The 90633-nt window shown below is 65.6% G+C and carries 82 protein-coding genes and 2 pseudogenes; 43 read left to right on the top strand and 41 right to left on the bottom strand.

The window, feature by feature from the left end:
- The 9 genes from N536_RS0132925 to N536_RS0132885 form a co-directional block, all read left to right on the top strand.
- Positions 1–554 (top strand): GntR family transcriptional regulator (locus N536_RS0132925; RefSeq protein WP_029117504.1); only part of this gene is annotated, 554 nt, incomplete at its 5' end.
- Positions 555–610: 56 nt separating this feature from the next.
- Positions 611–1321: an ABC transporter permease gene (locus N536_RS0132920; protein ID WP_051574947.1), complete on the top strand. Its 711-nt coding sequence runs from the start codon at positions 611–613 to the stop codon at positions 1319–1321.
- Entirely contained in the window at positions 1318–2172 is an 855-nt protein-coding gene (locus N536_RS0132915; RefSeq protein WP_029117502.1) for an ABC transporter permease, read from the top strand. The genes N536_RS0132920 and N536_RS0132915 overlap by 4 nt, the downstream gene beginning before the upstream one ends.
- Before the next feature lie 4 nt (positions 2173–2176).
- Complete coding sequence (locus N536_RS0132910) at positions 2177–3589, top strand: MCE family protein (protein WP_029117501.1); 1413 nt, start codon at positions 2177–2179, stop codon at positions 3587–3589.
- Positions 3586–4617, top strand: a complete 1032-nt coding sequence (locus tag N536_RS0132905) for an MCE family protein (RefSeq protein WP_029117500.1) — start codon at positions 3586–3588, stop codon at positions 4615–4617. Before N536_RS0132910 ends, N536_RS0132905 begins: the two co-directional genes overlap by 4 nt.
- The gene (locus N536_RS0132900) at positions 4614–5909 is read left to right on the top strand and encodes an MCE family protein (RefSeq protein WP_029117499.1); all 1296 of its coding nucleotides are present in this window, start codon (positions 4614–4616) and stop codon (positions 5907–5909) included. Before N536_RS0132905 ends, N536_RS0132900 begins: the two co-directional genes overlap by 4 nt.
- Complete coding sequence (locus tag N536_RS0132895; protein ID WP_029117498.1) at positions 5909–7225, top strand: MCE family protein; 1317 nt, start codon at positions 5909–5911, stop codon at positions 7223–7225. The genes N536_RS0132900 and N536_RS0132895 overlap by 1 nt, the downstream gene beginning before the upstream one ends.
- A 35-nt stretch (positions 7226–7260) precedes the next feature.
- Positions 7261–8355, top strand: coding sequence for a virulence factor Mce family protein (locus N536_RS0132890; protein WP_051574946.1), 1095 nt, complete (start codon positions 7261–7263; stop codon positions 8353–8355).
- A complete protein-coding gene (locus tag N536_RS0132885; protein WP_029117496.1) occupies positions 8356–9819 on the top strand; it encodes an MCE family protein in 1464 nt (487 codons plus the stop codon).
- Positions 9820–9837: 18 nt separating this feature from the next.
- On the opposite strand, the gene N536_RS0132880 is transcribed toward N536_RS0132885, so the two are convergent.
- The 6 genes from N536_RS0132880 to larC all read right to left on the bottom strand — a co-directional run bounded on the left by N536_RS0132880 (position 9838) and on the right by larC (position 15938).
- Positions 9838–10215 carry an MmcQ/YjbR family DNA-binding protein gene (locus tag N536_RS0132880; protein ID WP_029117495.1) on the bottom strand — a complete coding sequence of 126 codons (378 nt, stop codon included), beginning with the start codon at positions 10213–10215 and terminating at the stop codon, positions 9838–9840.
- 89 nt (positions 10216–10304) lie between these two features.
- Positions 10305–11639, bottom strand: a complete 1335-nt coding sequence (locus N536_RS0132875) for an FAD-binding oxidoreductase (protein ID WP_369798495.1) — start codon at positions 11637–11639, stop codon at positions 10305–10307.
- The gene (locus N536_RS0132870) at positions 11627–12388 is read right to left on the bottom strand and encodes an SDR family NAD(P)-dependent oxidoreductase (RefSeq protein WP_029117493.1); all 762 of its coding nucleotides are present in this window, start codon (positions 12386–12388) and stop codon (positions 11627–11629) included. Before N536_RS0132870 ends, N536_RS0132875 begins: the two co-directional genes overlap by 13 nt.
- Positions 12381–13661 (bottom strand): acyl-CoA dehydrogenase family protein, encoded by a 1281-nt coding sequence (locus N536_RS0132865; RefSeq protein WP_029117492.1) that lies wholly within the window; start codon positions 13659–13661, stop codon positions 12381–12383. Before N536_RS0132865 ends, N536_RS0132870 begins: the two co-directional genes overlap by 8 nt.
- Before the next feature lie 11 nt (positions 13662–13672).
- The gene (locus N536_RS0132860; protein ID WP_029117491.1) at positions 13673–14689 is read right to left on the bottom strand and encodes a phosphotransferase family protein; all 1017 of its coding nucleotides are present in this window, start codon (positions 14687–14689) and stop codon (positions 13673–13675) included.
- Complete coding sequence (gene larC / locus N536_RS40185) at positions 14676–15938, bottom strand: nickel pincer cofactor biosynthesis protein LarC (protein ID WP_081809486.1); 1263 nt, start codon at positions 15936–15938, stop codon at positions 14676–14678. Before larC ends, N536_RS0132860 begins: the two co-directional genes overlap by 14 nt.
- A gap of 182 nt (positions 15939–16120) precedes the next feature.
- On the opposite strand from larC, the gene N536_RS41020 reads away from it, so the two are divergent.
- The 11 genes and pseudogenes from N536_RS41020 to N536_RS0132800 form a co-directional block, all read left to right on the top strand.
- A complete protein-coding gene (locus tag N536_RS41020) occupies positions 16121–16792 on the top strand; it encodes a TetR/AcrR family transcriptional regulator (RefSeq protein ID WP_029117490.1) in 672 nt (223 codons plus the stop codon).
- Complete coding sequence (locus N536_RS0132845; protein WP_029117489.1) at positions 16789–17685, top strand: molybdopterin-binding protein; 897 nt, start codon at positions 16789–16791, stop codon at positions 17683–17685. Before N536_RS41020 ends, N536_RS0132845 begins: the two co-directional genes overlap by 4 nt.
- Before the next feature lie 90 nt (positions 17686–17775).
- Positions 17776–18225, top strand: coding sequence for an SRPBCC family protein (locus N536_RS0132840; protein ID WP_029117488.1), 450 nt, complete (start codon positions 17776–17778; stop codon positions 18223–18225).
- A 100-nt stretch (positions 18226–18325) separates the two neighbouring features.
- Positions 18326–18988, top strand: coding sequence for a 4Fe-4S dicluster domain-containing protein (locus N536_RS40175; protein ID WP_051574942.1), 663 nt, complete (start codon positions 18326–18328; stop codon positions 18986–18988).
- Complete coding sequence (locus tag N536_RS0132830) at positions 18985–20355, top strand: hypothetical protein (RefSeq protein WP_029117487.1); 1371 nt, start codon at positions 18985–18987, stop codon at positions 20353–20355. Before N536_RS40175 ends, N536_RS0132830 begins: the two co-directional genes overlap by 4 nt.
- Positions 20319–21371 (top strand): LLM class flavin-dependent oxidoreductase, encoded by a 1053-nt coding sequence (locus tag N536_RS40170; protein ID WP_051574940.1) that lies wholly within the window; start codon positions 20319–20321, stop codon positions 21369–21371. The genes N536_RS0132830 and N536_RS40170 overlap by 37 nt, the downstream gene beginning before the upstream one ends.
- Positions 21368–22165 (top strand): hypothetical protein, encoded by a 798-nt coding sequence (locus tag N536_RS0132820; protein ID WP_029117486.1) that lies wholly within the window; start codon positions 21368–21370, stop codon positions 22163–22165. The genes N536_RS40170 and N536_RS0132820 overlap by 4 nt, the downstream gene beginning before the upstream one ends.
- Positions 22162–22845, top strand: a complete 684-nt coding sequence (gene larB, locus N536_RS0132815) for a nickel pincer cofactor biosynthesis protein LarB (protein ID WP_231514705.1) — start codon at positions 22162–22164, stop codon at positions 22843–22845. The genes N536_RS0132820 and larB overlap by 4 nt, the downstream gene beginning before the upstream one ends.
- Positions 22838–23656: a potassium ABC transporter ATPase gene (locus tag N536_RS40165; protein WP_051574938.1), complete on the top strand. Its 819-nt coding sequence runs from the start codon at positions 22838–22840 to the stop codon at positions 23654–23656. The genes larB and N536_RS40165 overlap by 8 nt, the downstream gene beginning before the upstream one ends.
- Positions 23653–24426 (top strand): SDR family NAD(P)-dependent oxidoreductase, encoded by a 774-nt coding sequence (locus N536_RS0132805; protein ID WP_051574937.1) that lies wholly within the window; start codon positions 23653–23655, stop codon positions 24424–24426. Before N536_RS40165 ends, N536_RS0132805 begins: the two co-directional genes overlap by 4 nt.
- Positions 24427–24519: 93 nt before the next feature.
- Positions 24520–24882 (top strand): annotated as a pseudogene (locus tag N536_RS0132800) (FAD-dependent oxidoreductase); the annotation flags it as partial.
- A 60-nt stretch (positions 24883–24942) separates the two neighbouring features.
- On the opposite strand, the gene N536_RS0132795 reads toward N536_RS0132800, so the two are convergent.
- The 7 genes from N536_RS0132795 to N536_RS0132765 form a co-directional block, all read right to left on the bottom strand.
- A complete protein-coding gene (locus N536_RS0132795; protein ID WP_155948847.1) occupies positions 24943–26532 on the bottom strand; it encodes a hypothetical protein in 1590 nt (529 codons plus the stop codon).
- Positions 26529–27983, bottom strand: coding sequence for an MFS transporter (locus N536_RS40160; protein ID WP_081809484.1), 1455 nt, complete (start codon positions 27981–27983; stop codon positions 26529–26531). The genes N536_RS0132795 and N536_RS40160 overlap by 4 nt, the downstream gene beginning before the upstream one ends.
- Before the next feature lie 83 nt (positions 27984–28066).
- Positions 28067–28654, bottom strand: a complete 588-nt coding sequence (locus tag N536_RS41015; protein WP_197040284.1) for a TetR/AcrR family transcriptional regulator — start codon at positions 28652–28654, stop codon at positions 28067–28069.
- Positions 28655–28781: 127 nt separating this feature from the next.
- A complete protein-coding gene (locus tag N536_RS0132780; protein ID WP_029117481.1) occupies positions 28782–30230 on the bottom strand; it encodes an aldehyde dehydrogenase in 1449 nt (482 codons plus the stop codon).
- Positions 30231–30646: 416 nt separating this feature from the next.
- Entirely contained in the window at positions 30647–31744 is a 1098-nt protein-coding gene (locus N536_RS40150) for an oxygenase MpaB family protein (RefSeq protein ID WP_197040283.1), read from the bottom strand.
- Between the two features lie 454 nt (positions 31745–32198).
- The gene (locus N536_RS40145; protein ID WP_155948846.1) at positions 32199–32912 is read right to left on the bottom strand and encodes a TetR/AcrR family transcriptional regulator; all 714 of its coding nucleotides are present in this window, start codon (positions 32910–32912) and stop codon (positions 32199–32201) included.
- 78 nt (positions 32913–32990) lie between these two features.
- Positions 32991–34151 (bottom strand): PucR family transcriptional regulator, encoded by a 1161-nt coding sequence (locus tag N536_RS0132765; RefSeq protein WP_369798494.1) that lies wholly within the window; start codon positions 34149–34151, stop codon positions 32991–32993.
- 100 nt (positions 34152–34251) lie between these two features.
- On the opposite strand from N536_RS0132765, the gene N536_RS40140 reads away from it, so the two are divergent.
- From N536_RS40140 to N536_RS0132745, 4 genes are all read left to right on the top strand, one after another.
- Positions 34252–35445 (top strand): NAD(P)/FAD-dependent oxidoreductase, encoded by a 1194-nt coding sequence (locus tag N536_RS40140; protein WP_197040282.1) that lies wholly within the window; start codon positions 34252–34254, stop codon positions 35443–35445.
- A 156-nt stretch (positions 35446–35601) separates the two neighbouring features.
- The gene (locus tag N536_RS0132755) at positions 35602–36579 is read left to right on the top strand and encodes a pirin family protein (protein ID WP_029117479.1); all 978 of its coding nucleotides are present in this window, start codon (positions 35602–35604) and stop codon (positions 36577–36579) included.
- A 22-nt stretch (positions 36580–36601) separates the two neighbouring features.
- Entirely contained in the window at positions 36602–37069 is a 468-nt protein-coding gene (locus tag N536_RS0132750) for a lipocalin-like domain-containing protein (protein WP_029117478.1), read from the top strand.
- A gap of 12 nt (positions 37070–37081) precedes the next feature.
- Complete coding sequence (locus N536_RS0132745; RefSeq protein ID WP_029117477.1) at positions 37082–37906, top strand: crotonase/enoyl-CoA hydratase family protein; 825 nt, start codon at positions 37082–37084, stop codon at positions 37904–37906.
- Here the strand turns inward: N536_RS0132745 and N536_RS0132740 are convergent.
- Positions 37903–38946, bottom strand: a complete 1044-nt coding sequence (locus tag N536_RS0132740; RefSeq protein ID WP_029117476.1) for an AraC family transcriptional regulator — start codon at positions 38944–38946, stop codon at positions 37903–37905. The genes N536_RS0132745 and N536_RS0132740 overlap by 4 nt on opposite strands.
- A 94-nt stretch (positions 38947–39040) precedes the next feature.
- On the opposite strand from N536_RS0132740, the gene N536_RS0132735 reads away from it, so the two are divergent.
- On the top strand, positions 39041–39847 hold the full coding sequence (locus N536_RS0132735) for an alpha/beta hydrolase (RefSeq protein ID WP_029117475.1): 807 nt from the start codon (positions 39041–39043) through the stop codon (positions 39845–39847).
- Between the two features lie 13 nt (positions 39848–39860).
- On the opposite strand, the gene N536_RS0132730 is transcribed toward N536_RS0132735, so the two are convergent.
- Both N536_RS0132730 and N536_RS0132725 read right to left on the bottom strand, forming a co-directional pair.
- The gene (locus N536_RS0132730; RefSeq protein WP_029117474.1) at positions 39861–40988 is read right to left on the bottom strand and encodes a VOC family protein; all 1128 of its coding nucleotides are present in this window, start codon (positions 40986–40988) and stop codon (positions 39861–39863) included.
- A 21-nt stretch (positions 40989–41009) separates the two neighbouring features.
- Positions 41010–41663: a hypothetical protein gene (locus N536_RS0132725; RefSeq protein ID WP_029117473.1), complete on the bottom strand. Its 654-nt coding sequence runs from the start codon at positions 41661–41663 to the stop codon at positions 41010–41012.
- 119 nt (positions 41664–41782) lie between these two features.
- On the opposite strand from N536_RS0132725, the gene N536_RS41010 reads away from it, so the two are divergent.
- Together N536_RS41010 and N536_RS40130 are read left to right on the top strand one after the other, a co-directional pair.
- A complete protein-coding gene (locus tag N536_RS41010; RefSeq protein WP_051574931.1) occupies positions 41783–42157 on the top strand; it encodes a nuclear transport factor 2 family protein in 375 nt (124 codons plus the stop codon).
- Between the two features lie 100 nt (positions 42158–42257).
- Positions 42258–42986: a cutinase family protein gene (locus N536_RS40130; RefSeq protein ID WP_081809480.1), complete on the top strand. Its 729-nt coding sequence runs from the start codon at positions 42258–42260 to the stop codon at positions 42984–42986.
- Between the two features lie 152 nt (positions 42987–43138).
- On the opposite strand, the gene N536_RS41005 is transcribed toward N536_RS40130, so the two are convergent.
- Genes N536_RS41005 through N536_RS41000 form a run of 9 tightly spaced genes read right to left on the bottom strand, consistent with a single transcriptional unit; the run spans position 43139 to position 55964 of the window.
- The gene (locus tag N536_RS41005) at positions 43139–45202 is read right to left on the bottom strand and encodes a hypothetical protein (RefSeq protein WP_051574930.1); all 2064 of its coding nucleotides are present in this window, start codon (positions 45200–45202) and stop codon (positions 43139–43141) included.
- Between the two features lie 12 nt (positions 45203–45214).
- Positions 45215–47344: a hypothetical protein gene (locus N536_RS0132705; RefSeq protein ID WP_029117472.1), complete on the bottom strand. Its 2130-nt coding sequence runs from the start codon at positions 47342–47344 to the stop codon at positions 45215–45217.
- Positions 47341–48123 (bottom strand): hypothetical protein, encoded by a 783-nt coding sequence (locus N536_RS0132700; protein WP_064751607.1) that lies wholly within the window; start codon positions 48121–48123, stop codon positions 47341–47343. Before N536_RS0132700 ends, N536_RS0132705 begins: the two co-directional genes overlap by 4 nt.
- Positions 48123–48383, bottom strand: a complete 261-nt coding sequence (locus N536_RS0132695) for a hypothetical protein (protein WP_155948845.1) — start codon at positions 48381–48383, stop codon at positions 48123–48125. Before N536_RS0132695 ends, N536_RS0132700 begins: the two co-directional genes overlap by 1 nt.
- Positions 48384–48388: 5 nt before the next feature.
- Positions 48389–50668, bottom strand: a complete 2280-nt coding sequence (locus N536_RS0132690) for a hypothetical protein (RefSeq protein WP_029117469.1) — start codon at positions 50666–50668, stop codon at positions 48389–48391.
- 14 nt (positions 50669–50682) lie between these two features.
- Positions 50683–51690 (bottom strand): hypothetical protein, encoded by a 1008-nt coding sequence (locus N536_RS40115; protein WP_051574929.1) that lies wholly within the window; start codon positions 51688–51690, stop codon positions 50683–50685.
- Positions 51691–51723: 33 nt separating this feature from the next.
- The gene (locus N536_RS0132680; RefSeq protein ID WP_029117468.1) at positions 51724–53808 is read right to left on the bottom strand and encodes a hypothetical protein; all 2085 of its coding nucleotides are present in this window, start codon (positions 53806–53808) and stop codon (positions 51724–51726) included.
- A 41-nt stretch (positions 53809–53849) separates the two neighbouring features.
- Positions 53850–55154, bottom strand: coding sequence for a S8 family serine peptidase (locus tag N536_RS0132675; protein ID WP_029117467.1), 1305 nt, complete (start codon positions 55152–55154; stop codon positions 53850–53852).
- A 48-nt stretch (positions 55155–55202) separates the two neighbouring features.
- Entirely contained in the window at positions 55203–55964 is a 762-nt protein-coding gene (locus N536_RS41000; RefSeq protein WP_081809479.1) for a helix-turn-helix transcriptional regulator, read from the bottom strand.
- Between the two features lie 760 nt (positions 55965–56724).
- On the opposite strand from N536_RS41000, the gene N536_RS0132665 reads away from it, so the two are divergent.
- From N536_RS0132665 to N536_RS0132655, 3 genes are all read left to right on the top strand, one after another.
- Positions 56725–57840: a serine protease gene (locus tag N536_RS0132665; RefSeq protein ID WP_155948844.1), complete on the top strand. Its 1116-nt coding sequence runs from the start codon at positions 56725–56727 to the stop codon at positions 57838–57840.
- A gap of 139 nt (positions 57841–57979) precedes the next feature.
- Entirely contained in the window at positions 57980–58849 is an 870-nt protein-coding gene (locus N536_RS0132660; protein WP_029117465.1) for a DMT family transporter, read from the top strand.
- Between the two features lie 9 nt (positions 58850–58858).
- Positions 58859–59212, top strand: coding sequence for a hypothetical protein (locus tag N536_RS0132655; protein ID WP_029117464.1), 354 nt, complete (start codon positions 58859–58861; stop codon positions 59210–59212).
- Between the two features lie 15 nt (positions 59213–59227).
- Here N536_RS0132655 and N536_RS0132650 read toward each other — a convergent pair whose 3' ends face one another.
- From N536_RS0132650 to N536_RS0132630, 5 genes are read right to left on the bottom strand one after another with little or no spacing between them, the layout of a single operon-like run.
- Positions 59228–60142 carry a ribonuclease Z gene (locus N536_RS0132650; RefSeq protein WP_029117463.1) on the bottom strand — a complete coding sequence of 305 codons (915 nt, stop codon included), beginning with the start codon at positions 60140–60142 and terminating at the stop codon, positions 59228–59230.
- A 9-nt stretch (positions 60143–60151) separates the two neighbouring features.
- Positions 60152–60982: an ABC transporter permease gene (locus N536_RS0132645; protein ID WP_231514707.1), complete on the bottom strand. Its 831-nt coding sequence runs from the start codon at positions 60980–60982 to the stop codon at positions 60152–60154.
- A gap of 29 nt (positions 60983–61011) precedes the next feature.
- Positions 61012–61887, bottom strand: coding sequence for an ABC transporter permease (locus tag N536_RS0132640; protein ID WP_029117461.1), 876 nt, complete (start codon positions 61885–61887; stop codon positions 61012–61014).
- Positions 61888–63090 carry a spermidine/putrescine ABC transporter substrate-binding protein gene (locus N536_RS0132635; protein ID WP_029117460.1) on the bottom strand — a complete coding sequence of 401 codons (1203 nt, stop codon included), beginning with the start codon at positions 63088–63090 and terminating at the stop codon, positions 61888–61890.
- Positions 63091–63140: 50 nt separating this feature from the next.
- On the bottom strand, positions 63141–64259 hold the full coding sequence (locus tag N536_RS0132630; protein WP_029117459.1) for an ABC transporter ATP-binding protein: 1119 nt from the start codon (positions 64257–64259) through the stop codon (positions 63141–63143).
- Positions 64260–64671: 412 nt separating this feature from the next.
- On the opposite strand from N536_RS0132630, the gene N536_RS0132625 reads away from it, so the two are divergent.
- Positions 64672–66003 (top strand): cytosine permease, encoded by a 1332-nt coding sequence (locus N536_RS0132625; protein WP_036438413.1) that lies wholly within the window; start codon positions 64672–64674, stop codon positions 66001–66003.
- Between the two features lie 4 nt (positions 66004–66007).
- Here N536_RS0132625 and N536_RS40995 read toward each other — a convergent pair whose 3' ends face one another.
- The gene (locus N536_RS40995; protein WP_051574926.1) at positions 66008–66520 is read right to left on the bottom strand and encodes a GNAT family N-acetyltransferase; all 513 of its coding nucleotides are present in this window, start codon (positions 66518–66520) and stop codon (positions 66008–66010) included.
- 77 nt (positions 66521–66597) lie between these two features.
- On the opposite strand from N536_RS40995, the gene N536_RS0132615 reads away from it, so the two are divergent.
- A complete protein-coding gene (locus N536_RS0132615; RefSeq protein ID WP_029117457.1) occupies positions 66598–67086 on the top strand; it encodes a TspO/MBR family protein in 489 nt (162 codons plus the stop codon).
- Between the two features lie 10 nt (positions 67087–67096).
- Here the strand turns inward: N536_RS0132615 and N536_RS0132610 are convergent, their stop codons facing one another.
- From N536_RS0132610 to N536_RS0132595, 4 genes are read right to left on the bottom strand one after another with little or no spacing between them, the layout of a single operon-like run.
- Complete coding sequence (locus N536_RS0132610; RefSeq protein WP_036438398.1) at positions 67097–68236, bottom strand: epoxide hydrolase family protein; 1140 nt, start codon at positions 68234–68236, stop codon at positions 67097–67099.
- Positions 68220–69749 (bottom strand): adenylate/guanylate cyclase domain-containing protein, encoded by a 1530-nt coding sequence (locus N536_RS0132605; RefSeq protein WP_051574925.1) that lies wholly within the window; start codon positions 69747–69749, stop codon positions 68220–68222. The genes N536_RS0132610 and N536_RS0132605 overlap by 17 nt, the downstream gene beginning before the upstream one ends.
- Positions 69727–70248, bottom strand: a complete 522-nt coding sequence (locus N536_RS40100) for a MarR family winged helix-turn-helix transcriptional regulator (RefSeq protein WP_081809487.1) — start codon at positions 70246–70248, stop codon at positions 69727–69729. Before N536_RS40100 ends, N536_RS0132605 begins: the two co-directional genes overlap by 23 nt.
- Positions 70245–70694 (bottom strand): hypothetical protein, encoded by a 450-nt coding sequence (locus tag N536_RS0132595; protein ID WP_029117454.1) that lies wholly within the window; start codon positions 70692–70694, stop codon positions 70245–70247. Before N536_RS0132595 ends, N536_RS40100 begins: the two co-directional genes overlap by 4 nt.
- A 223-nt stretch (positions 70695–70917) precedes the next feature.
- On the opposite strand from N536_RS0132595, the gene N536_RS0132590 reads away from it, so the two are divergent.
- Positions 70918–72129, top strand: coding sequence for an acyl-CoA dehydrogenase family protein (locus N536_RS0132590; protein WP_029117453.1), 1212 nt, complete (start codon positions 70918–70920; stop codon positions 72127–72129).
- A gap of 13 nt (positions 72130–72142) precedes the next feature.
- Here the strand turns inward: N536_RS0132590 and upp are convergent, their stop codons facing one another.
- The 4 genes from upp to N536_RS0132570 all read right to left on the bottom strand — a co-directional run bounded on the left by upp (position 72143) and on the right by N536_RS0132570 (position 76812).
- The gene (gene upp / locus N536_RS0132585; RefSeq protein WP_029117452.1) at positions 72143–72772 is read right to left on the bottom strand and encodes a uracil phosphoribosyltransferase; all 630 of its coding nucleotides are present in this window, start codon (positions 72770–72772) and stop codon (positions 72143–72145) included.
- Between the two features lie 3 nt (positions 72773–72775).
- The gene (locus N536_RS0132580) at positions 72776–74020 is read right to left on the bottom strand and encodes a URC4/urg3 family protein (protein ID WP_051574924.1); all 1245 of its coding nucleotides are present in this window, start codon (positions 74018–74020) and stop codon (positions 72776–72778) included.
- The gene (locus N536_RS0132575) at positions 74017–75297 is read right to left on the bottom strand and encodes a GTP cyclohydrolase II (protein WP_029117450.1); all 1281 of its coding nucleotides are present in this window, start codon (positions 75295–75297) and stop codon (positions 74017–74019) included. Before N536_RS0132575 ends, N536_RS0132580 begins: the two co-directional genes overlap by 4 nt.
- 63 nt (positions 75298–75360) lie before the next feature.
- Positions 75361–76812 carry an MFS transporter gene (locus N536_RS0132570; RefSeq protein WP_029117449.1) on the bottom strand — a complete coding sequence of 484 codons (1452 nt, stop codon included), beginning with the start codon at positions 76810–76812 and terminating at the stop codon, positions 75361–75363.
- Positions 76813–76940: 128 nt separating this feature from the next.
- On the opposite strand from N536_RS0132570, the gene hutH reads away from it, so the two are divergent.
- On the top strand, positions 76941–78479 hold the full coding sequence (gene hutH, locus N536_RS0132565; RefSeq protein WP_029117448.1) for a histidine ammonia-lyase: 1539 nt from the start codon (positions 76941–76943) through the stop codon (positions 78477–78479).
- Positions 78480–78494: 15 nt separating this feature from the next.
- Here hutH and N536_RS0132560 read toward each other — a convergent pair whose 3' ends face one another.
- Entirely contained in the window at positions 78495–79937 is a 1443-nt protein-coding gene (locus N536_RS0132560; RefSeq protein ID WP_029117447.1) for an aromatic amino acid lyase, read from the bottom strand.
- A 166-nt stretch (positions 79938–80103) separates the two neighbouring features.
- Here N536_RS0132560 and N536_RS0132555 point away from each other — a divergent pair, with 166 nt between their 5' ends.
- The 9 genes from N536_RS0132555 to hutI are packed head-to-tail and all read left to right on the top strand — an operon-like array spanning position 80104 to position 89719.
- On the top strand, positions 80104–80784 hold the full coding sequence (locus tag N536_RS0132555; RefSeq protein WP_029117446.1) for an IclR family transcriptional regulator: 681 nt from the start codon (positions 80104–80106) through the stop codon (positions 80782–80784).
- The gene (locus N536_RS0132550; RefSeq protein WP_029117445.1) at positions 80781–81902 is read left to right on the top strand and encodes an ABC transporter ATP-binding protein; all 1122 of its coding nucleotides are present in this window, start codon (positions 80781–80783) and stop codon (positions 81900–81902) included. The genes N536_RS0132555 and N536_RS0132550 overlap by 4 nt, the downstream gene beginning before the upstream one ends.
- Positions 81899–82543 (top strand): ABC transporter permease, encoded by a 645-nt coding sequence (locus N536_RS0132545; protein ID WP_029117444.1) that lies wholly within the window; start codon positions 81899–81901, stop codon positions 82541–82543. Before N536_RS0132550 ends, N536_RS0132545 begins: the two co-directional genes overlap by 4 nt.
- On the top strand, positions 82540–83268 hold the full coding sequence (locus N536_RS0132540) for an ABC transporter permease (RefSeq protein WP_231514704.1): 729 nt from the start codon (positions 82540–82542) through the stop codon (positions 83266–83268). The genes N536_RS0132545 and N536_RS0132540 overlap by 4 nt, the downstream gene beginning before the upstream one ends.
- Positions 83269–83307: 39 nt before the next feature.
- The gene (locus N536_RS0132535; protein ID WP_029117442.1) at positions 83308–84228 is read left to right on the top strand and encodes an ABC transporter substrate-binding protein; all 921 of its coding nucleotides are present in this window, start codon (positions 83308–83310) and stop codon (positions 84226–84228) included.
- A gap of 28 nt (positions 84229–84256) precedes the next feature.
- Positions 84257–85924, top strand: coding sequence for a urocanate hydratase (gene hutU, locus N536_RS0132530; RefSeq protein WP_155948843.1), 1668 nt, complete (start codon positions 84257–84259; stop codon positions 85922–85924).
- Entirely contained in the window at positions 85921–87159 is a 1239-nt protein-coding gene (locus tag N536_RS0132525) for an allantoate amidohydrolase (protein ID WP_029117440.1), read from the top strand. Before hutU ends, N536_RS0132525 begins: the two co-directional genes overlap by 4 nt.
- Complete coding sequence (locus N536_RS0132520) at positions 87156–88529, top strand: formimidoylglutamate deiminase (protein ID WP_197040281.1); 1374 nt, start codon at positions 87156–87158, stop codon at positions 88527–88529. The genes N536_RS0132525 and N536_RS0132520 overlap by 4 nt, the downstream gene beginning before the upstream one ends.
- Positions 88526–89719 carry an imidazolonepropionase gene (hutI, locus tag N536_RS0132515; protein WP_029117438.1) on the top strand — a complete coding sequence of 398 codons (1194 nt, stop codon included), beginning with the start codon at positions 88526–88528 and terminating at the stop codon, positions 89717–89719. Before N536_RS0132520 ends, hutI begins: the two co-directional genes overlap by 4 nt.
- Here the strand turns inward: hutI and N536_RS42710 are convergent.
- Positions 89716–90633, bottom strand: a pseudogene (locus N536_RS42710) (hypothetical protein); the annotation flags it as partial. The gene hutI and the pseudogene N536_RS42710 sit on opposite strands and share 4 nt — an antisense overlap.

Raw genomic sequence — 90633 nt, 5'->3', positions numbered from 1 at the left:
TGGTCGTCTCGCGCCACAATCACCGCATCCAGGTGGCCGACTTCTCTTCCAGCGACCTCGAACAGCTCTACGCCACCCGACTGGTCTTGGAACCGCTGGCGCTGACCGTGCGGGTGCCGTTGCTGACCGCGGCCGAACTCGACGAGATGACCAGTGTGCTCGACGAGATGCGCCGCGCCGCCGACGCGCGGGACTACGACCGCTTCACCGTCCCGCACGAACGGTTCCACGAGTTCTTCCGCCCCGACGCCGACGGCGGCCGCCTGGAGTTACTGATCCGCCAACTGTCCGATCACGCCCGCCGCTACCGACGCGTCTACACCACCCAAACCCCCAGTGCCTGGGACGTCGTCATCGGACACGACACCAAGATCCTGCAAGCCGTCCTCCGCGGCGACACCACCACCGCCGGCGCCGAACTCGCCCGCCACCTCGCCGGCACCGCCCTCTCCATGATCGCCCTCATGGACCCCCTCCACGACCCACGCCTGCTGCGCACCGCACTACACCAGGCCTGCCACACCGAGAACGGATCCGGGGACGTCGGCCGGTGACAGTGACACCTTCTCGTCTTGCCATCCCCGTGCGTGCAGCGGGCGGTTTCTTTGCGATGTGTCTGGACACATTCGTCGTGATGTGGCGACCGCCCTGGGCGTGGCGGGAGTTCCTCTTGCAAGCCTGGTTCGTCGCACGGGTGTCGATCGTGCCGACGGCATTCCTGGCGATCCCGATCGTCGTCCTCGGTACCTACACCCTGAACGTTCTGCTCATCGAGTTCGGCGCGGCAGATCTATCCGGGACCGGGGTTGCGGTGGGGGCCGTGACACAGGGCGGTCCCATCGTGACGGTGTTGGTGATCTCGGGCGCTGCAGCCACCGCAATGTGCGCGGACCTCGGCGCCCGTACGATTCGTGAAGAAATCGATGCGATGCGCGTGCTGGGCATCAACCCGATCCAGGCGCTGGTGGTGCCCCGCGTGCTCGCGGCGACGTTCGTCGCGGTCTTGCTGACGTCGATGGTGACGATCGTCGGGATCACCGCCGCCTACTTCTTCTCAATCTTCCTGCAACACATCACACCTGGGGCCTTCGTCGCCGGCCTGCCACTACTCGTCGGCGTGCCGGAGCTCGTCATCGCCCTCATCAAAGCGGCACTCTTCGGCCTCGCCGCCGGTCTGATCGCGTGCTACAAGGGTCTGACGGTCGGCGGAGGGCCTGCGGGTGTCGGAACTGCCGTGAACGAAACCGTGGTGTACACGTTCCTGGCGCTGTTCGTCATCAACGTCATCGTCACCGCCGTCGGCGTGAAGGCAACGTTGTGACCCGCTCCGTGCCGAGTGTGCTGCATCCCGGGCTTCGGCGACCGGTCGCCGACGTCGCAGAGAGCTGGAACCGGCTGGGACGCCAAGCCCGCTTCTATGCCGAGACGATCGGTGGTGTAGGTCCGGCGATCACCCGGTATCCCGGTGAATTGCTAAGGCTCGTCGCGGAAATGAGCCTCGGAGTCGGGGCGCTCGCGCTGATCGGCGGAGCGATCGTCGTGATCGGTGCGCTGACCATGTCGGTCGGCTCATTGCTCGCCATCCAGTTCTTCCCGCAGCTGCAGCAAGTCGGCGTCGACGCTTTGGCAGGCTTCACTTCCGCCTTGATCAACACCCGCTACTTCGGGCCGATCATGGTCGGCATCGGGGTGTCGGCGACGATTGGTGCGGGCGCCACGGCGCAATTGGGCGCGATGCGGATCAACGAGGAGATCGATGCGCTCGAGACGATGAGCATTCGGGCGGTGCCGTACCTGTGCTCCACCCGGCTGGTGGCTGGTGCGGTCGTGGTGACACCGCTGTTTACCGTCGCGATGCTGCTGGCCTACATCGCCACGCAGTCCCTCACGACATTCGTCTACGGCCAATCGAGCGGTGTATACGACCACTACTTCTATACGTTCCTCAATCCCACCGACCTGCTCTGGTCGTTCCTCCTGGCGGAGATTGTCGGTCTCGTCGCGATGCTCGTCCACACCTACTACGGCTTTACCGCATCGGGCGGTCCGGCCGGCGTCGGTGAAGCCGTGGGGCGCGCTGTACGCACTTCGATGATCGTGCTCTGCGTCGTCGTGTTGCTGGTGACGATTGCCATTTACGGTCCGTCCGGCGACTTCCACTTCTCGGGCTAGCGCGATGACGTCGAGATCGGATCGCAGACTCCACTCCGCATGGTGGGCCCTCATTCTCGTTGTCCTGGTTGCGGTGTTCGTGTTCGTCACGACGGCCCGTTTCACGGGGACGTTCGACTCATCGCTTCCCGTCGTGGTCACGTCGGATCGGATCGGCCTGGTCATGGACCCTGGGGCTGCGGTGAAGCTGCGCGGCGTCAAGGTCGGGGAGGTCAAGGACGTGCAAAACCGTTACGGGTCAGTGCGTCTGGACATCGGGATCGACCGTGACCAAGTGCAGTTCATTCCCGCCAACGTGGCGGCTCGAATTCGGGCGACCACGCTGTTCGGGGCCAAGTACCTCGACCTGGTCTACCCTCGTGATCCGAGCCATGAACCCCTTGGCGCCGGCGCCGTCATCGCATCGCAGAACGTGTCCACCGAGGTCAACACTGTCTTCGAAAACCTGGTCGACCTCCTGCAACAGATCGATCCGGCCAAACTCAATGGCGTGCTGACCGCGCTCTCGGAGGGCTTCCGGGGACAAGGCCCCCGCATGGGTGAGGCAATTTCGGCCGCGAATGACGTTCTGCTCGAATTGAACCCACGCGCCGAGACGTTCCGACGCGACTGGCAGTCGCTGAAGGGATTCAGCGACACCTACGCTGGCGCAGCCAAGGACATCGTTGCGATCCTCGACGCCGCGAGCACCACCAGCGCCACCGTCGTCGACAATGCCTCGACCTTGGATGCGTTGTTGGTCAACCTCACCGGCCTGTCACACAGCGGCATCGACCTGTTTGGCCCAAGTAAGGGCGACTTCATTCAGGGAATCAACGATCTCGAACCGACGACGGCCCTGCTGTTGAAGTACAACCCCGAGTACACGTGCACGCTGACGGGCGGCTACAAGACCCTGACCGACTATCCGCTGAAGAACACCGCTGCTGCGAATGGCTATGGCGCCGTCGCGTCGGGCGGGTTCCAACTCGGGAATGACCCGTACAAGTACCCGGACAATCTGCCCATCGTCGGTGCCAAGGGCGGACCGGGTGGCAAGCCGGGTTGCGGATCCCTGCCGGACGTGGAAAAGAACTGGCCGGTACGGCAATTGGTCACGAACACCGGGTGGGGCACCGGACTGGATTGGCGACCCAACCCCGGTATCGCGTTTCCCGGCTGGGCCAATTACTTCCCGGTTACCCGGGGGGTGCCTCAGCCACCAAGTATCCGCTACCCCGGCGGGCCTGCTCCCGGTCCCGCGCCGGCCTTCCCGGGCGGTCCGCCCTACGGCGCTCCGTGGTATGCCCCGGACTGCGCCCCATTGTTTCCCGGCTTGCCACCGGGCGTGCCGTCGAACTCACCGCCACCCGACCCCTCCAAACCGCCTCCCGGCGCGGAGCCGTCCGCGCCCGACGCAGTCAACGGACCGCGATGAAGGGCAAGAGCCTCATCGGCGTGCTGTGGCGGCTGGGCATCTTCTCCGTGGTGTGCCTGTTCTTCCTTGGGGCCATGTTCGCCATCTTCGCTCAGCTGCGTTTCGAGCCACAACTGATGTACCGGGCAGACTTCGCCGACGTGTCCGGGCTCGAGGAGGGTCAGTTCGTCCGGATCGCCGGAGTGGAAGTCGGCAAGGTCACCAAGTTGACGCTGCGCCCGGATACGACTGTTTCCGTCGAATTCAGTACCGACGACTCGGTCGTGCTGACCCGCGGTAGCCGGGCCGTCGTCCGGTACAGCGACTTGGTTGGCGGCCGCTACCTTGCGCTCGAGGAAGGCACGGGCAGCACGGCGGCCCTCAAGCGCGGCGACACGATACCGCTGGCGAACACGTCGCCGTCGTTGGATCTGGATGCAGTGATCGGCGGTTTCCGGCCGTTGTTCCGGGCGCTGGATCCCGATCAGGTGAATGCGTTGGCCAGTCAACTGATTGGAGCATTCGAAGGCCAAGGGGAGACCATCAGCTCGTTCTTCAGCCAGACCGCTGCGCTGACGAACATGCTTGCCGACCGAGACCAGCTGATCGGGCAAGTGATCGTCAACCTGCATGGCGTGCTGAGCTCGCTGGGGGACCAGAACACGCAGTTCGCCATGGCGGTCGACTCGTTGTCACAACTCGTCTCGACGCTGGCCAGCCGAAAGCAGGACATCACCGACTCCGTGGCATCCTCCAACGCCGCCGCGGCGTCGGTTGCCGATCTGCTGTCGCAGTCACGTCCGGCCATCAAGAAGGTCGTCGACGAAACCGACCGCACCTCAGGGATCGTCGTCGCCGACCACGACTACTTCGACAACCTCTTGGCGACGCTGCCCGATGCGTATCAGGCGCTGAGCCGCCAAGGGCTATATGGCGACTTCTTCACCTTCTATCTGTGCGACGTGCTGTTCAAGGTCAACGGCAAAGGGGGACAGCCGGTGTACATCAAGATCGCTGGCCAAGCAAGCGGGCGGTGTACCCCACGGTGAAGTCCTTCGAGGAACGCAATCCCGTCCTGATCGGGGCGATCGGGATCGGGTTGACGGTCGCCGTCGTCGTCGCAGCGACGAACTACGACAAGCTGCCCTTGATCAACCAGACCCGGGAGTACTCGGCGCAATTCGCCGAGGCCGGTGGACTGGCTCCTGGCGCGGCCGTGCAGATCTCGGGCATGCGCGTGGGTCAGGTGCAGAGTATCGACCTGGACGGACCGCGGGTGGTGGTCGACTTCACCGTCGACAAGGGAGTACACCTCGGCGAACGCAGCGAGGCCGCGATCAAGACCAAGACCGTCCTGGGCGCCAAGATTCTGGTGCTCTCCCCGCGGGGCGACGGCGACTTGAGGGGTCCCATCCCGATCGACCGAACGATGTCGGCCTATCAGCTGCCCGATGCCATAGGTGATTTGACGATGACCATCAGCGGCCTGGACACCAACGAATTGTCGCGGTCGATGGACGTGTTGTCGAACACGTTCAAGGACACGCCACCGGCGCTGAAGGTGGCGCTGCAAGGGGTATCCCGATTCTCCGACACCGTGAACCGACGTGACGACCAGCTGCGCCAGCTGCTGGCCAATGCCAGCAAGGCGACTGCGGTGCTAGCCGAGCGCAGTGATCAGGTGGTCGGCCTCGTCGCCGACACCAACGCCCTGCTGGCGACGCTGCGAGAACAGAGCGCAGCACTGGACGAGATTTCGACCAACATCTCGGCATTCGCGCGGCAACTCAAGGGCTTCATCGCCGACAACCGCGACACGTTCAAGCCTGCCATCGACAAACTCAACGGCGTCCTCACGATCGTGGACAACCGCAAGGCAGAGGTCCAGAAGACCGTCAAGCAACTCAATGCCTACCTCATGTCATTGGGCGAATCCGCCTCCGCGGGACCATTCTTCAAGTCCTATATCTCCAATCTGCTGCCCGGGCAGTTCGTCCAGCCCTTCGTCGATGCGGCGTTCTCCGATCTCGGGTTGGATCCCAATGTCTTGTTGCCGTCGCAGCGCACCGACCCACAGGTCGGCCAGCCGGGCACCCCTCCGTTGCCGGTGCCCTATCCGCGCACCGGCCAGGGCGGCGAACCGCGGATGACGATTCCGGATGCCATCACCGGCAACCCGGACGACCAACAGTGCGGCCCGCCCGGCGTACCGTTGCCGGGTCCTGGTTGCTACCCCTACCGCGAGCCGCCGCCCGCACCCCCGCCGGGTGGACCACCGCCAGGGCCCCCGGCCGCGTCATCCCAACCCGTGCCGTCGGTGCCCGAAGGTGAAGGACAGTGATGAAACGACGCCTCCGAATGGGTTTGGCGGTCCCTCTCGTGCTGGTGGCGGTCGCTGGATTGGTCGTCGCGATGCGGCCCACCCAGTTCAACCGCATCAACGTGATTGGCTACTTCGCGAACAGCTCAGGGCTGTTCGTCGGAGACGACGTGCGGATCCTCGGGGTTCCCGTCGGCAGGATCGATCGGATCGAGCCGCAGGGCACGCGCGTCAAGATCTCGTTCTCCTACGACGAGAAATACCTGGTGCCCGGCGACGCGAAAGCCGTCATCTTATCGCCGGCCCTGGTGACGGCACGTGCCATCCAATTGACGCCCGCCTACACCGGCGGCCCCGTCATGGCCGACCACGCCGTGATCACCCAAGAGCGCACCGCGGTTCCCGTCGAGTTCGACGACTTCCGCAAGCAACTCGAACGGCTCGCGGACACCCTGCAACCCACCGAACCAGGCGGCGTCAGCACCCTCGGTGCGTTGATCAACACCGCCGCCGACAACATGCGCGGTCAGGGCGCCAGCCTGCGGCAGACTCTCATTGAACTATCCCAGGCGATTTCGGCGTTGGGCGATCACAGCAATGACATCTTCAGCACCGTCAAGAATCTCTCGATCCTGGTGTCCGCCCTTCAGAACAGCACCGGCGTCATCCGCCAGTTGAACGGGAACCTGGCCAACGCTACGGCGCTGCTCTCCAACGATCCCGACGAGATCGGCAATGCGCTGCGCGACGTGAACGCCGTGGTCGGCGATGCCCGAACCTTCGTGGCCGCCAACCGCGAGACCCTCGGCACCGCCTCGGACAAACTGGCATCGATCAGCACGGCTCTCGTACAGAGCCTCGACGATCTCAAGCAGACACTGCACGTCGCCCCGAACACCGTCCAGAACTTCATCAACATCTATCACCCGGCGCAGGCATCGACCTCCGGCGCCTTGGTGTTGACCCAGTTCGCGAACCCGATCACCTTCCTGTGCGGGGCCATCCAGGCCGCCTCGCGCATGAACGCCGAGCAGTCAGCCAAACTGTGCGTGCAATACCTGGCTCCCATCGTCAAGAACCGCCAGATGAACTTTCCGCCGATCGGCGTCACTCCGTTCGTCGGGGCAACGGCGCGCCCGAATGAGTTGACTTACAGTGAAGATTGGCTGCGGCCGGATTACGTGCCTCCCCAAGTCCCGCCGCAGGCGACGTCGCCGGCGACACCCGAGGCGACGGCACCGCTGGCTGCCGAGGCGCCAGCAGACGCGGAGACGCATCCGACAGATCCGGCGCAGGGGTTGCCGGGATTGATGACACCCTCGGGACCACCACAGTGAGCCGGCACACCGGCGTCGGCGTGCTTGCGCTCGCGATGGTGATGGGCCTCGCCGCCTCGGGATGTGGCTGGCGCGGGGCGAACTCACTGCCGCTGCCAGGAACCGAGGGGCATGGTGCGGATGCCTACACCATCCAGGCGCAACTTCCCGACGTCGACACCATCGAGCGCAATTCCCGGGTTCGGGTGGGAGACGTCACCGTCGGCAACGTCGAGAACATCGAACGGCAGGGCTGGCATGCACTGGTGACCATGACCGTCGACGCGGACGTAAGGCTGCCCGCCAACTCGACCGCCAAGATCGGTCAGACCAGCCTGCTGGGTTCCAAGCACATCGAGCTGGCCCCACCCGTCGGGACGCCCCCTCAGGGCACCCTTCACGACGGATCGTTGATTCCGTTGGCATCCGGAAGTGCTTATCCCACAACGGAACAAACTCTCGCAGCCGTATCGTCGGTGCTCAACGGCGGTGGGATCGGGCAGATCCAGGACATCACGCAGTCGCTCAGTACCGCATTCGCCGGCCATGAGGCCGAGTTACGGAGTCTCACCGACCAGTTGAACGTGTTCGTCGGCAACCTCAACGGCCAGATCGACGACATCATCGCCGCCACGGATTCGCTGAACAATCTGGTCGGTCAGATCAATGATCAGAAACCGGTGCTGGACAAGGCCCTTCGGACCATTCCCGATGCGTTGGCCGTGCTCAACGACCAGCGCCAGCATCTGGTGGAGGCCTTCGACTCGCTGGGCAAGTTCAATGCCTTGACCGCCGAATCCGTAGAGCAGACCAAGGCCAACCTCGTCAAGGAGTTGCAAGATCTGGGGCCCGTACTGCAGTCGCTCGCCGATTCCGGTCCCGCGCTGACGCGCTCGCTGAGTTTCTTCTCGACGTTCCCGTGGGTGAAGGAGAACGTCAAGAACTTCTTCCGGGGCGACGCGGCGAGTCTCGTGGCGGTCTTCGACTTCACGCTGAGCCGCATCGACTCGGGATTGTTCACCGGCACTCGCTTCGAGGGAGACCTCACCGAACTCGAGTTGCAATGGGGCCGCACGATCGGCCAGATTCCCAGCCCCTACACCGCTGCGAACCCGTTGCTTACTCCCTACCGCCACGATCAGGGGCCCTAGATGCGCCGAGTTCATCTGAGAAAACGAACCGTCATTCAACTGGCGGTGTTCGCCGTCGTCACGGTCACCGCCTCGTCGGTGCTGTGCCTGACGTACCTGCGGCTACCCAGCCTGGTGTTCTCTGCCGGCCAGTACGACGTGACGGTGGAACTGCCGGTCGGCGGCGGGCTCTACGCCCGGGGAAACGTCACCTATCTTGGCGTCCAAGTCGGTCAGGTGAAGGACGTTCGGCTGACAAGGGAAGGCGTCGAAGCGAGGTTGTCGCTGCAATCAGACGTGAAGATTCCCTCGGATCTCGATGCCCAGGTGCACAGCCAGACGGCCGTGGGCGAGCAGTACGTAGAACTGGTTCCGCGTGAAGCGAATTCGACACCGTTGAAGAACGGCGACGTGATCCCACTGGACAGGACCTCGGTGGCGCCGGACATCAACGAACTGCTCGATGCGACGAACCGCGGACTCAAGGCGATCCCCGGAGACAACCTCAAGACTGTCATCGATGAGTCCTACACCGCCTTCAACGGCCTCGGCCCAGAGCTGTCTCGGCTGGTGCGAGGATCGTCAACCCTGGCGATCGACGCCCGAAACAACCTGACGGACTTGACGAATCTCGCGGACAACTCGGCGCCACTGCTGGACACCCAGACCGACACGTCGGATTCGGTCCGCGCGTGGGCCTCTCACCTGGCGACCATCACTGGTCAACTTCGAGATCACGACGACGACGTCAGAGGAATACTGCGAGACGGTCCGGCGGCGGTCGCCGAAACCCAGCAGCTGCTGGACCGATTCCAGCCGACATTGCCGGTGGTGTTGGCCAACCTCGTCAGCCTCGCGCCGGTCTTGGTGACCTACCAAGCAAGCCTCGAGCAGTTGTTGGTGCTGTTACCCATTGGTGTGCAGATCGTTCAAGGGGCGCTGCTCGCCGACAAGGGAAGCAACAGCCCGTACGCGGGTCTGAACTTGAACTTCAACTTGAACTTGAATTTGCCGCCACCGTGCACGACGGGATTCCTACCCGTTCAGCAGATGCGGGCGCCGAGCGAGGTGGACTACCCGGAGAGGCCGGCGGGAGACCTGTACTGCCGGATTCCTCAGGATGCGATGTTCGACGTGCGCGGCGCCCGCAACCTGCCCTGCGTGACCCGTCCCGGGAAGCGCGCGCCCACGGTGAAGCTGTGTGAAAGCGACGAGAACTACGTGCCACTCAACGACGGCTTCAACTGGAAGGGTGACCCGAACGCGACGTTGTCCGGTCAGAGCATTCCGCAGCTGCCACCGGATGCGGCCGGCCAGCCGGCAACCCGATCCGCCGCCCCGCCGCCAGTTGCGGTCGCGCAGTACGACCCGGCGACTGGGCGTTACGTCGGGCCGGACGGCAAGGTGTACGTCCAAGGCGATCTCAACCAGGGCGCATCGCATGACAAGACCTGGCAGAACATGCTCCTGCCGCCCCCCGGCTAGCAGCGGCAGGCTGACGTTTCAATGGTCGTCTGCAACGGGTGGAGCCGGTCTACGCTTGCGTGGAAGTCCGGCGACCACCAAGTGATACGCGTTGACGATCAGGTCTTCGACGAGGTCCGCGGTGATTCGTTCGCCGGGGCAGATTGAGATCCAATGGCGCTTGTTCATGTGATAACCCGGGGTTATCTCCACATAATCGCGAGCAAGCGCTTGAGCATACGGTGGTTCGCATTTGAGTGTGACGACGTCGTTTCCCCGCACTTCGGTCAGCATGGCGAAGACTTTGTCCACGACCTTGAACACCTCGTAATTCGGTCCGAAGGGAAAGGTCCTCGTGGCCGACGGCATACCCATGGCGGTATCCGTGACGGTTTGGATCAGAGCGTGTCCATCCACAGTTGGTGTCCTCCGTTGCTCGAAAACATCCGGCTACATATCGTCGGAGCAGCGATTCAGCGCTGATCGTATGATCGACGGCCAAACGCTTAGAGCCGACCCATCCACGCGTGGAATCTCCCGTGCGGGTCGTACTCGGCGCGCACCTTGTCGAGTCGAGCCATGGCGGCGTCGGTGGCGAACTTGGCGGGTCGTTGGCCAAGGTTCTCATCGGCGAGCTGCGTGCCACTAGCAAGGTGCTCCATGGCCGCCATGTTCGCCCGGGGCCAGTTGGCGTACTGGTCGTCTTTGAAGGAATCCTGCCAGCCGGCGTAGATGGCAAGAAAGACGTTGTCTTCCAAGCTGAACGCCATGTCCTGGCGGACCGGCGAAGGCCCCCAGTTCACCAGCACGAGCTGCGACGGGAACGGCGGCATGGTCTCGATCATGTGTCGGATCCCTGGCAGCAGTTCTTCGCCCGTCGCCGAGGTCCACATGTTGTCGGCCGCATAGCGGTACCCGGCAGGCGTCGCGGAGTTGACCACCTCGTACCAGGCGGCCAGGCTCATCGGCGCAAAGGGAACCCGGACGACGGCCTGCTCGATCACCGGACAGCTCTCCAGCAACGCGAGCGCCTTGAGCGCCTCGGATTCGGACTCGGCGAAAACCGGTGAAAGCACAACGATCCCGGGGTGGTCCAGGCCAAAGGCAGGTAGGGCGCCGGTGGCAATCACCTGCATTTCGACGCGCCGGTCGACGTCCGAGCCGATGTCCCGGGCCCACGTGAACACTTCGCTCGCCAGTTGGATGGGGTAGACGTAGATGCTGCCGCCGGTCACGGCTGGCCGTTGATAGAGCCTGAGGTGAAACGCGGTGATGACACCACAGAAGCCGGGTCCAGCACCACGCGCCGCCCAGTAGAGGTCCGGATGCTCATCTGCGTCGCAGTAGATCCTCTGGCCATCCGCGGTGACGACGTCGACCCCAAGGACGCTTTCGCACGCCGGCCCCAACACCCTGCTATTCCAGCCGTATCCGCCCTGCAGGAGGTAACCACCTAGTGCCACACCAGTGCAATGCCCAGTGGGGAAGAACATGTCCCGGGAGTCGAGCTCGGCGGCCAAGAGGCTGCCCGCCATGCCGGGCCCGACGACCGCGACCCTCGCATCGGCATCGATGGTGAGCTGGTCGAGCCGTCCGACGTCCAGCAGTAGCCCGCCGTCCCGTAGGTGGTTCGACGACCAGCTGCGTCCACCCGAACACACGCCCACCTGAAGCTGATGGGCCTCGGCGTAGCGAACCGCGGCGACGACATCGTCGGTGTCCTCGGCCTGAACGATGACGTCGGGGAAGCGCGGGGGAATCCTGGCATTCCACACCGTTGCGCGCCGGGCCGCTTCGTACCCGTCGTCACCGCGGAAGAATTGCCGTGTCACCTCGATGATGTCATCCCGCCATCGATTACGATGGCCGCTCCGTTGGTGTAACTTGCAGCGTCGCTAGCCAGATACAGTGCGGCGCCCACGATCTCATGAGGTCGGCCGCCACGCCGCAATGGGATTCCGGTTTGGGCATACTGTTCGAAGGCGTCCATGTCCCATGCCTTGCTGATGTCTGTCAGGAACGGACCCGCCACAATGGTATTGACCCGTACACTCGGGCTCAGCGCCCGCGCGAGTCCCGCGGCGAGCGTGTTCAACCCCGCCTTGGCCGCCGCGTACGGCAGCTCGTGCGCAGACGGAGCGATCGAGCCGACGCTGGACATGTTGATTATCGAACCGCCGCCCGTTTCGGCCATCCGCGTGCCGATCAGCGCCGAAAGGCGAAACGCCCCCTTGAGATTGACGGCGATGATCTTGTCCCACAGTTCCTCGGAGATGTCGACGAGCGATGGGTACAGCGGCGAGGCCCCGGCATTGTTGACGAGCACGTCGACACGACCGAAGCGTTCGTGAACGGCGTTGGCCAGCGCATCGCACTGCTCCCAGTCGCCGACATGGCAGCCGAGACCGACCGCCTCGTTTCCGGTCTTGCGGGTGATCTCCTCAGCCGCTGCTGCGCACGCCTCGGCCTTGCGGCTGGCCACGACGACCGTGGCGCCGTGCTCTGCGTAGGCGAGCGCGATCTCACGCCCCAATCCTCGACTACCGCCCGTGATTACCGCGATCTTTCCCGTCATGTCGAAGTCAGGCATTGGCCGGCGCTCCCAGCTTCTCGAGGGCTTCCTCGCGCAGGCGGGGTAGATGCCCGCTTCCCCAGACATCGGGGTGCGGCGAATAGTCTGCGAGAAGTTGTTTGGCCACGGTGATCTCGTGGACCTCGCTAGGGCCGTCGACGATCGCCAGCCACTCGGCCTCGACGAGCATCCTGCCGAACGGCATCTCCTCGGAAACCCCCAGGGAACCGTACAGATGCATGGCGCGCTGCACGACGTTGCGCAGCACCTGCGGCATCGCGGCCTTGACCGCGGCGATGTCCTTGCGCACGACCTTGTAGTCGTTGTGCTTGTCGATGAGCCACGCCGTGCGCAGCACGAACAGCCGGAACTGCTCGAGCTCGATCCAACTCTGGGCGATCTTCTGCTTCGTGATGCCGAGATCGGCCAGCGTGCCGTCGAAGGTTCGCCGCGACACCGCACGCTCGCACATCAGGTCAAAGGCCTTCCGCGCCTGGCCTATCGTGCGCATCGCGTGATGGATGCGGCCACCGCCCAGCCGGGTCTGGGCGATTGTGAATGCCCTTCCCTCCTCGCCGAGCAACGCGTCCCCGCCGACGCGCGCGCCGTTGAAGCGCAGGTAGCCGTGGCTCGGATGGCCGGGCTTCTCGCCGGCAACCTTCACCTCGCGAACGATCTCCAATCCTGTTGTTTCGGACGGGATCAGGAACATCGACGCACCGCGATGCACCGAGACGTCGGGGTCGGTGATGAGCATGACGACGAAGAACGCTGCGTCGCAGGCGCTGCTGGCGAACCACTTCTCACCGTCAATCACCCACTCGTCACCGTCGCGCCGGGCGCGCGCGGTGAACAGGCGTGGATCCGATCCGCCCTGCGGCTCGGTCATCGCGTAGCACGACACCATCTCACCGTCGAGGAGCGGCTTCAGGTAGCGCGCCTTCTGGTCAGGCGTGCCGAAGTGGGCGATGATTTCCGCATTGCCCGAATCGGGCGCCTGGCATCCGAAGACCACCGGTCCCCACGCCGATTGGCCGAGAATTTCGTTCAGCAACGCGAGCTTGACTTGTCCGTAGCCGGGACCGCCCAGTTCGGGACCTAGGTGGCAGGCCCACAAGCCCTGCTCGCGGACGCGGTCCATGAGCGGACGGACGATGGCCATCGCAGCCACATTGCCGCGGTCGAACGGGTTGGGGAAGACATGGTCGAGCGGTTCGACCTCGGCGGCGACGAACTGGGCTGCCCAGTCGAGCTTGGCTTGATAATCGGGATCGGTTTCGAAGTCGTACAACGGTTTTCCTGTCAGTTGCAGCGGTTGTCGGCGGCGATGAAGAGGTTGGTGGCGAACGTCCGGAAGCGCTCGCCAAGCTCAGGGGGGACCTTGCCTGCGAGGGCGCGGACGTAGGTCTCCTCGAGGACCACGCCGAGCCGGAAACCGGCCAGCACGTAGAACCAGTTCAGATCACCGAGGTCCCGGCCGGAGATGGCGGCGTAGCGTGCAATCAGCTCGCCCCGGGGCGGCAGCTGCGGCAGCGCGTCGAACAAGCCTGCACCGCCGGGCGTTGGCCAGGTCACCAGCAGTTGGCCCAAATCCAGTAGAGGGTCGCCGATGCTGGCAAGCTCCCAGTCGACGATTGCGGTTAGCCGCCCCGTGCCGGGGTCGGCCATGACGTTGCCGATGTGGTAGTCGCCGTGGACGAGCCCCTGTCGCCACGTCCTTGGGCGGTGCTCATCGAGCCAATCCGCGATCTTCGCGGTGATGGCGCCGCCAGGCGGCGTGTAGCCCGGCGTGTCGGCATAATTCAGCAGCCGGCGCGTCCATCGCGGGACCTGGCGCTCCAGCCAGCCGTCACGGCGCCCAAGGTCGCCAAGACCCGCGTCGTCGACATCGATTGCGGCAAGCGCGACTAGGGCATCGACCATCGCCATCCCGAAATCACGCTGAACCGAAGGCTCCGGGGGATGTTCGACGGGATTCTCGCCGTCGACCGGCTCCATCAGATAGAACGCCGCCCCGAGGACTCGCTGCTCGGGGCACGCGGCGACCAACTGGGGGTGGGGTACCGCAGTTCCACTGAGCGCGGCCAGGATTCGGGCTTCGCGGCGCATCGTCTCGTCGTTTCCCTCGCGCTTGTGTATCGGTGGCCGGCGCAGCACGTAGTCGCGGCCGGCCTGAGTGAACCGCAACACGATGTTCTGCGTTCCGCCACCCAGCCGGCGGACGTTGGTAATAGGGCCCGCGCCGATGCCCCGCTCGTACATCCAGGCGCCGAGTGCAGGGATGTCGACCGGCGATTCGAGATGCTCAGCTGTGCTCATGAACCGTTCCCTTGGCAGTGATTTCGGTGAGCCGGTGGGCGGCCGCCAGTGCAGCAACCCACGTCGACTTGACGGTGCGACCGGTCACGCTCGCGACCGCGACGCAATCCCGATGTTCGGGCGCGACGTTGACCACCTCGTCGTTCAACACTCCGAGCTTCACCCGCAACGGGTGCCCATCGACCTCGACGGTGACGAAGGTGCGCGCCAACTCACTGCGGTGGTCGGCGCGCGAAATGCGCACACCCAGCGCTGAGGTGTTGTGCAGCATGGCCCGTGCGACGGAGTCCTCGTCGCGCGGGCGCGCGATCGCCGACAGGACGAAGCCGGGGCGACCATGCTTCATTCCAGCGGGCACCGTCCACACGTCGAGAGCTCCCGCCGCGAAACACGCCTCGACCGCGTCCGGCACCAGCTCGGGCAGTAGGTCGTCGAGATTCGTCTCGATGACCGATGCCTGTCCCTCCCTCAGTTTGCCTGTGCGCTCGCCGATTAGGGCACGCACGACGTTGGGCACATCGCTCGGATCCCGTCGCCCGGCACCGGTGCCGATAACCCCGAGATTCATCGGTGGCATGGGGCCGAACGAGCTGGCGAGGGATGCCACCAACGCCGCGCCGGTCGGTGTGACGGTCTCGCCGTGACCGGCCAGGCCGTAGACCTCGACGCCGCGCAGCAACTCCAAGGTCGCGGGGGCCGGCAACGGCATCACGCCATGGGCGCCAATGGTCGTGCCGCGCCCGAGGGGGAGTGGTGAACAGACGACCTCGTCGACGCCCAGCAACTCGAGAGCCATTGCCACCCCGCAGATGTCGGCGATCGCATCTACTGCGCCGACTTCGTGGAAGGTGACTTCGTCGGGTCTCATACCGTGCACGCGGCCCTCGGCATCCGCCAGAAGCGTGAACGCGGCGTGGGCGCGATTGCGTGCGGCCGGGGGCATGTCGCCGGTGTCGACAAGCGTGAGAACGTCGCGCAGTTTGCGATGTGCATGCTGGGGAGGGCAGGCGACCGTCAGCATGGTCGCGTCGACGCCGCAGCGCTTGACGCGTTCGACATCTAGCCGCAGCCCTTCGACCGGTGGCAGTCCGGCCTGTATTGCCTCTAGTGGCGCACCCGCGTCGACGAGCGCCGCCAGGAGCATGTCCCCGGCAACTCCGCCGATTGCGTCTAGATACAGGGTCTTCGCCATCGTCAACAAAATAGTATGGATATTATTAAAACTCAAGCGCGCATCAGACCGGGCCATAACAGGTGGTCAGGCGCATCACGTGCGCCGCTGAGGACGATGATCGCGGTCAGCCGGCTAGATGCTTGCCCGACCAGGGCCACGTCGCACCTGTGGCAGAAGATGGTCTACCGCCGGGGCGCGCCGACTCGGGGATGCGCTGTGGCGTTGGCGAAAGATAATAGTCGCGTTATCATAAGGCGGTGATTACTGACAAGGCCGCTCAGCCTCGTCGCCGGGCTAGCTCGCGGAATCGTGGCCGCACCGACGGAGCAAGTGGGCGTGCGCCAGCCGAGGCCATTCGCGCCACCGAACCCAAACAGGCGCGAGCACACGCCACACGGGAGCGGCTCCTCGATGCATTCGCCGACCTTCTCGACGAGCGGCCATACAGCGAGATCAGCGTCGCCGACATTGCCGCTGCCGCCAACGTGACGACCGGCGCAGTCTATGCGCGATTCGGCGACAAACACGGCGTCGCCGTTGCGCTGGCCGACCGCTTCGTGTCAATGTCGTTCGAGCTCATGGATTCCTGGTACTCCCAGGACCGCTGGGCCTCGGCCACGCCGCGGGAAATCGTCGATAACTGGACGCGCGGCGCCATCAACTATGGCCGGATGTACCGGCCGTATCTGACACTCATGCTCGACGACCACTCGCTGCGCTCGCAACACACCGCACTCATCGACCATTCATCTCGACATCTCGCCGAATTGCTTCGCGACGCGGTAGGGGAGCCGGTCGACGAACATTTCGACGGCGATGTACAGTTCGCCGCGCGAGCGATACTCGAACGCTTCGAGATTCAGGATGACGACGAAAGCCACGCACGGATAAGCCGTCTCATCCGCCGCATCACCGGTGTCGCCGAGTGAGCGCCCCGGAATGGAACCTGCTCGAGAAGACCGAATTGCGTATCGAACGCATCGGGCTCGACGGTGCGGATCTTTCCGTGATTGCCGCGACGGTCGCCGATGAACTCGGCATTCCACGTGATGAAGTCCTGGTCATCGACGCACGCGATGACCTCCTCGCCCTCGACATTTTGCGCCGCACCATCGATCCGTATGTCCTCGTCGGCCGACGCGAAGCACTACTTCGTGCACTGGGTCGGGTTGCCGGCGTGTGCGTCACCGAAGAGACCGACGTGTGCTCGGAGGGCATGCTCGGCTGGATCAGCGCCGACGCCACCGAAGCCGTCGCAGCACTCGACCGCTCGAGGGAGATGGCGGCCGAGATCGGGCGCAGGATTGCCGCACGCGCCATCGTGTTTTCGACTGGCCCCGAGGTCATTTCGCGCCAGATTCGCGACACCAACAAACCATGGATCGTGCACCGTCTGCAGGAGGACGGTTTCGCTGCCATGCCGGGGGAGGACCTGCCCGACGATCGTGACACGATGGCCGCGGCCATCCGGGAAGCCGTCGAGGAACGCGGCTACGGTCTGGTGATCACCACCGGTGGCGTCGGCGCGGAGGGCAAGGACGGGACGGTCGAGGCGCTCCTCTCCATCGACCAGAACGCCGCGACGCCTGCCATCTTCGAGGTGGAGCCCGGGCACGGCCGTCATGTCAAGGCGCGGGTGCGCATTGGCGTCGGCACCATCGGCGATGCGGTCATCACGTGTCTGCCAGGGCCGCACGTCGAAGCACGGCTCGGCCTTGAGGCGCTGCTCGCCGGCCTGGCGAGCGGCGCCGATAAACGGCAGCTCGCCGATGGCATCGCGGTTCGGCTGCGGGAGCGGCTGCGTCGTACGCACGCGAACTGAAGTGACGCCCGAGCCGGTCGACGACCTAGAGGAGTCCAGATGGGACCGAACTTGCCCGCCGTAGACCCCGAAGGTCTTCTGCGGCTGAAGATGTCTGATTCGATTTCAGTGGGCGTGCCACCGGACGAGTTGTATGCGTTGGTGTCGGACGTGACCAGGATGGGGGAGTGGAGTCCGGTTTGCGTGGGCTGCTGGTGGGATGAGGGTGAAAGCCCGCAGGTCGGCGCCTGGTTCACCGGACGCAACGTAACGCCAAAGTTGACGTGGGAGGCGCGCTGCCAGGTTGTGGCCGCCACGTTCGGTCGGCAGTTCGCCTGGGAGGTCAACAACGGCTGGGTGTACTGGGGGTACACCTTCGAACCCGAAGGCAGCGGCACCCGACTCACTGAGTCGTGGGAGTTCCTGCCCGCCGGTGTCGCCGGCTTCCGCGAACGGTATGGCGCGAACGCGGATGCCGCGATCGAAACGATGCGCGAGGCGGCGAAGAGTGGGATCCCCGCGACACTCGCGGCGATCAAGAAGGCCGCCGAAGCTTCGTAATCACCGCTGTGGGTGGGCATTCGCGTACAGAAGGCCGTCACGCCCGTCCGCGGTGAATAAACCCTTGACATAAAAATAGTAATGACATTACTATTTATTCATGTTCGCAACGTCCGCGATCGTCCGGATCAATGACGAGGCCTGCGTCGGATGTCGGCGGTGTGTCAACGTCTGTCCGTCGGATGCCCTCGCGATGGACGGCAAGCTGGCCGTGCTCGACGAGCCCAAATGCGTCGGCTGCTTCAAGTGTGTCGAGGCCTGCATGCCGTATGACGCGATCTCGGTCCGTCGCGACCCGAATCCGCGTGAACTTGGCGTGCCGCCCGAGCGGTGGGACCGGCCCGCGGTTCGCGAGCTGTGCGCCAAGGCCCGCTTCGATCCGCAACAGGCCATCTGCATGTGCACCAGCACAACCGCCGCGGAGGTCGCCGCCGCGATCCTCGACGGCGTGCGCGAACCGGAGGAGCTGACTCTGGCGACCGGGGTCCGAGCGAAGTGCGGAATGTGGTGCCTTGCACCAACAATGCGACTTCTTGCGGCGCACGGCATCGAGATCGACCGATCGTCGAAGGATCATCGCATCTACGGCGACGGTGACGGAACCGACGTTGCGATCTGGACGATTCCCGGCGACGTCGCCGACCGGTATCCCGAGTATCGGCTACGCGAAAGCCTCGAGGCCGTCGAGAGCGGTCAGAACCTCAACAGTCCAACGCCGATGTTCCCGGACATCCAGCCGAAGAATCCGGAGATCGAGTCATGATTCACCCCGCTGCGACGCCGCCGCCACTCGGTAGATCGAAGTTCGCCTACGGCGGCAAACCCCCCGCGATGCGCGCCGCCGAGCTTCCAGACATCTGTTCTGTGCGTGTGCAGGACCTCTTCGGCGACATCCCCGATCCCATCCACCGGGCGGGGGAGGACATCACGCCCGTGCGCGAGGCAGCGGTGGCCGCGCTCGACCGCGTCGACATGTCGATGATCAAGCCCGGCGATTCGGTGAACGTACTGTGCTCCGAGCATGGCTTCGGAATGATGGGCGGTCACGCCTACGCGGAGCTGTTACGCGCCGTGCACGACGAGGTGGTACGCCGTACCGGCACCGAAAACATCCGGCTGGCAATGAGTTCCGCGAACAGCAAGTTCGAGCAGATCGAGATCGTGCCGCAGTTCGGACTCGACGAGCACTTCCGCAAGGTATACAGCTTCGGTCCCTACGACAACGGCGTTGCGATCGACACCGAGATCGGCAGGCTCTACGGCATCCAACGCGCCTATGCCGCCAAGTGGCTGATCCACGTGCACTACGACGATCCGCGCGAGGTCCACTTCCATCACATGAACGGCCGGCTGCTGAAGGCGTTCACGATGAGCTACGCGCGTATGGAGACGCGCTCGATCTTCCACAACAACTTCCCGACCAGAAGCGCCAACATCGTGCCGCGTGCGGTGTACGAGTCGCCGTTCATCCGCCAGCGCTGGGCCTTCTCGGCCGTGCTGTCGACCTCGCCGACCGGAACCATGGGCGTCGACGCCGACAACGACCTCATCGCCATGGACCGCCGCGTCACCGCCGACATGCTGCGCCGCTACGGCAAACTGATCGAGCTGTTCAGGACCATCGACGCCTGCTACACGGTCGCCGATGACACGCGGTGGCTGCCCTACCAGCACGCCGGCGGCCTCACAGCCACCGCATTGTTCGAGTCCAGTGAAGACCATCTGGATCTCGATTACCCCAACACGCCACCAAATCCGAAGCCGGACAAGAGTTCTGTCGAAGTGACCAAGGGCGCCGTGCGCGCGACGGTGATGAACTACGCCTGGAAGTTGTTCAACACAACCAAGATCACCGTGGCGGCGGACCCGGACGTCGGCAAGGACATGAAGCGCATCCACCCGGATCGCGAGATCTTCGTTGCTGCCGATCTGCCAGAGGCGATGAAGATCGCCGCCGAGAAGGCCGGCACTGACAAGGCGATCGTCTTCGATGGCTGCTACGGCGCGATCAACATGACGCGCCCGCTGGCGGAGTACCTGATAACACGGGCGCCCGAAGTGGCCCGCCGAGTGGACGAGGAGTTGATGCCAAAGTGGCTGCGCCAACGCAACCTCAGCCCGGCAGCGTAGACCGGCCGGCGCGTTCGCGGCACCGCGCCGCGTTCACACCGCTGTCCGTCGGGCCCGGCGCCGTGCGCAAGATGCTCGAACAAACGCTATGGGCGGAGTCCATTGGCTACGAGGACGTCTGGCTGGCCGACGCAGGCGGAGTAGACGCCCTAACGCTGGCAGCCTTGCTGCTCGACCGCACCGAGCGGATGCGCGTCGGCATCGCCGTATCACCGGTGTACACCCGCACACCCGCCGTGTTCGCCGCAAGTGTCGCAACCCTCGCCGATATCGGCCCCGGCCGGTTCGCGCTCGGCTTGGGCAGCGGCTCGGAGACGATGATCAACGGCTGGCACGGCCTGCAGTTGCGCAAGCCCGTGGCCCACGTGCGTGAGACCGTGACGCTGCTGCGCCAGATGCTCGCGGGGGAGAAGACGTCCTTCGAAGGACAGGCGCTGCGTAGCGAGGGCTATCGGCAACCCGCGCTCGACGCGGACGTCCCCATCTTCTTGGCGGCGTTGCGGCCGCGAATGATCGAGCTCGCCGCCGCGATCGCCGATGGCATCATCCTCAACCTCTTCCCGTTGCAGTCGCTGCCCCGGATCATGGAGACGATCCACTCCGACCTCGCGCTGGCGGGCCGCGAGCCCGGCTCGCTCGAGATCGGCACTCGACTGCAGGCGATGGTCACCGACGACGTCGAGACCGCACGGACGCTCTTTCGCCGACTGTTCGGCCCCTACTTCACCAACCCGGTCTACAACGCGTTCCTCGCGTGGGCGGGGTATGAGACGGAAGCCGCGGAGATCCTGGATGCCGGCTCTGTCGGTGATTGGCGCCGCGTCCGAGCCGCGCTGACCGATGAACTGGTCGACGGCATCGCGGTCATCGGCGCTGCAGAGCAGTGCCAAGAGCGGCTCCTCGCGCTGGCAGAGGGGGGCATCCAGACACCGATGCTGTTCTGCCTTTCCGATGACCCCGACGTGCAGCGGGACACGTACGCTGCGCTGTCGCCCGCGGAGATGAGCGGAAAATGACTACGGTCCAGACTGATCCGCGGGAGACCATCTTCGCGGGTATTGCCGAACGCGTGTTTACGGCCGCACTCATCGCCGACGACGAAGGCATCGTCAGCCCCGTCGCGGCAGCCGCGGAGTCGTTACAGGACCTCGGTTTGCGCATCGACTTCGCTTTGCGAGAAGCCGATCACGTGCGACCCGGCGACGAGATCATTCGCTTCCGGGGCACGCCCATGCAGATCGCCCTTGCGGAGGAGCGAGTCGTCGGACTTCTCGCCAAGGCTTCCGGCATCGCCACGGCGACGCGACGCTTCGTGGACCGTGCGAACGGCTCACCCAGGATCGTCTCGGGTGCCTGGAAGAAGCTACCCGTTTCGGTGAAGGACACCATCCGGTCCGCGATCATGGCTGGAGGTGCCGAGCCGCGCATCGCGACGTGGCCGTTCGTCTATCTCGACAAGAACTTCGTCACGATGCTCGGCGGTGTCGACGCCACGCTTGCTGCGGTCGCCGAAATGGCCGGCCATCGCAAGGTGATTCAACTCGACGACCCTGAGTTAGTCGTTGCGGCCGTACACGGCGGCGCCGACGTCGTCTTCATCGACACCGGCAAGTTGGGCGACGCTGCGATCGCCTCGCGCGAGCTGTGTGGCGCTGGCGTGCGCGGCCGCGTCGAGCTCGCCTTCGGTGGCGGCGTTCGTCTCGAGGACATCGACGAACTCAAGCGTCTCGAGGTCGACACCGTCGATGTCGGACGGGCGATCGTGGACGCCCCGCTGCTGGACATGCACGTATGGGTGCGGCCGTCGTGACGGTGACGACGAAGCGCCGCGAGGTCGTCCTCGACACGAGCCGCGAGCGACGGATCGGTTTCGGAGAGGCAGTCCTCGCAGGCACCAAGACCGTCGAGCAGCTCGTCGAGGTATTGGACCAAGCCGATGCGCAAGGAATGGCGCTGTTGTTGACGCGGCTGGAGCTCGACCAGTTCAACGGGCTGCCCGGTCGCCTCCGGGGGCGCCTCGACTACGAACCCGGCTCCCGCACAGCGTATTTCGGCGCCGGCGTGGCGTTCCGCGGCTCTGCCCGTGTGGCGGTGGTGACCGCAGGCACCTCCGATTCGGCCGTCGCACGCGAAGCGGTTCGCACATTGGCGTTCCACGGGCTGGCATCGGTAGAGATCAGCGACGTCGGTGTCGCAGGTCTGTGGCGACTGCAGCAGCGGATCGACGAGATCGCCTCACTGCCCGTGGTGATCGCGGTGGCCGGAATGGATGCCGCGCTGCCGACGGTCCTCGGTGGGCTCGTTCCGGCCCTCATCATCGCCGTGCCCACGTCCGTCGGCTACGGGATTGCCGAGGGAGGCAAGACGGCGTTACACGCGCTGCTGGCCAGCTGCGCGCCGGGCCTCGTCACGGTGAACATCGACAACGGCTACGGCGCGGCCTGCGCGGCGATGCGGGCCCTGCATGTCGAGGGTTCACGCGATGCCTGAACTCGCCTCGGTGTTGCAGCGTCTCGGGACTGTTGCGGTGGCCGTCTCCGGTGGCGTCGACAGCATGACGCTTGCCGTCGTCGCACACCGTACTCGAGGAGTACGGACCGAGATGTTCCACGCCGTCTCTGCGGCGGTGCCACCGGAGGCGACCGAGCGCGTGCGTCGCTGGGCGGCACAGGAGGACTGGAACCTGCGAATCATCGATGCGCAGGAGTTCGCCGATCCCGACTATCTGCGCAACCCCGTCACGCGGTGCTTTCACTGCAAGTCCAACCTCTACGGCACGATCGCCGGGATGACGGCAGCGCACATCGTCTCCGGAACCAACACCGACGACCTCTCGGACTTCCGGCCGGGGCTGGCCGCCGCCGGCACGCGCAACGTTCGGCACCCGTACGTCGATGCGGGCGTCGACAAGGCAGGCGTACGGCGGATCGCCCGTGCGTTTGGCCTCGATGACCTCGCCGAATTACCCGCTGCACCATGTCTTTCCAGCCGCATCGAAACGGGCCTGGTTATCGACCCGTCGGTATTGAGACTCGTCAACGACGTGGAACGCCACCTCACCGACACCATCGCGCCGAAGGCAGTTCGCTGTCGCGTGCGCGCCGGACGCGTCGTGGTGGAACTCGACGAGGCGACGCTCGACCAACTCGGGTCAGCCGATCGTCAGCGCATCCTCACCGAGGTGGCCAACCGATGGGAACGCGGTGGTCACCCACGACACGTGGACCTAGCGCCGTACCGGCGCGGCAGCGCCTTTCTTCACTCAATCCGTCACACCACTCAACAGGAGGTAACCCCTTGACCACTGCGACCGATACCCAAGAGGCAGTAGGGACTTCGAACCTGCGGTTCGACTTCACCGGCCGCACGGTCATCGTGACCGGCGCGGGGAAGGGCATCGGCCGGTCGCTGGCCGAGGCGTTCGCCGGCGCCAATGCCGACGTCGTGCTCGTCGGGCGCAGCGCCGAAGCGCTCGAGGAAGTCGCTGCGACGACCGGAGGAACCGCTGTGACCGCCGATGTCGCGAAGACAGCGGACGCCGAGCGGGTGGTCGCCGAGACGATGGCACGCACCGGGCGCATCGACGTACTCGTCAACAACGCCGGCTTCCTTCGGGACAGCATGGTGTGGAAGATGGACGACGACGCGTGGGACGACGTACTCGACGTCCACCTCGGTGGCACCTTCCGATTCATCCGCGCGTGCGCTCCACACTTCCGCGCCCAGAAGTACGGACGCATCATCAACATGACGTCGTACTCCGGCCTGCATGGAAATCTGGGCCAGGCCAACTATTCTGCCGCCAAGGCTGGCATCGTCGGGCTCACCAAGGCCGCCGCAAAGGAGCTCGGCCGCTCCGGTGTCACGGTCAACGCAGTCCTGCCGTTCGCCGACACCGGCATGACCGCCTCGATCCCCGAGGACAAGAAGGCCGCGCTGGTGGCCTCAGTGCCGTTGGGTCGTGTCGCGGCGGCCGACGAAATGGCCGCCGTAGTGGCCTTCTTGGCCTCAGCCGAAGCGGGCTACGTCACCGGAAACGTCGTCAACGTCGACGGCGGTATCTCGATGTAGTTCGACTGCGGTCACGCCCGCTGCCGACATGGGGTGGGCGTGACCGCACATTTCGTCCAACGCCCACCGGTGCAGACGTCGTTGACCGACACGCACCCAGTGTGGACGTATGCGCATGTCCCGCATGGCTATCAAGGTGACGCTACCGAGGCGATCATCGCCCAGACCGAGCGGTTCGCCCCCGGTTTCCGGGAGCGTGTCGTCGGACGGGCGGTGCGCACGACGACCCAGATGGCGCGCTATAACCCCAACTACGTCGGAGGTGACATCGTGACAGGGGCGAAGGATGCTCGGCAGCTCGTTCTTGGTCCGCGCACGACGCTCAATCCGTACCGGATCGGGATAGCAGGCATGTACATCTGCTCGGCCGCTACGCCGCCGGGACCGGGTGCGCACGGCATGTGCGCCGCCAACGCCGCGAGATCGGCGCTGAAGTTGCACCACGTGGTCCGATGATTTCGCGTTTCGAGAGCATCCAGGTGGACCAGCCGCCTCGCTGATCAACGACGAGTACCGTCAACCCAGGTGGATGAGCCAGCTGACTAGAGCGTTGAAGCGAGGATGCTCCGCGACGTCTGAACACAGGACCATGGCAAGCGAAACCGAAAGCGACGCGGCAGCGATCAGTTTCGCCAATCGCGATGCCCTCAAACCTTCGATCGAGGACGTCAGCGACACCGCGGCAGAAAGAAGGACGCGGAACTGCTCGTCATCCAGCACCAACTGTGTGAGCATTTCACTTTGTTCCTTGATCATCAGCTCGGTCGTATTGACTGGAGTCTGCGGCGATACCCAGGGCGCGGTTACGGTGCACCACGAATCATCTCGGGAGAAGAGTCCGGATTCGTTGAATTCCTTGATGTCCCGCTCGAGGCTGCCGACGTTCAGGCTCAACACGAGCAAACTCGTGCGGAGTTCCTCGAGGTGCTTGGTGTGAAACAGGCCACGCCGGTTTCGTGCACTGTCTCGCATGTCCGCGTACCGGGCGTGGTAAACGGACAGCAACTCTGAGAGGGCCAACCGGGTGAGGTGGTTTCGCACTCCCGCTCCGATGTAGTCGACTATGGCTTGCTCATCGTCAGGGCTCCGCACATCGAAGTCGATTGCTTGGTCGACGATTTCGTGGCGCTGGCCCCACAACGCCCACGTGCGCACACCATCGACGTAACTGTGCGACGTGCGGGGCGCTCTTTCCAAGGTCATGGCTGGAATGTTGGACGACGTGTGTATAACGTGTCGGTCGGTCAAACCGAGTGCGCGATAGGACGTTTCGTCAGGTCGGGTTGGTGATTCGTCAAGCGTTGCACGTCTACGCGTGAATAGCATGAGGTCGATCAGCGGCTGGGGCTCGTCATTCGCCGCGAAGAACCCCGGGCATGTTCGGGCAAGCCAGCGCCGAGCGGCGTCGTGCATCGACTGCCGGGCGATCTGCGTACGACGAACAGCGACGGACTGGGCGGCTTCTGACCTCGGCCGCTCGCCACGGCCGCGCACGATCTCCGGTTGATGGTCGCGGTGCCAGACATCGGACACATGGCGCGCAGCGGCGTCAGTCATGTGAAAGGCCGCGACCACGGCGGTGATTCCTTCGCCGATTTGGACCGCGGTCAGCGTGATCTCGTTGAACTCGCGAGGCAACTTCGCCTGCCGCGTATGCGGTCCGCTGACTACACGTCGCGTTGCCGCAAATGTGCCCAGGTTCCATTGTCGCTGGGAGCGCACGTCGGTCGGTGGATCCGGCCAGCCGTGGCGTTGGGCAGCGTGCTGGAGTTGTCCTGATTCACTCGGAGGAAAGAGTTCGACGACGAAAAGACCTGGGATACGGACTGATTCGCCAAAAGGGACTGCGAAGGCGCTCTGTGCAAGCCCGGTCGCGTCCGCAAGGCGCTGTCGGTGCACGATCTGCGCGTTAACGTGCGCAATCGCCCAATCCAAGCGGTGGTTGATCGAGATGTGGGCTCGAGTCCCCAGCCAGGACCATCGCAGCCATTCCAGCACTGATTTGGTGACGACGTATCGGCGCCGTGTGCCTCGATTCGGTTGTGGAACCGCGCCTTCGGCAGGACTCGTGCTGACCGTAGCCGGTTCTGAAACGGCGTTCCTCATCGCGGTTCCTCGTCTTCACCGGCGTCTGCGTGCGGGCGGGTGGCTCTGCGCAGGAGGACCACCAAGAACAGGGCGATGGTGACGGCGGCGATCGCCGCGGTGAATGAGACTCGGAAGCCGTTGATGGTAGGGATCTCGACTCCACCCACGGTGTGAGCGGTTGCCGCAAGCACGGTAGCGATGACGGCGCTTGACACCGTCATGCCGACGTAGCGCATCAGGGTGTTGAGGCCATTGGCTGCGCCGGTCTCCGACGCGTCGACTGCGCCGACGATGAGTGCCGGCAGCGCGGCGTAGGCCAGGCCAACGCCCGCACCCACGACGATTGAGGTCACGATGGTCTGCCACGCCGCACTCAACAGGGCGATGCCGGCGACGTAGCCGATCGCGATGACCGCCAAGCCAATTGCGAGGGTGGTGGTCGGGCCGAGCCTGGCCGACAGACGGGCGTAGATGGCACTCATGCACATGATCGTCAGGCCAAGTGGTGCCATATACGCGCCAGTGGCCAGTATCGAGAGGCCGAACCCGTAGCCCGTGGCTGTGGGCAACTGGAGCAGCTGCGGCATGACAAGGGTGATGACGTAGAAGGCGAAGCCGACCATCAGCGCCACGAGGTTGGTCAATAGCACCTCGCGGCGGGCCGCGGTGCGGAGGTCGACCAACGGAGTGCGCATACGCAGTTCCATTGTGCCCCAGAGGATTAGTACCAGTGCAGCAGCGGCGAACAGTCCAAGGGTGGTGCCCGACGACCAGCCCCAACTGGCGCCTTTGGTGATCGGCAACAACAGGAGAACCAGCCCTACGGACAACCCAAGAGCGCCCAGCAGGTCGAAGCGGCCCTCGGCGCGCACTGGAGACTCCGGGACGACCAGCAGGGTGAGGACGATGGCCAACAGCCCGAGGCCAGCGGCGCCGTAGAAGAGGGTGTGCCAGTCGGCGTACTGGGCGACGAGGGCCGCTGCGGGTATTGCGAGCCCCCCGCCGACGCCCATGGAGGAGCTCATCAGCGCCATCCCGGAAGGGAGCTTTTCGGGCGGCAGTACGTCGCGCATCAGGCCAATGCCCAGCGGTACCGCGCCCATGGCGAAGCCTTGAAGGGTGCGACCCACGATCATTGTCAGGAAATCGCTTGTGAGCGCGCTGATTAGGGCGCCGACGACCATCACCGCGAGACTCGTGATCAGCAGGCGCCGCTTCCCATAGAGGTCGCCGAGGCGGCCCATGATGGGCGTGGCCACGGCGCCGGCCAACAGCGTCGAGGTCAGCACCCAACCCGCGTTGCCGGGCGTGGTGTCTAGATGTGCTGGCAGATCCCCGATGACCGGTACGAGCAGGGTTTGAAGTACCGCGACGATGATGCCCGCGAAGGCGAGCACCGGGACCATGGCCCTTGGCGCTGTCTGTCTGGGCTGGTCGTCAGTCGGTGCGTCGATGGTCGGATGTGTCATGGCAAGGGGTCTCCAATTCGAAACAAGCAAGCAGACGCCACCGACCGCGCAGCAGCGGTCGGTTGACGGGGGGAGGGAAGCGGTTAGGGAGTCGGTGCGCCCGGCACCACAGTCGTCCGGCGGCGGCGTGCGAGCGTCGTCTCGGCGAATCGCAGGAGATGCTGCTCGAGGTCGGCGTCGCCGGCCTCCGGGAACATGGCCGGCGCCGTGGCGAGGCCACGGATGGCCGCGCCAAGGTAGATGCGCTCGCCCAGATCGGGTTGGCCGCCCGCCAAGAGTTGGGTCAACTGCTCGGCGGCGGACGGCCATCGAGCGAACCCAGGTTCGGGGCGGTCCCGATCGCCTTCCTTGGCCAGGAATCCGAGCAGAGCGCGGTGCTTGACCGTGAGCTGCACCCATTCGGTGATCGCTTCGCGGCGCCGCACCGGCCGCAAGGGTCCGGTGCCGAACTTCTCGAAGTACGCGTCAAGGTCACAGACTGCGGGCTGCATGACAGCGACGAGTAAGTCCTCTTTCGTGCGGAAGTGGTACGAGACTGCGGATTTCGCGACCCCAAGATTGGAAGCGATCATCCCGATTGATGCACCGTCATACCCACGCTCGGTGAATAATTCGAGTGCGCAGCGGATCATCCGCTCACGCGTCCGCTCGACTTCCACTACTCCGGGCATCGCGTCCTCCTCTGGCATGTGTCGTGATCTTCTCAGAAACTCACTGAACGAGCGTCCAGCATTTGTCGCGTGTCCCCGCCCTTGGGTCCGACATCGTCGGCGGACCCCAGGGAGTACTGGGACAGCGCTACGCGGATGCAGGCGCCAAGATGGACTTCACCTGGAAGTACGGCATCAGGCCCTCGGGGCCGAATTCGCGGCCGAGGCCGCTGGCCTTTACGCCACCGAAGGGCGCAGCGTTGTCGATCCGGAAGCCGTTGATCCCGACGCTGCCGGTGTTGATTCGCCGAGCCACCGCCGCGCCGCGTTCGGTGTCGGTGGTCCACACGCTGCCACCGAGGCCGTATTCGGAGTCGTTGGCCAGCGCGACGGCGTCGTCCTCGTCCCGGTAGGGAATGACGACCACGACCGGGCCGAAGATCTCCTCGCGCGCGATGGTCATGTCGTTGCGGACGTCTCCGAAGACCGTCGGCTCGAGGAACCAGCCCCGCTCCAGGTGTGCGGGACGCCCGCCACCCGTCGTGAGCCGGGCGCCCTCACGTTGGCCGGTTGCGATGTACCCCTCGATCCTTTCCCGCTCCCGGGCGGAGACCACCGGTCCGATGGCAGTCGCCGGGTCGAAGGGGTCGCCGACTGCCAGCGAGCCGGCCATGTCGGTGACTGCATCGAGGATCTCGTTGTACCGGTGGGCAGGTGCCAGGATCCGCGTGCTGGCATAGCAAGTCTGTCCGTTGTTCGGGAACGACACGTCGGTCAAGCCGGCGGCGGTCGTCACGGCGTCCGCGTCGTCGAGAACGATCGCTGCCGACTTGCCTCCGAGTTCGAGGGTGACCGGCCGCAGCAACCGGCCGCAGACCTCGCCGATGATGCGGCCGGTTTGCGTCGAACCGGTGAAGGCGACCTTGTCGACGCCGGGATGACCCACCAAAGCCTGCCCGGCCTCGACGCCGCCCGGCACGACATTGAACACGCCGGGGGGAAGGCCCGCCGCGACGGCTGCCTCGGCCATGAGGTTGGCGTCCAACGCCGTCTCCAGCGCGGGTTTCAACACGACGGTGCAGCCGGCCGCCAGCGCCGGCGCGATCTTCCCCATCGCCAGGGCCTGCGGATAGTTCCACGGCACCATGGCGGCCACCACCCCTAGCGGCTCACGCCGGACCAGGATGTTGCCCGGAAGGTACCCAGGGCGCACCTCCTCCAGCGGCAACTTGCGGATCATGTCGGCGTAGTAGCGCAGAACGCTGGCGCCCGAGTATCCGTTGGCCGGAATGGACAGGGAGATGGGCATTCCGTTCTCGGCGGTGACCGTCTCGGCAATGAGGTTTGCGCGCTTTGCCATTTCGTCGGCGAACCGCTCCAATGCGTCGGCCCTTTCGGCCGGGTCGAGGTCGGCCCAGCCGGTGCCGTCGAACGCGCGACGGGCAGCGGTGACGGCGGCGTCTATGTCCGCGGCGTCAGCGAGCGGTGTCCGCCCGATGACTTCCTCGGTGGACGCCGAGAAGACGGTGTTGACCTCGGCTGCATGTGGTGTCACCCAGTGGCCGCCGACGTACAGCGAATCGTATTCGTGTTTCATGTCTACTCCTGGGGTGTGGGAACTTTGGGCGCTGGTCATTGGTTTCCATGGGATCGGGTGATGCGAGGGGTTCACTCCGCGTCTTGGCCTGCTGGTGTTGCACATTCAGATGCCTGGACCGCACGCTCTTGAGCGATCTCCATCTTCCTGTGCCTCGATCCATGCGGATCCATTCGCCAGCGTTCTGTGAGATGGCCTGGGATCGGTTGAGTCGCTCGGGAATTGCACGCTCCGGCCGCAATCTCGGGACCGGAGCAGACCTCCTGAGGTTCTGCGACACCATGCGCTGCAGCCGACGGAGCAAGGCCGATGGTCGAGCTCGTGACTACCGCGGCCAGGCCGGCGCCGATGATGAACCGACGGAAGCCATTGGTGCGCTGCATATCTACTCCTAGTGAATCCGGTTCTCCGTGGGCTTATGCGGCCGCGTTCTTCTCGTAGGCGGTGCCGTCCTCCAGCGCTCCCTCGGCGGCGATGGCAACTGCCGTCGCGGTGAACTTCTCGAGCGTCAGCGCGGCGTTCTCTTCAGTGCTGTGCTGCAGCTGCCAGGACTGTGTGCTCGCGGCGGCGAGCAACGGGATGATCGCCGCAGCCTGGGCAGGAGGGAGCTGCAAGGAGTCGGCGAACCGGTCACCGAGGAAGTCGCGACACATCCCATGAAACAGATCACGCAACGTTGCGCGATCCATCATGGAAAGCGGGCCTGCGGCCAATTGCTCCACATTTGCATCCAGCAACGCCAAGGTGAGTTCGCGCGAGTTTTCGTCGGGTTCGGCGATGGTTGTATCGAGCAGGTCCAGCAAGGCATCGGCGTCGGCGTCAGTTCGGACGAGGGAGTAGAACCTTTCGTCCAGGCCCAGCACGTACCCGATGTACCACCAATATCGGTAACGCGTGGCTTGCTCTTCCTCAGTGAAGTCGATGCCAAGTTTGTCCCATGCCTTGGAGGCGACCCGCGTGAATGCCAACCACGTGCGTGCAATGTCCGTCTGGTTGATGGGGACACCCCAAATCCTGTGCTCCCAGCCATGGTTCATGGACGTGGCTCGCACTCGTGCGTGCAGCAGCCTGACCTGAGCCGTGCTCACATATCCGGGGGCGCCGCGCAATAGACCGCCGGGCAGCACAACCTGCTGTTTCCATAGCCCGGTTTCGGCAAGCCGCCGTGGCGCCATCTTCGCGAGTGAGCCGGTCTGGACGAGCAACTTGGCGATCGCCGGCGAGGCGTATACGTGAGACAGCTCGATGGTGCCCCCGGACGCCAGCACCTTCCACAACGGAGGCACAGACAGCTCCGATACCTCGCCGTGCTGCAGAGCGGCACGGTCAACCCACTCGGGCAAGGTCTCCAACTCGGTCAAGAACGCCGCGATTGCCGGCGGCGGGTTGTCGAGGCTGTCGAGCCCAGCGATGATCCCTTTGTTCAGCTGCCCGCTGGCCTCCTTGCCGAGCTCGTTGATCTCGGCGATTACGGCGTCGGCCAGGGGGTCGCCAATCTGAAGCATCTCGGCCATGAGGTCGACCTTGCAGCCGTGTTTGGCACGGGCTGCCTCATGGTTGACAAGCCGCTTCGGATGCTCGGAATTGTTCGTTTTCGTCGTCATTTCGCCCGCTTCTTTCGCTCGTCGTTCAGTCTTTGGGGCCGCGACCAGGTATTCCGCTCACTTGACTTGCGGGATCCACTGGACGATCGGTCAGTAAAGAAGCTATCGCGTGAATGTGGCGGCCGTCAAATAAAAACTGGACGACCGTCCAGTGATGTCCATCACTGCTGAGCCCACCTGGGAGCCTGCAGGCCGGGGGTCACGAGTACTACGCCACTTGGGCAGCACTAATCGCCTTGGCTATCACCGTTATTCACGGGATTCCTCGGTTAAGTGCGCAGACGGTAGGTGAGACGCGGCGTCTCAAGAACGCAGCGACGAAGTGCCGATCTCCAGATCGGCTAGAAGCCGTAACGAGAGTAGGTCAACTGCGTTGTTGCCGACGACCTCTCGGGGCAGCGGCCTTTGGCTCGACGGCGTCCGCCCGCAGACCGCGAACGATGAAGTCCGCACTGAGTTCGGCTTGCTCTTGAGGAGTAACGTCCCCACGCGGGTCGAGTTGAGAGAAGTGGCGGGCAAGCGGTTCCAGCGTGAAGGGACCGCCTGCGCCATGGGTGAGGATGAAATGAAATGTGCTCAGCGGCACTGGATGTATCCGCCCCTCGGCGACAAGATGGTCGAGCAGCCGCCGCATGGGCTCCATGGCCGGTGCGATGTAATTATCGAAGACATATGCGAGGCGCTCGGTGTCCCGTTGGCCCTCGATGTTCATCAGCCCCACGAGCTCGGGATGGTCGGCCGAATACAAGAGGAAGACGCGGATGAATATCCGCACCTGTTCGAGCGGGTCGGTGAGGGTGGGATCGAAGGCGCTGGCAACTCGTTGGGCAAGTGGAGCAAAGGCCCAGTCCACGGTGGCGTACCACAGTGCCTCCTTGGAGCCGAACCGTCCGTTGAGAAGGTTGTGGCTGCCGCCAAGTTCGCGGTTGAGCGTCCGTAGTGATACGCCGTCGTAGCCGAGCGTGGCGAACGCTCTCAGCGACACTTGGAAGATCTCGTCCAGCGACGCCGGAGACTCCTCGGCCCGCGGGCGGCCAGGCGCCCTGCGGGTCGCTTTCCGTACCGCCGGAGTCATCACACCAGCAAGAATACCCGCTAATTGCCAAATATTTATTTGGCGGATGGCTACACGGCGTGTCGGTGTCGTTCGTGGTGGTTAGCGCTCGCCTCGCCAGCGAAGTACCTCGAGGGCCGCTGCAACGGCTACTGGGCGCTGAGCTAGTGGGAGCGGCATCAATTCGTCGGCTCGAGCTAGACGACGAATGATGGTGTTGCGGTGCGTGTACAGCCGCTCGGCTGTCCGCGAAGTGTTGAACTGCTCGCTCGCATAAGTGGCGACCGTTTCACGGATGTCGGGGTCGGCGGTCAGCAGGTCGCCCAGCGTATCGCGGACGAATTCGTCTGCACGGGTGGAATCGGAGGTGACAAGTGCCACGAGGGCGACGTCTTCGTAGTGGGCAACTTGCTGCGGCGAGGTGAGCCTGGTCAGCAAGCGTTGGGTGGTCGCGGCATCGAGGTGGCTCCGGCGGAATCCATCGATATCGCGTCCTGGGCGTCCGATCGCGATCCGTAGCTGTGGGGCGGCCTCCAGTCGCTTGGCAAGCGATGCGGCCGTGGGCGCCACCGCGACCGGCAACCAGAGCCAGAGTGAGGCCACGCTGGCAACGATGGTCAGCCGGTCGGTGGCGTCGACTGCCTGGCCGAGTGCATCGGCGGCGTCCTCCAGCTGAGCTGCACTGGTGCTCGGGGCGCCCCACACGATCGCCGCGGTCTGCGGACCGGTAAGTCGGTAACCGAGTTGTATCTCGGCCCGGGACTGGGGAATCGGTGCGCCTTCGAGGATGAGGGTCGCCGCGGTGAGGCGCTCGGTGTTCGTATTGCGGATGAGATGGTCGCGTTCGACGTTCATCCGGCTGTCGATGGCGTCGATGGTGTCGTCGACGAACGTGTTCATCGATCGAGCGGCGACATCGATCAGTTCGCGTAGTTCACCGACGTCGGACGTGAGATCGAAGCAGGTCTGCATCCACCGCCGCCACGCGACGTACTGGCCGGTGCGGTACGTGTCAAGCACGGTCGCGTCCAGGCCGCGCCGCACCAAATCGCGAGCAGTGGCAAGCGAATCCGCGGTGACGTTCGGCGGTACGCGACGACCGGGATGCTGCACGTTGAACAACGCCCAATGCAGCAGATGGGAGAGACTATCGCGACGCAGCCCTTCCGCGAGGACGGGATCATCGGCAACGGCGCGGACACGGCCCCCGCCGAGGGCGGCGGCGTGCATCTCGGCGATCCAGGCGGCGCTCGGATCGAGCATGGTTTCGGCTCCTCGCCGGATCAATTGGCGCACATGCTTCGACGGCACTGGCCAGGAATCGTCCATGCGAACACTATGCACCGTCGACAGGCCAAAGTTGGTGCAAACTGCGCAACCATGGCGGCATCCGTGTGCGTTCTATTTAGCAACCCAACAGTCAATCAAGGAGCCCCAGATGACCAGCACCGTCAACCACAACCGCAAGAAGGTCGTCGTGATCGGCGGCGGCTACGCCGGAATCGCCGCCGCTAGCGCGCTCGACGACGTCGCCGACGTCACCCTCATCGACCGCAAGACCGCGTTCTTCCACCGCGTCGCTGCCCTGCGCGCCGCCGTCGACCCAGCGTGGACTGATCGTCCGTTCCTGCCCTATGACCGGTTGCTGCGCAACGGATCGGTAGTCCACGGCACGGTCAGCGCCATCGAGCCAGAACTCCGGCACATCACCCTCGAAACCGGCGAAGTGCTTTCGTTCGACGCCGCAATCATCGCGACCGGTAGCGAGGCTTCGGCGCCGGCGCAGTTCGGCGGGACCACAGTAAACAGCGCGGCCGCGACGATGCAGAAGCATCAACGCAACATCCGCGATGCTCGTTCGGTGGTGATCGTCGGCGGCGGCCCCGTCGGCGTCGAACTGGCCGGCGAGATTCGCACCCTTCATCCCGACAAGACGATGACGCTCGTTCAAGCGGAGGAAACCCTGCTGGCTGGTTCCACGCCGAAGCTCGGCCATCGGGCGCACGAGCTGCTCGTGAGCAAGGGTGTAACGGTCCGGCTCGGCCAGCATTTCGATGCGGCCGAGCACCCCGACTCGCTCGTTCTGTGGGCCGTCGGCAACAAGCCGAACACCGGCTGGTTTGGAAAAGCCCACGGCGACAAGCTGACCGAGCGTGGCCTCATCCGGGTGGACCGGCAGTTGCGGGTCGACGGTTGGGACGCAATCTTCGCCATCGGCGACGCCAACGACGCCGACCCCAAGAAGCTCGTGATGCCGGCAATTGCTCAGGCCAAGGTTGCCGCACGGAATGTACGAGCCGTGTTGGCGAGGAAGAAGGCCGACGCCGTCTACCAGTCTCCGCGGGGTGAGATGCTGATCGTCCCGGTCGGTCCGGACGACGGTGTGAGCGTGCTCGCGGGCGTGGTCGTGGGCCGCGGTATCACCCGCAGGCTCAAGGGCACCGACCTCTTCCTGCCCAAGTACCGCAATTCACTCAACCTGCCGCGGCACCACGAGCACGCCACGCTCGCGGTCTCGGTCACCGCTCGCGATGGCGATCAGGTCGCCAAGGCCTAGGCGACCGCGTCGCTGAGCCCTATCGAGCGGCCCTCTTGCCGTCATCCAGCGCGTACTCATCGTAGCTCGACAATGTGACATACGACAAAATAGAAATAGATGTCCGACATAGTTGGTTGTACCGTTGGTAGGCATTCCAAGTGAAAGGTCATAACCATGCCCGCGATCACCGCTGACCCGGCCGTCCTGCCCAGAATCAACCCCACACTGGAGCAGCGGGCCCACAGCAGGGAACCACTCAAGGTCGTCACGTCGCATCAACAACTCGAGGGGGGCGGGTTCAACGTCCACCGCCCGTTTCCCGGACACCTGTCCCTGGTGGACGCCGACCCGTTCCTGATGTTGGACCAGATGGGTCCCTATCTGAACGCCCCTGAGGAGGCCGTTGGTGCCCCATGGCATCCCCATCGGGGCTTCGAAACCGTGACTTACGTTCTGGATGGCGAGGTCTCGCACAACGACAGCAACGGCGGCGGTGGTCTGATCGGTGAAGGTGACACCCAGTGGATGACTGCGGGCGCCGGCATCCTGCATGACGAACTGCCCACCGAGCGGTTCTATCGAAGCGGCGGACCGTCACACGGTGTTCAGTTGTGGGTGAACCTTCCACGGCGGTTGAAGATGACCGCACCGCGGTATCAGTCGATTCTTGGCGAGGACCTCAGCCTGTTTACGAGCCACGACGCCACTGCGCTCGTCAGGCTGATCGCCGGAGACATCGCAGGAGTCCCAGGGCCCGGTGTTACCCACACGCCCATCTCGCTGGTCCACGCGACCTTGCCGCCCGACGGTTTCCTGGCCCTTCCATGGAATCCGCAGTTCAACGCGCTGGCCTACGTGCTCACCGGAGACGGATTCGTGGGATCCGGGGAGCAGCCGATCCACGCCCACCAGCTGGCACAGCTGGGACCGGGTCACAGCGTTCAGCTTCGGGCCGCCAAGCACATGTCCGACGGCACCGGCGCACTCGACGTTCTGGTGTTCGGCGGCCTGCCGATACGCGAGCCGATCGCCAGCTATGGACCATTCGTCATGAACACCAAGCAAGAGATCGCCACCGCGATAGAGGATTTCGAGTCGGGACGGCTGGGGCAAATCCCGCCGAATCAGCTGGCACCTCGTCGCTTCTCGTAACAAGCCCATGATCGGAGAACGGATGCGGCAGAAGACCGCCCCGACAGACCAGACGACCATCCACGGAGTGTGGCGGCTGAAGAGTTACTACTTGGAGAATCTGCAGACCGGAGAACGGACCCACGTATTCGGGTCCAACCCCAACGGCGTTCTGACGCTGCTGCCCGAGGGCCGCATGTTCGCGTTGCTGACGCCGGGGGAGCGGACCCGTCCCGAGACGGAGGCGGACGAAGCGAACGCATTCCGGAATCTCCTTGCGTACTCCGGTCGTTACCGCCTTGAGCCGCCTGACCGCTTCGTGACGACCGTCGACGTCGCCTCGCTCGAATCATGGGTCGGATCGGAGCAAGCCCGCAAGTTCCGGCTCCACGGAGATGCGCTCGACATCACCATCGGCCCCGCGCGGATGTCATTAACCGGCGACGCGATGGTGATGAACGTGTTGTCGTGGGTCAGGGAACGCAATGGCGCCCTGAAAGTGACTGCCTAGTGGACACTACCCATGGGTAAGTCGTACGAGTCGATCACCGTCGACGTCTCCGAGCACGTCGCGCAGGTCACGCTGATTGGTCCCGGTAAGGGAAATGCCATGGGACCGGCGTTCTTTTCGGAGATGACCGATGTGTTCGCCACGTTGGACATCGATCCCGAGGTCCGTGCCATCGTCCTCACGGGAGCCGGTCGCAACTTCAGTTTCGGGCTGGATCTGCAGGCGACCGGTGAGTTGTTCGCGCCGCTACTGGCTGACAACGTGCCGATCGGTCCGCGGGCACAGTTCCACGGCGACCTGCTGCGGATGCAGAAGGCAATCAGCGCCGTCGCGGATTGCCGGACACCAACCATCGCCTCGGTGCATGGATGGTGTGTCGGCGGCGGCGTCGACCTGATCGCTGCGGTGGACATCAGATACGCGAGCGCAGACGCGAAGTTCTCCGTTCGCGAGGTCAAGCTCGCCATCGTCGCCGATCTCGGCAGTCTCGCGCGTCTGCCGTTGATCCTTTCCGACGGACACATGCGCGAACTTGCGTTGACGGGCAAGGACATCGACGCTGTGCGCGCGGAAAGGATCGGCCTCGTCAACGCCGTGTTCGCCGATGCCGACGCAACGCTGGATGCTGCGAGGGTGACGGCCGCGGAGATCGCGGCCAATCCACCACGGGCGGTCGCAGGGGTCAAGGATGTGCTGGATCAGCAACGCACCGCGCGAGTTTCAGAGAGCCTGCGTTACGTGGCGGCATGGAATGCCGCATTCCTGCCGTCGCACGATCTCGGCGAGGGGATCTCCGCGGCGGCGGCGCGGCGGCCAGCGAACTTCACGGGCGACTAGTTCCGCGGACCCAAACTCGCGTCCGGGTGACCAGTTCCGCGCCGGATGCGAGACGGTGTCGTTCCGAACCAGCGTGTGCATGACCGCGTGAGCGCGGATTGTTCGGAAAAATCAAGTGCCCCCGCAAGTTGTTTCAGCGGGATGTCCGTTTCGCGGAGGAAGTGCAGGGTGGCGTTCTTGTAGACGTCTTCGCGGATCGCCTCGAAGGTCTCGCCTTCGTCCTCGAGCCTGCGTTGCAGGGTCCGCGGATGCATGCGCAGTAGTGCGGCAATGTCCTTCTTCTTCGAGGTGCCTGCGCCAATGGATCGCGTGAGCGCTTGACGCACCTGGTCCGCCATCGTGTGCACACGGGGTGGGCAACGCTGCCCGATGTACTCGATGGCCAATTGCCGCAACATCGGGTTCGCGGCCTTCAAGTCCAGCTGAAGCACTTCGCGGTCGACGTGGAGGCCGGCATACGGCTGCTCGAAGTGCACGGGCGCGCCGAAGAATCGTCGGTAGACGGCCTTGGTCGCGACCGGGGTGTGGGGGAGCGACACACTGCGCAGGCCGAACTGTCCCCCCGTCACGAGTCGTGAGAGGACGACCGTGTAGCCGAGGCAACCCTCGAGCAGTTGGCGCTGCTGCACGAACCCCGGTTGTCGAATTGCGAAATATATAGTGGCGCAACCCTCTATCAACGAGCTGTGCTCGTCGAGTGTGAACTCGTATGCCGGGCTGTGGAAGAACAGGTACCGCGATGCGTCGATGAGCGCCTGCTCCACTGTTGGCGCGTTCAGCAGGGCAATGGCCAGCGGCCCCAAGAGATCCCCGGTCTCCTGGCGCCCCGCCAGCCGCAGTCCGAAGTCGGGGCATTGGGTCGCTGCCGCACTGTCCTCGAGTAGCAGGCCGGTGGCGCTCAGCGAGATCATCGATTCCGCATCGTGCAGAAGATCGGGATCGATGTCGTTCCGCTCGAGTACCGGCCAAGGGGCGACGCCCAATTCGTGCATCAGCGCCTCGTAGCCATTCAGCGCGGCGGCGCGTACGACATCCGCCATGTCTCGAATTCTCAAAATTTTGGCTCGAAATGTCAAGCCTTCGCAGCGGGGCTTTCCTATCGTTGTTGGCAATCCCTAGACGATTCGAGGACACATGAGCAAGCATCACATCCTGCTGATCCATGGCACCTGGTGCAACGGCAAGAACTGGGGTGACTTCGCCGTGGAAATGGAGCGGCGTGGGTTCACGGTGCACGCGCCTACGCTCCGCCACCATGGCTCGCCGAACGAGGCCGACGTCTGGGGGAATGCGCAGAAGGTGACCAAGGTGGGCCTTTTGGACTACGTTGCGGACCTAGCCGAACTCGTCGACTCGATGGACAGCCCTCCCATCATCGTGGGCCACTCGGTCGGCGCCCTACTTGCACAGCTGCTGGCAGCGCGCCGCCCCAACAAGGGCGTGGTCCTGTTGGGTCCCGCGCCCGCCGCGGGCATGTTTGCCTTCTACCCGAGCATGGTTCGGCTGTGGATGCGTTATGTGCCGCAGTGGTTGTCGCGCACGCCGATGTATCCGGTTGCGTGGAAGCCGTGGACGGAATTGATCTGCAACGCACAGTCGCCCGAGTTGCAGCAGTCGTACTACGCCACGCTATGCGCGGAATCCGGCACGGCCTACCACGAGATGGCGCTGTGGTTCCTTGACCGCAGGCGGGCAGCGCGTGTGGACTATGGCGCCATCACAACTCCGGTGCTTGCCGTCACCGGTTCGCAGGACAAGTGCACAGTTCCCCGGATCGGCCGGGTGACAGCCAAGAAATACGGCCAACGCGGGACCTCGGTCGTGCTGGAAGGCTCGGACCACATGATGGCGTGTGGCCCTTACCTGTCGTACACGCTGGCCGTAGTCGACGACTGGTTGACGAATAACCGCCTGCACCCAAGCCGGCAGCTGGCGACCTAACCGAGTCCTACGGTCACGCGCGGGGAACTCTCAACATGCCGACCAGGCGGTTGAAATCGAATTCGTTGTGATCGCGAAGTCCGCTGACCAAACCGCGCAGTTCGTGGGGCAACGCGCGGGGGTTCATGCCGAGGAAGTCCTGCGTTGCCGGTGGGCCCCACTGCGCCAGGCCCGAGGCGGTAAACGGTGCCCAGCCGGGTTCGAGCGTGGAGTCGAACATGTCGCCGTCGGAGAAGTGCTCAACCATGAAACCGTCCGGGTCACGCCAGTAGTCGAAGATCTGGCTTCCCTGATTGTGGCGACCGATGCCCCATGACCGTTGATAGCCAAGGTCTTTGAGGTACTCACCACCGGCCGCCAGCGCGTCGATGTCGCTGACTTGGTAAGCGGAATGTATGTACCGGTTGACCGGACCCAGTGCCAGCGCAAGGGTGTGGTGGTCGGCTAGCGTCGAGCCGCGGTCGCAGCGGATGAAGCTCATGATCGGCCCGCGATCACGCTGTCCGGGATAGAACTGGAAGTCGCTGACGATCATCCCGAGGTGATCGAGGTACCAGTTCAGCGTCTGCATGTACGTGGTGGTCTGCAGCACGACATGTCCCAGCCGCTGCACGCGGGCAGGCTCGCGCGGTGGCCGCTGCGTTGCGTTGACACGCTGTAGCTCGCGTCCGAAGTTGAACACCTGCGGCGCTTGCGCGGGCAGCGGCTCGAGGGGATGCGTGCCCGCCACGACGCGCACCGGAAGGCCGCTGGGATCGGCCAAGTCGACGGCGACACCGCCGAGTGGCTCCGGCAGCGCGCGCGTGGGCCGCCCCGTCGCGTCCGCCAACCGCAAGACATCGGTGTCGTCCGCGGCGAACGCCACGCCGGCGAAGCGGGTCCGCGGTCCACTGCGGATGATCACACACGGCGACCCGGCGTCCGACCCGCGCAACTGCAGCTCACCGGGCGTCCGAGCCGCGGTGATGAAACCGAAGGCGTGCGCGAACGCCTCGGCGCGAGCCAGATCGGGCTTCTCGAACTCCAGCCACGCCACGTCACGCACCTTGGCGATGGGATTCTTCGACCGCCCCAGGTGCTCGCCTTTGCGCGCACCTTGTTCGGTGTGCATGTCCTTGTGAGCGTCGACAGTGCTGCTCATGCCATCTCCTTGTTGTGTCCGCTATTTCGTGCGCGAGGCAGGGTTGAAGTGGTTGGAGAGCTGGCGCACGCACCACTCGAGGACGATGTCGCTGTGCGTGCGAGCCTGCATCACCTCATCGATGCCGCCGGGTTCAAGGTGCACCTCCACGGGGCCGCCCGTTGCGTGCCGGACGGTTTCGGCGACGGCGTGGTCACCTTCCGCGACGACGTAGAGGATTGGCTTGGTGTTCTGCGCAAGGGGAATCGCGGCAACGACACCGCCCTGTGCTGGGCTGCGCATCAGGTCGCGAGCGGCGATTGCATCGACGACCAGAACGGCGCCGTTGAAGATGTCGGACGCTTGCAAGGCTCGATACGTCATCGCGGCGGCACGCGATGAGCCGTGGACGAACACCGGCAGTGCGCTGCTCTCGGTGATGTGGTGTCCCACTGCGACGGATTCGTTGATCGATGCCTGGAGTTCATCGCCGGCCGGTTCGGGAATTCTCCACACGTCGACGGCGCGTGCGGCGTGCCGTACGCAAAAGCCGTCAGCGGCGGGTCCGCCCATCGTCTGGTGCACCAGCAGTGCATGGTCGGCGTCCATACCTGCGAAGCGCCGTACCGACAAGTGCCGACCAAGTCGCACTTCGAATTTGGTGATCGGGGCTGTGGTGGCGGCCGTACGTGGCATGACCTGGCTCCTCTGGCGTGTCGTGAAGACGATACCGCAAAAATATGCTGAACCACAAGATAAAACTTGACGTGTGACACATTAACTTCGTAGGCTAAATGCTCGGCGAAGGGAGACCCATGTCAGTCGAGGAACGCACCATCCGTGAGCTGTTCGCCGCCTTGGATGCCGGCGACGTCGACGGAGCGCTGCAACTCATGACAGAAGACGTCGCGTTTCGGTTCGGCAGTGCGGACCCCGTCGTCGGGCGGGCTGCCTTTGCCGAGGGGGTTTCGGCGTTGGCGAGCACCATCGTGTCGCTCACGCATCGACTTCTCGCCGTCTGGACGACGGTTGCGCCGGATCCGGCTGTGATCTGCGAGATGGCCGTGACGTACCGCCGTCACGACGGCTCGGAACTAACTCTGCCTTGCGCCAACGTCTTTCGTCTGCAGGAAGGGCGCATTGCCGACTACCGCATCTACATGGACGTCAATCCCGTCTTCGTCAGCTAGGAAGTCCGCGACGACCGACGGCAGCGCGGGAATCAATGTGTCATGTGACAAGTTACTATCTCACGCACGCCATTGGGGCGTCACCTGTTGCGGAGAAGGAATGAACATGGCGCTTAATGCTTTCGGCTCACCATCACATTGGAAACGACCGTTCGGCTGGCTGGCCGTCTCGTGGTTTGCGGCCGCAGCCGTTGTCGGGTCGCCGGCCGCCGTCGCGGTAGCCGCACCAGGTTCCTGTCCGGATGCACGGGTCGTCTTCGCTCGCGGAACCAATGAGGCGCCTGGTGTCGGCGCCACGGGAGAGGCCTTCGCGGACTCGCTCCGGACTCATCTGAGTGGAAGGACCGTGGAGGTGAGCCCCGTGGATTACCCGGCGTCCATGGATTTCCATCGCGGAGTCGACGGGGTCATCGACGCGATGAACACGATTTCGACGACTGCATCGAACTGTCCCAACACGCGAATCGTCTTGGGTGGGTATTCCCAGGGGGCTGCGGTCGCTGCCTACACCGTCACCAGTTCGGTCCCGGCCGGCTTCGTGCTACCCCCGGGCGTCACCGGACCGTTGTCACCAGCGGTCGTTGATCACATTGCAGCAGTGGTGCTCTTCGGGACGCCCGCGGAATGGGTCATCAACATTGCTGACAACAGTGCTCCGCCGATCGCAATCGACTCGAGCTTGTCGGCCAAAACCGCCGAATTCTGTGCCGCGGGCGACCCAATCTGCGCTGCCGGCGGACTTGATCGCTCGGCGCACAGCGCTTACCGGGGCAACGGCATGGTCGACGAGGCCGGTGCATTCGCAGCCAACGCCTTGTCGGCGGATTGAATCGCCGTGCATTGGGCCGGCCGCGATTCAACCCCGACGTTTGACTGAGAGGGATTCAGGCACGCTGGCTGAACCCCAAAGCTGTTGTATAGAAGGAAAGTTGAGCGTCCTAGCCGGATATAATCAGACGGTTCATTGGTTTGTCTAGGTGGTCAACCGGGCGTGTGTGAGCGCAGATAGGTCATCTGATCGTCGGGTATCGCCGGTACGGTCCAGCTGACGTCTTCACACTTCCAGCTGTCGTTGTTGACCCCTGAGATGGCGAAGTCCATAAGTGACCGGGACACGTTCTTGTGGTCGTGGAACGTCAATCCGCCGAACGCGTTGATCTCGAAATCGCCGGAGAATTCCCATTGGCCGTTTCCGAGCGGGTCGAATGCGCCTTCGTAGTGGTACCACAGCGGCCATGTTCGCGGGTCGGTGCCGGCAGCTGGGATGCGTTTGAGTGCGCGAATGTTGATCGCGCAGGTGGACTTGCTCCAGTCGGAGCTTTGGTCGAGATCCTTGCTGATCGTGGGGGTACTGATCTCGCCGTAGCTGTTGCCCTGCCATTTGATTTGAATCAGGGCTTGGGCCAAGCCAGGCGCCAGGGAGGGGAACCAAAACAGGTTTCGCGTGTACGCATTGTTGGGGGCGTTGGCACCGGGCATTTCCAGTCGCGCCTGGTCGGTGAGCAGCCGTTGCTGCGAGTCGTAGGACAGCTGCAGGTTGCCTGGCGGGAAGGCCTGAGCGCCGGACTGCACGATGGCGACAGCGGCGAGTCCGATCTGGATCTGGTCGGCGATGGCGATTGCCCCTGCTGCGGCCGCGGGGTTCTGCTGGTAAGAGTATTCGCGGACTTCGCGTGAGGCTGGCACGGAAAGCACGGCGGTGTCGGCGGCGAAGAGTTCGGCTTCGGCGCGGCGCCGTTCCAGCAGCTGTTCGCTTTCGACGATCTGTCCGTTCTTGCGCAGCTTGGTCCATTTGCGCATTTCGACGGGGATCGAGGTGAGCTCGCCTGCGTCCAGGCACCGTAGCAGCGTTGAGTGCAGCAACGCGCCAGCGCCGACGCCGACACCGAAGCTGGCCAGCGCGTCGATCTGTTGTTGGTTGAGCGGCACCGGGATTCGCTCGGACAAGAACCGTTCCACGGCGCTGATCCTCTGGTCGAGCTGGGGACCGGCGGTCTCGAAACGGCCGATGAACGTGCGTCCAGCCGCCGAAACGGCCCGCGGCACCGACAGGGTCCGCGCGACTGCCCGGCGAACGCCCGTGGGTAGCACCACGGTGGTGATCAGCGCCTGCCCGGTCGATGTGCTGGTGGTTGCCGGCGGCAGGGCGTCGGAGGTGACGGTGAGGCTTCCCGCGCCGACGACTTCGGGCCTGCTGGCCTGAACGAACGACAGTGAGCTGACGTCGATCTTGTCGGCGAGGATGGCGCCCGCGATGGGCACCAGCCCAATCACGATCGCGCGCAGTGCACCGTTCATGGCGTCGATAGTGCGCCGGTAGGCCCCGGTGACGGCCGACTCGAAGGTCTGTCCTTGTTTCCAAGCGGAGAAGAAGAAATACGTGGTCGGTTCGGGTAGGTAGTTGTTCTCATGGCTGCCCGCGCTGGTGCGGGCTCCGACGTCCAGCCATGCCTGGTTCAGGCTGGAGCCGACGCAGTTCATCATGTACACCGCGCGGATGTTGAGCGGACCACCGAATTCGGTTGCCAGCGTGCGGATCTTGGCAGAGTCGATGCCGTCGACCGTCGAGATGTAGTCCTGGCGGCCGTGCGTGAGGATGATCAGGTCGATCACTTTGCCGCCGCGCGTTGCGCTGAACAGTGAGTTCTTCAGTTCGGCGAAGGAGGCGGTGGAGTCGCGCAGTACCACCACGTCGCCGTAGGTATCGGGCTTGGCAGCGGTGTAGCGGTTGAGCGCCAGTTCGGCCGACTCCAGCAACTGGTCAGTTGTCTTCTTCAGCCAGTCCTTGAGGCCGGAGACGATCTGGGCTTTGAGGTCATCGCCGATCAGTGTTGCGGCGCCGGGGATCTCGTCGATGAGCCGGTTGACGAGATCGGGTAGGCCGAGGTCGATACCGCCGTTCTCGATGAGCACGACCAGTACCCGGTCGGCGACCGTTTGGGCGCCGGCAAACCGGGACCCCGCCGCGGTGCTTCGCCGAGGGTGTGGCCGTGTGCCGTAGTACCGGTCGATCTCCAGGAAGCGGTTGGTTGGCACGGTGAGCATGAATCCTCCTGGTCAAGCCTTCTTGAGCTTCTTGCTGTCGAGCAATGCGGTCACCAGCGAGCTGATCTGCTTCTCGATCAGCCTGGCGGCGGTGTCGATGAGGCTGCTGGAAGTCGGGTCGGTGTAGGTGGCGATGGCCTGATTCACCTGGGCCAGTCCGGCGGCGGTCACCTTGGGCAGGTGGGCGAAGACCCGCTCGATGAGCGGCAGCATGTCCAATGTGGGCGCCAGGATCGCGGGGTCGAGCAGGTTGTCAACCGATTGCTGCACGGCGCGGCGCATGATGGCCAGTGTGGTGGCGTCCATGTGTCCGTCGCCGTAGAGCGTCCACTCGGGATCGCCGGCGTCGTTGCCGACGAGGACTCCTACCTCATTGAGGTGGTCGTGCACGGCCTTGACGGCGAGGTTGCCGATCTTGACGGGTTCGGCTTCGGCGGCCTGCTGCAGCACTGTGGTGAACCGGTCGGCCGAGGTGATGTTGGGGTGCCAGGGAATGCAGAAGCCCCACGCGCACACCGGGTAATTAGCTGTTTCGAGTTTGCTCATCTGGTCGGCGACGTCGCCGTGGAAGGACTTTTCGGCGACTTGTTGGAAGAACGCCTTTCCCGCGTCGTTGAGGTGGGCGCCGGTGAAAAACGTGCGCTTGAACCGGTCGAGCACGACTTCCTTGTTGACGAGGTGCCCGGATGCGAACGCGTCGGTGAGGAAGTGGTCGCCGAACGCGTTGGTGGTCATCGCGCTGGTGGGTTGCGTGGCGTTGGGATTGGCTTGCAGCAGCCGACGCATTTCGTGCGCGGCACGCGAGTGGTAGTGGATGTACTGGGCCCGGTTGTCGGGTTTGGTGGTGGGGAACGTCATTGCCAGCACCGAGGGCGGCGAGAAGTGGTCGTAATTTTCTTCGGCCAGTTTGAGGTAGCGCTTGTTGGTCGCTTGGTCCCATTCTTCGTTGGAGACGTCGTCGGCCTTGTTGACCTTGCCATCGCGGTAGTAGGCGGTGTTTCGCGCGATGAGCGCCTTGAGGTGACGTAGCTCGGCGGGGTCGGCCATCCGCAGGTCGTCGACTGTGGCGAACAGATCGGGCATCGACACCACCTGGCCATAGGACAGCAGCACGCTGCCGTCTGGGCCGACGCGCAGTTGATCGACGTAGAGGTCGCCCGCTGCCAGGACGTGTTCGCCGGTGTCGAACATCGCGGTGCTGCGTTCCGGCGCCATTGACATGGCCAATCCGGAGGGGCCGCAGGCGGCGGTTCGTCCCGGTAGCTCCGACCACGGACCGTGTTGGTCGTAGACCTCGTAGAAGGCGCGGGCGGGGATCGTGTCGTTCACCGGTGGCGTGCTGATCGATGGCGGTGATGTGGTGAACGGCGTGGCGGTGGCGGCCGGCGTTGTTGCGGGCTGGGCGCGGCGCATGTTGTCGGCGCGGTCGAACTGGTCGAAGCGCCGTTGGAGGGTCCTGGTACCCAGATCGAACTTGTTGGCGTGTTCCATGCTGAGGGCGATGGCGTCGAAGATCGAATGCTCGTTGGGCGCGTCGGGCATCGAGCCGCCGAGGTCGGGCTCCGAAAGGGTCTCGGCGGCCGGGGCCGACTGGTATCGGGTTTGCGGTGCTGCGGTGTCGTCGCGGCCTCCTCCGAGGATTGCTTGCAGGTCGGCCGCGAGGTCGGCGGTGGTCAGCGGTGACTGGGCAAGCGAGGCCGGGATGGCCGCCGCGGGTGGTGCCAAAGGCGCTGCGGTAGGTGACTGGGGCAGGGTCGTCGGCGGTTGGGGTGGCGGCGCGGCGGGGGTTCGGTCGGCCGGTGGCGGTGCTGCCGCGGCGGGCAGCGGCGTGGTCGGGGGTTGGTCGGCCGGTGCCGTCGCCGGGCTCGGTGGTGGGAGGGTCGTGCTGGCCGGAGGTGTCACTGGCGGCGGCGTTACGGGCGCCGGTAGCGGTTCGCGATCGACGACGTATTCGATGAAGCCCGGGGGTGTGGTGTCGACGCCGGGTTGCGCGATGACGTCGGTGCCGGTGTCTGCGGTCATCGTGACGGCCGGGCGGCGGTGCCTGCGCCGCGGCGGCGGGCAGGTCTGGCCGTAGCTGCCCGTGATGAGTTGGGTGAAGTCGTTGTCCCGCGTTTGTGGTCGTGCGTACACGTCAGTCACGTCCTCACGTTCACTTTGACGACGGCGTAGGGGTCGAATGTCATGACGATCTCGTTGTCGTCACGCAGCGGATGGTTCGCGTCGAGGCGGATGGTCAAATGTCCGGGGCCGCTTGAAAGGACGTCCGCCAATTGGTCGTTGACGACTGCCACCGGGGGGAAGGTGGGGTCTACCCCCAGGTTGCTGCCCTCCACCAGCAGGCACGGCTGGCCCTCCGACGCCGACATGCTGACGGCGTCGATGTGCGGCGCCGCCGAAGCGCGCCGGGATTGGCTGATCTTTCGGGCCAGGCTGCTGTAGTCGATGTCTGAGCCGGTGGCCGCTTTGAGGTCGACCTTGCGGGCTTGTAGGTCTTTGAGGTCGTCCACCGAGCTCACTCCGATCTTGCGCAGCTTGGACCGGGTCTGGTCGTCGATGTCGAGCTCGCCGAGGTTTTCGTCAGGCTCGCCCGGCCGGGTCTTGGTAGTTGCGCGCACCTGCTGATCGGTGATCGACCCCAGCTGGATGGTCAGTTTGGATGCGCCGTCCTGTCCGGGCTGGGCGGTAGTGAAGCGAACCGTGCCGCCCTCGTAGGTAGGGAAGGCGTTGACGTCGAGGGCGACTTCTTTGACCGAGTAACTCAGCGGCTTGTTGATCGCCTTGACGGCCAACGTTTCTCGGGTCTTGTCGAGTTCGACGACCAACGAGTCGACAAAGTCTTCCAGCCGCCAGGCCTGGTTGGCGTTCTCGCCGTCGGCGGTGTCATCGACGGCAGTGGGGTCGGTGTCGGTGCGGGCCATCAGCTGGCCTCGTCGCGTTCGGCCACGATGCGCAGCCCGTGGAAAACCGGCAGTGTGCTGGTGGCCAAGTGATACAGCGGCGGCGCACCACCGAGTTGTACGGAGCCGTCGGCGCGCACCATGACGGTCAGCTCGACGGGGGTGGTGACGTCGTAGCCGGTTAGCCGGGTGCGCACGCCGGCATCGGTGTCGACGATGTCGGGCAGGTTCGGGATCAGTGCGGGCACCAGCTCGTGCAGCGGCAGGAAGGCTTCGTCCATGGCGCTCACCCTTGCGCTTTCGGCAGTGGCTGGGCGGGATCGAGTCCGACGAGCTGGTTGACGATCACGTCGTAGCCGTCGAACCGGTATTGGGCGGGCGCGTCGGCGCTGCCCACGTCGGCGGCGTCGCCTCGTTCGTCGTGTTCCCGCAGGGAGCCCAGCCCGAGGACGCGCACGCTTTCGACGACGGGAAAGTGCACCGGCCGGTCCGTGGTTGCGACGACCTGGCCGTAGGGGTCGACGTCAGACGCGCTGGCCAGGGTGAAGGCGCGCAGCTTGACCACCGGTACCACCCACAGCGCTCCGCGGGTGCCGCGCTTGCCCTCCATGCGAATGTCGGTCACCGCGTCACCTCCCTGGGCAGCGCGCCACCCCGGCGCGGTGAACGCGGCCAGGTCGTCGGCGGAAAGGGGCGCCTCGCCGGGCCACAGAGGTAGCAGCTTGTTCAGCTCGGCGACATCGATTTCGATGCCGCTCTTGAGCCGGCCGCGGGTGGTGGCGCGCAGCCCGTCCTCGGCGGGCTGCTCTTTGAGCCGCGCCGCCATCAGCCCGTTGCCACGGCCACCCGGTGTGATGACCACCGAGTAGCGCAACGCGGCGACAAGCCCCCACAGCGGATTCGCTTCGTCCGCGCTGCCCTGCGAATACCACACCTTGTTCCAGAAGCTGCGGAAGCGGTTCATGTCGGTCAGTTCGACCGGACTGCCGACCAGGCCGCCGCGGTCACGCACCTGCACGCGGGACGCCACGACAATGGTTTGCGCGCAGGTGGATTGATACGTTCCCTTTCGCCCCCGCCAACGCAGGCACGCCAGGACTTCCAAATCGGTGTCGGCTGGCAGGGCGCCGAATTCGTTGGCGGTTAACGCCACCTTGATCTCTGAGCCGGGTGTGAGTCCGGTGAGTCGTTCGGTGCGCGCCATCAAGTCCTGCGCTCCGCCGGGTTCGCGCACGCAGATGTGGAGGATCGCACGCGGCAGCGGTGTTGTTGGTGCGGTGGCGCCGGCATCGAGGCGGAACCGCCAGGTCGGTGATTGTTCGCGGGCGAACACGATGCGCGGGGCGCCCAGGCGGGTGACCGGCGGTCCGGTGACCATCGCGAGTAGCGCCTTGCTGGCGATGGGCGTGTCGCTGGCTGCGGCCGGCGGGGCGTCAATACTGGCAGGGCCGGCGAATGCGGGGGTGCCGGCCGGTGAGGGGGCGCTGGCCCCCGCCGCCAACAGGGCGCCGAGTGCGGAGAGGTCCGGGGAGGTGACGCCCGGGTTGACCGGCATGTTCTGGGCGAACAAGAGCTGCTGCATCAAGGTGGTGCGGTCTACTTGAGAGAGCAGGTCGGCGATCTGCTTGTTGGTCATGGCCTGTCGGGCCAGCTTTTGTTGGTTGGCGGCGTTGAGCAGCTGTGGCAGCGACGACACGATGGGGCCGATGAGGCTGGACAGTATCGGCGCGGCCAGGGCGCCGATGACGGCGTCGTCGAGGCCGAAGATCATCGGCTGCGCATAGGGGACGAATCGGTTGACGGTGTGCAGTTCGATCGATGCGGGCCCGGCCATGGCAGGGGTCGGTGGGGCCGCGGCGGCGGGTACCGGGATGGCGCCCGCGGTGACAGGGACCGCCGCAGCGCTCATGGTGGGCGGGGGTGCGGTGGTGGCTGGGCCTGTCGGGCTGGAGGGCTTGTCGTGGGCCATCGCGCTGAGAATGGATCGGAGCAGGTTGCCGAACAGGCTGGCGATCGAGGTGTCGGCGGGACTGACGGTGGGGCCCTTGTTCATCAGGTCGGCTACCAACGGTGCGGCCTGGTCGACGATCGATCCGATCAGATCGGCGATGCTTGCCGGGCGGCTGAAGGTCTCTTCGGCGCTGCGGAGCGGGACCATTCTCGGAGGGACCAGCGCGGGCGTGGCGGCCGGCCACGCCGAGAGCGTCATCGTGAGCTCCCGCGTGGGCCGGTAGCCGGGCAAGCGCAGCGGGCGCGACCAGGCCGGGCCGCGGCCGTCGGGGTGCCGCATGGTTTCCAGTTGCGCCACGGTCGCTGGCTCGGTGACCACCGACGTGGCGAGGGTGAAACGCGTGCGGGTGTCCATGTGGCGTCCGGCCTGGGGGTTGACCTGCAGTGGCGATGACCAGTACGGGCTGTCGAGGAGCACGAATCCGTCCTCACGTCGGACCTCCTTGCCCAGATGGATGCGGTAGTGGGTACTGGTGCCGGTGTCGACGATTAGCGAATGCCCTCCGTCGGGGCCGGAGGTGTCGCTGTCGTCGAGGCGCAGGATGGCCAGGGCCATGGCACGTCATGGCCTCAACGGCTCGGGGGTGTCGGGCCGGCGGGGCCGGGTGCCGGTAGCGCCTTGACACCGCCGTCGGCGTACATCGTGGCGAAGTTGTCGAGCTTGAAATAGTCGGTCTTGAACTGGATGTTGACCTTGCCGGTCAGTTTGGCCGATAAGGTGTCGGTCGCCTCCTTCTGCGACGTGTTGACCTGAATGTTGGTGTTGGTCATAGACATTGATCCGCTGGGGCCCCCAAACAATCCGAACAGCGGTGGGTCGTACTCCATCTGCAGCGCGACGGTGTTGATGTTTGTGTCGCTGTGCATCGCGGTGCTCTTGCGATTGGCGGTGATCATGAACTCGACACCGGCTTCGATGGTGCCTTTGTCCACGACGAGCCGGGTCACCCCCATGAGCAGTACCTCGCGCAGTGCGGCGCGGTGTTCCTTGGCCATGTTGATCTTGGCCTCCAGAATGGCGCGCTTGACTTCGGAATCCTCTGTGTCGACCTTGTCGCCCTGCGGGTTGGTCAGTGCGAGCTTCTTACCGCCGTCCGGGCTGTCTTCGAGGACGACGTTGTACTGGTCGCCTTTGCTTTCGGCGAGCTTGGCGAAGGTGTCGTCGTCGTTGATCTTCTTGATGAAGTCGGCGGTGGACTTGGTGCACTCCTTCATCAATTTGATGTAGGCGTCGGTCTGCTCCTTCATGACCTTGAGGTTGGCGTTGAACACCGCTTTGAGCAGGTCGCCGACGAACTGCGGGAAGTCGACGCTGTCCACGAGCTCGTTGAACGCCTGGGTCGATCCCTGGAATCCAGGGTCGTACCCCTTGAATCCCATCTCCTTGCCGGAGTCAGTGGCCATCGTCGCCGATAGCCCGCCGAGCCGATCGACCTCCTGCGCCACGGTGTGCAAGTAGACGCTCTGCTGATCGGGCACCGACAAACTGTGGAACATCCCGCTGTCGCCAAGGGTGCGTTTGGCATTGGCCCGCGCCTGGGCGAGGATTTCGCCGTCCGGGCTCACGATTTCGGTCATCTGCGTCTCCGTACCTCGATCCCGCCCGGTTCCTCAGAAGTCCCAGTCGGAAGCCGCCGCGCTCCCATTGCCGTTCGGCGCCGACGTCGCCACGGGCGCCCCGGTTCCGGCGCCACCGCCGCCCGGCCACGGTGCGCTCACTCCCGGGATCGCAGGCATGCCTGGGAGTTTCGACAAGTCGGGCATGCCGGGCGTTGATCCGCTCCCGTAACCGTTGCTGCCGCCGTAGCCGTCATCGTGGCCATCGACGACATCACCGGAAGCCTCGCCACCGTCTGCTTCGGTAGTGGCGCCGCCGCTTTCTTCCTGCAGGATCGACTGCGTCGTGATGAACGCGTCAACATTGCTGATGAACTCCGCGAACGGCTCGTCTTCTTCGAACCGTGACGGGGTGTACTCGGCGATCGCGCGGATCAGTGAGTAGCCGATGCGGGCCTTGTTGTGCACGACCGATGCCCGGCCTCGACGGCCCTGTCCGGCCTGCAGCTTTTCCACGACCTTCCACCACGATCCGCCCGAAGGCACGAGGTGCTTGCGGACCTCGGCGTGCCCCAGGATTCGCTTGACCACGAAGTCGAGTTCGGAGTACATCAGTGGGGTCATCACAGTGGCCATGCCCACGCAGCCGGTCGACAGGTTGTATTGCAGATCCTCGACGGCCTGCATCACGTTCTGGCGCGACACATAGTTGTCGGGATGTGGGCTCGATTGGGCCTTTTCCAAGTAGCGCGCCGATTCCAGCATGAGAATCTTCCACAGCCGTGCGAAGTCCGCATTCGGGATGCCGTCGCCAGGCACGGGTTCGCTGCCTTCGTCGAACACCTGCCGGTAGAACGAGCGACGCTCGCCTGGACGAGTGCTGCGCACCATGCGCTCTTGGCCGGTGAGGTTGTCGTGGCTGGGGAACTGCTCGGAGAACACGTAGTTCTCGAGGTCGCGGCGCAGCTGCGGATCCTCGACGGCGAACCCGTCACGGAAGAGGTATCGGTGGGTGAAGTAGCGCACGGCGTCGAAGACGCCGAGTTCGTCGCCTAGCACCATCACGTAATACAACTGGGAGGCACACTTGACCGCAGCGGTGGACACCTGCAGTGATGCGCTGTCCTCGACGAAGAACTCCACGCCGAACGGTTCGTCGCTGCTGGGTCCGCTCACAACCGCGCCGCCGGCGGCGGCCTTGGTGATGTAGGTGGGAATCCAGAACGGGGCGTTGTCTTTGGTGATGGTGACCGGCGAGGTCTTGATGTATTCGATCAGTCTCGGCTTGACGTAGGACGGCAGGGTGTCGAAATCGATCTTCGCGGCCGCGACGAGTTGCTCGTACTTGGCATCGTGGGTGTAGTCGGTGACGACTTCCAGAGCCGCGCGCGGGAACGTCTCCGATGAGAAGCTAAGCGCGGCGCCGATCAGGTCGAGCACGACGTCGCTGCCGTCGTTGTCAATGTCCTTGACCCGCAGCTGGGTTTCTTCAATGTAGTCGCGGGCGGCGCTGATGACGCCGTAGCGGACGAACGACTGCACACCAGCCTTATGTGTGAGCACGAAGTTCATCAGGCTGGTCGGCTGGGTGATGTTGAGCCCGAGGAAGCCCGAAACCACAAGCAGGCGACGGATGTTCGGGTAGCCGAGCACCGACTTGATGTTGAAATCGAGCTCGTTCCAGCTGTCGTCCAGCGCGTCATCGAAGCCGTAACTGAGGTTGGCCAGCGTGGCGTCACCGTCGATGTAGTCGGTGAGTGTCCTGTCGTTCGGATCTTCGGCGGCACTGTGGAATCGATCGGCGAGGCTGGCGTGGGCCCATTCGCCGATGGAGTTCTGGTTTCTCGGCGGCGCGGCCGCCGGTGCACCCACCACCACTGCTGGCGCTGGCTGTGGTGCCGCGGCCGCGACGGCTCGGTGCGGCGTCAGAGTCGCGGTCACCAGGGTCTTGGCCGAGCCGGCGGCTTTGGGGATGACTTTGCGGCCGAGCAGGTTATCGAGTTCTTGCAGCCGTGCTGCGATGTGGTCGTCCACCGTCGGGCGGAATCCGGTGACCGTGGCGTTCGCTCGCCGCATCTTGAAGCCGTTGGGGCTGAACAGCTTCGCGTCGGCACTAAACGCGTTGGGTGTGTTGGCCATGAGATCTCTCCTGCGGGCAGCTGGCTGTGTTCAGTTGTTGTTCAGTTCAGTGAGTCGAGCAACGACTTCACGGCATCGGTCATATTGATGACGCCGTAGCCCGCGTGCACGGAATGCAGCCGGTCGTCGGGCTTGTCGGAGGTTTCGCGCAGGATGCGGGCGATGTCGTTGACGCCAAGGTGGGTGCCGTAATCACGTGCCAGCGACTTGAGCAGTGCTACCGCACCGGCGACACACGGCGAGGCCTGTGAGGTTCCGGAGGCCACGGCATACCGGCCGTGCGCGAAGCTGCTGAGGATGTTCACTCCCGGCGCGACGACGGTGATGCGGGCGCCGTAGGACGTGAACGGCGCGACGTCGCCTGCGTCGTCGGTGGCGCCGACCGCTACGACGCCGGGCAACGCGCCGGGGTAGTACTTGGTGTCGGTTCCATCGTTTCCGCTGGCGGCCACCACGGTCACCCCCCGCGCGAGTGCGTAGCGGATGACGTCTGCGTGGGGCAGGCCACCGCCGGTATGGCGGATGCCCAGGCTCATGTTGATCACGTCGGCGCCGCGGTCGACGGCCCACTTGATTGCGGGGTTGATGTTGTCGACGATCCCGGCGCCTTGCCTGGTCTTACCGACTTGCAGGGTGGCCAGCACTCGCACCGCCATCAGCCGGCACTGCGGCACGATGCCGGGGTCCATGTCGATACCCTCGCCGGCGATGATGCCCGCGACGTGGGTGCCGTGGCCGAGTTCGTCCTCGGGGTCGTTGTCGGCACCGAGGAAGTCACCGACGAAGGAGGAAGTGTCCAAGCCTTGCAGGTCGACGAAGTCGGCTTGGGCAACGACCTTTCCGCGCAACTCCGGATGGGCCAGATTCACGCCCGTGTCGAGAACTGCGACGCGAACATCGGTGCGCCCACGGGTCATCGCTTGGGCGAAGTCCAACCCGGGCACTTCGCGCCGTCCGCCGAGACTTTGAGCCGCCGCCACGGCAACGGTGCGCCGATCGGGAACCTCGGCGCCGCCCACCTCGAGTTGATGGGCGCTCTCCACGCTGGGCAGAGAAGCCAGTCGCAGCATCAGGTCTGCCGGCAGCGCGCCCTCGTGGTGCTGCATCACCAGCCGGTAGGTTCGCTCCAGGCCGTGCACGATCTCCACCGCCGCCCAACCGTCGGCGGCGGTGGCGTATTCGTGAGTCACCCAGAAGTCCAAACCCGCGGTGTGCAGCACCGCGTCGACGTCGGGGTCGACCGACGTGATGGGCGCCGACTTGTCGGTGATGAAGCTGACCCAGTCCGGGATGCGCGGCGGCTCGTGCAGAGCCCGTCGCATCTTCACCACCAGGTGGTGCTTCACACCGCGAATATTCGACCGCCGACACGACCGGGGCAATACGCAGAACTACTACCGTGAGGCGGCAGCCGGGAGTAGACCGAGCATTTCGGCGCGTCGGACGGCCAGAAGTCGGTCGTGGGCGTCGAGCTTGCGGTAGACGTTGCCTAGATGTTTGTGCACTGTGCGCTCGGAGACGTCCAGCCGCTGGGCGATCGATCGAGCGAGTAGGCCTTCACCGAGCATCGCCAATACCTCTTGTTCGCGCGCGGTGAGCTCGGTGGCCACCCCCGGTGGGCGGCATTCGACCGGGGCTGACAACCGGGCATGCGGCGCTGGGCGCAGCCCGTCGACAACCCGCTCGAGGACCGACAGCGAGCGGTAGGCCGCGGCCATGCGGTCACTGTCGGTGTCGGTGAAGGGCCGGTCGCGTCCGACCACGAGGATGGTGGGCCGCAAGGGATCTGGATTTAGCGGCAGCTCGGCGAGGTGTCGTTGATCCAGGCAGTCGAGAAGCTTCCGCCGGGTGGTGCTTCTCGTCCAATAATCGGGAGCACCAGGAGCGTCGATCGGCGGCTCGTCGATGTCCAGGGCGGTGCCTCCATGCTGTCGCCACACGGTGAGCCGGGCAGCGCTGTCGCCGACATCGAAGCGGGCATGGGCTGCCGCCGGCGCGTCGACCAGACGGGCAAACATGCGGCACAACGCCACCAAACCTGGCGTGCGCGCGGCTGATTGGCCGACAACGACGAGGACCTCGTCGAGGGCGTCGAGCAGTAACACATGGGCGGAGGGGCCTGCTCTGCCCTGTGGTTGCCCCAACGCGACACCCATTGGTGCCCTCGTCGTCAGGGTAGTTCGCTATGGGGTAAGTGAAACGGGGGCGCTGCGGCTTGGTTCGCGCCGGGTCTCGTATTCTGCTCGCGATATGCGTGCGGACATGCCGTCTCGTGGCCTGTCCTCTGATTCCCGCGCACATGCGATATTCCCCATGCCATCACCCCCATGTTCTGGCCTCCGCGAAGTGGTGTCACGTAACGCGGAATTACTAATGAAACACACTTTTCCCCATCGGCGGGCCGGTTATGCGAGTAGTGCAATACCCGATTCTCGTGCGCGGTTGATCCGTGTAAGGGATCGACCAATGTGTGTCGGATGCGCCGTGGGGGATGTCGGTTGGCATTCTGGTTGCCGCCAGCAGTTCGTGCAGCGGTCGCGGAGAATCCCCCGGGCATGCGCACAAACAACGCTTTGCCAGGCATTTCCTGGCTATGCCCCAATTAGCGAACTGAATGGCTTCGAAATCGCTCGTAGATTGGTAATCTGTCACGACTCAATGTCGTGGTGTAGTAGGAATAGCGAGCCTTGGCTAACCATTAGTCGGTTGCCCCAAGCCACTCCGGATGACTGGCCGCACAAACCAATGGCCGACACTCGAATGTCATGGCGACGACCGCAATGCGAGGACGTCGTCAGCCTCTTTCGCGTGGCCGGAGACAGACAGGTAGTGCACTACTCAGGCCGACAGCCGCCCGGTCCGTACCGTTACCTGACATCGAATGTCTCTCGCGCGACGACCAAGGAGTGAGTGACCATGGCGGACAACCCGATTCCCTTCACCGAACATGCCGAGCGGGTCGAGCAGCGGCGCGGTACGGGTCGTTCGGCCGAGCCCGTAGGGGGCACGCTTTTCGCGCCCGGCGAGGAATCCGAGCTACGGACCGAGCGGGCGATCGTTCCCGGTACCGACGTCGTGCGTTTCGACTATTCGATCCCCGGCCGCCGGGTCGGCGAACGGGCGTTCGCACCGCCGCCGGAGACGGTCCAACTCGATCCGCGTCGTGATCTGTACGCCGAGGCCGACCATCCCGAGCAGGTCGCCGGCTTTCTCCCAGACCATCTCGATTCTCGAGTCCGACCTGCCGAACTCGAGCCGCGGTTCCGTCCGACCCGCCGGATCGAGCACGACGTCGAACCGGGATTGGACTACGCCACCTGCCTCTTCCCGCCCGAGGACAGGTTCGTGTTCAGCGACACCTCCTTTCCGTGGTGCACCTGCGGCAAGGTCGACCCGTCTGGTGCCTCGGGTGTGATGGTCGGCCCGCGGCACCTGCTGACCGTGAGTCACGGGATCAACTGGCACGCACCGACACCCGAAGAACCGTGGGTGGCAGACTGGGTGTCCTTCACGCCGAGCTCGTTCGACGGGGACGGGCCGTTCGGTACGGCGTACAGCACGAACATCTACTGGCAGCGTCAAGTGACCGGCCCGACGCTCAACTCGACCGAGAAGCAGTTCGACTACGTGGTGGTGGTGCTCGACCAACGGATCGGCGAGCGCACCGGCTGGATGGGCTCGCGTTCCTACACCGACGATTGGGACGGGGGAGACTACTGGAGTCATATCGGGTACCCGGCCGACATGGCCAGCGGATCCCGGCCGGTGTTCATCGGCCCCGTGGCGCTCGACGGGGACGACGCGCGGGACGATGCGCACGAAACGATGCAACATCGGGGCGATGTGTGGCCGGGCCAGTCGGGGGGACCGTACTTCGGTTGGTGGGACGGCGAGCCGTGGCCACGCGTGGTCAGCGTGCAGAGCTGGGAACGATACGAGGACGGCGCGAAGACCATCCCCCTGATCAACGGGGCGTCCGGCGGATCGTCGATGGTGGATCTGATCATCCGCGCCCGCACCGACTTCCCGTGATTGGGTGCACCAACAACCCAATGAGGGATGCGTGGTCCAACGTGCGAATGTCGTGATGACCAACCGTCCACGAATCATGAACGGTATGTCCAGTTAAATCACGTGGACGCGAACGGTCCGCGTGCCGTTCAATGCAGTGATGACCACGAACCAGGTACGCACCGGTGTGCTGATGGCGACTGGGTCGATGGTGTGCGTGCAGATCGGCCTGGCGTTGTCCATCGGCTTGATGGATCGGATCGGTTCCGAGGGCGCGGCGTGGCTGCGTCTGGCCTGGGCCGGCTTGATCCTGCTCGTCGTCGTGCGGCCGCGCCGGGCGTCGTTCACCCGCTCCACGTTCCTGACGTGTGTCGTACTGGGTGTCGTCACCGCGTGCATCACGCTGCTGTTCATGGCCTCCGTCGACCGCATCCCACTCGGCACCGCCAGCGCGCTGGAGTTCCTTGGCCCGCTCGGCGTCGCGGTGGCGCAGGGCCGCGGTGGTCGCCGCATCCTGTGGCCGGGCTTGGCCGCCATCGGCGTGGTGTTGCTGACCAACCCGTGGGCAGGGTCGATCGATTTGATCGGCGTCTTGTTCGCACTGGCCGCGGCGGTCTGCTGGGGCATCTACATCCTGCTCACCCAGCGCGTCGGTGACGGCGTCGACGGCATCGCCGGTCTGGCGGTCTCGATGCCCGTCGCCGGTGTGGTGGCCACCCTGGTGGTCGGACCCTCGGTGCTCGCCAAGATGACCCCCGAGATCCTGCTCATCGGCATCGGATTGGCCGTGCTGCTCCCGGTCGTGCCGTTCGCGCTGGAGATGATGTCGCTGCGCAGACTGACCACCGCGGCATTCGGCACGCTCATGAGTCTGGAGCCGGCCTTCGCCCTCATCGTCGGCCTGATCGTGCTGAACCAGGTGCCGGGCGTCTCCGCCGTGGTGGGCATCTGCCTGGTGGTCGCGGCCGGAATGGGCGCATCGCGCAGCGGGGCCAGGTCGGCGCCCATGCCCGCCGAGGTGGCTAGCTAAGCTCGAAACATGGCATCTGGCATGTTCACTTCACCGTTGGCCCGCGCCATCAACGCGGTCTTCGTCGGGTTGATCGACGCACCCGTGGTGGGCGGATTCGTACGCCGCGGGCTGATCAACATTCGCTACGTCGGACGGCGCTCGGGCAAGACGATCGAGACGCCGGTGGGCTATCGGCGCTCCGGTGACACCATCACCATCGGCGTCTCCATGCCCGACGGAAAGTCGTGGTGGCGCAACTTTCTCGGCGAGGGCGGCCCGATCACGCTGCTGAAGCTCGACGGTCGTGACCGCACTGGGCACGCCGTCGCCCATCGCGACGACAAGGGGCGCGTTTCCGTCACCGTGCGCCTGGACGCCTGACGGCCTGCCGCGGCATCACTCTCGCGCCGGGACCGGGATCCGCGCGAGGTCCTCGGCGATGACGAGATCGCCGTCGAACACCTCGGCCGCTTCCTCACGGTGTCGCTGCAAGTCGGTGTAGCGCTGCGAGAAGTGCGTCAGCACGAGCCGCCGCACCCCGGACTCGGCCGCCACCCGCGCCGCCTGCCGCGCGGTCAAATGCCCGTAGCGCGTTGCCAACTCGGCGTCCTCGTCCAGGAACGTCGCCTCGATCACCAACATGTCGACGGCATCGGCCAGTGCGTACACGGCATCACACAAGCGGGTGTCCATGACGAACGCGAATCGCTGCCCGCGCCGTGCTTCGCTGACGTCCGACAGTTCGACCATCCGCCCATTGGCTTCGATCGACCCCGTCCGTTGCAATTCGCCGACAGTAGGGCCCGCGATGCCGAAGCGGGCCAGCAGCTCGGGAACGAACCGCCGGCCGTCGGGCTCGGTCAGCCGGTAGCCGATCGCGTCGGCCGAGTGATCGAGCGTGCGCGCCTCCAGGACCCCGAACGCTCCGGTGGCTATCGGCCCGTCCGCCGTGACGGGCACCTCGGGCACGTCCACCAGGTCGTGAAAGAGGCTGGCGTGCCGGAGCCGATCGAAGAAGTGCTGTCCGGACGCCGGGAAGTACGCGTGCACCGGGTGCTGGACACCGTCGACGGAAAGGCGTTGCACCACGCCGGGCACACCGAGGCAATGATCACCGTGAAAGTGGGTGAGGCACAACCGGGTCACGCTACTTGCCGGCACACCGGCCAACAGCATCTGCCGTTGCGTGCCCTCACCGGGGTCGAACAGCAGCCCCTCGCCGTCCCAGCGCAACAGGTATCCGTTGTGGTTTCGGTGACGGGTCGGCACCTGACTGGCGGTGCCGAGCACGACCAGCTCACGGGCTGACACAGCGCGCCGTCAGCCCTCGATCCGCTTGCGGCGGTACAGCGTTCCGACGGCCAGCAGGATCAGGCTGATCACCAGGATCGCCGTCGCCAGCACGTTGATTTGCGGTGGCACGGCAGCCTTCACGGCGGCGTTGACGAACAACGGATACGTCACGGTGGAGCCGCTGACGAAGTAGGTGATGATGAAGTCGTCGAGCGACAAGGCGAACGACAGCATGGCGGCCGCCACGATCCCGGGAACGATCAGCGGAAGCGTCACCTTGAAGAACGTCCGGGTTGGGCTCGCACCCAAGTCCATCGACGCATCCTCCAACGTCCAGTCGAAACCGCGCACACGGGCCCGCACCGTCATCGCGATGAAGCTGATCTCGAAGGCGATGTGCGCGATCAGGATGGTGCCGAAGCCCGTCGCCCAGCCGAGGTCGAGGAACAGTGTCAGTAGCGATGCGCCCATCACCACTTCGGGTGCAGTCAGCGGGAGCACCAAGAACGTCTCGACCGCCTTGTTGCCCCGGAATCGTTGGCGGACAAGCGCGATCGCGAGCAACGTACCCAGCGCGACCGCCACCAAGGTGGACAACGCCGCCACCTCGATGCTCATCTTGAGCGCCTGGGCCAGGGCGGGATACTTGAACGGATTCGCCCAGTTGTCCAGTGTGAAGCCCTGCCAGGTGTAGTTGAACTTGCCCGCGGGCTTGTTGAACGAGAACGACACGATCACGAAGATCGGCACGAAGATGTACAGCAAAACCAGGCCGGCGACCACGCGCAGCGCGATGTCGCCTGCCTTGCCCGTGCCCCTGATCGAGCGCCTGGTCTTGACCGGCGGACCGTCGAGCATGTCGACGACCGCGGTGCCTTCCTGAAGCGTCATACCAAGTCCTCCGTGCCGAGCGCACGCGTGTACGACAACACTCCCGCGAGGATCATGGCCATCAGCAGGAAGCTGAGCGCCGCCGCGCCGGGGTAGTCCTTCACCACCAGGAACTGCTTCTGAATGACGTTGCCGATCATCGTGGTTTGCGTGCTGCCCAGATAGTCGGCATTGATGAAGTCGCCCATGGCGGGGATGAACACCAGCAGGCTGCCCGCGAGCACACCCGGTATCGACAACGGCAGGATGATCTTTCGGAACGCCCGGTAACCCGTCGAATACAGGTCCTTCGACGCCTCGAGCAGCCGTGGATCGATCTTCTCCAGGCTCACGTAGAGCGGCAGGATCATGAACGTCATCGAGTTGTAGACCAGCCCGCCGATCACCGCCCAGCTGGTCGACAACAGCCGACCGTCGGACGGCAGCAGCCCGATGGAACCGAGCGTGTGCACCACGACGCCGTCGTCGGCCAGGATCGTCTTCCAGGCCAGAGTGCGAACCAGGAAGGTCACGAAGAACGGCAGGATCACCAGACCGAGCAGCAGGTTCTTGAACCGCCCCGACTTGAAGGCGATCGCGTAGGCGAGCGGGTACGAGATCAGCAGTGAGACCACGGTCGCGGTGAAGGCGTACGTCAGCGAACGCACGATCTGATCCTGGTACGCCGTCAACGCCTGCCCGTAGTTGCCGAAGTCCCACGTAAACGTCAGCGTCGGAAGGTAGATCGAGCCACCCGACGACGACAGCGACGTGCGGAACAACGACCAGAACGGGACGACGAAGAAGATGGCCAGGTACGCCAGCGCAGGCAAGATCATCAGGTACGGCGCGATCTTGCTGCGCTGGCGGTTGCTGCTCGCTGCCCCCGCCATTTAGCTACCGGTGACGCTGGCGTACGCGGTGTTGAACTGCTGGGTCTGCTCGTCGGTGAGCGCCGCCCAGGTGTGCAGTTTCGCCTTGTCGGCATCCGAGACGTTGATCAGCGGGTTGGCGCCGAGCTTCGGATCGATCTTGTTGAGCTCGTCGGTCATGTCCGACAACACGGGCACGTACTGCGTGAAGGCGACCAACTTGGCGTAGTTCACCCGGTCGTAGACGTAGTCGATCCACGCCTCGGCGGCATGCTGATTCTCGGTCGTATACGGGATCACCTGGGTGTCGATGAACCAGTCGCCGCCGGACTCCGGGATGACGAACTGCAGGTCGGGATTGTCGGCCTGCAACTGGACAACGTCACCCGAATATGCTTGCGCGACAACGATGTTGCCTGCTGCAAGGTCGTCGGCGTAGTCGTTGCCGGTGAAGCGCCGGATCTGACCCTTGTCCTTCTGCTCCTTGACCAGATCGACCGCCTTCTGGACCGCCTCCATGGTCGGGTTGGCGATGTCGCCGCCCTGCGAGGTCATGATCATGCCGAGGCCGTCCTGCATGTCGGAGAGCAGGCTGACCTTGCCCTTGAAGGCGGGATCCCACAGGTCGTCGATCTTGGTGATGGCTCGTTTCGTGGCGGCCTTGTTGTACGCCAACCCGACCATGCCGGTCATGTACGGCGCGGTGAACTTGCGGCCCGGGTCGGACTTGTCGTTCAACAGGTCGGGCCGCAGGTTCTTCTTGTTCGGCACACGGGTGTCGCTGATCTCGTTGAGCCAGCCGAGGCCCTTCAACCGAAGCGCCATGAACTGCGTCGGCACCACGAGGTCCGCGCCGATGTCCTGCTTGCGCGACAACGGATCCTTGTTCTTGGCGAACCACTCCTCGTTGTCGTTGAAGTCTTCCTTGTAGTCCACGGTGATTCCGCTGGCCTTCTGGAAGGCTGCGACGAAGCCGTCGGCCATGTACAGCGGCCAGTTCGAGATGCGCAGATTGCCCTTCGCGGGTGCGCCGTCGTCCGGCGGCGGTGCCGCCGACGAGCCGCTCGAACTCGTGGTGCTGTCCTTGGAGCCGCACGCCGCGAGCGTCGCCCCGCCGAGCGCGAGTGCCGCTGCAGCAGCGGCACTTCCGCCGAGGAACCGCCGACGGGAGGTCCGGGCTTTGGCGAACTGCGCGATGAGCTCGGGGTTGATTTCATTGGCCATGGCAGGGAGGTGCCTTTCTGAATCCGTCGGCGGGGAAGGGGTTTCGACCGCTAGGGCGTGTCAGGTGCGTCGAGCATCTCCTCGAGATCCTCGGTCGTGGGAATGTCGGCGGCGGGCAGCACCAGTGAGGCTTCGGTTGCCCAGCAGACGTACACCTCGTCACCGGGGCGCAGCAGCGGCAGCTCCTGTTCGGCACCGATGTGGGCAAGCACGGGCGAGCCGTCGGGCGCGGCCAGTGAGAGCCGCACGACCGGGCCCTGGAACGTCAGATCGGTCACGGTGGCCCGCACCGACACGACACTGCCGGCGGGCTGCTCCATCGACACCCGCACGCGTTCGGGCCGCACCATCAAGGTGGCGTGGCCGCCCGGCTCGATTCGGGTCGTTCCCGGCCGCGCCCGAATCGTCGTGCCGAGCACCTCGATCTCGGCGACGTCACCGTCGAGCCGGGTCTGGCGACCGGCCCACAGGTTGGCCTGGCCGATGAAGTTCGCGACGAACACCGTCGAGGGCTGGTCGTAGATCTCGGTGGGAGAACCGATCTGTTCGACGTTGCCCGCGTTCATGACCGCAATGCGGTCACTCATCGTCAGCGCTTCCTCCTGATCGTGCGTCACGTACACGAACGTGATGCCGACCTCGCGCTGGATCCGCTTGAGCTCGAATTGCATCGCGTGCCGCAGTTTCAGGTCGAGCGCGCCGAGCGGCTCGTCGAGCAACAACGCGCTTGGGTAGTTGACCAAGGCACGGGCCAGTGCGACGCGCTGCTGCTGGCCACCCGACAACTGGGCGGGCTTGCGCTTGGCGAAGTCCGCGAGCCGGACGATGTCGAGGATCTCGTCGACGCGACGACTGACCTCGCCCTTGTCCTTCTTCATGCTCCGCGGCCCGTACGCGACGTTGTCCCACACCGTCATGTGCGGGAACAGCGCATAGTGCTGGAACACCGTGTTGACGTTGCGCTTGTGCGGCGCGACCCTCGACACGTCCACCCCTTCGAGGCGGATCGCACCTTCGGTCGGCGTCTCGAAACCGGCGATCATTCGCAGCGTCGTGGTCTTGCCACAGCCCGACGGTCCGAGCATGGAGAAGAACTCACCCGAGGCGATGGAGAAGTCCGCATCCGCCACGGCGACGTAGTCGTCGAACCGCTTCGTGACGTGGTCTATCTCGACGACTGGGCGACCCGTGTCTCGGGTGTCCCCGTCCTTGCCCGTCGTGTGGTCGGCGGCGGTGGTGCGTGTGCCGGTCAGGGCGAAACCTCCCTCGTCCCCAGGGACGAAATTCCGATGTTCACGCCGGATGATGAGCCGGTGTGGCCGTGCGCTCGTGGATAAACTGTGGCCGATCCGGTCCGCCTTCGCAAGCGATTCCGCAACGAATTTACATCTGGACAATGGAATCCCTCGTTTTGAGTGATTCCGAGAAGCAGATTCCGCGCCGAGGTACTCAGGCGACCACCGCTCTCCGTGCGCTGGGCGCGGCCCGCGCGGGCCGTCGTGATCGAATGAGCGCATGAACAAGGCCCCCACGCCGTCCCCTCCCGCGAGCGCCCTGAACGCGCCACCGTTCAGTGGTCACATGCCCAGCGGAGCCGGCGATCTGTCGGTGGAGACGCACGGCATTGCCCCCATCGGCAACGGCCAGCGGTACGGATCGCCGAGCCGGTTGTTCACCGTCTGGTTCGCCCCGCAGGTCAACGTCACCGGCGTCTTCACCGGTGCCCTCGCGATCGTGCTCGGCCTCGGCTTCTGGCTTGGCCTGCTCGCGATGGTGATCGGCACGGTGCTCGGCTCCTTGGTTGTCGGATACCTCTCCACGTGGGGTCCGCGCACCGGAACTGCACAGCTGCCCGCGGCACGGATGGCGTTCGGCGGGGCCGTGAAGCTGCCCGCCGCACTGCAGTGGCTGTCCTCGATCGCCTGGGACGCGCTGGTCGGTCTGTTCGGCGGCGAGGCGCTGGCCGTACTGCTGGACATCCCGTTCTGGGCGGGCGTGCTGATCGTCCTCGGCGTGCAAGGCGTCGTCGGCTTCTTCGGCTACGAGGTGATCCATCGGCTGCAGGCCGTGCTGACGGTCGTCCTATTCCTGACGTTCGTCGTCTTCGCGGTCAAGTTGGTCGGCGGGCACGACGTGGTGACCCCGCCGACCGTGCAGGGCGCCGACCTGGCAGGGGCCTTCGTCCTCGAGGTGACGATCGCGTTCAGCCTGGCCGTGTCGTGGGCGACCTACGCGTCGGACTTCAGCCGCTACCTGCCCGCCGATTCGTCGCGCCGGCGGGTGTTCGGCTATACGTTCGGCGGCATCGTGCTGGCGTACACGTTCGTTCAGGGCATCGGCGTCGCCGCCGGTGAGTTGGTGTCCGAGCAGACCGCCGAGGGCGTGCAGTCCGTGATGGGTGGCGGCATCCTCGGCGGGCTGGCCCTGCTGATCATCGCGCTGGCGTCGATCGGCTCGGGCGTGATGAACGACTACAGCGGCTCGCTGGCGCTGCAGACCCTTGGCGTGCGCGTGCGCAGGCCGATGTCGTCGGTGGTGGTCACGGTGTTGGCGTTCGGATTGATCCTCTGGCTGCATTCCGCCGACACCGCGGGGCGGTTCCAGAACGTGCTGTTGGTGGTCAGCTACTGGATTCCTGCGTTCGTCGCCGTGGTCGCGGTGGACTGGCGCATCCGCAGCCGGGGAAGCGCGACGGTCGATCCGGACGTGGAGGCGACGAGCCGGCCCGACGCGGTCGCGGCAGTGGTGGCGTTCGTGGTGGCCTACGCCGCGGCGGTCCCGTTCATGAACACGTCGATCTATCAGGGGCCGATCGCCGTGGCCTGGCACGGTGCCGACGTGGCGTACTTCGTGAACTTCCTTGTCGCGCTGGCGATCTACGGTGGCTACCGCGCGCTTCGGCAGCGGCGATGAGGCGTCAGTCCCTGCCCTCGAACTGCGACATGTAGAGCCACGTCGGCCGGTATCCGCGTCGCTCGTACAGCCGGATCGCATGGTCGTTGCCGGGTAGCACCCCGAGGATCAGATCACGGGCACCGCTCGCGCGCAGATGTGTCTCGAGCCGGTCGAGCAGCACCGAACCCAGCCCACTTCCGCGGTACTCCGGAAGTACGCTGAGCGACTCGATCTCGCCGATCGACCGGCCGGTCTGCCAGGTGTCGGGAACCCAGGTGTCGTCGACCGCGAGGACGTGGGCCAGTCCGTAGCCGACTGCAGTCTCACCGTCGAAGGCGATCAGCAGCAGCGTGTCCGGTTTTGCCAACAGTTCCCGATAGAGCGCCTGGCGGATGGTCCAGGTCGCGGTGTCGCTCACGTACGGCGCCAACTGCGGCATGCTCTCGGCGTGGCGGTGGTGCACGGCCACCCACAGCGGCTCGACGAGATGAAGATCGGCGGCCGTGCCTACGCGCAATTCGGGTGCGTTGGTCATGAGCCACGCTAACCTGACCCCTGGTTTGGCCGACTGGCCCGTCGGGTACGCGGCCTGGCCCCCGAAAGGAGCGCCACATGCGCGCCATCACTCTCGCCAAGACCACGACTGCCGTGTTGCTCACCGCAGCGATCGGAGGTCTCGCGAGCCGTCCCGCCCAGTCGGACTGGTACGAAAATCTACGCAAGCCCAGTTTCCAGCCGCCCCGGCAGGCCTTTCCGATCGTGTGGCCGCTGCTCTACGCCGACATCGCCGCGGTTTCGGCAAGCACCGTCGACAAGCTCAACGGCGACGGACGTCACGATGAGGCCAGGACCTACTCGAGGTTGTTGGCGCTCAACCTGATTCTCAACGGCGGGTGGACGTGGCTCTTCTTCAGCCGCCGCAAGCTCGGCACCTCGGCAGTCGCGGCCGCCGCGTTGACGGTCAGCAGTTCCGATCTCACGCGGCGTGCGGTGCGTACCCACGGGACGGCCGCGGGCGCGCTCGGGCTGTACCCGCTGTGGTGCGCGTTCGCCACGCTGCTGTCGAGCCGGATCTGGTGGCTGAACCGCCGAGGCGGCTGAGGGACGGCGCTCAGCGCACCGTGGCGAAGAACCGGCGGACGTCCTCGACGAACAGTTCCGGTTGTTCGAAGGCGGCGAAGTGTCCGCCGCGCGGCATCGTCGTCCAATGCGTGATGTTGTAGTTGGGCTCGCACCACGACCGCGGAGGCCGGCCAATCTCCTTCGGAAAGGACGCGATTGCCGTCGGAAGCTCTACCCGACCGCCGGAACCGAACGCTGCGAAGCTCTCCCAGTACAAGCGTGCCGACGATGCGCCGGTGCCGGTCACCCAGTACAGCGTCACGTCGTCGAGCATCTCGTCACGACTGAGTGCATTCTCCGGGTGGCCGTCGCAATCGGTCCACGCCCAAAACTTCTCGACGATCCACGCCAGCTGTGCGACGGGGGAGTCCACCAAGCCGTAACCGACCGTCTGCGGTCGGGTGGCCTGTTGCTTGGAGTAGCCGGTGCCCCAGCGCCGGTGGTGGGTGATCGCGGCCAGCGCTTCCTTCTCTTCGTCGGTGGGATCGTGCAAGTCGGCGGGCGGCCTGCCCGTCGCCATGTTGAGGTGAATGCCGATGCAGTGGCCGACGTTGCGACCGATCTCGGCGGTGACCGCCGACCCCCAGTCGCCGCCCTGGGCGCCGTAGCGGTCGTAGCCGAGACGGAGCATCAGCGTCTCCCACGCCCTGGCGATCCTGCCAATGCCCCAGCCCGCCGCGGTCGGCTTGCCGGAGAAGCCGTAGCCGGGCAGCGACGGGCACACCACGTGGAAGGCGTCCTCGGCACGCCCGCCGTACGCAGTCGGATCGGTGAGGGGGCCGATGACCTTCTGGAACTCGACGATCGAGCCGGGCCAGCCATGGGTGAGGACGAGCGGGAACGCGTCGGGGTGCGGTGAACGCTGGTGCACGAAGTGGAAGTCGAGACCGTCGATCTCGGTGGTGAACTGGTCGAAGCGGTTGAGTGCGGCCTCGCGCTGGCGCCAGTCATAGACGTCGGCCCAGTACGTCGCAAGGTCGCGGGTGTACTCCAGCGGGATGCCCTGGCTCCAATCTGCGACGCACTCGGGCTCGGGCCAGCGGGTCGCGGCCAGGCGGCGGCGTAGGTCGACCAGAACGTCGTCGGGCACGTCGATGCGAAACGGGTTTACCTCAGTCACGGTGGCCATTGTCGTTGCCGCGCGGCACCGAGATCCGGGTGGCCTCCGATCGTCCACGCAGGACGACGGAATCGTGCTCCACCCAGTGCCGCCGCTCGCCATCGGCAGCGCGCTCGATCGCCGCGCCCGACGCGGCTGTTCGCCCGGGTGTGGTCTTGGCGGTGTCCGCCAGCCGAGCGGCTTCGTTGACCGGATCGCCGATCACCGTGTATTCGTAACGGTTCTCGGCGCCGATGTTGCCTGCGAACACGGCGCCCGCCGATACGCCGATGCCGAAGTCGACGACGGGCAGTGTGCGCAGGTTGGCGGCCAGCGTCCGAGCGGTGGAAAGCGCGGCGTCGGCGGCCCCGACGGTGGTGATCGGTGCACCGAACACGGCCAGCGCCGCGTCACCCTGAAACTTGTTGATCAATCCGCCGCGTTCGTCGACGGCCGCGACGACGATCCGGAAGAAGTCGTTGAGCACGTCGGCCACCTCCTGCGGGGTCCGGTTCGCCGGCAGCTGCGTGGATCCCGCGAGGTCGATGAACAGGATGGCGGCGTCGCGAACTTCGCCGGAGAGCGATTCGTCGGTCTCTTCTGCGAGCCGCACGACGTCGGGGCCGACGTGGCGGCCGAACAGGTCACGGAGCCGGTCCCGTTCGAGCAGGCCGGCCACCATGCTGTTGAATCCGCCTTGCAGCTGCCCGATCTCGGACTGCTCGTACACGTCGACCGTTCGCCCGATGTGGCCGCGTTCGACCTCGGCCATGGCCTCGACGACGTCCCTGACGGGGTCGGAGATGGACCGTGACACCAGCATCAGCGCGCGGAATCCCAGAAAGACCGACACCAGCGACAGGATGAGGACCGGGATCTCCACCGACGCCGTCTTGGGCAGGAACCAGCCGTTGGTCCTTGCGAGGACCAACAGCGCGATGGTGGCTGCGGGCAGTGCGCTGTTGAGCAGCCACATGATGCCCAGCCGCGCCGCAACCCCCGGTGCGGTCTGGCGGCCGACGAACTCCTTCGTCGCCGCCGCCACGATCGGCCGGAAGATCCGTTGGGTGAACAGCAGGGCCGTGCTGAAGCACGAGGTGCCGCCCACGGCGGCGGCAACGGCGATCAGCACCGCGGGACCCACGCCGGCGTCGCGGTTGGCGACGATGAGTACCACGCCGCTGATCGCCCAGACACCTAGCAGGATGGCGGTCTGAAACCGCACGATGTTGATGGCGCCCCGGCATTGCTCGGCGTCCGGTTCGCCGCCGACGAGGTACCAGCGCAACGACGGTGCGATGCTCCAGTAGCCGGCGATTCCGATGGCGATGGTGCCGGCCACCATCACGACCGCGAGGAGGAAGAGGTTGGACTGGTTGAGCAGAACTCTTGCGCCACCGAATGTTTGGCTGCACAGCGAGATGACGACTGCGACGACCTCGGCCGCGGTGAGAAGGTGGGCGAAGACCAGGCCCGCCGCGTAGCGGATGCCGACATGGCCCGTCAAGGGCCGACGCGGCTCACTCGGCTCGTCGTCCGGCATGCTGACGCGGTTCCCCCTTGATCGAGCGGCGCATTCCATCGGCGGTCAGCGCCTCGGTCCGTGCGCGCAGCCGCTGGGCTGTGTCGGCGAGGAAGTCGAGGATGACTGCCAGTTCGGTGTCGGAGTAACGCTCCCACACCTGGGTGGCCGCCCGTTGCCATGAGCGAAAGAACTCGTTGTCGGTGAGTTGGGAGACCTCGGCACTCAGCAGCACCCGACGACGGTCGGCTGGATCGGGCTCACGGCGCAGGAGTCCCTTGGTGACCAGCCGTTCGATCAGGTTGGTCACGGACGCTGCGGCCAGCCCGGTGTGGTGCGCCAGCTCACCGGCGCTCATCGGGCCCAGTCGGTCCAGGATGCCGAGCGCCTTGTAGTCGGTGGGGTGCAGACCGACTTCGGCTGCCAGCGTCGAGTGGAACAGCACCGTGGCGTCGCTGTGCTCACGGCCGACCCGCTGCAACTCCGCGAGAAGTTCCGAGCGTGACCGGTTTTCGGTCACGCTGCCGCCACGAGCGCCGCGAGCGTCGCCACGCACGTAACGGCGTCGAGCGGGAGACGGAGCAGACTGCGACGTGTCCACCGGACCGCATCGGCGCGCTCGATCACCGCTGGGTCGGTCTTCTCGAACACGACCGCCTTGGGCACGAAGTCGACCAGCGACCACACCCGCATCACCAGGTGGCCGGCGAGCGCGACGAGCAATGCCGTCCGCACCTCCGGCTGTCCCCAGGTGACGACGAGCGCCGCGATGAGGATCACCTCGAACGCGCTGTGCGCCGGAATCCAGAACCGCCGACGGGAGACGCCGCCGTGCGGGGCCTGAATGATCGCGGGCCTGCTGGGCCAGACCGGGTCCAGCACGAGGTGCTCGTAGATGCCGCCTCCCAACGAGGCGCAGGCGAGGAAGACGACGGTGCTCAGCAAAACCAGCACGGGGACCGACATGACTGAAGATTCTTACGGTGAACCGTAATAATCGTCAAGGCGAGGTGCGCTTGATGAGGCTGTCCCAAGCGAAAGTGGCTCTTGCCGAGGTTCTTTGACCTACGTTTGGCTCTCGCCGACGCCACAGTGTACAGTCGTTCACTGAAGTCGGGCGTCGATAGCTCGCGCCCTCGTCGCCGAGCGGACGCAACCGGCACCGGAACTCGCTGAAAGGACCAGCGCCATGTCGTTTTCGCTCGAGCCGTCCGAGGACGTCCTCCAGGTTCGGGACTGGGTTCACGAATTCGCAAGAGACGTGGTCCGGCCCGCTGCCGCGGAGTGGGATGAGCGGGAAGAGACGCCGTGGCCGATCATCCAGGAGGCGGCCAAGGTGGGCCTCTACTCCATGGAACTGTTCGCCACGCAGGCCGCCGAACCGAGCGGGCTGGGCATCCTGACCGTCTTCGAGGAGATGTTCTGGGGTGACGCCGGCATCGCCCTGTCCATCATGGGCACCGGGCTGGCCGCCGCGTCCCTGGCGGCCACGGGAACGCCCGAGCAGATGGGCGAGTGGTTGCCCCAGATGTTCGGCACCATCAACGAGCCGAAGCTGGCGTCGTTCTGTGCCTCAGAGCCGGGCGCCGGATCGGACGTGTCGGCCATCATTACCCGCGCGCGCTACGACCAGGCCAGCGACGAGTGGGTGATCAACGGCACGAAGACCTGGGCCACCAACGGCGGCATCGCCAACGTGCACATCGTCGTCGCCTCGGTGGAAGCCGAGCTGGGTTCACGCGGTCAGGCCACGTTCATCATCCCGCCAGGGACAAAGGGTTTCAGCCAGGGGCAGAAGTTCAAGAAGCACGGCATCCGGGCGTCGCACACCGCCGAAGTGGTGCTCGACGACGTGCGGATTCCCGGCAACTTGATCATCGGCGGCAAGGACAAGTTCGACGAACGGATCGCCCGCAGCCGCGAGGGCAAGAGCTCGGCGGGCCAGGCGGCGATGAAGACGTTCGAGCGGACCCGGCCCAGCGTGGGCGCGATGGCGCTCGGAGTGGCAAGGGCCGCCTACGAATACGCGCTGGAGTACGCCCAGCAGCGTGAACAGTTCGGTCGCAAGATCGGCGACTTCCAGGCGATCGCCTTCAAGCTGGCCGACATGAAGACCAGGATCGACGCCGCGCGTCTGCTGGTGTGGCGGGCAGGCTGGATGGCCCGCAACGACAAGCCGTTCACCAACGCCGAGGGGTCGATGGCGAAGCTGGCGGCCAGTGAGGCAGCGGTCTACGTCACCGACGAGGCCATTCAGATCCTCGGTGGCAACGGTTACACCCGCGACTATCCGGTGGAGCGGATGCACCGCGACGCCAAGATCTTCACGATCTTCGAGGGCACCAGTGAGATTCAGCGCCTGGTGATGGCGAGGGCCATCACCGGACTGCCGCTCAAATAGCCTGCTGCGCCTGCTACTTCGTTCCGAAGATGCGGTCGCCCGCGTCGCCGAGGCCGGGCACGATGTAGCCGTGCTCGTCGAGTTGACGGTCGACGGCGGCCGTGTAGATGGGCACGTCGGGGTGGGCGTCGTGCAGCGCGGCGATGCCCTCCGGGCATGTCAGCAGGCAGACGAACTTGATCGACTTGGGGCCGAACTCCTTGAGCCGCTCCACCGCCGCGACGGCCGAGTTGCCGGTGGCCAGCATCGGGTCGACCACGACGATGTCCCGCTCCTGCAGGTCGCCTGGCATCTTGAAGTAGTACTCCACGGCCACCATCGTCTTCGGGTCGCGGTACAGGCCGATGTGGCCGACGCGTGCGCCAGGCACCACCGTCAGCAGCCCGTCGAGGATGCCGGTACCCGCCCGCAGGATCGACACGAACACCAGCTTCTTGCCGTCGATCACCATGCCCGTGGTTCGCTCCAGCGGCGTGTCGACGTCGATCGCGTGCATCGGCATGTCGCGCAGCACCTCGTAGGCCAGCAACGCCGCCATCTCGTTGCACAACCGTCGAAAGCTGTTGGTGGAAGCGTCCTTCCGGCGCATCAGCGTGAGCTTGTGCTGCACCAGGGGGTGATCGACCAGGTAGACGTCGTTCACGTCCTAGAACACCGTCCCGTCACTGATGATGGTCAGCGGAGGAAGTCCGCCGCGTAGCCGCTGCGCCAGCGCACGGCCCGCTGCCCACGTACCGCCCTCCAGCACGCAGGCCAGCGGCATCCGCCGAGCGTCGACGCCGAGCCGTGACCGTACCAGTGGGGCGAGTTCGTCGAGTAGAGCCACCGTCAGTGCCCGCCATTCGACCACCAACTCGTCGCCCACCGTCCATTCGTTCTCGGCCCACTCGGCGTCGTGCAGCCTCAGCACCCCGGTGTCCAGGAACAGGCCGCCGTTGCGATACTCCGGAAGTCCGGTCAGCTCATCGATCCCGTCGACGCGGACGCCACCCCATTGAAACGGTTCCAGCAAGGAGTAGGTCAGCCACTGGGACAGCTTGTGGAACGGCATCCAGCCACGCGTCAGCCCGGGGCCGTCGACGGCGGAATGCTGCCAACAGTCGCCGAGGGGCTGGCCATCAATGGCGTTGCCGGACGGCCAGATTCGGGCGAAGGAGATCAGCAGCTGCGTCAGGATGTCGCCCGCGGTGACCGAAGTCCGTCCGTGGGCAGTGAGCAGGTCGAACAACCCGCCCGGGCGGCCGTCGGGTCCGAAGACCTCCGGTCGAGCCGTCAGCGCCGCGCCGAGCCGGTGCAGCACCGCCACGCGGCCGTCCAGCCCTACCAACGGATTCTCGTGCCCCACCTGAAACGCCTCGGCCAGCCGGTCCGCGTCCAGACCGGTCAGGGCTGACGCGTCGGCGCGCAAGGGGTCGCCCGGGTCGCTGGAGAACAGCCCGCTGGTGAACGCGTGCCAACTCGCCACCCCGAGGCCCTCGGACCGGGAGAACCGCTGACCGCTGCTCGCCTCGTCGTATCGCCAATCCGGGCCGGCGCCGGCGTCGAGCAGCACGCTCACCACGGCCAGGTCGATCATCGCGCGGCCGTCCAGCCCGGCGCCCGACGTGGCCCTGCGTTCGATGCCTCCGGCCTCGAAGTGCCGCCAGCGACTGTGGAACGGGATCTGCAGGTCGGGGTATCGCTGACGCGTGAGGTCCGCGACTTGCGCGGCGGCCACGGCGAGCGCGTCGTCGTCCACGCCGAACCATGCCGAGTCGCCATTGCGTGCCCGTCGGAGCAGCTGCCTGGCGCGCTCGCGGATGGCGGTCGTACTGCGGAGGGCAGCGGCGGCGCCGTCGGGCTGGTCGGTGTCGACGTTTGGCTCGGTGCTGGTGGAGCGCACCGAACTCATCCGTCCAACCCGCGGCCCTTGGACTTCTTCAGGTCGTCGGCGTCGGGGACCGCACCGGGAGTGAAGTAGCCGGCGGCCATCTTGGCGTCGATCTCGACCCGTGCATCGGCCGGGACCAGGTCGTCGGGGATGTTGACGCGTTCGCCCACCTCGATGCCCGATCCGGTGATGGCGTCGTACTTCATGTTGCTCATCGAGACCAACCGGTGGATCTTGCGGATGCCCAACCAGTGCAGCACGTCGGGCATCAGCTCCTGGAACCGCATGTCCTGCACGCCCGCAACGCATTCCGTGCGGGCGAAGTACTGGTCGGCGGTGTCGCCACCCACCTGCCGCTTGCGCGCGTTGTAGACGAGGAACTTGGTCACCTCGCCAAGCGCGCGGCCCTCCTTGCGCGAATAGGAGACCACGCCGACGCCGCCGTTCTGGGTGCCCTGAATGCACTCCTCGATCGCATGCGTCAGGTAGGGCCGGCACGTGCAGATGTCGGAACCGAACACGTCCGACCCGTTGCACTCGTCGTGCACGCGCGCGGTGAGCTCCACCGATGGATCGGCCAGGTCGTGCGGCTCGCCGAAGATGTACACGGTCTGCCCGCCGATCGGCGGCAGGAAGACCTCGAGGTCGCCGCGGGTCACCAACTCGGGGTACATGCCGCCGGTCTCCTCGAACAGCACCCGCCGCAGATCCGTCTCGCTGCAGCCGAACCGCTGCGCCACGCCGGGCAGGTACCAGACCGGTTCGATCGCCGCCTTGGTGACGAGTGCGGCGCCGCTGGCCAGCAGCACGCGGCCGTCCGGACGCAGCCTGCCCTTCTGTACGGCCTCGATCACCTCGGGCAGGATCACGTGCGCCTTGGTCACGGCGATCGTCGGCCGGATGTCGTAGCCGGCGGCCAGTTCGGCGCTGAAGACGTCGGCCACCAAGGCGCCCCAGGGATCCAGGCTGGTGATCTTGCCGGGTTCGCTCCACTGCGGATACGGACCGATGACGTCGGTGGGGGCGGTGTTGGTGAGGTCCGCCCGATGTTCGCGTGACAGCGCACCTGCGGCGACCGCCAGCGCCCGGTAGACGCTGTACGAACCGCTGTGCGTGCCGATGACGTTGCGGTGAGCGCGCTGGATGGTGGTGCCGATCACCGGCCCGCGTTCGGCGGCCGTCGGCGCATCCCAGTGAATGGGCAGCGCGCCGGAGCCGCCGCTGTGCGAGGTCAGGCGGATGTGACCTGCGGATCGAGCCGGTGCAGGCGGCGGCACAGGGGTCACATCGGGGGACATCGGGCCTCCTCGTGGGAAGGCGCCAGCCTAGCGACTAAATCCGAATTCCGCCCGTCCCGTCGGTTAGCCCCACTCGTGGTTCATCGCACGGGTTTCAAGGAGTGCCTCGGCCGTCCGAGCGTCGGCGCTTCGACTGCGAGACAGCGCGATCAACACCATTGCGAGGCCGGCGGTGACCGCGCCCGCGAAGAAGATCACCACGAACGCATGTTCCGAAGGCATGCCCGTGACGCCGGCGGATTGCTCGAGTAGCACGGCCACTGCCGCGGCGGCGATCGAACTACCGACCGTGCGGGAGATGGCATTGACGCCGGTGGCCACGCCGGTCTCATCGCCTTTGACCTCGCTGACCACCAACGCGGGCAGCGCCCCGTAACCCAGGCTGATGTAGGCATTGACCAGGATGCCCGCGGCGATCACCTGCCATGGCAGTGAGTGGGCCAACGCCAGCCAGAGGAAGCCGACCATTCCCGTCACGGCACCGGACATCAGTACTGGCCGGCCGCCGTAGCGTTCGATGAACATGCCGGACAGTGTCGCAGTGACGAACCCGGCAATCGCGCCAGGGAGCAGGAACACCAGACTGGCGTGGAGCACGGAGGCACTGAAGCCGTATCCCGTTGCTGCGCGGTCGATCTGGACGAATTGCGTCAGGCCAAGAAAGCCGAAGTACAAGCCCGAACCGACGAACACGGTCGCGAGATTGGTCAGCAGGACGGGTCGCCGTGTCAACATCTCGGTGGACACCAACGGATGGCGCTGCCGGCGCTCCCATGCCCACCACGCCACCAGCACCACCACGCCGGCGGCCGCGGTTGCGAGTGTCGCGGGCGACGTCCAGCCCCACGAGTTCCCCTGAGTGATCATCAGGAGCATCGCCGACAGGCCGGCGGCCAAGCCCAGCGCGCCCAACCAATCGATCGTTCCTTCACCGTTTCTCGGCCGCGATGGGACGACCACCAATGTCAGCGCCAGCACGGCGGCGGTGAACCCCGTCGTCAGCCAGAACACCCGGTGATAACCGGCGTTGCCGTCCACCAGAAGGCCGGTCACGACCAATCCGGCGCCCCCGCCGACGCCGAGCATGCCGGACAAGACGGCCAACGCACGTGCTACCGCGTCGTCGGGGAGCTCGTCGCGCAGGATGGCAACACAGATCGGATACAGGGCGAAGGACACGCCCTGCAGCACGCGGGCGACGATCAGCAGGGGTAACCACGCCGTCGTTGCCGCCAGTACAGAACCGATCAGCACCACCGCTAGGACGCCAAGCAGGATGTGCTTCTTGTTGTGCAGATCGGCGAGGCGGCCGATGAGCGGAGTCGACGCGGCAGCTGCGAGCAGGTTCGCGGTGACGGCCCAGCTGACGGCGACGGGAGTGGCGTTCAACTGGTTGGCGATGATGCCGAGCACCGGGACCACCGCCGTCTGGAGTACCGCTACGGTCAGCGCCACCAGGCCCAGCGCGATGACGAGAAGCCGCGGCCGCGGGTAGGGCTCGGCGGCACGCGCCACGCTTGGTCTCCTTCATCCCGGCCGGAGGGCTCAATTAATTATGTAGCCTATGCAAACGGTACGGTGAGTCGGAGATCGTCGGGTATGCGACCCGCGGTTCCCCCGGCGACGCAGTGCACAATCCTTGAATGAACCCAGTCGTCGTCGGTATCGGCCCCACCACCATCGAGGATGTCGTGCGGGTGGCGCGCGACGACGCCCCCGTCGTCATCGCCGATGACGCCATCGCCGCAATGGCCGCGAGTCGGTCCCGCATCGAAGCGCTCGCCGACCATCCGGTACCGGTGTACGGCATCTCCACCGGCTTCGGCGCGCTCGCCACCCGCCACATCCCCCCGGAACTGCGAACCAAGTTGCAACGCAGCCTGATTCGTTCGCATGCAGCGGGCTCGGGGCCCGAGGTCGAACGCGAGGTCATCCGCGCGATGATGCTGCTGCGGCTGTCGACGCTCGCCACCGGCCGAACCGGCGTCCGCCCCGAGGTCGCCAAGGCATACGCGGCGCTGCTGTCGGCAGGGTTGACGCCGATCGTCTACGAGTACGGCAGCCTCGGCTGCTCCGGTGACCTCGCGCCCCTGGCGCACGTCGCGCTGGCGATCATGGGGGAGGGGCACGTGCGCACCGCCGACGGGTCCGTCGTGCCCGCCGCGGAAGCGCTGGCTGCGCACGGTCTGGAACCGATCGTGTTCGCCGAGAAGGAGGGTCTCGCCCTCATCAACGGCACCGACGGCATGCTCGGACAGTTGGTTTTGGCGCTGACCGACCTGGATCGGCTCCTGGTGCTGGCCGACGTGTCGGCGGCGATGAGCGTCGAAGGGCTGCTCGGCTCCGACAAGGTGTTCGCGGCCCACCTGCAGGCGCTGCGGCCACAGCCCGGGCAGGCCGTTGCCGCCGCGAACATGACCCGCATCCTCGCCGGGTCGCCGATCGTGGCCAGCCACAGCGGACCCGACTGCCCGCTGGTGCAGGACGCGTATTCGCTGCGGTGTGCACCGCAGGTCGCCGGCGCCGCCCGCGACACCGTCGCACACGCCCGCAACGTCGCAGCCTGGGAACTGGCCAGCACCATCGACAACCCCGTCGTCACCCTCGACGGACAGGTCGAGTCGAACGGCAACTTCCACGGCGCGCCGGTCGCCTACGTACTGGACTTCCTCGCCATCGTGGTCGCCGACGTGGCCAGCATCAGTGAACGCCGTACCGACCGATTCCTCGACGCCTCCCGCAGTCACGGACTCAAGCCGTTCCTCGCCGACGATCCTGGTGTCGACAGCGGTCACATGATCGCCCAGTACACCCAGGCCGCAATCGTTTCCGAGCTCAAACGGCTGGCGAACCCGGCGAGCGTCGACTCGATTCCCTCCTCGGCGATGCAGGAGGACCACGTGTCGATGGGCTGGTCGGCGGCGCGGAAACTGCGCAAGGCGCTCGACGGGCTCACCCGCGTTCTCGCCATCGAAGTGCTCACCGCGGCAAGGGGAATCGACATGCGCGCCCCACTTCGACCGGGACCCGCCACAGGCGCGGTCGTCGCCGCCGTGCGGACACGTGTCCCGGGCCCGGGTGCGGACCGTCACCTCGCGCCCGAGATCGACGCCGTCGTTCAGCTGGCGCGCGACGGATCCCTCGCCGCCGCCGCGGAATCGGTCACCGGCCCGCTGGCATGACGTGATCGAGGGCGCTTAGTCCGGGATGAGCCGGCCGAGGTCGTCGAGGAGGGGCCCCGCGGCCACGAGATCGCCACGGAGATCCCGGTCGCCGTCGTCCCATGGCAGGTCCCGGGTGAGCGCGACGGCCTCGGCGGCCACACCGGCGAAGCGGTCGTGCAGACCACGTTGGCGCAGCAGCCGTATCGCCCCAACCAATTCGCAACACAACAGCACGCGGTAGGCGGCCACCGACCGCTCGAGTTGGAGCGCGCTCTGCGAGGCGAAGGTCGCGTCCTCCTCCATGCCCCGCGACAGCACGAGCGTGCCGACGGATGCGGGTTGCGCCGCCGCGCGGATTTCGGCGATCGCCCCCGCGGCGACGTACTCGACCATCATCAGCCCGGACGATCCGTCTTCGACGTCGGCCAGAAAAGCGTTGCCGCGGTTGGTCTCCGGGTCGTTGAGCATCCGGATCCGGGAGTGGGTGATCGGCGCGGTCAATGCCATCGCGAGGGTGGTCCCGTCGAGTTCGAGTGACAGGGACGCCTGGTAGAACGCGCCGTGATGGACCACTTGGTCACCATCGGGGTCGAACAGCGGATTCTCCTGTGCGGTGTTCAGTGTTCGTTCCAGCTGCCCGACAAGGGAATTCAGCGTGGCGACGACGCTCGCCTGGGCGACTGGATAGACGCGCAGCCCGTACGGATCCTGGATGCGTGCCGGGCTGTGATCGGGCTGCCCGGCGTCGATGAACAGTGACCGCAATCGAGAAGCGACCGCGTCGACCTGTGGCGCGGCCGCGGCACGAGCGGCAGCCGCCGAGAACGCCGACGGGTTTCCGTCGAGCGCGAGGAAGCTGAGCATGTAGATGACACTCGATGCGCGTTCGAGTCTGGCCAGTTCGGCCACTGCGAGACAACTACGGCCGACGGTCAGTGCGCTGCTGCTCATGAAGGGCAGTGCACTGTCGGCGCCCCACGGCTCCATGGGGGTCAGCGGTCTGGTGGCCGGCCGCTCGCCGATCAAGGTCAGCGCGGTTCCCGCGAGGGCCGCCAGGTCACCGGTGCCGATCGATGCGTAATGGAGCAGCTCCGGCAGGGCGTCGTCGTTGAGCATCCGCTCCAGGCCACCAAGGATGCACGGATCCAGACCAGCTCCCGGCACGCACAGCTGAACGAGCCGGACCGCGAGCATTGCGCGAACCGTCCTGTCGTCGAGCGGATCGCCGGCATCGGCCGCGTGGCTGCGCAGGAGGCGCATCCCGTAGTCGGCGTCGCTGGCCAGCACCGGGGTGCTCCGGTTGGCGCCGACACCGGTGGTCCTGCCGTAGGTGGCGAATCGCGAGCTGAGGTCTTCAGCCTGTTCGTGTACGCGCGTGACGGCCTCGAGGATCTTCGGTGCCACCGAGACCTGTTCGCGCCGGTCTGCGAGCGCTACGACGTCGGCAATACTGCCCGTCCCGTTCAGCACGATCATGGAAAAATCTCCTCGTTTCTCTATCGCAGAGGAGCGATGCGCTCTATCATCACCGAAAGTCCTGCAATTCCGCTAGATGGAAATCAAATTTTACCTAGTGGCAACGCGGAGGAGGCCGGACGAAACGTGGGGACCGTAGATTCCGTCCCGACGAGAGGAGATCACGGTGGCTGAATCGCCCACCCGGACAGTGGAGCGGGCGCTGGCCCTGCTGGCGACCGTGTGTGATCGCGGGGCAGCGAATCTCGCCGACGCCGCGCGGGAGGTCGAGCTCGCACCGAGCACGGCTCTCCGGCTGCTACGCACGCTCGAGACCACCGGCTTCGTGAGCAAGGACGAGTCCGGTTTGTACCGGCCAGGTGGCCGCATCATCCAACTCGGGGCGCAGGCGCTGAGCAACGAGTCGTTGATCGACCTAGCCAGGCCGGCCATGGAAGACGTCGTCGCCGAGACCGGAGAGTCGGCGTACCTCAGCGTCGAAGGGCATGCCGGGACCGCGCTCTACATCAGCATCGTCGAGGGAACCCATTCCGTCCGTCATGCCAGCTGGATCGGTCGGACCGTACCCCTCGATACCTCCGCGGCGGGACATGCGTTGCGGGGCAAGGTTCCCGACGACGGGTACGTCGTCGTCGAACGCGGCGTCGAAGCCGACGTCACTGCGATCGCGTGCCCGGTGTACTCCGAGGCCCGGATAGTTGCCGCACTGAGCCTGGTCGTTCCGAGCTACCGGCTCACCGGGGCGCAAGCGAAACGGCACGGTCAGATGTTGCTCACAGCCGCGGCGGACGTATCCGCACGGCTGAGTCGTACCCCGAAATCAAGCCATCCAGAAAGTCCGTCATGATCACTTTCGACCAAGTCTCCAAGGTCTATCCCGACGGCACCGTCGCCGTCGACAAGCTCACCCTCGCCGCGCCCAGTGGCAAGATCACCACCCTGGTCGGCCCGTCCGGGTGCGGCAAGACCACCTCGATGCGGATGATCAACCGGCTGATCGAGCCGACCTCGGGCACGATCGAACTCGACGGCGTCGACACCCAGACCCTCGATCGCGTGGCACTGCGGCGACGGATCGGCTACGTCATCCAGAATGCCGGCCTGTTTCCGCACCGCACGGTCGTGGACAACGTCGCCGCCCTGCCGCGGCTGCTCGGCGGCAGCAAGAAGGAAACACGTTCCAAGGCAATGGAACTGCTGGAGCTCGTCGGCCTCGACGCCAAGTTCGCCGGGCGGTATCCCTGGCAGTTGTCCGGCGGTCAACAGCAGCGCGTCGGTGTTGCGCGCGCACTCGCCACCGACCCACCCTTCATGCTGATGGACGAGCCGTTCAGTGCCGTCGACCCGATCGTCCGAAGCCAGCTGCAGGATGAGTTCCTGCGTCTGCAAGCGGACATCTCCAAGACGATCGTCATGGTCACCCACGACATCGACGAAGCCCTCAAGCTGGGTGACCAGGTCGCGGTGCTTCGGGAGGGCGGAACGCTGGCCCAGGCGGCGACGCCCGCCGAGCTGCTCGCCGCGCCCAACGACGCGTTCGTCGCCGACTTCGTCGGCTCCGCGCGCGGCTACCGGGCGCTGGGCTTCCACATTTCCGATGACCTGCTCAAACTCACCGACGAACCAACCATTACCGTGGGCCAACCCGTTTCGACACTGCCCGCCGTGAACGGTCGATGGATCCTGACGGTCGACGCGAAGAACGCACCGATCGGCTGGGTCGACACGGCAAGCGTGCGTGGCGATTCCGTTCAAGACAGCGACGTCAACCTGTGCGCCACGACGGCCCGGCGCGGCGATCCGCTGCGGGACATGCTCAACTCGGCACTGTCGAGTCCGAGCGGGCGCTGCGTGGTCACCGACGAGTCGGGGACGCTGCTCGGTACCGCGACCGACCACGACGTGATCGACGCGATCAAGCGGGCGAAGGACGCGAGCAGGTCCGGCGGGCAGGTGTTGGCATGAATTGGATCTCGTCGAACATCGATCGGATCATCGAACTCACCATCAGCCATGTCTGGCTCACGCTGATCCCGACCGTCCTCGGCCTCGTCGTCGCGCTGCCGCTCGGGTGGTGGGCGCATCGGTGGGGGCGCGGTTACGGGGCCATCGTCGGAACGGCAGGCCTGCTGTACACCATTCCCTCGCTGGCATTGTTCATCATCCTGCCGGTGATCCTCGGGACGAAGATCCTCGACCCCATCAACATCGTTGTCGCACTTACCCTTTACACCCTGGCCCTGTTGGTACGCGTGGTGGCCGACGGATTGAGCTCGGTGCCGCACGACACCGTGGCGGCCGCCGAGGCGATGGGGTATCGCGGCTGGCAGCGACTGCTCCTCGTCGAACTCCCCGTCGCCGTTCCCGTGATCGCGGCTGGCCTGCGGGTGGCCGTTGTGTCCAACGTCAGCATCGTGACCATGGCTGCGCTGCTTGGCATCCCGCAGCTCGGCTCGCTGTTCACCCAAGGGTTTCAGCTGAGGCTCTACGTCCCGCTCGTCACCGGTGTGGTCCTCTGCGTCGTGCTCGCGGTGATCTTCGACGGCCTGATCATCTGGTTGAACAAGCTCCTCACCCCTTGGCGGCAAAGGACGGTCACGTCGTGAACATCGTCGGCTGGCTTACCGACCCGGCCAACTGGGCGGGCTCCGGTGGCATCCCCGCTCAGGTGGGTTACCACCTGCTGTACTCGGGCATTGCGCTTCTGGTCGCGTTGGCCATCGGGGTTCCGCTAGGAATCGTGATCGGCTACACGGGTCGCGGTGAAGCCGTGGTTGCCGGGTTCGCCAACGCATTGCGCGCACTCCCGACGCTGGGGCTTCTGGTGCTGCTCTTCCTGGTCATCTCCCCGGTCGTTCCCGGAAAGCTCGTCTACGTGCTGCCGACCATCGTCGTGCTCGTACTCCTGGCCGTCCCGCCGATTCTCAGCGGGACGTACTCCGGCATCCAGACCGCCGACCCGGACGCGGTGGGCGCGGCACGCGGGATGGGTTTCACGAAACGTCAAATCCTGCTGCGGGTGCAGCTTCCGTGTGCCCTGCCACTGATGATCTCCGGAGTCAGAAGCTCGACGCTGCAGATCGTTTCGACCGCGACCATTGCGGCCTATCTCGGCCTGCAGGGCCTCGGCAGGTTCATCCTCGACGGCAGGGCACAGGCAAGTTTCGCCGAAATGGCCGGTGGCGCCATCCTCGTCGCCGTCCTCGCACTCGCGCTCGAGTTCAGCTTCGCCTGGCTCGGTCGCATCATCGTGTCACCGGGGCTGCGGCGCACCGCGTCGAAGTCCACGTCACCGCTCGCCACGGCCGTCCCCGAGCCGGTCACCACCTAGGTGCCGTCCGGCGCCGACCCCACCCATCAGGAGAACACCATGAACAAGCGCACGACACTCTCGGTCCTTGCACTCACCTCGATACTCGCGCTGTCCGCTTGCGGTGGTGGCGGCGATCCGATGTCGGGAGGCGGCAACAACTCCGGATCCTCGGGTTCGGAGATCATCGTCGGTTCCGCCGACTTCACCGAAAGCCAGCTGATCGGCAGCATCTACTCGCAGGCATTGCAGGCCAAGGGCATTCCGGTCAAGGAGCAGTTCAACATCGGCAGCCGCGAGGTATACATCCAGGCGTTGAAGGACGGGTCCATCGACCTCGTCCCGGAATACTCCGGCGCTCTGCTGAGCTACCTCGACCCGAAGTCGACCGCAGCCACCCCGGATTCGGTGTCGAGCGAACTCAAGGGCAAGTTGCCGTCGGGCATCTCGATGCTGACGCCGTCACCGGCGGAGGACAAGGACGTCGTGGCCGTCACGAAGGCCACCGCCGACAAGTACAAGCTGAAGACGATCTCCGATCTCGCCCCGGTCGCGGGTGAACTCGTCCTCGGCGGCCCGCCCGAGTGGAAGACGCGCGTCCAGGGTGTCGTCGGCCTGAAAGACGTGTACGGACTGACGTTCAAGGACTTCGTCAGCCTCGACGCCGGCGGCACGCTGACCATGACCGCACTCACCAATGGTCAGGTCCAGGCAGGCGACCTCTTCAGCACCGACCCCGGTCTGGTCTCGAACAACCTCGTCGCCCTCGAGGACGACAAGAACCTGTTCGCCGCCGAGAACGTCGTCCCACTGATCAAGTCCGCCAAGCAGAACGACAACGTCACCAAGACGCTCGACGAGGTGTCAGCCAAGCTCACCACCGACGACCTCATCTCCATGAACGCCGAAGCCGCCAAGGGCACCAACCTCTCCGACATCGCCAAGAAGTGGCTCGCCGGAGCAGGTCTCGGAGCACAGTAAGCACCACTCGTTAAGGATTTCATCACTCATGGCAACAATCGCTGGTCCCCGTCCCGTCCGCGCCGCGCGCGGAACCGAACTCACCTGCAAGGGCTGGCAACAGGAAGCCGTCCTACGCATGCTGATGAACAACCTCGACCCCGAGGTCGCCGAACACCCCGACGACCTCGTGGTCTACGGCGGCACCGGGCGGGCGGCACGCAGCTGGCCCGCATTCGATGCACTGGTCCGCACGCTGCGCGGTCTCGAAGACGACGAGACCATGCTGGTGCAGTCCGGTAAGCCGGTCGGCGTGTTCCGCACCAACGTCTGGGCTCCGCGCGTCCTGATCGCCAACTCCAATCTCGTTGGCGACTGGGCCAACTGGGAACAGTTCCGCAAGCTGGAGGCCGAAGGGCTCACGATGTACGGCCAGATGACGGCCGGGTCGTGGATCTACATCGGCACCCAGGGCATCCTGCAGGGCACCTACGAGACGTTCGGTGCCATCGCGAAGAAGAGGTTCGGGGGCACCCTGGCGGGCACCATCACGCTCACCGGTGGGGTCGGTGGCATGGGCGGCGCGCAGCCGCTGGCGGTCACCATGAACGAAGGCGTCGCGATCTGCGTCGACGTGGACGAGTCTCGCATCGACCGTCGCATCTCCAAGCGCTACCTCGACGTCAAGGCCAAGGATCTCGACGACGCTCTCGCCCTGGCCATCGAGGCGCGAGATGCCAAGCGGGCGTTGTCGATCGGGGTGGTCGGCAACGCCGCCGAGATCTTCCCGGCCTTGCTCGAGCGGGACGCACCGATCGACATCGTGACCGACCAGACGTCTGCCCACGACCCGCTGTCCTACCTGCCCATCGGCATCGAACTCGACGACATGAAGAAGATGGCCGAGAAGGACCCGGTGTACTTCACCGAGCAGGCGCAGGAGTCGATGGCCAAGCAGGTCGCCGCCATGGTCGGATTCCTCGACAAGGGTGCCGAGGTGTTCGACTACGGCAACTCGATCCGCGACGAGGCCCGAAAAGCCGGTTACGACCGCGCATTCGACTTCCCCGGATTCGTGCCCGCCTACATCCGGCCGCAGTTCGAGGAGGGCCTCGGACCGTTCCGGTGGGCCGCGCTGTCCGGTGATCCCAAGGACATCGCCGCCACCGACAAGGCGATCCTCGAGCTGTTCCCCGACAACGCACACCTCAAGAGGTGGATCACCATGGCCGGTGAACGCGTCGAGTTCGAAGGCCTGCCCGCCCGCATCTGCTGGCTCGGCTACGGCGAACGTCACCGTGCGGGGCTGAAGTTCAACGAGATGGTCGCGTCGGGGGAGCTGTCGGCGCCGATCGTCATCGGTCGCGATCACCTCGACTCCGGTTCGGTGGCCTCGCCGTACCGCGAGACCGAGTCGATGCTCGACGGCTCCGACGCGATCGCCGACTGGCCCCTGCTCAACGCGCTGCTCAACACCGCGTCCGGTGCCACGTGGGTCTCGATCCATCACGGCGGCGGCGTCGGCATGGGCCGCTCCATCCACGCCGGACAGGTCTCCGTCGCGGACGGAACCGCCCTGGCGGCCCAGAAGCTGGAACGCGTACTGACCAACGATCCCGGGATGGGCGTCATCCGGCACGCCGACGCCGGATACGAGCACGCCACCGCCGTCGCGGCCGAGCGAGGGGTGCGAATCCCCATGCAGGAGACCGAATGACGGGGACTTCTCCTTCCGCATTCGACTCCCTCTGGGGCGCGATCCTCGACGTCGGCCAGGACAAGGACACCCGCGGCTATCGCCGATTCGCCTGGTCCGATGCCGACCTGACGCTGCGGGAATGGTTTTGCGGCTGTGCCGCCGAGCGGTCCATGGACGTCGAGGAGGACCGCAACGGCAACCTGTGGGCGTGGTGGCTGCCACCGGGATGGACCGGTGAGCCGCGCAACGCCTTCGTCACCGGCTCGCATCTGGATTCGGTGCCCGACGGCGGAGCGTTCGACGGGCCGCTCGGCGTCGTGTCCGCGTTCGCCGCGATCGACATCCTGCGGGCAAGAGGCGTGGTTCCGACGGTGCCGGTGGCCGTTGCCGCATTCTCCGACGAGGAGGGCGCGCGATTCGGCGTCGCCTGCGTCGGATCACAGCTGTCGACGGGCGCGCTGAGTGCCGACCGGGCCCGCGGGCTAACCGACATCGACGGCATCACGCTCGCCGAGGCGCTGACCCGCGCTGGGCGCAATCCCGAGCACCTCGGCGCGGACACCACCCTCACCCACCGTGTCGGCGTCTACGTCGAACTGCACGTCGAGCAGGGCCGCGCGCTCGATCTCGTCGACCGCCCGATCGCGGTGGCCTCCGCCATCTGGCCCCACGGGCGGTGGGAGTTCACCTTCTGCGGTGCGGCGAACCACGCCGGCACAACGCGTTTGGCCGACCGGCACGACCCGATGCTGGCGTTCGCGTCGTCGGTGCACTCCGCCCGCACCGCCGCGGCGCGGCACGAGGCGGTCGCCACGTTCGGGAAGGTTCTCGTTTCCCCCAACGGTGCCAACGCCATCCCGTCGCGCATCCGCGCCTGGCTCGATGCCCGCGCCGCGGACGAGGCGACCCTGACCGCACTCGTCGAGCAGATCAGCGCCGAAGCCCGCGGCCACGCGGCCCAGGACGGCATCGACCTGGAGGTGATGGCCGAATCGATCACTCCCATCGTCGAATTCCCCGAAGGCCCCCGCGCACGTCTGCAACGGGCACTGGCGCGCCTCGGCGACATCCCGGTGCTGCCGACCCAGGCCGGACACGACGCGGGCATCCTGTCCGCCAAGGTGCCGACCGCAATGCTGTTCGTGCGCAACCCAACCGGAGTATCGCACTCGCCGGAAGAACACGCCGAGCCCGACGACTGCAATCTCGGCGCCGAGGCACTGGCCGACGTCATGGCGGAGTGGGTGTCGTGACGACGTTCTGGTGCGAGCATGCCTGGCTAGGAGACAGCACCGTTTCCGACCGGGTCCTGATCACCGTGTCCGACGGACGAATCAGCGCGATCCAAGCCGGCACGGCCGCGTTGCCGTCGTCGCACCGGCTGCCGGGACTCGTCGTGCCGGGGTTGGCGAACGCGCATTCGCACGCATTTCACCGGGCCCTGCGCTCGCGGACCCAACGTGGGCACGGTTCGTTCTGGACCTGGCGGGACCTGATGTATCAAGCCGCCGACCGGCTGGACCCGGACACCTACCGGCGCCTCGCTCGCGGTGTATACGCCGAAATGGCTTTGGCCGGAATCACTTCGGTGGGGGAGTTCCACTACCTGCACCACGACGCCGACGGCACGCCGTATGCGGACCCCAACGCGATGGGCCACGCACTGATCGGTGCGGCCGCCGATGCCGGTCTCCGGTTGACCCTGCTGGACACCTGCTACCTCAGTGCCGGTGTGGACGGGACACCGTTGGCGAGCGGGCCGCAACGGCGATTCGGTGACGGCAGCGGCGACGCCTGGGCGGAGCGGGTGGAGGCACTGCACGGCGACGCGGCCACGTCGGATGGGCCGGACGTCATCGTCGGCGCCGCACTGCACTCGGTGCGCGGAGTGCCACTCGAACACATGCCGGCCGTGGTGGAGTGGGCGGAAGCGCATCAGGCCCCGCTGCACGTCCACTCGTCCGAGCAGACCGCCGAGGTGGACCAGTGCCTCGCGGTACACGGCTGCACCCCAACGGCATTGATGCGCGACGCCGGCGTCCTCGGGCCGCGCACCACCGCGGTGCACGCCACCCATCTCACCGACCAGGACCTGTCCGACCTCTCGTCGACCACGACCGGGGTCTGTTTCTGTCCTACCACCGAACGCGACCTCGGCGACGGCATCGGCCCCGCGGCGGCGCTGCTGGCCGGCGGCGGTTTGTTCAGCCTCGGGTCGGACTCACATGCCGTGATCGACATGTTCGAGGAAGCCCGCGCCACCGAACTCGACGAACGCCTGGCCCGCCGCGAGCGTGGCATCATCACCGCCGAGCGACTGCTGAACGCCGCCACCATCGACGGCCAGCATGCGCTCGGCTGGACCGACGCCGGAACGTTGACCGTCGGCGCACGTGCCGATTTCGTTGCGGTGAACCTGAATTCGATCCGCACGGCGGGCGGTGCCGCGGCCGCGGAGACCGTCGTCTTCGCCGCCACGGCCGCCGACGTCACCGACGTCATCGTCGACGGACGGACCGTCGTCGCCGACGGCCGCCACCTCGGGGTCGACGACCCCGCGGCGCAGTTGGCCGAGGCGATATCGGGGTTGATGGACGCACCTACGAGGGAGCATGCCCGGTGACAGTTCTCTACCGCGGAATCGGTGAGCTCGTTACCAACGATCCGACCCAGGGCGACGGCACCGCGCTGGGCGTCATCGAGGACGGCGCCATCGTCGTCGACGACGACCGCATCGTCTGGGTGGGGCAGCAACGGCACGCGCCCGACGCCGACATAAGCGTGGATTTCGGCGGATCGAGCGTGATCCCCGGATTCGTCGACAGTCACGCACATCTCGTGTTCGCGGGTGAACGGTCGGCGGAGTTCGCGGCGCGGATGACCGGCGCGCCCTATGCCGCGGGTGGCATCGCCACCACTGTCGCCGCCACCCGCGCCGCCGACGACGCGACCCTGGACGCCGGGGTCGAGCGGCTGGCCGGCGAGCTGCTGCGCGCGGGGGTCACGACCTTCGAATGCAAGAGCGGTTACGGGTTGACTGTTGCCGACGAAGCCCGCTCGCTGACGTTGGCCGGCCACCACACCGCGGAGACGACGTTCCTCGGCGCCCACGTCGTGCCACCCGAGTTTCGGGACGACCGGGACGGCTACGTGGATCTGGTCGCAGGGCCGATGCTCGAAGCGTGCGCGCCGCTAGCCCGGTGGATCGACGTCTTCTGTGACAAGGGCGCCTTCGACGTCGACGAAACCCGAGCCATCCTGAGCGCCGGGGTCGCCGCCGGGCTCGCACCGCGCCTGCATGCGGGACAACTCGGCCCCGGCGGGGGAATTCAGCTGGCCGTCGAACTGGGAGCGGCCTCGGTCGATCACTGCACCTACGCCTCGGATACCGACATCGAGGCGCTCGCCGCCGCGGCAGGCACCACCGTGGCGACGTTGCTGCCCGGCGCCGAGTTCTCCACCCGCGCGAAGTGGCCGGACGCAAGGAGATTCATCGACGCAGGCGCCACGGTGGCTCTCGCGACCGACTGCAATCCCGGAAGCTCGTTCACGACGAGCATGTCGTTCTGCATCGCGGTCGCGGTGCGGGACATGAACTTCAGCCCCGCGGAAGCCCTGTGGTCGGCGACGGCCGGTGGCGCCGCAGCGCTGCGACGCGACGACGTCGGGATGTTGTCCGCGGGCCGTCGTGCCGACTTCGTTCGCCTGGACGCCCCGTCGTACCTGCACCTGGCGTACCGACCGGGTGTACCGCTGGTGGGTGACGTGGTGGTCGCCGGGAGACGTCCAGCCCGAGTTCTGCCGCCGCCTTAGGCGGCTTTGCCATCCGGCGGATCTGGATCTCCGGAGTGGCGAGTCATGTTGTCGCCGTTGATCGCCGGGTCGTCGGTGGCTGTGTGATCGCTGGGCGCCGAATCGTTCAGGTCCCTGGCATCGTGGGGTGCCGTCGCCGACCGTTCGTCGCCCGCGCGCTCGTCGTCAGCCGGCGGCGCCTCGTAAACCGGCGGGTCGTGCGGACTGCAGGTCTGATCGGGTGCTGACGGTTCGTAGGCTGCCCACGCGTCGATCCAGTCCTGTGTGGTGATCGTGCGGTCGGGTGGGGTCGGTTCTTTGCGCGCGTGCTGGTCGTCATCCGGCGGCTCGTCGTAAACCGGCGGGTCGTGCGGACTGCAGGTCTGATCGGGTGCTGACGGTTCGTAGGCTGCCCACGCGTCGATCCAGTCCTGTGTGGTGATCGTGCGGTCGGGCGGGGTCGGCTCGTTGCCCGCGCGCTGGTCGTCATCCGGCGGCTCGTCGTAAACCGGCTCGTGCGGACTGCAGGTCTGATCGGGTGCTGACGGTTCGTAGGCTGCCCACGCGTCGATCCAGTCCTGTGTGGTGATCGTGCTGTCGGGCGGGGTCGGCTCGTTGCCCGCGCGCTGGTCGTCATCCGGCGGCTCGTCGTAAACCGGCGGGTCGAGCGGACTGCAGGTCTGATCGGGTGCTGATGGTTCGTAGGCTGCCCACGCGTCGATCCAGTCCTGTGCGGTGATCGTGCTGTCGGGCGGGGTCGGCTCTTCCACCTCGTGCTCATTGTCAGCTGGCTGCTCGTCGCCCGCGCGCTCGTCGTCGGGTACTGGGGGTGTCCATGCGTCCACCGGTGGTGGGCGGAGCTTTTCGGGTTGGTGGTAGTCGTTGATGCGCGCTTGTCCGGTGTCCAAGTCGGGGGGTGGGATCCACTCCACTTC

Origin of the sequence: Mycobacterium sp. URHB0044 (assembly GCF_000620625.1) — a bacterium.
GTDB lineage: Bacteria > Actinomycetota > Actinomycetes > Mycobacteriales > Mycobacteriaceae > Mycobacterium.
This window is presented reverse-complemented; position numbering and strand designations above follow the sequence as displayed.

Excerpts from the sequence above, each read along its gene's own strand:
- hutH (WP_029117448.1), top strand. The coding sequence starts at position 76,941 with ATGAACCCAGTCGTCGTCGGTATCGGCCCCACCACCATCGAGGATGTC.
- N536_RS0132830 (WP_029117487.1), top strand. The coding sequence starts at position 18,985 with ATGATTCACCCCGCTGCGACGCCGCCGCCACTCGGTAGATCGAAGTTC.
- N536_RS41000 (WP_081809479.1), bottom strand. The coding sequence starts at position 55,964 with ATGGGTGTCGCGTTGGGGCAACCACAGGGCAGAGCAGGCCCCTCCGCC.
- N536_RS41015 (WP_197040284.1), bottom strand. The coding sequence starts at position 28,654 with ATGCCCGGAGTAGTGGAAGTCGAGCGGACGCGTGAGCGGATGATCCGC.
- N536_RS0132910 (WP_029117501.1), top strand. The coding sequence starts at position 2,177 with ATGACGTCGAGATCGGATCGCAGACTCCACTCCGCATGGTGGGCCCTC.
- N536_RS0132690 (WP_029117469.1), bottom strand. The coding sequence starts at position 50,668 with ATGGCCCTGGCCATCCTGCGCCTCGACGACAGCGACACCTCCGGCCCC.
- N536_RS0132625 (WP_036438413.1), top strand. The coding sequence starts at position 64,672 with ATGCCCAGCGGAGCCGGCGATCTGTCGGTGGAGACGCACGGCATTGCC.
- N536_RS40995 (WP_051574926.1), bottom strand. The coding sequence starts at position 66,520 with ATGACCAACGCACCCGAATTGCGCGTAGGCACGGCCGCCGATCTTCAT.
- N536_RS0132700 (WP_064751607.1), bottom strand. The coding sequence starts at position 48,123 with ATGGCCCGCACCGACACCGACCCCACTGCCGTCGATGACACCGCCGAC.
- N536_RS0132840 (WP_029117488.1), top strand. The coding sequence starts at position 17,776 with ATGTCTGATTCGATTTCAGTGGGCGTGCCACCGGACGAGTTGTATGCG.
- N536_RS0132890 (WP_051574946.1), top strand. The coding sequence starts at position 7,261 with ATGGTGATGGGCCTCGCCGCCTCGGGATGTGGCTGGCGCGGGGCGAAC.
- N536_RS0132905 (WP_029117500.1), top strand. The coding sequence starts at position 3,586 with ATGAAGGGCAAGAGCCTCATCGGCGTGCTGTGGCGGCTGGGCATCTTC.
- N536_RS0132615 (WP_029117457.1), top strand. The coding sequence starts at position 66,598 with ATGCGCGCCATCACTCTCGCCAAGACCACGACTGCCGTGTTGCTCACC.
- N536_RS0132895 (WP_029117498.1), top strand. The coding sequence starts at position 5,909 with ATGAAACGACGCCTCCGAATGGGTTTGGCGGTCCCTCTCGTGCTGGTG.
- N536_RS0132745 (WP_029117477.1), top strand. The coding sequence starts at position 37,082 with ATGGGTAAGTCGTACGAGTCGATCACCGTCGACGTCTCCGAGCACGTC.
- hutU (WP_155948843.1), top strand. The coding sequence starts at position 84,257 with ATGGCAACAATCGCTGGTCCCCGTCCCGTCCGCGCCGCGCGCGGAACC.
- N536_RS0132730 (WP_029117474.1), bottom strand. The coding sequence starts at position 40,988 with ATGAGCAGCACTGTCGACGCTCACAAGGACATGCACACCGAACAAGGT.
- N536_RS0132735 (WP_029117475.1), top strand. The coding sequence starts at position 39,041 with ATGAGCAAGCATCACATCCTGCTGATCCATGGCACCTGGTGCAACGGC.
- N536_RS0132820 (WP_029117486.1), top strand. The coding sequence starts at position 21,368 with ATGACTACGGTCCAGACTGATCCGCGGGAGACCATCTTCGCGGGTATT.
- N536_RS0132795 (WP_155948847.1), bottom strand. The coding sequence starts at position 26,532 with ATGAGGAACGCCGTTTCAGAACCGGCTACGGTCAGCACGAGTCCTGCC.
- N536_RS0132860 (WP_029117491.1), bottom strand. The coding sequence starts at position 14,689 with ATGAGCACAGCTGAGCATCTCGAATCGCCGGTCGACATCCCTGCACTC.
- N536_RS40175 (WP_051574942.1), top strand. The coding sequence starts at position 18,326 with ATGTTCGCAACGTCCGCGATCGTCCGGATCAATGACGAGGCCTGCGTC.
- N536_RS0132640 (WP_029117461.1), bottom strand. The coding sequence starts at position 61,887 with ATGGCGGGGGCAGCGAGCAGCAACCGCCAGCGCAGCAAGATCGCGCCG.
- N536_RS40115 (WP_051574929.1), bottom strand. The coding sequence starts at position 51,690 with ATGACCGAAATCGTGAGCCCGGACGGCGAAATCCTCGCCCAGGCGCGG.
- N536_RS40150 (WP_197040283.1), bottom strand. The coding sequence starts at position 31,744 with ATGGCCGAGATGCTTCAGATTGGCGACCCCCTGGCCGACGCCGTAATC.
- N536_RS0132605 (WP_051574925.1), bottom strand. The coding sequence starts at position 69,749 with ATGCCGGACGACGAGCCGAGTGAGCCGCGTCGGCCCTTGACGGGCCAT.
- N536_RS0132665 (WP_155948844.1), top strand. The coding sequence starts at position 56,725 with ATGGCGGACAACCCGATTCCCTTCACCGAACATGCCGAGCGGGTCGAG.
- N536_RS0132545 (WP_029117444.1), top strand. The coding sequence starts at position 81,899 with ATGAATTGGATCTCGTCGAACATCGATCGGATCATCGAACTCACCATC.
- N536_RS40165 (WP_051574938.1), top strand. The coding sequence starts at position 22,838 with ATGCCTGAACTCGCCTCGGTGTTGCAGCGTCTCGGGACTGTTGCGGTG.
- N536_RS0132560 (WP_029117447.1), bottom strand. The coding sequence starts at position 79,937 with ATGATCGTGCTGAACGGGACGGGCAGTATTGCCGACGTCGTAGCGCTC.
- larC (WP_081809486.1), bottom strand. The coding sequence starts at position 15,938 with ATGGCCCGGTCTGATGCGCGCTTGAGTTTTAATAATATCCATACTATT.
- N536_RS0132885 (WP_029117496.1), top strand. The coding sequence starts at position 8,356 with ATGCGCCGAGTTCATCTGAGAAAACGAACCGTCATTCAACTGGCGGTG.
- N536_RS0132780 (WP_029117481.1), bottom strand. The coding sequence starts at position 30,230 with ATGAAACACGAATACGATTCGCTGTACGTCGGCGGCCACTGGGTGACA.
- N536_RS40160 (WP_081809484.1), bottom strand. The coding sequence starts at position 27,983 with ATGACACATCCGACCATCGACGCACCGACTGACGACCAGCCCAGACAG.
- N536_RS0132870 (WP_029117493.1), bottom strand. The coding sequence starts at position 12,388 with ATGCCTGACTTCGACATGACGGGAAAGATCGCGGTAATCACGGGCGGT.
- N536_RS0132575 (WP_029117450.1), bottom strand. The coding sequence starts at position 75,297 with ATGTCCCCCGATGTGACCCCTGTGCCGCCGCCTGCACCGGCTCGATCC.
- N536_RS0132550 (WP_029117445.1), top strand. The coding sequence starts at position 80,781 with ATGATCACTTTCGACCAAGTCTCCAAGGTCTATCCCGACGGCACCGTC.
- N536_RS0132610 (WP_036438398.1), bottom strand. The coding sequence starts at position 68,236 with ATGGCCACCGTGACTGAGGTAAACCCGTTTCGCATCGACGTGCCCGAC.
- N536_RS41010 (WP_051574931.1), top strand. The coding sequence starts at position 41,783 with ATGTCAGTCGAGGAACGCACCATCCGTGAGCTGTTCGCCGCCTTGGAT.
- N536_RS0132590 (WP_029117453.1), top strand. The coding sequence starts at position 70,918 with ATGTCGTTTTCGCTCGAGCCGTCCGAGGACGTCCTCCAGGTTCGGGAC.
- N536_RS0132635 (WP_029117460.1), bottom strand. The coding sequence starts at position 63,090 with ATGGCCAATGAAATCAACCCCGAGCTCATCGCGCAGTTCGCCAAAGCC.
- N536_RS0132660 (WP_029117465.1), top strand. The coding sequence starts at position 57,980 with ATGACCACGAACCAGGTACGCACCGGTGTGCTGATGGCGACTGGGTCG.
- N536_RS0132645 (WP_231514707.1), bottom strand. The coding sequence starts at position 60,982 with ATGCTCGACGGTCCGCCGGTCAAGACCAGGCGCTCGATCAGGGGCACG.
- N536_RS0132920 (WP_051574947.1), top strand. The coding sequence starts at position 611 with ATGTGTCTGGACACATTCGTCGTGATGTGGCGACCGCCCTGGGCGTGG.
- N536_RS0132765 (WP_369798494.1), bottom strand. The coding sequence starts at position 34,151 with ATGCTCGATCCGAGCGCCGCCTGGATCGCCGAGATGCACGCCGCCGCC.
- N536_RS0132580 (WP_051574924.1), bottom strand. The coding sequence starts at position 74,020 with ATGAGTTCGGTGCGCTCCACCAGCACCGAGCCAAACGTCGACACCGAC.
- N536_RS0132755 (WP_029117479.1), top strand. The coding sequence starts at position 35,602 with ATGCCCGCGATCACCGCTGACCCGGCCGTCCTGCCCAGAATCAACCCC.
- N536_RS0132525 (WP_029117440.1), top strand. The coding sequence starts at position 85,921 with ATGACGGGGACTTCTCCTTCCGCATTCGACTCCCTCTGGGGCGCGATC.
- N536_RS0132740 (WP_029117476.1), bottom strand. The coding sequence starts at position 38,946 with ATGGCGGATGTCGTACGCGCCGCCGCGCTGAATGGCTACGAGGCGCTG.
- N536_RS0132695 (WP_155948845.1), bottom strand. The coding sequence starts at position 48,383 with ATGGACGAAGCCTTCCTGCCGCTGCACGAGCTGGTGCCCGCACTGATC.
- N536_RS0132680 (WP_029117468.1), bottom strand. The coding sequence starts at position 53,808 with ATGGCCAACACACCCAACGCGTTTAGTGCCGACGCGAAGCTGTTCAGC.
- N536_RS40130 (WP_081809480.1), top strand. The coding sequence starts at position 42,258 with ATGAACATGGCGCTTAATGCTTTCGGCTCACCATCACATTGGAAACGA.
- N536_RS0132750 (WP_029117478.1), top strand. The coding sequence starts at position 36,602 with ATGCGGCAGAAGACCGCCCCGACAGACCAGACGACCATCCACGGAGTG.
- N536_RS0132725 (WP_029117473.1), bottom strand. The coding sequence starts at position 41,663 with ATGCCACGTACGGCCGCCACCACAGCCCCGATCACCAAATTCGAAGTG.
- N536_RS41005 (WP_051574930.1), bottom strand. The coding sequence starts at position 45,202 with ATGCTCACCGTGCCAACCAACCGCTTCCTGGAGATCGACCGGTACTAC.
- N536_RS0132535 (WP_029117442.1), top strand. The coding sequence starts at position 83,308 with ATGAACAAGCGCACGACACTCTCGGTCCTTGCACTCACCTCGATACTC.
- N536_RS0132595 (WP_029117454.1), bottom strand. The coding sequence starts at position 70,694 with ATGTCGGTCCCCGTGCTGGTTTTGCTGAGCACCGTCGTCTTCCTCGCC.
- N536_RS0132655 (WP_029117464.1), top strand. The coding sequence starts at position 58,859 with ATGGCATCTGGCATGTTCACTTCACCGTTGGCCCGCGCCATCAACGCG.